Consider the following 115,343-nt stretch of genomic DNA (forward strand, 5'->3'; position numbering starts at 1 on the left):
TCGTATATTTTAAATATTATTATGCGATGCTCTTCTATCGGTTCTCTTCGAATCCTTACGATTCTATTACTCTTATTTTTTCTGTCCCGATCTCTCGGGACGGCTGTCAATTCAATATGTCTACGAACGTGTATTTCTTTTTGTATTTCGCTTGTTTCTCAAAGCGGGTGCAAAACTAAAACTTCTTTTTGTTTCTCGCAAGAAAAATTTAAAAAAATTTTGAAACTTTTTTTTCGTTTCCATTTTCTCATTTTTCTTTCAATCTCTCAAGGAACTTTCCGTGTTTTGCGGGGTGCAAATGTAAAAAGCATTTTCAAATCTCACAAGCTTTTCGCAATCTTTTTTTTCAGATTTTTTTCTCTGATCGATTCCGTATGCCTGTCAGTATTTCGATGAACGTTTTTCGTTTCTGCGGGTGCAAAAGTACACAACAATTCCAGTTACACAAGCCTTTTTCCCATCTTTTTTTATTCTTTTTTAATCCTTTTTCTTAACTCGCTGATAACAGCTCCTTTACAAATCAAAAATTTTTACACCCATGTAAGGGTTTTCTTTGTTTTGATAGGCTTTTGCTATTTTTAGGTCGTTTTTGATTTCCCTTTTTACAGACTTTTTAAGCTTTCATCCCCTTTTTTAAAGGATAAACAATCTTTTTAAATACACCTTCTGCCCGAAAAAACGGTTTTATCTGCCGGTTTTAGCCTTCTTTTTGCCAAATTCTTCTCTGCTCAGCCCGGTTTTATTTTGAAAATGGCATTATCTGCCACGATAACTTCCTAAATAATCCCATCTCTAACCTTAAAAATTAAAAAACGGACAATATCTTATATTACACACCTATATTAATAAGACGCATTACGGTGCGTCTCTACACAAAATGGAATTCAATTAAAATCTATACTTATATATATAAAACAAACACGGCAGGTTTTAAAAAAACTGTCGGATGGGAAATACTCATACATTAGCATATTTGTACATATATAATATGTATACAATATAGTTTTGCATATTTACCTATTATATAATAGTGTAATCTTATATTTATATATTGTATGTATTTTTGTAATCACTTATATTTGCATTCACAAAATTATAAACAATGATCAAGATTACTTTACCCGATGGGTCAATTAGAGAGTTCGCTTCGGGCGTAACTCCAATGGAGGTCGCTAAAAACATTAGCGAAGGTTTTGCAAGAAATGTTATTTCTGCATCTTTTAATGGTACAACTATTGAAACCGAGACTCCATTAACAACCGACGGTAATCTTATTTTATATACTTGGAATGATGCTGAAGGTAAAAAAGCTTTCTGGCATTCAACTTCTCACGTAATGGCTCAGGCTCTTGAAGAATTGTATCCTGGAATTAAATTAACTCTGGGACCTGCAATTGCTAATGGATTTTATTATGATGTAGATTTTGAAGATCAGAAAATTTCTGAAGCTGATTTTAAAAAGATCGAAGACCGTATTCTTGAAATTGCAAGAGGAAAGTTTGATTTTAAAATGCGTCCTGTTACTAAAGCTGAAGCTTTGGAAATGTATAAGGATAACGTTTATAAGACTGAATTAATCTCGAACCTTGAAGACGGAACAATCACTTTCTGCGATCATTCTACTTTTACTGATTTATGCCGTGGTGGACATATTCCGAATACTGGAATTATCAAAGCGGTAAAAATCATGAGTGTTGCTGGTGCTTACTGGAGAGGTGATGAAAAAAACAAACAGTTAACTCGTGTTTACGGAACTTCTTTCCCTAAACAAAAAGATTTAACTGAATATCTTGAACTTCTTGAAGAAGCAAAACGTCGTGACCACCGTAAACTTGGAAAAGAATTAGAGTTATTTGCTTTTTCACAAAAAGTGGGTCAAGGTTTACCATTATGGTTACCTAAAGGCGCTGCTCTTAGAGATCGTTTGGAGCAATTTTTAAAACGTGCTCAAAAGAAAGCAGGATACGAACAGGTTGTTAGTCCACATATTGGTCAAAAAGAACTTTATGTTACTTCTGGCCACTATGCCAAATATGGAGCAGATAGTTTCCAGCCAATAAACACTCCTGCTGAAGGCGAAGAGTTTTTATTAAAACCTATGAACTGTCCTCACCACTGCGAAATTTATAATGTAAGACCTTGGTCATATAAAGATCTACCTAAACGTTATGCCGAATTTGGTACTGTTTACAGATATGAACAATCAGGAGAATTACATGGTTTAACTCGTGTGAGAGGATTTACTCAGGATGATGCTCACATTTTCTGTACTCCGGAACAATTAGATGAAGAGTTTAAAAAAGTAATCGACCTTGTACTTTATGTATTTGGTTCTTTAGGTTTTGAAAACTTTACAGCTCAAATTTCGTTGAGAGATCAGGAAAACAGAGATAAATATATAGGTACAGATGAGAATTGGGAGAAAGCAGAAAATGCTATTATAAATGCAGCAAAAGACAAAGGTCTTAATACTGTTGTAGAATATGGCGAAGCAGCTTTCTATGGTCCAAAACTAGATTTCATGGTAAAAGATGCCTTAGGAAGACAATGGCAGTTAGGAACTATTCAGGTAGATTATAATTTACCTGAGCGTTTTGACTTGACTTATAAAGGTGCTGATAATGAATTACATCGACCAGTCATGATACACAGAGCTCCTTTTGGATCTATGGAACGTTTTATAGCAATTTTACTAGAACACACAGCAGGAAATTTCCCACTTTGGCTAATGCCTGAGCAAGCTATTATCTTGTCTTTGAGCGAGAAATACGAAAATTATGCTAAAAAAGTTTTAGATTTGCTAGAAAATCACGAAATTCGCGCCCTAATTGACAACCGAAATGAAACTATCGGTAAGAAAATTAGAGATGCAGAAATGCAGAAAATTCCATTTATGCTTATCGTTGGTGAGGAGGAAGAGAAAAACGGAACGATTTCTATTCGTCGTCACGGACAAGAAGGAAAAGGTAACATCACAGTTTCAATCGACGAATTTGCTTCGATTGTAGACGAAGAAATAAAAAAGACATTAAAAGTATTTACAGTTTAACTTAAATTAGAAAGTCATAGCAATAAAAAGTAACAGAGGTTCTCAACAACCTCGAGTAGAAAAAAAAGATGCACACAGAATAAATAATCTTATTCGTGTTCCTGAAGTACGTCTTGTAGGCGAGAACATTGAGCCTGGTGTTTTTAAAATAGCTGACGCGTTACGTTTAGCTGACCAATTTGAATTGGATCTAGTTGAAATTTCGCCAAATGCTGAACCACCGGTTTGTAAAATCATGGATTACAAGAAATTTGTTTACGAACAAAAGAAACGTGATAAAGCATTAAAGGCTAAATCATCACAGGTTGTAGTAAAAGAAATTCGTTTTGGTCCTCAAACTGATGAGCATGATTATGAATTTAAAAGAAAAAATGCTGAAAAGTTCTTAAAAGAAGGAGCTAAATTAAAAGCATTTGTTTTCTTTAAAGGACGTTCGATCATCTATAAAGATCAAGGACAGATTTTATTATTACGTCTTGCTACAGATTTAGAAGAACATGGTAAGGTTGAAGCTATGCCAGTTCTTGAAGGAAAGAGAATGATTATGTTCATTGCTCCTAAGAAAAAGAAATAATTATTTGCTATAAGCAGTAAGCTCTAAGCTTTAAGCAATTTGTTTATTTAAACTTTTGCCTAAAGCTTAAAACCTAAAGCCTAAAGCCTATAAAAGATATAAGTAAGTAAGAATAAATTAAAACACTAGGAAAAATGCCTAAAATGAAAACTAAATCTAGCGCTAAGAAACGTTTTAAAGTTACTGGCTCTGGAAAAATTAAAAGAAAGCATGCTTTTAAAAGTCACATCTTGACTAAAAAATCTAAGAAACGTAAATTAGCTTTGACACACTCAGCGCTAGTTCACTCTACAGATATGAAAAGCATTAAACAACAATTAAGAATTATCTAATAATTCTTTAGGTTAAAAAATTATTTATATAACCTTGGAGTATGGCTTTTAAGTTCCTTTGATTAAATTCAGGACGCCTGCTACAAAAACACATTAAAATTATGCCAAGATCGGTAAATTCAGTTGCTAAAAGAGCAAGAAGAAAAAAAATAATGAAGCAAGCCAAAGGTTTCTTTGGTAGACGTAAAAACGTTTGGACAGTTGCTAAGAACGCGGTAGAGAAAGCGATGAGCTACGCTTACCGTGACAGAAAACAGAATAAAAGAAATTTCCGTTCATTATGGATTCAACGTATTAACGCTGGAGCTAGATTAGAAGGAATGTCTTATTCTCAATTCATGGGGAAAGTTAAAGCTAACGGAATCGAATTGAACCGTAAAGTTCTTGCAGATTTAGCTATGAACCACCCAGAAGCTTTCAAAGCTATTCTTAACAAAGTAAAATAAAACGTTTATAAACTCAATTTAGATTTACTTACTTATCATAAAGAAACCATCCGTTAATTCGGATGGTTTTTTGTTTTTACAACAATCTGCTTTATCTTTAAATCTCTTTTAAAGAATTACAAAATGTTTACACCTCTTTTTAATCATATACAAAAATTCATAACTCTTGAACCTTCAGAAATTGATATTTTAGAATCGCACCTTAGTATTTCAAAAGTTAAAAAGAAAGAGCATTTATTACAAGAAGGCCAGGTCTGTGACACATTATATTTTATAATAAAGGGCTTTGCGAGACAATATATTATCAATTCAAAAGGAAGTGAGCAAACATTGCAATTTGCTATTGAAAATTGGTGGATAACTGATTATTTAAGCTATCATAACACTACTCCTTCTCACTTCTATATTCAAACAGTTGAAAACTGCGAATTAATAGCAATTCAAAAAAATACTTTAGAATCTTTACTAATCGAAATTCCAAAACTGGAAAGATATTTTAGAATAGTTTCTCAAAAATCTTTTGGAGCTGCACAAATGAGAATTAAATTCCTTTTTACAATGTCGGCAGAAGAACGATACAATCATTTCAAAAACCAGCAACCCGATTTTGTACAACGTGTTCCACAATATATGCTTGCCTCTTACTTAGATTTTTCTGCTGAATTCATGAGTAAAATTAGGGCCGGAAAAGTATGATTTGAATTTCTTGAAGTAGTTCAAGTTTTTAAGAGAATACATTACTGACCTTTGTAATGAACTTTTAAAACACATAAAAATGAAATCAAGAATTGTTATCCCGAACGTTGCTCCAGAAGCTTATCAGGCTTTATTAAATTTAGAAAAATACATTTCTTCTACTTCACTGACACCTACTCATAAAGAATTAATCAAAATTCGCGCTTCTCAAATTAATGGCTGCGCTTATTGTATTAATATGCATACTGCTGACGCGAGAAAATACGGAATTTCTGAACAGAGAATATATTTAATTAGTGCCTGGCGTGAAGCTGATGTTTACACTGAAGAAGAAAAAGCAATTTTGGCTTTGACTGAACAAGTTACTGTAATTGGAAATCATGTTTCTGACGAAGTGTATCAAAATGCTGCAAATTTATTTGATGAAAAATATTTAGCAGAAATTATTCTGGCTATTATAACAATTAACTCTTGGAATAGACTAGCAATTACAACCGGACTTAGAGCTGTTTAATTTATTTATAAGGATAAATTTCACAACATTTTTAAAATTTGAAACCCTCCTGCAAGAGGGTTTCTTTGCATTTACTTGTAAATGAGCCACAACAATATTGAAAATTAAGCATTTCACAAAAACAGGTATTTATACTCTTTTGTAGGAATTTAGATTTTTTAATTTTGACCTGGTATATGACAGAAGAAAGATTTTTTGTATTATCTCTCTTCTTATAATTGAATTGAAGTTTCAAAATGTATACAACAGAATTACTTTAATATCAAAAATTACGGAATATCGTAAAATTATATTGCTGGCTCGATTTATGTTTGTTTAAAATCAAAACTCATTGATATAACCTAAATATAAATTCGACTTAATAGCAAAAATTAATACAATCCAGAATAAAATATGAAAACTATTATCCTCTCTCTTTTTCTTTCTTTAAGCTTTGCCTTTGTATCTGAAAAAGCAGGATGGTTTGAGATAGACTGGAAATTTATACTAATTCCAGCCCTTCTTGTTTTACAAATTATATTTATTGGAAAAGCTTTAAAAAACAGATATAAAAAGCATTAAATATTTTTGCGCCAAAAAATATCGAATTCTTATATTTGAATTTTTAAAGGCCTTATGAAAATTCTAATTAGTTACGTTCTCTTACTACTTTTACCCTTTCAATCTTTTGCTCAGACAAAGGTTATTTCCTGGAATTTGAAAAATTTTGGAAAATCAAAATCTCAGCCAGCTTTAAACTTTATCGCTAATACGGTTAAAGATTATGATATTATTGCTGTTCAAGAAGTTGTTGCCGGATATGGCGGTGCACAAACAGTTGCAAAACTTGCCGATTTATTAAATGAAAAAGGATCAAAATGGAATTATTCCATAAGCGATCCTACCAGCGGGAGCAGCTATAAAAGAGAACGCTATGCTTTTATTTGGAAATCTAACAAAGTAAAATTAAAAGGAAATCCCTGGCTTGAAAAAAAGTATAATTTAGAGATTGATCGTGAGCCTTACTTTGGAACTTTTGAAATTGATAAAAAAACATTTACTCTTGTCAATTTTCACGCTATTACCAAAAGCAAACAGCCTGAAACTGAAATAAAGTATTTCAAATTTCTTCCTCAGGAATACCCAAATCTAAACTTGGTTTTTTTAGGTGATTTTAATTGTCCAGAATCACATACTGTTTTTAATCCGTTAAAGAAAATGGCTTTTGTTCCTATATTTCAAAAACAAAAAACAACTTTGAAAAAAGAATGTAGAGAAAACAATTGTCTTGCTTCTGAGTTTGACAATGTTTTTTATAATTCTAATAAAATAAAAACCGTCAATTCGGGTGTAATTTTATTTTACAAGAAATTTGACTCGCTCGAAGAAGCCAGTAAAATATCTGACCATATTCCTATCTGGGCAGAAATCTTTGTGAATTAATCTTATGTTTTAAGCTTTTTCTTTTTGGCTGCAGGAAACAAAACATTATTTAAAATCAATCGATATCCCGGAGAATTAGGATGCAAGTCTAAAACTGTAGGCGGGTCTCCTACCTGATGTTGGAAGTCTTCCGGGTCATGACCTCCAAAAAAAGTAAACATACCTTTTCCTTTTTCGCCATGAATATACCTTGCTTCGCCATTAAGCTCACAAGTTCCCATTACAAGAACATTTGATTTTACTAAAGTTTCATTAAAAGAGGTTGTTTGTCCCATAAATCCTTTTACTAATTGTGTGTGATTTTGGCACAACATACTTGGAATTGGATCCCATTTTGCTGAAAATTCCATTAAAGTAAAATAATCTTTTTCCATTGGAATTCTTCTTTTAGTTGTCATATCAATATCAGAAAACTCATAAACCTCCGGTCTTCTTTCTAAAATAAAATCTTTAAAGGCAAATGAATTAGAATAATCCAATTTTGACTGATAATTAGACTCACTTGGATCACCATCAAACATGGTTTCACAAATATCAACTCCATCTGCAGCGAGTGCAATATCAAAACTATCAGTTGCTGAGCACATGGCAAACATAAATCCGCCACCAATAACAAAGTCGCGAATCTTTTTTGCAACTGCACCCTTTTCCTGAGAAACTTTTGAATAGCCAAGTTTAACTGCTAAAGCTTCGGCATCCTTTTTTTGGTCGATGTACCAAGGTGTATTTTTATAAGCTGCATAAAATTTTCCGTATTGTCCGGTGAAATCTTCGTGATGAAGGTGAAGCCAGTCGTATAGTAATAACTGATCACTTAAAACTTCTTCATCATAAATAGGTGTAAAAGGAATTTCGGCATAAGTTAAAACTAAAGTAACTGCATCATCCCAAGGTTGTTTCCCTTTTGGTGTATATACTGCAATTTTTGGTGCTTTTTCAAGGATAACAGATTCCATATTTTGCGACGGACTCGAAATATCATTTAAAATCGAAGCTTCTTCACTATCTGATAATATTTCAAAACTTACACCTCGAATTTTACATTCTTTACGAATTTCATCTGCATCTGGTAATAAAAAAGAGCCTCCACGATAATTTAAAAGCCAGCTTGCTTTATAATCTCTGCTTAAACACCAATAGGTTATTCCGTATGCTTTTAAATGATTTTGCTGCGTTGTTTCATCCATTGGAAGTAAAATAAATGAAGCTTTAGCATTTAAAGACAATAACAAAATAATGATATACACCAAACTCTTTTTCATGAAAAAAATATTTTAGTAAAGATATAAAGGAAGTGCCCAAAAATACAACAGAAGTACTTGTTTTATGAAGAGAGAAAACTGTTAATTAACAAGAAGAATAAATTTTGAAAAGATTGAAATTATATAAAAAACAGGTAAAAACACGTAAAAATTGAAAACATTTTCTGTATAAATTTGGATTCCAAAATTGACCCAAATCATTTGATCAAAAAACAAAACCATGAATTATAATCAAAACAACCAAGAAAAAGGATTTAGTATAATACAAAAAATAGGTATTGGCGTACTCGTTTTTACAATAATTGTTTATTACGTTTTATCGATTCAATTTCTAACAAGTTAACTTACAAAGTTAAAACGGCGATTTCGTTTTGAATTGCATAAACAACTAAACCAGCTATATTTCTTGATTCTGTTTTAAGTAATAAATTGTTTCTGTGGCCCTCTACAGTTCTAGGACTTAAAAAAAGATGCTCAGCAATTTCTGTAGTTGTTTTTTGCTGACAGATAAGCTGTAAAATTTCGATCTCTCGGGGTGACAGAAAACTGGTTTCAAGGTTGCCTTTAGAATTTTTTGAAGAAACGATGGTATCCTGAATTGTTTTTAGAACATTTTCATTGTAAAAAAAACCTTTTCTGTTTACTTCGTTAATTGTTCTAATTAAATCTTTTGGAGTTGTATTCTTAATTAAATAAGCTACTGCTCCAACCTGAATCATATTGGCAATAAAAGATTTTGTGTCGTAACTGGTCAGGGCAATTATTTTTATGTCAGGAAAAGATTTCCGGATAATTTTTGTTGCTTCGACGCCGTTTAAAACCGGCATTTTCAAATCCATAATAATAATGTCGGGCTTAACGTCATTATTATGCAATTTGTTCACAAGCTCTTCACCGTTTGAAGCTTCAAAAAGAATCTCGATATTCTCTTCTCTCTGCAATAAAAAAGCTATTCCTTTACGAAATAAAACTTCGTCATCGACTAAAGCGATTTTAATAACGGCATTCATTTTATTTGTTTTTGGTTGTTTGGTTTTTCGAAATTACAAAATATGAATTAATAATAACTAAATCTCTTAGTTTTATTAATACTTTAGAATGATTATTTTTTGATTTTATCTTAAAAAGTAAAAATTACTGTAATTCCTTTATTGATTTCTGAATCAAATTTTATGGTTCCGTTTAAAAAAGAAATTCGGCTTTCAATGTTTTTCATTCCAAGTCCTTTTTGGTTTTCTAAGTTTTTACTGTTAAAACCAATTCCGTTGTCTTCATAATAACAGGTTCCAACTCCGTTATTGTTTTTAAAAGCAATCCAAATTTCTGTTGCTTTTCCGTGGCGGAGTGAATTATTCATTAATTCCTGTAAAATTCTAAAAATATGAAGATGTCGATCGATATTATCATCAAAATCAATTTCGTTTTTATAATGCGTTTTAACTGATTTACTGCTTTCAAATTCTTCACATAATTCTTCAACTCCGGCATTTAGTCCAAATTTTTCAAAAACAGGAGGCAATAAATTATGCGCAATTTTTCTTGAGTTTTCAAGAGCTTTTGCTGTTAAGTTAATTATGTTTCCGGTAATTTCAGTCGTTTCTGCTTCTGTTAAATTGGGTGCAGATAGTAAATGTGTGTTTAAAGAAACAATATTAAGTTTCGAACTAATATCATCATGTAAATCCTGAGCAATACGTTTTCGTTCTTCTTCTTGTGTAATAATTATGGCGTGAAGCTGTTCTTTTTGATACTGTAATATCAAATCTTTTTTTTCCAGTTCTTTTTGAATTATTTTTTTTCGTGAAAAATAGAAGAATATTATTAATGCAACCGCTACAATTATAAAGAAAAGCGATATGTATAATATTATCGCAACGAGTTCTTTTTCTGGTATTGAATGGGTATTCATGTTTTTATCTTGAGTTAGAAAATGCTTTTGAATGTTAAAATCAAATATATCTTATTTAATTTGAATGTAATTAGTTAGACAAAAAATAATTATAAAATAAAATCCCTATCAGTTTATATTCTGATAGGGATTTTTGATTTAAGCAGAAAGAATGCTGAAACTCTTTAGCATTCGTCATCCTATTTTTTTTTTGCAAATTACTTATTCATTTAATATTGTCATTTTAAAAAAACTTCTTTTCCATTCGTACATAATCAATAAGTGGTAAATTATAAATAAAAATGCGTTTAGCTTCCATGAGAGATATTTCAAATTTTCACTCAATGTTAATGTCAGATTTCCAACCAAATACAAAATTGTAGAACCTAGCATAAAAAGAATCACAGCTATTGTAACATAATAATATGTTTTACTTTCTGTAAGCATATTATAAAAATGTAATAACGCAAAAACCACAATCATTAGAGAAGTAACGGTAATCTCAAATAAATTAAATTTAAAAAACAGCTGTGGTTCAACACAAAACTGAATTCCTAAAATTAACAGCGTAATAATAAGCCCCCACTTTACAATTTGCTTTTGATTTTTCAATTTCAAAATAGAATGATAAAACAACCCTAAAAAAAGCATTTGTCCTATAACAAATATGTTTACCAGAAATAAATTACTCAGATGCAAAGAGTAAACCAGTTCCATTGAAAACTGCATTACAAAAGAAAAAGCCAGGTAGGAAACAAAAAAAACATTAGCTTTTTCCTTTCGGAAAAAGCTAAATGCATATAATATTAGATTGATTAATAATATTAAATAACCTAAATATATTAAAAAATCATCCATTGTTTTTTAAAATCAATATGGAGGACTTGGTCTTGTACCATCGTAAACAACGTCCTCAGCAGCTTCGGCTGATTTGTTTTGCTGCGATGATGTTCCGTAAACATCTACATATTTGCCAGTTGCTTTATCATATTTTGCCCCAACAAAAAGTAATGTTTTCTCATTTTGGTCATTGATACCAATGTAAGCACGAACGGCTTCGGTATCAAGCTGCAAAACTTTTTCTAAAGTTTCTCTAGGGATTAAATACGATTTTACCTTACTCTTGCTGTCCTCAATTGTAGAATCGTCCTCGTATCTTTTTTCCCATTCCTGGGCAGTAGATAAAGGCACTTGAATAGGTCCTGGGAATCCTCCTTCACTCATAGTTTTTTAAATTTTGATTAGTTAATAATTTTTAATATTTGTTTATGGTTTAGCTAAGCTACCGAATTAATTTTTATATAAGAAATATTATTTTGTGAAATTATGAGTAGAATTTGATCAAAAAAAAATCTTTACAAGCATTAAACTTATAAAGATTTCTTTTCTAGGTTTTTATTTAAAATTAGAACGGTACATCGCTATCATCATCGTCATCATTTAAATTGCTTCCGAAAGCTTCATTTGCCGATGGAAGATTTTTAGTGATAAACGGATTATCGTCGTGATTCATTTTTGAAGGCAAATCATCGTATCCTCCACTAAAATCTTCAAGGTTATCAAACTTACCTAAATGTCCTAAGAATTTTAAACGAATGTTGTCAAGTCCACCGTTACGGTGTTTAGCCACAATAAATTCTGCCTGACCTGCTGTCGATGATTGTTCATCATCATCCCATTCTTCAATTTTATAATATTCAGGACGGTAAATAAACGATACAATATCGGCATCCTGCTCAATAGCTCCAGATTCACGAAGATCCGATAGCAGAGGACGCTTGCTTGATCCACGGGTTTCAACGGCACGCGATAACTGAGAAAGTGCAATTACCGGAACGTTTAACTCTTTTGCCAATGCTTTTAAGTTTCGGGAAATTGTCGAAATCTCCTGCTCACGATTTCCTCCTCCTTTTGCATTACCTCCCGCTGTCATTAACTGCAAGTAATCGATAATGATTAATTTAATTCCGTGCTGCGAAGCTAAACGACGACATTTTGCACGTAAATCGAAAATAGAAAGCGAAGGTGTATCATCAATAAACAGAGGTGCTTTTTCTAAATCTTTTACTTTAGTACTCAGCTGTTCCCATTCATGTTTTTCCAGTTTTCCCGTTCTTAATTTTTCAGAAGACAATCCTGTTTCTGAAGAAATAAGCCTCGTAATTAGCTGAACAGAAGCCATCTCAAGTGAGAAAACTGCTACCGCATGTCCAAACTGAATACTAATATTTCTTGCCATCGAAAGTACGAAAGCCGTTTTTCCCATACCCGGACGTGCCGCGATAATAATTAAATCCGACGGCTGCCATCCAGAAGTTAACTGATCTAATTTTTCAAAACCAGTTGCAATACCACTCAAACCTTCTTTACCTGCAATTTCTTCAATACGTTTCTTTGCCTGTAATACTAAACTTTGAGCTGTTTCAGAACTACGTTTAATATTTCCCTGCGTTACTTCATACAATTTCGATTCGGCTTTGTCCAACAAATCAAATACATCTGTAGTTTCATCATACGATTCTTCGATAATCTCAGAAGATATTCTAATTAAACTTCTTTGAATAAATTTTTGAAGAATAATACGCGAGTGAAATTCGATGTGTGCCGAAGAAGCAATTTTTTGCGTAAGCTGAATTAAGTAAAAATCTCCTCCTGCTAATTCTAACTTTCCGTTTTTCTTTAACTGAGATGATACTGTCAATAAATCTATTGGCTGTGTCTCGGTAAAAAGCTGCAAAATTGCTTCAAAAATATGTTTGTGTGCGTCTTTGTAAAAAGCATCCGGCTGCAAAATATCAATTACATCATCTACCCCCTTTTTATCAATCATCATTGCACCAAGTACAGCCTCCTCAAGGTCAAGAACCTGTGGAGGAAGTTTTCCTTTTTCGAGATTAATAATAGTGGTTTTATCTACCTTTACAGGGTTTACATTTTTGAAATTTTCCATATAGCGAAAGTAACAAAATTTGAAAAATTTTTGTTAGCGAGTTATAACTATTCTGTTGTTTATAAATACTTTATTTTGTTGATAACCAAAAAAAAATCCGAAACCGCAGGGCTTCGGATTTTTAATCATTTTATATGAATTTACTCTTTATACTCGCCCATATTGCTGTATTTGTCCATTCTTTGGGCAATTAGCTCGGCTGTTGATAAGTCTTTTAATTCATTATATCCTTTGGTAATATATTCTGCCACTGTTTTAAAAGTAGTTTCGCGGTCATAGTGCGCTCCACCTAGTGGTTCAGGAATAACATCATCAACTAATTTTTGTTTTTTCATATCAGATGAAGTCAATTTTAAAGCTTCGGCAGCACGTTCTTTGTACTCCCAGCTTTTCCATAAAATTGAAGAACATGATTCTGGAGAAATTACAGAATACCAAGTATTCTCTAACATATATACTCGGTCTCCAACACCTATTCCTAAAGCTCCTCCCGAAGCACCTTCACCTACAATAATCGTGATAATTGGCACTTGTAAACGAACCATTTCAAAAATATTTCTTGCAATAGCTTCACCTTGTCCTCTTTCTTCAGCTTCAAGTCCTGGGTATGCACCCGGAGTGTCTACTAAAGTTAAAACCGGAATACCAAATTTCTCTGCCATTTTCATTAAACGCAAAGCTTTACGGTATCCTTCTGGGTTCGCCATACCAAAATTACGGTATTGACGTGTTTTTGTATTAAAACCTTTTTGCTGACCTACAATCATAAACGACTGACCGTTTATTTTTCCAAGTCCCCCAACCATTGCTTTATCATCTTTAAAACCTCTGTCTCCATGAAGTTCTAAGAAAGTATCACCGCAAATTGCTTTGATATAATCTAAAGTATAAGGTCTGTTTGGGTGTCTTGATAATTGTACACGCTGCCAGGCTGTAAGATTTTTATATATTTCTTTCTTAGTTTGTTCTAATTTCTTGTTGATTTCTTTACAAGTTGGCGTAACATCAACATCAGATTCTTTTCCAATTATAACACACTTTTCTAACTGTTCTTCAAGTTCTTTTATTGGAAGCTCAAAATCTAAATATTCCATGGATTTTTGAATTTTGTTTTTAAATCGAACCGCAAATATAAAAATATTATACTATTCGTATTATTATTTCGTCTTTAAAATGAAAAAAAGCAATTTAAAAATAAGGTAAATACTACACTTTGTTTTTATTTTGATAATGTTTAAAAACACCATTCAAAATAACAGTAATGACAATTATAACAGCTCCGATATAAAATTCTACACTCATTTTCTCTTTACCGCCAAGAATAAAATAAGCCAAAAGAATTCCGTAAACAGGCTCTAAATTAGTGGTTAACATTACGGTATACGGAGTTAATCTCCGCATAACTTTTACTGATGCCGTAAATGCATAAGCTGTACAAACAGAAGCTAAAATCAATAATAAAACCCAATTGTTTATTGACATAACAAAAAAATCAGCATTGAATTTCCCTACCACTAAAAAGTAAATAGATATAAAGAAAACTCCTGCCCCAAATTCGTAAAATGTAATAACTGAAGGCTCGTGATCTGAGATTAATTTTCCATTCATCAATGTGAATAAAACCCCCAGAATAATTGAGATCAAAGCGTAATATACGCCTGTAAGATATTTTATTTCAACCTGTAATATCAATCCTAATCCAGCAATGATAACTAATCCGAAGAAAACTTCGTACCACAAAATTTTTCTTCCGTAAAAAAGTGGTTCGAGCAGAGAAGCGAAAAATGCTCCAAGCGAAAAAATCGACAGTGTTATAGAAACATTAGACACATGAATTGCCTTAAAAAAGAAAATCCAGTGCATGGCTATTAATAATCCAACAAAAATTAATTTGGCAAATGATTGTGCCGAAATAGAAAAAGACTGTTTTTTAAACAATATAAATCCTCCAAGAAATAGACCGGCAATAAGCATTCTAAACCAAACCAAATTCTCGGCATCAATTGTAATTAAAGCACCAAGAATGGCAGTAAATCCCCAAATAAAAACAATTAAATGAAGGTTTAAGTAACTTTTTAAATTATCGTTTCGCATTACGTAGTAAATAAACTGCTAAAATACCAAAAACAATATTTGGAAACCAAACAGCTAATAAAGGTGAGAAAGTAGATTTTTCGGCAAGAGTACCAAATATTTTATCAAAAAACACAAATGAAAATGCAATTGCGATTCCGATGGCAAGGTTCATTCCCATACCACCTCGACGTTTCATTGAAGAAACCGATACTGCAATGATTGTTAAGATAAAAGCAGAAACCGGAATACTATATTTTTTATAAAGAACTACCAGATAAGTATTGATATTTCCTGATCCTCTTTTTCTTTCTTTTTCAATAAAATCATATAATTTACCTAATGTCAATGTTTCAGCGATATATACAACTGGTGTTAAATCGGCCAGCTCAAACTTAAACTTTACGCTTTTTTCCGGCGATTTTTCGATTACATCATTCAATTCACCAAGTGTTCTTTTTGTATAGTCATACAAAACATACGTTTTTAACTTTGGGTCCCACTTGATACGGCTTGCTGTAATTTTATACGTAAGTTTATCTTTTTCAAAATGTTCCAATGAAAAATTGAATGCTGTTTTTGATTCTTCATTAAAACTGTTTACAAAAATAAAATCGTGATCATTAATTTGTCTGTAAACATTGGTGTTCTCGCCCCGCATGAGCTGCTTTCCATTTCCTTTTAAATAGGTGTACCTAAAATTGTTATACCCTTCGCTGGCAGCCGGAACTATAAAAAATCCCATCAGCAAAACAAAGACTGAAACGATAGATGCTCCAATAATATAAGGACGTAAAAAACGTGTAAATGAAATTCCTGAACTCAAAATGGCAATAATCTCAGTATTATTAGCCAGCTTTGAAGTAAACCATATTACCGATAAAAACAGGAATATCGGAAATAAAGAATTGATAAAATAAATTGTAAAATTGTAATAATAGAATGCAATGTCTAAAAACGGAATTTTGTTTTCGAGCATTTTATTTACTTTTTCAGAAACGTCAATTACGATTCCGATTGGTGCAAACAAAAGCAGCATCACAGAAAAAGTTCCGAGATATCTTTTTAAGATGTATTTATCTATTATTGACAGCATATAGTTTTTTTGTTTTTATTGTTTCAGGTTTCAGGTTTCAAGTTCTCTACAGAACCTGAAACCTGAAACCTGAAACTTGAAACTTTTTTAAAGTCTTTGACTCATATTTTTAACCATCATTTCTTTCCATGGTCTAAAATCGCCTGCTAAGATATGTTTTCTAGCCTCACGAACCAACCACATATAGAAACCAAGATTATGAATAGTTGCAATTTGTTTTCCTAAGTATTCATTAGCTGCAAACAAATGACGTAAATATGCTTTTGTATATTCTGTATCAACAAATGTATGCCCCATTTCATCGATTGGAGAAAAATCAGCTTCCCATTTTTTGTTTTTGATATTGATTGTTCCATTTGCTGTAAACAGCATTCCGTTCCTTGCGTTACGGGTTGGCATAACGCAGTCGAACATATCAATTCCTAATGCAATATTTTCTAATATATTTATAGGAGTCCCTACTCCCATTAAGTAACGAGGTTTATCTTCCGGAAGAATTTCGCAGACAACTTCTGTCATGACATACATCTCTTCTGCTGGTTCACCAACTGAAAGTCCACCAATTGCATTTCCCTGCTGACCTGCATTTGCAATATATTCAGCAGACTGGCGGCGTAAATCTTTGTAAGTACTTCCCTGAACAATCGGGAAAAACGTTTGTTCGTAACCGTATTTATAAGGAACTTTTTCCAGGTGATTAATGCATCGGTCTAACCAGCGGTGTGTCATATGCATAGATCTCTGTGCATATCTGTAATCGCAAGGATAAGGCGTGCATTCGTCAAATGCCATAATGATATCAGCACCAATTGTACGCTGAATTTCCATTACATTTTCTGGAGTAAAAACATGGTAAGAACCATCAATGTGCGATTTGAACTTTACTCCTTCTTCTTTAATTTTTCTGTTTGAAGAAAGAGAATACACCTGATATCCTCCAGAATCAGTCAAAATATTACGATCCCAATTCATGAATTTATGCAATCCTCCGGCTTTTTCAAGAATTTCTGTCTGCGGACGTAAATATAAATGATAAGTATTTCCAAGAATAATATCCGGATTAATATCGTCTTTTAATTCACGCTGATGCACTCCTTTTACAGAAGCTACTGTTCCAACAGGCATAAAAATAGGCGTTTCAATTACGCCGTGATCTGTAGTTATACTTCCCGCTCTCGCTTTAGACTGCGGATCTTTTTGTAATAAATCGAACTTCATTTGTTTCTTTTTTCAGTCGGCAAAGATAAGCTAATTTCAGGGAAATTTAAGTAATTAGATAATTTGTAAATTATAAAATTGAGTTAATTCAAAAACAATATAAACCCAAACTCCGGAAATTTTTAAATTTGAATAAAATCAATTAAAATGAATCTAGCCCAAAAACTTGGATATCCTGAAAACACCAAACTTTTAATTATTCACGCCGATGATGCCGGATTATCACATTCTGAAAATCAGGCAACTATAAAAGCGCTTCAAAATGGCTCTGTGAATTCATATAGTATAATGGTGCCGTGTCCGTGGTTCTATGAAATGGCTGTTTTTGCTAAAAACAATACCAATTATGACTGCGGAATACATTTGACTTTAACCTGTGAATGGGAAAATTATAAATTCGGACCTGTTCTTCCAGTTTCTGAAGTTCCAAGTCTAGTCGATCAAAACGGTTATTTTTATAAAACAAGAAAAGATTTTAAAGACAATGCAAAGCTTTCTGAAATAAAAAAAGAACTTACAGCTCAAATTGAAAAAGCATTACAATTTGGCATTAAACCAACACATCTCGACTCGCACATGTGCAGTGTTGGCGTAACTCCTGAAATTTTGGAGATTTACAAAGACCTTGGAAAAACATATAATTTACCTGTTTTCATTAATAAGGCTTTTGTAGAATCTATAAGCTTATCTGAAGAAAAATATAATTTTGAAGATATTCTTTTGGCAGACAATCTTTTAATTGGATATTATGATGATTTCGAAAAAGGGAAACTTAGAGAATCTTACGAAAAAGCTTTAGACAATATTCATTCTGGTTTTAATGTTTTTCTGCTTCATCCGGCTTTTGATGATTTTGAAATGCAGGGCATTACAATAAACCATCCCAATTTTGGCTCAGCATGGCGTCAGATTGATTTTGATTTTTTTACAGGTGATGAATGCAAAGCAAAACTAAAAGAAAATGGAATCCAGTTAATTACCTGGAAAGAAATTGGCGCGATTAGATAATGTGAATACTGCAATATCCCGATTCCAAAAATGTAACAAACAAAAACCTTTGATTTCCTAATTTTATAAAACACTTAAAATATTGAAATCATGATAAACTCAGAAAATAAAAACACAGCAAAAGAAGATCAAATTGAAAGAAATCTGGAAGATTTAAATTATCCGCCAAATGAAGACATTTACAGTCAGGAAGATGAATTAGATATTGATGCTGAAGATATTTCTAATGACAGAACTATCAATCAAAACAATCACGAATGGAAGCAAAACAGTGACAAACTTGGCGCTGATCTGGATGTTCCGGGTTCAGAACTTGATGACGATCAGGAAGAACTAGGTTCAGAAGACGAAGAAAATAATTTCTACAGCGAGGGCGATACCAACTAAAAAGTCAAACCTAACAAATTTCTACTACCACTTTTTTTGCCACAGATTACACAGATTCAATTGATTTTTAAAATCATTACAATCTGTGTAATCTGTGGCAAATTTTTATATACAATTATTAATTTCTTGTATTTTCATGAAATCTGATAAAAAAAGAGCAAAAAAATTTAACAATTGAAACAAACTAAAGCAGAAAATGATTTGTCTCCCCGCAAAATAACCTTTACTTTTGCTCCAGTTTAAACTTTTACATATAAAATGAAGCCTAACACACAACAATTAAGCGATTTAACTATCCAAGTTAGAAGAGATATTCTTCGAATGGTACATGCTGTCAACTCAGGTCACCCAGGTGGTTCTTTAGGTTGTACTGAATTTTTGGTTACCTTATACCAAAACATTATGGACCGCAAAGAAGGTTTTGATATGAACGGAATTGGAGAAGATTTATTCTTTCTTTCAAACGGACACATCTCTCCTGTATTCTATAGCGTTTTAGCAAGAAGCGGTTATTTTCCGGTTTCAGAATTGGCTACTTTCAGATTATTAGATTCTCGTTTACAAGGACATCCAACAACTCATGAAGGTTTACCTGGGGTTCGTATTGCGTCTGGTTCGTTAGGGCAAGGTTTATCTGTAGCTCTTGGAGCAGCGCAAGCTAAAAAATTAAACAAAGACAATCATATCGTTTATAGTTTACACGGAGACGGAGAATTACAAGAAGGTCAAAACTGGGAAGCTATCATGTATGCTTCTGCTAAAAAAGTAGACAACATTATTGCAACTGTCGATCTTAACGGTAAACAAATTGACGGAACAACAGATGAAGTTCTGCCAATGGGAAGCATCCGCGCTAAGTTTGAAGCTTTTGGATGGGATGTTTTAGATATTGAAGAAGGAAACAGTATTGACGCTATTCTTGCTGGTTTAACTGATGCTAAATCTAGAACAGGAAAAGGAAAACCAGTTTGTATTTTATTACATACAGAAATGGGTAATGGAGTTGATTTCATGATGCACACACATGCTTGGCATGGTAAAGCACCAAACAACGACCAGCTGGCAGCTGCTTTAGCTCAAAACGTTTCAACTTTAGCCGATTATTAAAAAGCTTTAAGCAGTAAGCATTAAGCTTTAAGCCTATTGCCTACAGCCTATTGCGTATAGCAAAAAATAAAAATGAAAAAATACGAAAATACAGGAAGCAAAGATACTCGTTCTGGTTTTGGAGCGGGAATGACTGAACTAGGTCAAAAAAACGAAAATGTTGTGGCATTATGTGCCGACTTAATTGGATCATTAAAATTTGATGATTTCAAGAAAAATCACCCAGAGCGTTTTTTCCAAATTGGAATTGCAGAAGCTAACATGATTGGTATCGCTGCAGGTTTAACAATTGGAGGAAAAATTCCATTTACAGGAACTTTCGCTAACTTCTCAACAGGAAGAGTTTACGATCAAATTCGTCAATCTGTTGCTTACTCAGATAAAAATGTAAAAATCTGTGCTTCTCACGCTGGTTTAACTTTAGGAGAAGATGGTGCAACTCACCAGATCTTAGAAGATATCGGATTAATGAAAATGTTACCGGGAATGACTGTAATCAATACTTGTGATTACAACCAGACTAAAGCCGCTACTATTGCATTGGCAGATCACCACGGTCCAGCTTATTTACGTTTCGGACGTCCAGTTGTACCTAACTTTACTCCTGCTGAAGAACCATTCGTGATTGGAAAGGCGATTTTATTAAATGAAGGAACTGATGTAACAATCGTTGCAACAGGTCACTTAGTTTGGGAAGCTCTTATCGCTGCTGAAGCTTTAGAAGCAAAAGGAATTTCCGCTGAAGTTATCAATATTCATACAATCAAACCTCTTGACGAAGAAGCTATCTTAAAATCTGTTGCAAAAACTAAATGTGTTGTAACTGCTGAAGAGCACAACTACCTTGGAGGTCTTGGAGAAAGTGTTTCAGGAGTATTAGCATTAAACAATCCAGCTCCACAAGAATTTGTTGCTGTAAAAGATAGTTTTGGTGAATCTGGAACTCCTGAGCAATTGATGGAAAAATACAAATTAAACAATCAGGCGATTGTTGAAGCTGTAGAAAGAGTAATCAAAAGAAAGTAATTTAATTTTCTTAAGCATAAAAAAAACCTCGAAGAAATTCGAGGTTTTTTTGTATCTAAACTTATCATTATTGTTTTTGATAAGGATATGATTTATCTAAATGAATTCTTAATCTTCCAGCTGCTGTATAATCTGCAGGTAAAAAACTTCTAGGATTAACTATAGACTCTGGTTGTCCTTCGGTTTTAAGAGGTCCTGTTGGTCTTCTCGGAATTCCTCTTGGCTCAGTCTCGTCAGTATTTGGCGTATTCGGATTATCTGCAACCGGATCCCAAGGATAATAAGTACTTACTCCATTAAATACTCCATCTACCCATCCCACTTGATTCGTAGGTTTTGTAACCTCGTAATAAGTAGAGAATCCGTCTCCATCATCATCTGTATCTACATAATCAGGTATACCATCTTTATCTGTATCATCTGCCACCATAGTCGCAGGAGGAGTTGGATATCTTGCTGTATCTCTAAAATCGTAAATATAACCATCTCTGTTTAAATCTTCATCAATATCCAAAACACCATCACCATCGTGATCTAATCTTTGCAGATCAAATAATTTAAAACTAAATACCAAAGGAGAATAGGCAGGAATATTATCGATACCATTGCCATAATAACCAAGTCCGGAAGGTAAGAACATAACACCCGCTCCATAATCTTTGTAAGTTATTGTCCCATCAGGAGATGCAGCATTTGCAGTTCCTGTTTTAAATTGAGGGAAAATTTCACCCCATCCATCTATTACAGATTGAGAAGAATACATATATAATTCAAAACTTCTGGATACACTATAAGAAGAATCAAACACAGTTCCATTTAATAAGCTTCCTGTATAAGCAACATTAACTCTGTCTGTATTTAATGGAGATAATCCAACTCCTTTGTTTAGAGTTAAATAATATACTTTATAAGTAACATCGTGATTATAAACCTCTCTTGTTTGCAAAGGATATGTCGTTTGATCCATGATAGAAACCTGCGATCCTCCAGCTGGAATTTTTTCAATTACAATATCAAAATCAGCTGAAACTGATTTTATATAATTCGTTTTTAAATATTTAACAATAGAGTCATTATCTGCTGCATACTGCTCCTTATAATCTCTCAAAGGAACTGTTTCCGGATCGTCATTGTCTTTATTACAAGAAACTATAGCAATACTTGCAAGTAATAAAATAAAGTAATATTTAAATTTATTCATTATTGTTAATTTTTTAGGTGCGCAAGATACAATATTGATTTATTTTTGTAAAGAATTTAACTTCGATTTTAGAAAAATTATGAGAATAGATAAATACCTATGGTGCGTGCGATATTATAAGACCAGAAACATGGTAACTGAAGCCTGCAAAAAGAACCAGGTTACTGTAAATGGGCAGGTTGCAAAACCATCAAAAGAGGTTTTTCCTACTGATCGAATTACCTTTAGAAAAGATCAGATTACACAAATTATAACGGTGTTGGATATTCCGGAAAATCGTGTTGGCGCTAAACTTGTCGATATATACCGCAAAAACGAAACGCCGCCTGAAGCTTATGCACATTTAGAAATGCTAAAACTTTCAAAAGAACATTATCGTAAAAGCGGAGCCGGAAGACCTACTAAAAAAGACCGAAGAGACATTGATGATTACGGAAGCGATTTTATCGACGACGAAGAACACGAAGATGAAATTTAAAATCAAAAAATCTGAATTCTAAAATCTAAAATCTAAAATTCTAATCGTATTTTAGCAAAAAAATAAATCATGAGCAAAAATATCATTTTAACCAATCAGGAAATCGAACACAAAATAAAACGTATCGCATATCAAATTTACGAGACATTTGTAGACGAAGACGAAGTGGTAATTGCCGGAATTGCTTCCAGCGGTTCTATTTTTGCTCAAAAAATTGTTACGGCACTAAACAGTATCTCTACACTAAAAGTATCCTTTTGCGAAGTTAAAGTTGACAAACAAAATCCGCAATTACCAATACAAACCTCTTTGTCTCCACAAGAATATTCAAACAAAGGATTAGTTTTGGTTGATGATGTCTTAAATTCAGGCACAACATTAATCTATGCCGTACGTCATTTTCTGGATGTACCGCTTAAAAAATTCAAAACAGCGGTACTCGTAGACCGAAATCATAAAAAATACCCAGTGAAAGCCGATTTTAAAGGCATTTCCTTATCGACTTCTTTATTAGAGCATGTTCAGGTTGTTTTTGATGAAAAAGGAGACAGTTACGCCTTTTTAAGCTAATAACTGTAAAATATCCTCAACCGTTTCGTCGACAGTTTTATTATCTACTACAACTTTATGTTGTGCGTGGTTATAATAAAAGCTTCTGTCGAATAAATGCTTTGCAATAAACTCTTTCATTTCTTCTTCGTCCATATCTGCAATTAAAGGACGTTTACTTTTATTATGTACCAATCTATTATATAAAGTCTCAATAGAAGCCTTTAAATAAATAGAAACAATATCTTCTCGTTGAAGTAATAAATGATTATTGGCATAACATGGCGTTCCTCCGCCCAAACCAATAATATTATTTTCCGGAGATTGGAGTAATTCCAGAAACATTTCATGCTCTAATTTTCTAAAATAGATTTCTCCATGCTGCTCAAAAATCTCTTTGATTGATAAATTTACCTTTTTTTCGATGTAAACATCCAAATCAAGAAACGGAATATTTGTAATTTTTGATAGATTTTGGGCAATTGTTGACTTTCCGCAGCCCATATATCCTAATAAGACGATTTTTTTCATTCTAATAAAACCCTATAAACTAAGGGATTGTAAATTTTGGTTAAAAAAAGACAAATTTAAAACAAAATTGCTTGGAAATAATAAAATAAACTCCTTATATTTGCACCCGCAATCAAGAAATCAAAATGACTCGATAGCTCAGTCGGTAGAGCACATCACTTTTAATGATGGGGTCCTGGGTTCGAGCCCCAGTCGGGTCACAAAATTTGTGATTTACAAAATAAGTTTTCTTGAAAGCAATGACTCGATAGCTCAGTCGGTAGAGCACATCACTTTTAATGATGGGGTCCTGGGTTCGAGCCCCAGTCGGGTCACAAAAAGGTCGAGTATTAATTTACTTGACCTTTTTTCATTTTTGGCCATGTGGAGAAACGGTAGACTCGCCATCTTGAGGGGGTGGTGCTCGTAAGGGCGTGAGGGTTCAAATCCCTCCATGGTCACTATAAAATTGAAAAGCCTGAGAATCTAGATTCTCAGGCTTTTTTATGGTTCAAAAATTTTTCAGATTCTTTATTTAGCAAATTTGTATTTACATATCCAATATTGTAAAATCTCTCAAAAAAATATTTCTTACATTCGTTTAATAAAATTAAAATGATTCCCTGTTTACTATTTGTAATTAAATATAATTAACACCAAGAGACTAATGAAATACTACAAATACATTTAATATTATGCTTAGCATTTATCTTTAACTCATGTACAAGTGTAAAGCTCCCTTCAAAAGAAATACCTAATGATTTAGAAATGACTAATGATGAAGGAATTGTTATTGGTGCTATTTCTATAGACAAAAGAAATTATGCTAACGGAGTATATCTCTATTACAGTCAACAGAATGAAACTGACGAAAAAAAGTTCGATATAATAAAAATTGTGCCTCCGCAAACTTTCTATGTTCACTATGAACCAGACTTATTTGATGAATATAAAGCCGTACATTATTTTAAAATTAAAAAACCAAAAGGGAAATATTCTTTTTTTGGCAGGAAAGTCGTTCATCATGGAGTACAGCAATATACATATTTAACATATCCAATCGATTTTCCTTTTGAAATACAAAGCGGGAAAATAAAATATATTGGAGAAATAAATTTTAAAAAAGACGAAACTTTTGAAATAAATGATAAATCTGAAAGAGATCTAAATAAATTAAAAGAAATGTTCCCTACATTAATAATAGAAAAATAAATATTTTTTTTCTATTACTAATAACCTTAACAGCATTATAATTTACTTCATAAAAATCTTCTAAAGTGAATTATTATCTATTTCATAACAATATTGATTTTATAAAAAAGCCTCTCAAAGTCTTAAAACTTTGAAAGGCTTTTTAAAACCAGAATCAAATCCAGCACCTAAATTTATTTCTTAATTATCTTTTCTACAGATTTTCCTTTTTCTGAAGTTATTCTAACGAAATACAATCCGTTTGATTGGTCTGAAAGATTAATTTTTGAACTGTTCTTGTTTTCAATTACCGTTTGAAGTATTCTTCCCTGCACATCAAATAATTCAATTAATTTTAATGTATTATCACAGTTTATAAATACCTCCTCTTTTGTTGGATTTGGGTAAACACTAACACTTTTATCGGTATCAAAATCTTTATTTCCTAATGATTTAAAAATGGTTTCAGCAGTATTGGTTTCAACTGCTTCATTATAATCAAAATAAATATCCGCTTGTTTTTCAACCTCATCTCCTGAATTAAGCGAAGGCTGTGTTTTTATCTTAAATAAGATATTTCCGTGGCCACCAACCGGAGGTGTTTTGGAAACGCTCAAATTGATTTTCGCAAAAATAAATTCAGCAACATTTCCTTTAACCACAACATTTACAGAATGTGATGCATCTAAAAGCTGAAGTGAATTAATATCATATTTCGTTTTATCAATAACTACTTTTACCACTACATTTTCAGCTTCGGCAGTTCCTGTATTTTCAAAATTGATTCCGTAGTGCAGATAATCTCCAATTGTTGACGGCGAAACGCTCTCACCTTCTAAACACGTAATATCATTTGGATCAAATGAACCTATTATTTCCTGATTAAAGACAAATTGATTATCTGCCGGAATAATATCTCCTGCAATTGGATTTATCGTTGCTGTAAAGTTTAAAATATCTCCAATATTAGCCGGCGGACTCTGAACCGGAGAATTTACATTTAATCCCACATAAATTCTTCTGCTTTCAAAAGGCAGTAAATTTGAATAATTCCAGCCTAAAACACCTGGCGTTTGTACATTTGGCGCCAAAGTAGCAATTCCGTAATGCAGTATATTTTGATTGTATGTAAAATCTACAGTTCCGTTTAAGGTTTGATTTCCTTTATTTCGTATCAAAATCTCATACCAGGCCATAAATCCCGGTTTTGCAGGATAAATGGGCGCAATTACGATTTCTGCATCGCTGTTTGTTCCTAAAGCGCTTACGCAAAAGTTTTGCACTGCTGTGTTATTGTTATTGTCTGCAAAAGAAACTGAAGGCGTTGTTGGAGAAACAGTAAAGAAAGTTGGGTTTTCAATCGAAGTTAACACATTGAAATTTCCTGCATCGGTAAAAAAAGTATATTTCCCATTTGCATCTGTAAAAGTTGAGCTTATGGCAGATCCATCGATTAAATTCACTTTGACATTTGCTTGTTTAGAATCTGCTGCATCACAGCCATTGTTATCTACATCAAAAGCGATTGTTCCTGTTATTGTATTGTAATTTCCACCCGGATTAAAACTGCAATATGAGTTTACAACCACATTAGACAAACCTATACCAGTTAAATAGCTTTTTGTTTCTGCCACATTTGCATCATCCTGACACACAAAAATTAAACTTGTATTTCCTGAATTAATATACAAATCTTCATCACGTCCGTTTTTTGCAAACACCATTTTTAAATTTGGATTATCATTTGCTGTCAAAGATTGTAAAGCCGAAAAACCAGAAACATCAATATTTTGCAATCCCGTTTTTGAAACATTTAAAATTTTGACATTTGGCGAATCTGAGAAATCTACAGATGCTAAAGGAATATCAGAAAAAAACACATTTGCCAGCAAACTACAATTTGTTAAATCAATTGAATTTAAATTATTATAACTGCAATCTAAAATATTTAATTTACTTAATCCTGACAGGTTAAGCGAAGTTAAAGGTGCTTTTTGAACATTTGTTCCGGCAAGAGTTAGCGTTTCAAGCGCACTGCAGCCCTGAACATTAATTGAATTCAATACAGTACTGGTATTGGTGATAATTTTAAGTGAACTGCAATTTGAAAAATCACCATTTACAACAGGATTATTTTGAATAAGTAGTGTTTTCAAATTGGTACATCCTGAGAAATTAAGAGTCGCCGTTGGGTTACTATCTATTTCTATAATTTCTAAATTCGTATTTCCTGAAAGATTTAATGACGGAATCTGATTTGTATTCAGATAAACATTTTTCAAATTAACAGCTCCGGTTAGATTTAAATTTGAGATAGAATTTGATTGTGCTCTGAGATCTGTAAGGTTTGGAGAGGAACTTAAATCTAATGCAGTTAACTGGTTACTGTTACAGTTAAGATTTAAAAGTGCAGAACATCCTGTAAGATTTAAATTAGTCAACGCATTACTAGACAAATATAAAATCTGAAGCGCGCTACAGCCTGACAAATCCAAAGATGTCAGCAGATCATTATCCGTAATTTGAAGATTTACTAAACTTGAACAGTTTGAGAAATCAGCAGTTTTTAATAATCGATTTAAATCAAAAGTTGACTGCGGAAAATTTAACAAGGTGCAGCCTGAAGCATTTATACTTTCTAAAGTTAGATTATCTGTTATTAAAAAAGTAGTAAGCTTTGTTAATCCCGAAACATCTATTGTTGTCAGTTTATTATTTACCGCATTAAAATATCCCAGATTCGGACAGCCTGTTAAATCTAAATCTGTTAAAACATTATCTTCTAAATATAATTGTGTCAAACCGGAAAGATTACTTGCATTAAAAGCTGACAAAACAGGATTTTGCTGCGCTACGATATTAGAAAGACTAGAACTATTTGAAATATTCAAAGTGGTCAACAACGGATTTTCCATAAAAGTAACCGTCGTTAAACCGTTCATTCCAGAAACTGTTGCCGTTGTCAAAGTTGGACTTTTAACGTAAATCGTCTTCAAATTTGGCATCCCGGTTAAATTAATCGAAGTCGTGCTGATTCCGTTAAAACCTAATTCGGTCACATTGGTAAAACCTTCAATTCCCTGAATATTCGTTACCAAGTTTGCATTGGTCCCTTCAATCCAGAGTTTATCGATCAAAGCCGCTTCTGAAACCTGAATCTGATTATCAAAATTAGTATCAATTCTGGTAACAGCCAGGCCGCCAGAATAAGCCGTAAAGTTTGCCGCACCGCCATTTACCAACATGTTTTTTAATGTTGGGTCAGCAAAAGTCAGAACCTGAGCTTTCAGCATAACGGTGAAAAACAATAAAAATATAGGTAGTTTTTTTCTCATAACTAATGATTGTTTTTGGTTGTTTGGGATAAATAATTAAAGAGCATTAATTAATTCCTGTAATTTTTCTTTTTTGCTCTGAGCGATCGGAATATTCGAATTATCAGCCATAATCACATAACCGCCATCTGTTTTAATGTACGATTTCAGATAAGCTAAATTGATTAAATGCGATTGATGAATACGCTCAAAACCATGTTCAGACAATAATTCTTCGTATTCTTTAAGCGTTTTAGAAATCAATATGGGCTTGTGATTTTTAATAAAAAACTGCGTGTAATTAATTTTTGCTTCACAGCGAATGATATCCGAAACTTCAAATAAATGAATACCATCACTGGTAGAAAGTGCAATTCGTTTAAAATTGTCTACTTTTTTTCGGATGTTTTCGAGCAGTAAATCAATGTTTTCAAAAGAATTATTTTTCCCAACGGCTTCTTTAATTTTCGCCATCGTATCCTGCAATTCTTCCGGATCAACAGGTTTCAGGATAAAATCAAGTGCACTAAATTTAAATGCTTTGAGAGCGTATTGTTCATGCGCAGTGATAAATACGATGTGAGCATTTAGTTTTCCGTTTACTTTATTTAATCTTTCCAGAATATCAAAACCGGTTCCGTCGGTCAAATGAATATCCAGAAAAATAACCTGAGGCCTTAATTTTTCAATAACGGCAATTCCGGTTTTTACACTTTCGGCTTCGCCAATAATCAAAATATCATTTGTATAACGTTCTAAAAGCGCTTTTAGACCTGTTCGCAAATGTTTGTCGTCCTCAATTAATACTGCTGTTATCATTTATTAAAAATTAGGGTATGTATTGAACAGGAAGACGTAAAACGACTTTTGTTCCTGTTTTTTTATTTTCTGATTGTAATTCAATTATTTCTATTTGTGCCGATTTTGAAGTTATAGATTCCATAATTTCCAAACGCTTTTTGGTAATTCCCAAAGCCATTGATTTATGTGCTGTAACCGAGTTTTCTTTTAAATGTTTCGATTCAGATAAACCAATTCCGTCATCGGTAATCGTACAAATCAGCTTCTCTCCTTCTACATCAAAATCAACCTCAATTTTTCCGGTTCCTTCTTTGGGAACAATTCCGTGAAGAATGGCATTTTCAACAAAAGGCTGAATCAGCAGCGGCGGAAGTCCCATATTAAATTCAACCTTATCGCTTGATCGTATTTCAAACTCAAATTTGTCATGAAAACGCAGTTTTTCTAATTCAAGATAATTCTGCAGACTTTCAATTTCTTTATCAATCGGAATCAAAGAACCTTTAGAATATTCGAGCGTCAAACGCATCAACTTAGAAAATTTTGAAAGATATTTTAAGGCAGAATCCGTTCCGTTTTGAACTATAAAACTCGAAATCGAACTCAGACAATTAAATACAAAATGCGGATTCATTTGCAAATGCAGTGCTTTCTGTTCATATTCGGCAACTTCTTTTTTAAGTGTAAGCTGGCGTTTTACCTGCATTCTGTTATAAATTACGAGAATCAGCGCTATTAAAAGCAATGCACCTAAAATCGAGAAAATGACAAACTGAATCTGTCTTTTATTTTTTTCAGACAGCAAAGCTTCTTTTTTTCTGTACTCATAATTCACTTCAGCCAAAGCAAATTTCTGACTGGTTGCTTCATTAATAATGCTATCTCGTGCTGCAACATAATTTTTATAATGCAATAGAGCAGCTTTTGAATCATTTAGAGCTTCATATAATTCGCTCAGCAATTTTTCAGAATGATAAGTTTGATCCAGAACTCCAATTTCTTTTGCATAATCAAGTGACTTTTGAGCAAAAGGCATTGCTTCTTTGTATTTTTTTTGATTTTGAAGCAGACCGGCAATATTGTATAAAGAAAGAGAAGCACCAAATTTATTCTGCAATTCCTCATATAAATTCAGTGATTTTGTATAATATTCATTAGCAAGATTTACATTGTTTTCTTTGTTATAATAATCGCCCAAATAATTACACAAAAGCGCAAAGCCGCGTTTATTGTCATTGGCTTCAAAAAGTTTCTTAGCTTTTTCATAATACAAAAGAGCATTTTTATTTTGTCCCGTTTCAAAATAAATGGCACCAATATTCGTCAAAGTAACAGCTGCATTTTGTTCTCCTAATGCCGACTGTATTTTGGATGCTTTTTTTAAGTATTCTAATGCTTTGGAATAGTTTTGCTGCGATTTATAAATAATTCCGATATTATTCAGTGTTTTAGAAACACTCGCCTGTTCATCGATTTCCTGATACAGTTTTAAGGCTTCTTCATAATTTTTCAATGCCAAAATCTGATTGCTCTGCTCAGAATATACTACGCCGGAACTTGCATAAGAACGCGCCAAACCGCTTTTTGCTTTCTTACTTGAATCATCTTCCAGCACTTTTTTAAATTCGGACTGTGCTTTTTTGAAAAATTGCAATGCTGTTGGGTAATTTCCTAAAATGATCGACGCATTTCCTTTATTAACATATGCAGTAGCAAGTCCGAAAGTATAATTGAATTTCAAACTTAGATTTGCCGCTTTTTGAGCAAAAAACAAGGTCGAATCTGGATCGATTTCTTTATATAAATCGGCAATTTTATTATACTGATTGATTTTTGAAGTATCAATTTTAGTATACTGCAGCACTCTTTTCAGGCTGTCGATCTGCACGTTTTGAGCATTCGAAATCTGCCATGTAAAAAAGAAGAAAAAGAAAATTATTTGACGTAATTTTTGACTCACTATTTTTTAATTTGCTTGTTGTGAAACAAATGTATAATATGTTTTCTACTATTTTAACATCAATTATTATTTATCAGGTTTCAGTTATTATTTGATTTTTTTGAATTATTTCAAATATCAGACAGCTAAAAACTTAATTACTGCCTTTCCTAATTCTTTTTTAATTTTCCTTATCAATGTTTGGTTTAAAAATAATTTTAACATTATTTTTTTGTAAACTAAAGACTACTATTTAATATAAATTTATAAGACAATTACTATATTAGCTGCTAATCAAATTAATTAATACTTTTTTATGAAAACAAAATTTTTAAAATTAGCAGGAGCATTTTGCGCATTGTTATTGATTCATTCTTGTCAGAAAGATGAACTTCCGTTAAATGCAAAAAATGACAGCAATTTAATTGAAGAAGAAAGAGCAACGGGATATATTCCTTCTACTCCTGAACAGCTGGCGCAGCTTAGAACTTTAAAAACATCTTCACTTACAAGAAAAGAGGCAATTCCTGCACGCTACGAACTACCAGAACTACCAGTCGCCCTTAACCAACGTTCAAAAGGGTCTTGCGTTCCTTATTCAATTGCCCATGCTATTACTTTATTAAAAAGTGAATCGAAAACATTAGTCGATGGAAGTCCAGACTTTAGTATTTACCCTAGTGGAGATTATATATATGAAAAGTATAAAGAAGATAAAAATACTTGTAATGATGGTGTTTATTTTTGGGAAGCATTAGATGCATTAAAAACAGAAGGAACTCCTAGCTATACTGATATGGGATACGTAAACTGTGGCGTTCTACCTAATGCTTCTCAACAAAATAATGCAGCAAAAAACAGAATATTTGACTATGCTGTAATAAGAACACCAGATGGCTTTAGAGGAACAATCGAAGATATGAAAAGACAAATTGCAAAAGGAAACCCTGTAATTATAGGAATGGAGATTGATAGAGACTTTGTTTCCAGCTCCATCCGTTTATGGGATAAAAACAATTCTGCTTTTTATGGAAATCATGCCGTTGTTTTAACTGGTTACGACGATGAAAAACAAGCCTTTAGGCTTCTTAATTCTTGGGGATCAAATTGGGGAGAAAATGGATATATCTGGGCTACATACAGCAAAATAGATGAAGCCATGCATGGCGATGTTTATGTAATACAAAAAGATAATCCATTGACATATAGAACAACCGACAAACCTTTTATTTACATAGGTAAGGATGTGAGCTCTCCAGCCGACAATATTCATTTTCCTATGGGTCAGCCGGCACCATTTATAAAAAATGGTGAATTTTATTGGAATAACAGTTCTGTAATACCTTATTTTGAGCAATATATTAATCCAACCTTAGTTTTAGGTTATCATATACCTGCTAATAATGAAGGAATTGATATAGATGGAGATTTTACTTTTGAGGTAAGAATAAGAATAGAATCCAGTAAAAACACTACTTATCCGGCTAATACCGCAAAAGGACTTCAATTAAACTTATGGAATGGTAATTATGGAGGAATTAATAAATCTATGAGCTGTACTGTTCCTATGGAAGGACTAAACAAAGAAACTGTCTTTACAAATACTTTAGGTGAAACTTATCGCTATGTAGTAGATACTTATGTGCATGATTATAGAGTCACTAATAATTCTTTCGAAAGAGACAGGACTATACGATTCCATATTAAAGACGGTAAATTCTTCTTTGAAAATACTAGTATAAAAATGCCATCAGGGCTTAATAGGTTAAGAGATTTTGATATAAAAAACATCGGTACCATAGGTGCTATTACTGATATTAGAGTGTATAAAAATGGTAAGATAATGGCAATAGATAATTTTGACACAAAGACACCATGGATGCAGTTTTATGAATAATCACTAAAACTAATAATGTAAAGGGCGCAAAGAATTTCTTTGTGCCCTTCTATATTATTTACAATTATTTCTAACTTAAATTTAAATATATCATTCCAATTTTTTTGTAAATTCATCATGAATTACAACTAATTTTCTCCAAAATTATTCACTAAAAAATAAACGTATGGCACGAATACATTTATTTGAATTTGAAGATCAGCAGTGGTTTCCGGTTTTCTTAAGAAATTACATTACCGATTTTTTACAGTTTCTTTCTAACAAAACAGGAATGTATAAACCTGCCGTTCCTTTAATTATCGATTTATTAAAAAAAAATAATACCAATACAATTGTTGATTTAGCTTCAGGCGGAGGCGGCGGATTGATTTGGTTAAACTCTGAATTAAAAAAAGAAATCCCGGATTTGAAAATCGTCTTAACAGATTATTTCCCTAACATTCCCGCTTTTGAATACACTAAAAAACAAGCTGACAATTTCGAATATAGCAGCGATTCTATAGATGCCAGAAATGTTCCTTTAGAATTAAAAGGACTTAGAACACAATTTCTTTCTTTGCATCACTTTAAACAAAACGATGCTAGACAAATTCTGCAAAACGCGGTAGATTCTAAATCTCCAATTGCCATTTTTGAAGTTCAGGAAAGAAGTTTTCCAAGCATACTGGCGATGATTTTTTCTCCAATAAGCGTTTTGCTGACAACTCCCTTTATCAGACCTTTTAAAATTGGACGTATTATTTTTACTTATTTAATTCCCGTTGTTCCGCTCTTTGTTTTGTGGGACGGAATTGTTTCTTCGTTAAGAACCTATTCTGTAGAAGAAATGAAAGATCTTATAAATAGTTTAGAAAACACGCAAAATTACAATTGGAAGATCAATCGTGTAAAATCTGGTCCGGGCGTTGTTTTATATTTATTAGGAACAATTGATAATTGATAATTGTTAATTGTTAATTGTTAATTGTTAATTCATAAATATTATTTTACAAAAGAATTCTTTTTCAAAAACAAAACTTTCATAAATTCGTTGGAAATAATTAACCACTAATCCCAAATTAGTTTATGAAAAACCTACTATTATTATCATTTATTATGATAAGCTTTTCGTCGTGGTCACAAACCTCGGAAATTTATTTTAACAAAGCTTTTAATAAAGCTTCAGCCGGAAATTACAAAAGTGCAATTGCTGATTACACAAAAGCCATCAAAATGCGTCCTAAGTTTGTCGAAGCCTATCAAAATCGAGGTGTCGCAAAATATAAACTCAACGACTTAAAAGGCGCTATGGCTGATTTTGACAAAACCATCGAATTAGACAACATGAATGCCGATGCCTTTACCGGACGCGCCAATGTAAACTTCATGCTCTTAAAATACAAAGAAGCTATTGAAGACTGTACCTCATCACTTGGCTTAAACCCAAGAGATTATGTTGCTTACAATTTAAGAGGTTTAGCTTATAATAAAATTGGCAACAAAACAAATTCGTGCAGCGATTTTACAAAAGCAATTGAATTAGGAAGTCAAAGTGCCATAAAAAACAGAAGCACTTTTTGTAAATAATAGATCAAATTTGTGTTAACAAAAAGTAATCTGCAAAAGAAGGTCTTTGCAGATTACTTTTTCTATCATTTTAATAAAAAAATACGGCACATTTTTTAGTAATCGGGTTATTGTTACATTTGTTACAAACTAACCTGATTATGATAAACCACTACTTTTCAAAACATTACAAAACCAAAATTTGCTTTATTATATTGATTTTCTTTTTTTCGATCAATATAAAAGCACAAACTTTTACAGATAGTAATTTACCAATTGTTGTTATTAATACGGATATTGATCCTAATACAAACCAGCCAATTGAAATTCCGGATGATCCGAAAGTTTTGGCAACAATGAAAATCATTAAAAGACCAGACGGAAGCCGAAATTACTTAACAGATATTACCAATAGCACTTATCTAAATTATGACGGCCGCATTGGCATTGAACTTCGAGGATCGACTTCGCAGTCACTTCCAAAAAAACCTTATGGTTTTACAACTTTAAAAGCCAACAATACCAGCAATAATAATGTAAGTTTATTGGGAATGCCTGTTGAAAATGACTGGATTTTAAATTCATTAGCTTTTGATCCGTCATGTATTCGTGATTATATATCGTATAATTTATCCCGTCAAATTGGTGATTATGCTACCAGAACAGTGTATTGCGAAGTTGTAGTTAATAATGAATACAAAGGTTTGTACATTTTACAGGAAAAAATAAAATCGAATGTAAACAGAGTAAACGTTATCAAAATGGCTGATACCGATAATACACTTCCAAATGTAAGCGGAGGATATATTACAAAAGCCGACAAAACAACCGGAGGTGATCCTATTGCCTGGACAATGCCGTCTTACATTGGTTCTGTTGATTTTATTCATGAATTACCAAAACCGGAAAACGTTACCACACAGCAAAACGATTATATAAAAAGTCAGTTTTTAAATCTTGAAACTACTTCAAACTCACACAATACAGATTTGGCATCGGGTTATTCATCTATTATTGATGTTCCTTCCTTTATAGATTATATGCTTTTGGCAGAATTGGCTTCAAATGTAGACAGTTATCAATTCAGTACTTATTTTCATAAAGACAAAGAAGGAAAACTTCGTGCAGGTCCTATCTGGGATTTTAACTTAGCTTATGGAAACGATTTATTTATGTGGGGTTATGACCGAAGTAAATACGATGTCTGGCAGTTTTCTAACGGAGATAACGAAGGAGCTAAATTTTGGCAGGATTTGTTTAATGACACTACTTTTAAATGTTATTTTTCTAAAAGATGGAACGAACTTACGCAAACAGGTCAGCCTTTTAATTATAACAGTCTGGAGCAGTTTATAGACCAAACTGTAAATTATATCAGCGAAGCAAAAATTAGAGAAAATCAAAAATGGGGAACAATTCCAAATGATGCTGTGGAAATTAACAATCTGAAATTGTTTTTATCGAATAGAATTGCATGGATAAACAGTCAGTTAGGAAGTTTCAGCGCCTGCAGCAATGTAGAAACACCATCGCTGGTAATTACAAAAATAAATTATAATCCGGGCGTTTCAGCAAATTTTCCAACCAGCAACGATCTTGAATTCATAGAAATAAAAAATACCGGAAACACAACCGCAAATCTAACCGGAGTTTATTTAAAAGAATTGGGACTTTCGTATCAATTTCCTGCCAATTCAACACTTGCGGCCAATCAAACTATTTATATTACAAGCAATAAAACTACTTTTGAATCTAAATACGGCGTAACGGCTTTTGGGCAGTTTTCACGTAATTTATCCAATACATCACAAAAAATTGTTTTAGCCGATGGATTTGGAAACACAATTGATACTGTTGAATATTCAAACGCAAATCCGTGGCCAAATGCTGATGGAAACGGAAGTTATCTGCAGCTTACCAGTACAGAATTAGACAATGCATTAGCCTCAAGCTGGGCTGCCGTTTCTGACAATACTTTATCAGTAACAGAAAATCCTGAATTGCAAAGTGCGGTTTTATATCCAAATCCGGTAAAAAATATTTTGACCATTCAGGCAGAAAAACCAATTTTAGGTTACAAAATATATGACGTTTCCGGGCATTTATTATATCAGTCTAAACAAGATTCAAATACTTTAAAAACAGATTGGAGTTTATATCCAAAAGGCATATATTTCATCTCTATTTCTAATGAAAATGGATCGAGTACTAAAAAAATCATCAAACAATAATTTGGACAGAAATTAAATGTCACTTATAAGAAAAATAAGCAATACCCTTCAAACCGATAAAAATTCAGGATTTGGAACCAATGCCGGCAGTTACGGTGGAAGATTTGTAAACAAAAACGGAACTCCGAATATTGAAAAAAGAGGAATGAATATTCTTCGCAGAATCAGCTGGTATCATACCATGATTGATATGCCCAATTGGAAATTCATGCTCATTTTGTTTACTTTTTACATTGTAATCAATTTTATATTTGCCGTAATTTATTATGTAATAGGTATTGAACATCTTGACGGAATTGCTCCTTCGGGAAGTATTTTAACACAATTTGGACAGGCTTATTTTTTTAGTGCACAAACGTTTACAACGGTTGGTTACGGACATATAAGTCCAACCGGATTTTTAACAAGCGCCTTATCGGCCGCCGAAGCCTTAATTGGTTTATTGAGTTTTGCCATTGCAACAGGTTTATTTTTTGGAAGATTTAGCAAACCAACTGCCTTTTTAAAGTTTTCACATCATGCTTTAATTTCTCCTTACGGGGAAATTAAAGGTTTGATGTTACGCCTTGTTCCTTTTAAAAATACCAATTTTACCGATGCCACAGCAAAAGTAACTTTAGGAATGAGCCTTGAAGAAAACGGCGAAAGAGTAAATAAGTTTTACAATTTAGAACTCGAGTTAGACCGTATAAATGCTCTTTCGTTGAGCTGGACATTAGTTCATCCCATAAACGAAAACAGTCCGTTATATAATTTTACCGAAGAAGATTTCAAAAAAACACATGGCGAAATTCTGGTTTTCATTACCACTTTTGATGATATGTTCAGTAATACCGTGGCCGCCAGAACTTCATACACATTTGACGAAATAATTTATGGCGCAAAATTTAAAACCATGTACAACCGAAGCAAAGATGGTTCTAAAACTATTTTACATTTAGATAAATTAGATCAGTTTGATACTGTAAATTTCTCGTAAAGCATCATTTTTACGTAGTTTTACGGGTTTTTTGAGATTTTATTTTACTTTTGTTTACTTAATGGTATAGAAATGGTAAACAACATAAAAACTGTTTTCAGTATAAAAGATCTCGAGAATTTATCCGGAATAAAAGCACACACGATTCGTATTTGGGAAAAAAGATATAATATTCTAGAACCAATGCGTACGGATACCAACATAAGGCTTTATAATCTCCAGAATCTCCAGAAACTTTTAAACATCACATTATTACACGAATACGGTTATAAAATTTCTAAAATCGCAACCTATCCAGAAGAAAAAATTCCACAGTTAGTACGTGAAATTATATCAAAGAAAAATTCTCAAAACTATGCCATAACTTCATTTAAAATGGCCATGATGAATTTTGATCAGGAACTGTTTTTCAACACTTTTGACTGGCTTATTTCTGAAAAAACATTTAAAGAAGTTTTCAAAGAACATTTTCTTCCCCTTCTGAAAGAATTAGGATTATTATGGCAGTCAGAAACGATAACGCCGGCAAATGAACATTTTATGAGCCATTTGATTAAACAGAAAATCTTAATTTACACCGAAAGTCTTCAAATTCAGAAACCAACAAAAACAGACAGAATTTTTGTTCTTTCGCTTCCTTTAAATGAAATTCATCAAATAGGTTTGCTTTACCTTCAATATGAAATTTTATCTAAAGGCTACAAAACCATTTATTTAGGCGAAAGTATGCCAATCGAAAATCTGCAGGATTTAACCAAACATTTCGAAAATATCACTTTTGTATCTTTTATGACAATTCAGCCGGATCGTAATGTTATCAACCAGTACGTCAAGTCAATGGGACAAAAATTACTCCAAAAAAACAACGAAATTTGGCTTATGGGTAAAATGGTAGAGCATATCGATAAAAAATCTTTACCAGAAAGAATCCGCATTTTTGATTCGATGGAAGAAACAATGGAAACAATTTAAATATTTTGTTTAAAGTTTTTGTATATTTGTTAAACAAATGACAAAGACAATAGCAATAATAGGTTCAGGCTTTTCATCGTTAGCCGCTTCATGTTACTTGGCTCAGCAAGGAAACAAGGTCACTATTTTTGAAAAAAATCAAACCATTGGCGGTCGCGCCAGACAATTCAAAAAAGATGGTTTTACCTTCGATATGGGGCCAAGCTGGTACTGGATGCCCGATGTTTTTGAGCGTTTTTTTCAGGATTTCAACAAAAAAACTTCTGATTATTATGAGCTTGTAAAACTGAATCCCGCTTATCGGGTTTATTTCGGTATAAATGATTTCATCAGCATTTTTGATAATCTCGAAGAAATAAAAAATACATTTGAAGAAATTGAAAAAGGAAGCGGTCAAAAGCTGGAAACCTTTATCAACCAAGCCAAAAGCAATTATGATATTGCCATAAAAGAATTGGTTTACCGCCCCGGAGTTTCTCCATTTGAATTAATTACCAAAGAAACTGCCCTAAAACTCAATCAGTTTTTAGGAAATGTCAGCGCAGATATCCGCAGGAAATTCAAAAACAAAAAACTCATTCAGATTCTGGAATTTCCGGTTTTATTTCTTGGAGCAAAACCTGCTAAAACGCCATCATTTTATAATTTTATGAATTATGCCGATTTCGGCCTCGGAACCTGGCATCCAAAAACAGGAATGTTTGACGTTATACGCGGAATCGAAAAATTGGCTTTAGAACTTGGCGTTACCATCAAAACCAATTCGCCAATTGAAAAAATAATCGTTGAAGACAAAACTGCAAAAGGAATTATAATTAATGGCGAAATTATAAAAGCCGATATTATTTTAAGTGGAGCCGATTATCAACATACCGAAACTTTACTTGAAAAAGAGCATCGTACTTATTCTGATAAATATTGGGAAAGCCGAATTTTTGCTCCTTCTTCTCTCCTGTTTTTTATTGGTTTCAATAAAAAAATCGAAAACATTTCGCATCACGCTTTATTTTTTGATACCGATTTTAATCAGCACGCCGTTGATATTTATGATAATCCAAAATGGCCTGCAGAACCTTTATTCTATGCCAATTTTCCATCTAAAACAGATTTAACCGCTGCGCCGGAAGGAATGGAAACCGGTTTTTTCTTAATTCCGCTTGCACCCGGAATTGAAGATAATGAAGCACTTAGAGAAGCTTATTTCGAAAAGATAATCACTCGTTTTGAGCGACTTACACAACAAGAAATTAGAAATAACATTATATTTAAGGAATCGTTCTGTAAAAATGATTTTGTAGCAGATTACAATGCCTACAAAGGAAATGCTTACGGAATGGCCAACACATTATTGCAAACGGCTTTTTTGCGGCCAAAACTAAAGAGCAAAAAAGTTCGTAACTTATATTTTACAGGACAATTAACTGTTCCCGGCCCGGGTGTTCCGCCTGCGTTAATTTCAGGAAAACTAGCCGCTGAATTAATTCAAAAATCTTTAAGATCTTAAAAAATGAAATCACTATTCGACGCCGTTTCTTTCAAATGCAGTAAGCTGGTTACCAAAAACTACAGCTCTTCGTTTTCTATCGCTGTAAAAATGCTGTCACCAAGTATACGCGACGCTATTTACAGTATTTATGGTTTTGTTCGTTTTGCTGACGAAATCGTAGATTCATTTCACGATTATGAAAAAGAATATCTTATCGATGATTTCGAAAAAGAATATTACAAAGCAATGGAATTGGGAATCAGCCTAAATCCTATTTTAAACTCTTTTCAGCATACCGTTAAAGAATATAATATTAGCGACGATCTTATTCAGGCTTTTTTAAGAAGCATGAAACTTGATCTTATAAAATCTACTTACAGCACCCAAACAGAATATGCCGATTATATCTACGGTTCTGCCGATGTTGTGGGTTTAATGTGTCTAAAAGTTTTTGTTTCCGGAAAAGAACATAAATATGAACAGCTAAAAGACGAAGCCATGCGTTTAGGATCTGCTTTTCAGAAAGTTAATTTTCTGAGAGATTTAAAAGACGACAGTACGATTTTAAACCGGGCATATTTTCCGGGAATTAATCTGGATAATTTCAATGAAGATTCTAAATCGCAAATCATTGAAGAAATTGAAGAAGATTTCAGAATTGCGTATCAGGGAATTGTAAAATTACCAATCGAAGCTAAATTTGGAGTTTACACGGCTTATGTTTATTACAGAAAACTATTGAAAAAACTAAAAAATACACCGTCTCACAAAATTGGAAATTCAAGGATACGGGTTTCGAATTATACAAAAGCCGGACTTTTAGCGCAGTCTTTTGTGACTTATAAATTGAAGCTGGTTTGATTGTACGTACAGTTTGTCATCCTGACGAAGGAAGGATCTTCGCAAGCAGCTCTACAATCTAAAGCGACAATCTTTGTCGAGTTTCTTGCGCAGATTTCTCCCTGCGGTCGAAATGACAAGATTGGGGAAATTAAAAAACAAAAAAATCTTTAGAGTTAATCTTTTAGTATCTAAAGCAAAACTCAAAAGAAATAAAATCATAATTTTAATAACAACATTTATAAAATGATTTCTTTTTTAATCTTTTTAGGCGTTTTTCTGTTTATGGAATGTGTTACCTGGCTTACACACAAATATGTTATGCACGGTTTCATGTGGTATTTTCACGCCGATCATCATCAGCCAAAATACGAGCATACATTTGAGCGTAACGACATTTTCTTTGTCATTTTTGCCATTCCGAGTATTCTCTTGTTTTATTTTGGTGTTCAGGGCGGATTCAATTATTTGTTTTTCATTGCCTGCGGCGTTACGCTTTATGGAGCCTGTTATTTTTTAATTCATGATGTTTTGATTCATCAGCGTTTTAAATGGTTTAAAAACACTAAAAACAAATACTTAATCGGACTCAGAAAAGCCCATAAAATTCATCATAAACACCTCAACAAAGAAAAAGGAGAATGTTTTGGAATGTTGTTTGTGCCTTTAAAATATTATAAAATGTAACTTTATAAGAAACATTTGCAACAATTGATATCGTAAAGAAGATGAAATTATATAAAATAGCAACCGTTCAGTATGTAAATGCCAGCGTTGAAGACTGCTGGGATTTTTTCTCAAGTCCAAAAAATCTTCAGACGATTACACTCGACAATATGAATTTTGAGATTAAAGATTTTGATGAAAAACGAATGTATCACGGACAAATTATAACGTATACTTTAAGACCGCTTTTGGGAATCAAGATTTCGTGGGTTACGGAAATAACGGCCTGCAAAGAAAATCAGTATTTTATAGATGTTCAGCGTTTTGGCCCTTATAAACTTTGGCACCACAAACATTTTTTTGAGAGAACTCCAGACGGCGGAACTAAAATGACAGACATTGTACACTACGCTTTACCACTTGGAATCCTTGGACGTTTAATGAATAGATTGGTTGTAAAAAATAAACTGAAAACCATTTTTGATTTCCGTTACAACAAAATTGAAGAATTATTCAACTCCAAACCACAGCCTAAGATTATAAAAATCAACGCTGAGCAGAAAAGCATATAAATTGTAAAAAGCCACAGATTTCACAGATTAACACAGATTTAATCCTTTAAATCATTCAATCTGTGGAAAAAAAACAAAATCTATGTTTCTATGTGTTTAAAAAACAGATTAAAAAATCCTTTAAAATCCTTTAATCTGTGGCAAAACAATAAACCTAACAATGACAAAACAAAAAGTTTCCTTTTTCTGGTTTAGACGTGATTTGCGTTTAGAAGACAATACCGGATTATTTCACGCACTTCAATCTGATTTTCCGGTAATTCCTTTGTTTATTTTTGATGATGATATTCTGGATCATCTTCCTAAAAACGATGCCAGAGTAAGTTTTATTTATGATTCGCTTCAAAAAATAAATATCGAATTAAATACTTTCGACTCTTCGATTTTAATCAAAAAAGGAAGAACTACAGACGTTTGGAAATCGCTTTTAGAAGAATTCGATATTCAAAAAATATTCTACAATAAAGATTACGAACCTTTTGCAATCAAACGTGATACCGAAATCAGTTCTGTATTAAAAGAAAACAATGTAGAATCTTTCTCTTTTAAAGATCACGTAATTTTCGAAGAAAAAGAAATCACAAAAGCCGACGGAAGTCCATATACTGTTTATACTCCGTACAAAAATAAATGGCTTGAAAAATATCATCTTTCAGGATCGGCTCCAGAATATGATTCTGCAAAATTCAATTCTAATTTTGCAAAAAATCAATTTAAATTTCCTGATTTGGCAGAAATTGGTTTTGAAAGAAGCACTATAAAAGTACTTCCTCACAACTTGACTCAAATTGTCAATTATAAAGAAACCCGTGATTTTCCTGCTTTAGACAGCACTTCTTACCTTTCTCCGCATTTACGTTTTGGAACGGTAAGTATTCGCAAACTCGTAAATTGGGCAAACAGAAAAAATCAGACTTTTTTAAGTGAATTGATTTGGAGAGAATTCTTTATTCAGATTCTATTTAGTTTTCCAAATTGCGTCAATCACAATTTTAAATCGGCTTACGACGGAATTCAATGGCGAAATAACGAAGATGATTTCAAACGTTGGTGTTCCGGAAACACAGGTTACCCAATGGTCGATGCCGGAATGCGCCAGCTTAACGAAACAGGTTACATGCACAATCGTGTTCGAATGGTTGTTGCTAGTTTTTTATGCAAACATTTATTGATTAACTGGCAATGGGGAGAAGTCTATTTTGCTGAAAAATTACTGGATTTTGAATTGGCGTCAAACGTAGGAAACTGGCAATGGGCTGCAGGAACTGGCTGTGATGCTGCGCCTTATTTTAGAGTTTTTAATCCTGAAATTCAGCAAAAGAAATTTGACGAAAAAGGCGAATACATTCGTAAATGGATTCCCGAATTTGATTTTGGCTATGCAGAACCAATGGTCGATCACGCTTTTGCAAGAGATCGCGCGATTGCGACTTATAAAGCGGGGATAGTTAAATAAAATTCCAATTTTTTTAAATTCCAAATTCCAATATTTTAGCATTATCCACAATCTTGTCATTCCGAGGAACGAGGAATCTTCGCGAGAAATTCCGCAATCAAAATCGCCAATCTTTGTAGAGCTACTTGCGAAGATCCTTCGTTCCTCAGGATGACAAACTAAACAAAAAAACTTTGTCAAAGTTTGAAACTTTGACAAAGTTCTATACATAAAGTTGAGCCAACTTGAAACTTTAAACCTGAAACAAAAAACTTTAATACTTCAAATAATTCTCCACCACAATTTTCGCTTTCAAATCAAACATTAAATTATAAAGTCCGAAGAAAGTGCGATTCATGTAAATGAAGTGTTTTGAACCGCGATTTCCGTTCATTTTTCTCAAATTTGTATCTTCAGAGAAACGCTTTCCTAATTCCGCAATTGCATTGAAGAAAGTTTCATCGGCAAAATCGAAAGTTTCGTTTTGAAAAGGTTTGGTGAAAAGTGATAACAAATCATGAAACATTTCTGTGAAATATTCTACTTCTGCCGGAGAATCGTCAGGACGAAGAATTTCTAATTCAAATAATTTATCATTAAAGAGCTTTTCATCCGTAATCACATTTTTATTAATTAACTCAAAATACGGCGTGTAGAATTCTTCCGGAATTTGTTTCATACAGCCAAAATCCAGTGCAATTAATTGATTTTGTTCGTCAACTAAAAAATTTCCAGGATGCGGATCGGCGTGAACTTTTCGCAAAACGTGAATTTGGTACATATAAAAATCCCAAAGCGCCTGCCCTATTTTATCGCCCACTTCCTGATCTGTATTTACTGCTGTAAATTCAGAAAGATGAATTCCTGTCATCCAATCCATTGTAATGATTTTCTCTGAAGAAAACTCTGGATAATAATTCGGAAAAGTAATATTTTCAATTTTATTGCAAGCGTCTACAACTTCCTGACTTTGTTTTAATTCTAACAAATAGTTCGTTTCTTCGATCAGTTTATCTTCAACTTCTTTAAAATATTTATCAGAATCTTTTCCCTGCAGATTAAACATTCGAATGGCAATTGGTTTTACCAAAGCCAAATCTGAAGAAATGCTGTTGGCAACGCCGGGATATTGAATTTTAACAGCCAGTTTTTTGTCATTTTTCTTAGCCAGATGAACCTGACCAATACTTGCAGCGTTTACTGAATTGGGATTGAATTCGTCAAAAATTTCATAAGGAGTTTTTCCAAAATTACTTTTGAAAGTTTTTAAAACCAAAGGCGCAGAAAGTGGCGGAACAGAAAACTGCGAAAGCGAAAATTTTTCCACATAAGCCTGAGGCAGAAAATTCTTGTCCATGCTTAACATTTGAGCCACTTTAAGTGCGCTTCCTTTTAAGCTTTTTAGTCCGTCGTAAATATCTTCGGCGTTATTTTCGTTTAGTTTATCTCGTGTCAAATCAGGATTTACAACTTTTTCGGCGTAATGTTTAATATAGTTTACTCCAATTTTTGCCCCTGTCTGAACTAGTTTTCCGGCTCTCTCAATTTTTGAGGTCGGAATATAATCGATTGTTTTCATTGTCTGGTGTATACTTTTTCTTTAAATAGAAATTTTCCAAAATCTATTAAATGGTTCATTGGCGCAACGTTCATTAATTCAAATGAAGCATTAACCGATTTTTCGATAAAAATATCTGTTTTTTCAAATGCGGCCGATTCGTCTTCCATCCAAAATTTAATAGTCATCATTAATTGCAGCCAAGCCGATTCCTGAATGGCTTTTTCCTGAAATTTCTGCAGCTTTTCGACTTCTAATCTGTAATCATCCGTTAAAATTTCTGAAACATAATTTTTAAAGCTTTCACGAAGCGTTGTCAGCTGAACTAAATTTTTAAGCGGGTTTCTGTCGATTTTAAGCGTTTGTAAAACGTAGCTTCTGTTTGCAGTTAATATTTCGAAGAAAGTAAAATAGAAACTCAGCATTTTGTTTTTCATATCGTATTGCTGATATTCTTCATTTTTGTGAAGCAGGTTAACTGTGTTTTCAAAAAACAGTCGGAATATTTCTTTTTCTAAACCTTCTAATGTTCCAAAAAAAGAATAAAACTCCGCTTCGGTAAAATCATTTTCTTTGGCAAAATGATAAACTGATTTTGGTTTTTGACCTTTTTCCAGAACTTCTTCCATGTATATTGAAACGATATCATCTTTGGTAATTACCTTTTTTTTAGTCGCCATTTTATTAAAATTTAGAATTTGCCATAAAGGTAAACATTGTTTAAGTACCTTTACTAATCCTTAAACAAGTTAGACTGTTAAATATATTATAAACTATTATGGCTCAAAATGTTCTATTAACCGGTGGAAGCGGTTTCATTGGAAGTTATTTAACTAATATTTTAATTGGAGCCGGATATTCTGTGTCTGTTTTGAGCCGTTCTGATAAAGAAAACACTTCTGAAATCACCTATTATAAATGGGATTTAAAGAAAAATTATATTGACGAAAATGCAGTTTTAAATGCTGATTACATTATTCATCTTGCCGGCGAAGGAATTGTCGAAAAGCGATGGACAGAAAAGAGAAAAAAAGCTATTCTGGAAAGCCGCACAAAACCAATCGACTTAATTTATTCTGTTTTAGAAAAACACAACAAAAAACCTGAGGCTTTTATTTCTGCTTCAGGAGTTGGAATTTACGGTGCCGTTACCAGTCATAAAATTTGTTCGGAAGAAACACCTCCGGCAAATGACTTTTTAGGAACAACCTGCCAAATTTGGGAAAGCGCTGCCGATAAAATTGAAAATTTGGGAATTAGAACCGTAAAAATTCGAACAGCTATTGTTTTAGGTAAAGATGAAGGTTTTTTAAAGAAAATCAATCCCAATTTTAAATCCGGATTTGGTGCGGTTTTAGGAACCGGAAAACAATATTTACCCTGGATTCATATAGAAGATTTATGCCAGATTTATTGCAAAGCAGTTTCTGACAATCAAATGCATGGCCCGTATAATGCGGCCGTTACTGATAACACTACAAATTCGAGGTTTTCTAAAATACTGGCATCATTATACGGATATGCAATCTGGCTCCCGAAAATTCCACCTTTTTTACTGAGGATTGTTTTGGGCGAAATGAGTGAAGCCATCTTAACAGGGCAAAGGGTGTCATCAGAAAAAATACAAAAAACCGGATTTGAATTTCAGTTTACTGATCTTGAAAAAGCACTTATATCAAGTATTATTTAAGCTTTATTTCAAAGTCAGATAGTTATTCATTTCCTCATTTTTTACAATACCCAATAAATTTGTATTGGCCGTTTTTGAAATTTTACTGGCAACCATGCTTGGTATTGCGATATTAAAATCTGAAACTGATATTGGGTAATTACACGAAATCTGAATTCCTTCTGGAACTTTTTTTAGCAAAGCTTTCATTTCTATCACTTTAGATTTTCCGTGCAGATACAGCTTTCCTTTAACGTCGTATTCTTTTTCAATGTTGTCAATATCCTTTAAATCAAATTTTTGAATTTTACCTTTAAAAACGGCTTTAGGATAACGGCGGCTTTCGATATAATTTTCATTAAAATGTTCCTGCATTAAATCCATTTTAAAACGAAAATCTTTAATTACAACAGTACAGGTCAAAGTACTGGTTTCTGGCTCCAAAACAATAGTTCCGAGTTTATTTACCGCTTTAACTTCTTCAAAAAAAGGAACTGAAGCTTCAAAATCTACTACTGCCGTATTGGTTTTAAATTTATCCTGGGCGAGTATAGAAAATGCGGTAAAAAATAAAATAAGTAAAGTAGTTCTTTTCATAATCGTCATCAATTAAACAATTATGTCATTCTATTTCTAAGAAGAATTTTACAAGTTCAAAATAGAACGGCAGTACTCCGTGAAAAAATTTATAATCTAAATGTTTATACTTAAAGTTACGAAATTTCTAAACGCAAAGTTCCTGAACTAATGCTAAATATTTGTGAATGTTTTGGCTCTAAAAACACCTTTTATCGATGTAAAAGGCATTTAAACTACATTTTCTACTTCTGTACAAATTTCAATCAAAAAACCATTCAAATCTCTGGCGTAAGCAACAACTTGTCCCCATGGTTTTTCTACCGGTTCTGAAACAATTATGGCGCCAAATGAAGTGGCTTTTTGTAAAACTTCAGGAACATTGTCTACAATAAATCCTATTTCTATAGCAAAAGGTTTGTCTTCTAAACTACTTTCTATAAAACCATCTGTGAAGTTTTGCGATGCCAGACTTTTTGATGCGAATGCAAGTGTGGTTGTCCCTGTATTTAATTCTCCATAATCATGCTCCGGACTTATAAATTTCCTGTGAAACCCAAATGCATTTTCATAAAATGTTACTGATTCTTCTACATCTTCAACGTACAATATTGTATATCCAAATTTTACCATGATTTCTTTATTTAATGTGATTTTAATAAAGATAGGAAATTTAACTGATTTCTAAAAGCACATTGTATTTATCTAAACTCGCCAAATCTTCGATAGAGTTAATATTAGCAACCTTTTCGTGTTCTTCAACTTCTTTTCTAACTTCAATATGTTTAATCGCTTTTCTAAAACGTCGTACTTCTTCAAGATTAGATAAAATAAGTCCCGGAACCTGAACACTTTTTCCTTCTTTATCTTTGGCAACCATCGTAAAATAAGATGAATTACAATGTTTTATTACACCCGTCTGAATATTTTCGGCTTCAACGCGAATACCTACAACCATTGAGCTTCTTCCAACATAATTTACTGAGGCTTTCATAGTTACTAATTCGCCTACTTCAATTGGCTTTAAAAAATTTACCGTATCTACCGAAGCTGTTACACAATAATTACCGCTAAATTTTGATGCCGAAGCAAAAGCGATCTGATCGAGTAATTGCAAAATATATCCTCCGTGAATTTTTCCGCTGAAATTGGTATGCGATGGCAGCATTAATTCGGAAATACTCACTTTTGATGATGAAACGGGTTTAAAATCTGCAGTCATGTTTTTTTGTTTTTGGAATAATTTGGTATTATATTTTAATTCAGTAATTCGTTTTCATCAGAGTTTAAAGCTCTGTTGATTATATTTTCAGGAAGTGATTTCTTGGCTTTTGCTCCCATTTTTTTCAGTCTTTCTACACTCGAAATCAGGTTTCCTTTACCATCAACCAGTTTGTTCATGGCGCTTTCGTATTCTGTTTTGGTATCTTTTATTTTGTTTCCAATTTTAACCAAATCAACTACAAAACCTTCAAATTTATCATATAACGCTCCGGCTTGTCTGGCAATTTCAAAAGCATTTTCCTGTTGTTTCTGGTTGGCCCACATGCTGTCGATTGTACGAAGCGTTGCCAATAATGTACTTGGCGTAACAATTACAATATTTCTATCAAAAGCTTTCGTATACAAAGCAGAATCTTCGTTTAAAGCAATCGCAAAAGCAGGTTCTATTGGAATAAAAAGCAAAACAAAATCCGGACTTTCTATTTGGTACAAATCATGATAATTTTTATTTCCGAGCTGTTCAACATGTCGTTTAATAGATAAAACGTGTTCTCTAAGCCAGTCTGTTTTTAACAAATCAGATTCTTCATTTACCCATTTTTCATACGCAACGAGAGAAACTTTAGAATCGACAATCATTTTCTTTCCATCTGGCAGATTAATTACAACATCGGGAAAAACACGGTTTCCTTCATTATTTACAAAACTTTGCTGTACTTCGTATTCTCTTCCTTTTTCTAAACCTGATTTTTCGAGAACACGTTCCAGAACTAATTCGCCCCAGTTTCCCTGCATCTTACTGTCTCCTTTAAGTGCTTTGGTTAAGTTTAAGGTTTCTTTACTCATTTGAGCGTTCATTTCGCTTAAACCAATAATCTGCTGGCGCAGTGCGGCGTGATAATCGATACTTTCTTTATGTGTTTGATCTACTTTTTGTTCGAATATGTGAATTTTATCCTGAAGCGGTAAAAGGATGTTTTTCATATTTTCACTGTTCTGCTCAGTGAATTTAGCCGATTTTTCTTCGAGAATTTTATTCGCCAGATTTTCAAATTCTTTGGTGAATTTTTCCTGAAGCTCATTTATTTCACTTTTTTGTTCTTTATGACGTTCCCAAAGATTTTCAAAATCAACTTCTTTTTTAGAAAGCTGAATGGCCAGACTGTCTTTTTCGGTTCTAATATTTTCTTTTTCTGAATTACTTACCTGAAGTTGTTTCTGAAAAATAGTTCTCTCTGCTTCAAACTGTTCTTTCTGTAATTGAAGCTGATTTGCATTTGCATTTAATCTTTCTTCTAAACTTACTTTTTCTGACTGAAACCGGGCAGAAAACAACATTTTTCCTAAGTATATTCCAAGAAATAAAGCAATTATAAAAGCCAATAAAAGCGGAAGAAATTCTAACATATCTAAGTTTATTTTAAGTAAAAGTACGCAATAATACGTAGTGCCAAATTTTTAAAATTGAAATTTCACGAATTACTGATAATTCTATACTAAATAAACATATTTTTTGTCTTTCACGCAACCTTTTTAAAGCTGCAGCATCTTTATGATATAACCTATTAAAAAAATACCATGAAAAAATTGATGTTGAGCTTATTTATAGCTTTTGGATTTAGTGCGTGCTCACTTAGTAATGACGACCTGAATGTTGATTGTGGAACTAATGCTGATTTACCCTTTTCTGGCGTTCCAATTTTATGCAACTATAGTGTAAAAACTTTGCCAAATAATCCGAGTGCACTTATCATAAGTTCTCAGGAAAAAATGGATCTTTATTTTACTAAACATGAAAATACTTGTACAGTTGCGAGCGATCCTGTAATTGATTATAGTAAATACTATCTGGTTGCACTTTTTGCCGGGGCTAAACCTACAAATGGCTATGCAATAAAAATTACATCAATTACTGAAAACAACTGCGAAATCATTATTAATTTTTATGAAAAAGGACCGCAGACCGGCGAAACTTTAACGCAGACTCCAACTTATCCAACTGATTTTATTTTGATTCCAAAAACGGCAAAAGGAATTTTGTTTAACAGAACTAACGAGAGCCCTGATAATATCGTAATTGGAAATTTTGGAACAACAAACGACTTTTTTCAGATCAATGATTACAATATTTTAAAATTCTTAGGCGTAACTCTTAACAACTACGAATTTGATCAATATAAATACAATGCAAAAACAGTAAGAAGTGAATATACATTGTTTTCAAAAAACATCCCTGCAGAAATTTTAGCAATTAAAGGTCAGACTAAAACTTATGGTACGCCAAATTCTGCAGGTCAGGGTGGTGTTTATTTTGAACTTCGTCAAGGTATAACGGTAACTAAAATTTACATTGATAATAATGACACCGCTGATCAAAGCAGCGAAATAAAAGCTTTCAAAATGGCTATTAAATCAAAAATTAACAATTTAAAATAAACAGTTTACTAAGCCTTTTGTTTCTTGATACCAAGCTACAAAAGGATTGATAATCAAAAACTAACAAAAAATACCGCTAGTTCTAACTCTTTACAAAAGATAGTTTTGTAAGCATTTAAGAACTATTTTTGCAAAACCAAATTAATCCATTTTTTGAAAGACGATTTAGAAAAATATATCAAACTGTGCATGAAAAATGACAGAGAGGGACAACTGAAAATATATCAGTTGTTCTCTCCTGTTTTATATGGTATCTGTTTGAAATATATGAAAAATGAAGACGATGCTAAGGATGTCTTTCAGGAAGCATTTGTTATTGTTTTTCAAAAAATCAGTCAATACAAATTTGAAGGAAGTTTTGAAGGCTGGCTAAAACGGATTTTTATCAATAAACTGATTGAAACTTTAAATAAGAAGAAAAAAGAAAGTTTCTTCCTTGATGTTTTTGACCCCGATACCGATTTTGTTGAAGAAGAAGAACTGGAAGTTATCCCGATAGAACAGGAAAAACTACTGGAATATATAAGGGATTTACCTGATCAATACCGAACGGTTTTTAACCTTTACGTTTTTGAAAAAAAGAAACACAAAGAGATTGCCGAATTATTAAAAATCTCCGAAGGAACATCAAAATCAAATTTGAACAGAGCCAAGCACATTTTGCAAAAAAGAATACTACAGAGTAAAAAAAATTTTAAGATAGCATGAAGAAGCAAAAAATAGAAGATATTTTTTCATCAATGGAAGACTTTTCGAGTGTTCCGCCTCCTGAATTGTGGGGTCAAATTGAAGAAAAACTAGATAAACCTAAAAAGAAGAAGAGAGCAATTCTTTGGTGGTCGGCGGCTGCATGCTTATTGTTAGGTTTGCTGCTCCCTTCTGTTTTACATTTTACTTCTAATGGCTCAGGAGTAAATTCGATACAAAATGGTTCTGTTGAAAATAATGTTGTTCTGGATCAGAAAAATAATGACACTGATAAAACCAGAAGTATTGAAAATAATCAAAATATCCTTGAAAAAGAATCTAATAATAACCGGGTTTCATCATCAGAAAAAACAACTAATCAATCGCAGAATAATCAACTAAAACAAAACTCAGAAACAAGCAAAACACAATCTGATTCTCAAAACAAAAGAAACAACATCAATTTTGGATCCGAAATAAATGAACCAAAAAACAATGCTGTAGCAGAAAAAACTTTTGTTCCAGCTAATGAAAATGGTTTTAATGCTGTTTCTAAAAATCAAATTTCTACAAATAGAAAAGAAAATATAAATCAGGCTGGTGCAGAAAAGACGTTTGTTTCAGCTGGAGAAAATGGATTTAATGCTGCATCTCAAAATCAGCTTTTAGCCACTAAAAAAGAGAATTCTAATAAGGCCGTTGCCGAAAAATCATTTGCCCCAAACAAATCGAATTCTTTTAATTATGGTACGAAAAGCAATTTATCAGATATCGAAAGAAAAAATGCTGATAAGATTTTAGCAGAGAAGAAATTTACTCCGGCAAAAACAAATACGTTTATTGCTTCATCAGGAAATCAATTGCCAAATTCTGTTTTTGAGGATCTTTCTGGTTCTAAAAACAAAAGTGCGATTGCTTATACTAATTCGAACCCTAATGCAAAGAGAAATCCAAATGCTTTAAGTCCTTCGAATAAAGAAAAAGAAAACATTCAAAAAACAACTGCTGACAGAAGTATTGCAAGTCTTCAAAATAATAATTCGAAAAACAATGCGGCTTTTGTCAACGGAAATGTTTTGAGCAAAAAAGATTCTGTTCAGCTGGCAGAACTTCAAAATTTAGAAAAAGGAATTGCAGCGGCTCCTGAAGAGGAAAAAAAGAAAAAAGAAGACAAACTATTATCAAAAGCAGATAAATGGGCATTACAGCTTTTTGCCGGTGTTGCCAGTTCTGAAAATTATAAAAACAATAAAACGTTAGGAAACGTAAACGATTCGAAACAAAGTAACTCTTACGGTGTAAAAACTCAGTATAAAATCAACAAAAAATGGGCTGTTGCCTCTGGATTTAAAATCAATGAACTTGGGCAGAGTGTTGCCAATGTTTCGTATTTGAATGCCAAAAAACAGGCACTTTTTACTTCGAGTGATTATTTTGTAAAAAATGAAACTCTTCCGCAAATTGCAAGCAATGCAAATAATTATGTTTTGGTTTCGAACAGTACAAAAGATGTTTTGAAAAGTGATAATGTAGAAACCGGAAATTTAGATCAAAATTTACGTTATATCGAAATGCCTCTGGAAGTTTCGTATTCTATTTTTAATAAAAAGAGAACAAACATTAATTTAAATACAGGCGGTTTTGTTGGAAAATTAATTTCTAACACTGTTGCGATTGATGGTAATTCGATGGGAGAAAATGTAAATGCAAACAATTACGTTTACGGTACAACTTTGAGCAGCACAGTGCAATATCGTGTGTATAAAAAGACAAACGTTTTTGTTGAACCTGCTGTTAATTACTACGCCAATCCTTTAACCAATCAGTCTTTTAATCAATTTCAATGGGGATTGAATTTTGGACTTAACGTTAATTTCTAATATTAATTTTTAGTATATCTATAGTTTATTGTTTTTTACTTGAAAATAGATATAACGAAAAGGCAGTTCAATCGAACTGTCTTTTTTATTTTATGTTTGTTTTTGTTCCATAGGAATGTTTCGTCGGTAGAAAAAAAAATATTTTCCAAATCGGTTTACGTTCCGTAGGAACGTTTGGTTTATGGTATTAATTATCAATAAATATATCAAACGTTCCTACGGAACGTATTTACGGTGGTTATCATTTTTTTTTCTACCGACGAAACATTCCTACGGAATGAATAACAAAAATGGTTTATAGCAAAAGAGGCTGTCTCAAAAATCGAGACAGCCTCTTTGTTATGAATTAAATCCCTGAATTTATTTTTTCAGGATCTTATCTTTAAAAATAACTTTATTGTTTTCTGATAAAGTATAAATGTAAACTCCTGGATGTAAATTATTTACAGACATTATCGTATTGCTAACTTCCTGACTGCCTTTTACATCAATTGGATTTCCTAATAAACGTCCGTTCAAATCATAAAGTCTTACTTTAAAATTTCTGCTTTCATTTGTTTTTACTGAGAAATTCAAAACATCAGCTGCAGGATTTGGATATGCATTTACAAAAAATCCGGTTTTACCAAAATCCGGTGCCGATAAAACATCTTCTTTCAATTCAAAACGGGCAATAACGGGTCCGTGATCTGAAGTTGTAGTTGTATAATTTGAAATATCATTTCGAGGATCGTAAACCGCAATCGAATTATTTATATACTCATCGTTTAATTCATTAGAAATCATAATGTGATCTAAAAACCCTCCTGAACTTAAAAAACTATAAGCGCCCGCCTGACTGATTCCTAAAGTAAGGGCATTATAGTTTTGAGTATCTGTAACAAAACTTTCATAAGATGAAGGGTTTGGCGTAATAACCGATGCTTTTACATCATCATTATAATCGCCTAAAATAATTAAATTAGAATTGGCATAATGAGCATCTAAACTATCTTTTAAAACCTGAGCATCGTATTTACGCATATTGTATCGTGAAATATCCGATCCGCTGTTGGCACGGGCATGAAGATCTACTACGTTAAGTTCTTTTGTAACGTCACCAATATGGGTTTCAAGTGTTACTAAATAAGGTAAACGTCCGGAAGAGAAAAAACTTGAGCCATTACCGCCCGGATAATTTGCCAGCGTTTTTGTTCCGGCACGAACCTCATCATAAAATTCTTTAAACATAACGCGGGTCTTTTTTACAGAAGTTGTCTGCGTATTGTAAAGAACCACTAATTTTTGAGGGGGAAAATTCGGATCTGGCGTATCAAAAGAATACGACCATGAGGTAGAAATTGTTTTATCGAATGTTTTTCCGTTGATGTTTATTTTCTGGATTAAAACATCAATCGACGGATCATCTGAAACTTCCTGAACTACGTAAACGTCTGCATTAAGTTTATTCATTACTTTGGCCACATTTTCGATTTGCAATGCATCATCAGTTGGTCCAAATTCTACTCCGTCAGTTCCTTTTACATCAGTTCCAAAAAATTCTAAGTTATAGGTTACGATATCAAAAGTGTCTGCTTTTGGTATAGAAGAACCTGAGAATAAACCTATTTGTTTGTTTAAAGAAGTTCCGGTAACGGTTAATGATCCTGATATTAAAAGTGCTTTTGTTACAGGCACAAATCGGGCATAAATCGTTTTTCCGACAGCAGCATCGGCAGCTGAAACTACTAAACTGGATTGAAATGTAATATTGTCAAATGATAATTCAAAAGATGCCGGCGCCGTAATGGTGATATCTCCATAACCTTCTGCATTGAAAATAAAAGACTGACTTGCTGAAACTGCATTAACTGCAACGTCTCCAAAATCTAAAACAGGATTTGAATTTACATAACCTGCTTCATTCGAAATTAATACATCATCTAGCGACCACTCGGCAGCAAAATTATTTCCTCCGGCTGTAGTTTCGTAAACCCATGCTAAATAAGTATGACTTGTTTTGTAATCACTTAGTTTAATGTATTGTGATTTTGTGTATGTTCCAGTAACTGTTGGAAAATTCCCTTGCAATTCTGTCCATGTTGCCGTTTCCGGATTACTTTTTCCGTCGTAATCTGTAGAAACCATTAATTTTAATCCTGGTCCTGTATAAAATTTACGAGAGAAAAAAGATACTAACGGAAATTCTGTAAAAGTATCTAAATGTAATTTAGGCGAAATTAACCAGTCTTTGCTGACTCCAGAATCAGAATAACCATTCATTAAAACTGCTCCGGTTCCTGAATTTACGTTTCTGGTAACAGTTGTTGGCGACCATTTGTTTAAAGTTCCGGCAACGTTATATTGTGTCCATCCGCTGTTTGACAAAACATTCGGATCATTGAAACCTTGTACGTAAGGATTAATTCCTACTCCTGTCAGTGTAACTATTTTAGTTGCGGCACCATTAGATTCATGTGTTATTTCTCCAGTAAAACTGTTTACAGCATTTGGTAAAAACTTTACATAAACTGTTTGCACAGCGTTTGAAGCAAAATCTGCAGCAGAATAAGTTAAAGTTGATGCGAATGTCGTATTGTCTTTAGAAATCGTAAAATTGGCTGTAGAAGTTAAAACAACATCATCAGTAAGATTCGAACCCTGAATTTGATAGCTCAAAATATCTGATTCAAAATTAGCTTCTGAAAAACCTAAATTTAACGAAGCGACACTAGTTGTTAAAGTAGGAAGAGCAACACTTGAAGTCGCAGCATCAATTCTGTTTACGGCAGACTGAATATTTCCATAAGGATCTTCTGAAATTGAAAAAACAGAATACGAAGTACTTAAGCTTAATCCGGTAAAACTTTTAGTAAATTCCTGAGAGCCTGCTGTAATATCTAAAATTCCAGATTGTAATGCAGGAATCCCGCCAGCATCTTCTCCGGCTTTGATTTGTGCGACGGTTGGTTCTGCACTTCCTCCCGGTAATAACACATAATAGGTTTTTCCTATTTCATCCAGTTTATTGATAAAATCAAAACTCTGCGATAAGATATTATCTGCTTTTGGGTAACCAGAAGCATTTATTGGCGCTGCGACATCACTTTTAATTTCTATATTATCAATTGCAAATGAAGGACGTGAACCTGCTCCTGAAATTTGTCTTGAAATCCATCGAATTTGAACTATCGGCTGGTTATCGCATTCTGCAGGTAAAGTTACTTTTATAGTTCTTGAATTTTGAGGAGTGGTAACGGCTGTAGTTTGTTTTACATCATTATTCGCATAAGCAGTTGATAATAACGAGGTAAAAGCTGCTGTTGTGCCTACTCTATATTGTAAAACCATTTCGTTTATACGAGTATTGGTTGTTGCAGGCGGAATATCGTACGGATTACGAATGGTCATGGCATCATACTGAACCTGAATGGCGGTTTGTCCTGTGGCATCAAAAGCAAAACCAATGGTAAGGTCTAATGAACCTGTATTTAAAAATCCTATTTTTCCATCATAATTATGAAAATTACCACTATTGGTTGCCGCTGTACTGCTGGCAACTAAAGGCCTGTCGGCAACAAGAGTTGCATTTGTATTAAAATTAGACCCGGGAGCGGTTGCTGCTGTCCAGCCCTGAAATCCTGCCGGATATGCTGTAACTGTTGGTGCAAAAGAAAAATCCTGTGTATAAGGCAGACTTTGCGGGGGTGGAAAAGTTTGCGCCATTATACTTAATGAACACCAAAAAAAACTTAAAGCCATAACATGGCGAATGAAGTAATTGTTTCTCATAAGCTTTAAAAATATTGAGTTTTTAGAAATCAAATTTATAATGTTTAAAGTTAAGAGAATATTGTAAAACCATGAATTTATTGTAAGTTATTTCATAAAAAGTTTCGAAAATCCATTGCTGTATTGCATCTTAATTAAGATTATTACTAACAATCATGCGTTTTTAGCGGTTTTTTATAACATTTTAAAAAGCATTAAACAGCTTTAAAATTAATCAGAAATTACTTTTATTTAATTAACATTTTATTCTTTTAGGATATAAAAAAAGCTGTCCTTTGAGACAGCTTTCTTTATAAAATTCAAAAAATTATACTGCGGTATAACCACCATCAGCAATAAAATAACTTCCGGTTGTGAATGAAGATTTTTCAGAGCTTAAAAAAGTTACGAGTTCGGCAATTTCTTCTGCAGTTCCTAAACGGTTCATTGGTGCTTTTGCTGCCACGGCATTCATAGCATCATTATTCAAATTATCTTTTAGCAATGCGGTTTCGATATAACCCGGACCAACTGCATTACAACGAATATTTTTTTGGGCATATTCTGCCGCAATATTTTTAGTCAATCCTACAACTCCATGTTTAGAAGCTGTATAAGCCGGACTTAACGGGGCTGCCACCTGCCCGTGAATAGAGGCAATATTTACGATACTTCCTCCTCCATTTTTTTCCATTTGTTCAAGCTGATAACGGCAGGCATAAAAAACACCGCTTAAATTAAGTGCAATGACACGATCCCAGGCATCTGGTTCATATTCTCCGGTAGGTTTTGCGGGGCCTCCCATTCCGGCATTATTACAGGCAATATCCAATCGGCCGTATTTAGAAACTGTAACCTCAACCATACGTTTATTATCGCTTGCACTCGACGAATCGCCTTTTACGAAAAAGGCTTCTCCTCCATTATCCTTTATAACTTTTACGGTTTCTTCCCCGTGTTCTACATTAATATCCGAAACTACAACTTTTGCTCCTTCTCGAGCGTAGGCTTCTGCAACTGCGCGTCCAATTCCTGAACCTCCTCCAGATACAAAAGCTACTTTGTTTTCTAAAAGTGACATATTCTTAAGATTTAAATTTGTAGCTGTAATTTACGAAGATATAAGCCGACAGCCTCAGAAAACAGGGAGTTTACCATAAGATTAAGACTTTATCATAATCAAATGTTATTTGACATTAAAAGCTCGTAAATCCGGGAAAATTTCAGTATTATTTTTCTTCATCCAATTTCATATTTCCCCGATCTTCGTGATTATCAGGGTGTGAGTTTGGATAACGATTGGGTGTAATGTCTGAATTTCTATCTTTATTTTCTACTGTTTTATTCGCTTCTTCTTCGGTCGAAACGCCTCGGTTTGAATTTGGATTATTTGGGTTTACATCGCCTTTGACTTTGTCAATATCCTCGTTTTCATTTCGTGCTCTTTTTACAACTTCTTTATTTCCGTCAGCATCCGTTACAACTTCTTTTTTTAGATTGGCATCATCTTCTTTTCCATCGTGCGAAATATTCTTTCCTTTTGTTTCGTCTATATTTTTTTGTACTCCATTTATCTTTTTAGAGCCTAAATTATTAGCTTCCATATCATTATTATTTTTAGTTTCTATATTAATATTACGAATTCTTATTTTTATAATGAAAGAGTTTAACATTGCTTTGTGGTAATACGGGCAAATCTTTCATAATTCATTATCTTTATTTACAATATTTTACGTTTTAACTAATTTTGATGCTATGAACTTTTTCAAAATCAAAACCAGCTGGTCAAATGCCGAATTTATTCTGATAAAATTATGCATGGCTTCCATTTATATTCTTGTTGGAAGTTACTTTCATGATTTCTTCCAAAACTATTATGCACCGCTTTTAATTATTTTTGGAATTACGGTAATCTGGTTTGTATCTGCATGGCTAAAAAAGCTGAATTCAAAAAGTGAATAATCGATTCTCATATTTGCTATAATACTTGCAGAACAACGCTATCTTTGTAAAAAATTAAAACATGCACAGACATTTCATTCTTTTTAAACCTTACGGCTATTTAAGCCAATTTATTTATGAATTGAAAAGAAAGAAAAAGCTTTTGGGAGAACTGCATGATTTTCCAGAAGGCACAATGGCAATTGGAAGACTTGACGAAGATTCTGAAGGTTTACTTCTCCTGACGACTGACGGAAATATGAGCGAACTCGTTAGAAGTAAAAAAGTTGAAAAAGAATATTATGTTCAGGTTGATGGTGTAATTACTCCGGAAGCGATTGAACAATTACAAAAAGGTGTTGAAATTGGACTCGATGGTGGCAAATACAAAACAAAGCCTTCCAAAGCTTTTATAGTAAATGAAATTCCTGATTTTGGAGCAAGAGCCAAAAAAATCAGAGACGAACGTCATGGGCCAACTTCATGGGCATCGATCACAGTAAGAGAAGGAAAATTTCGTCAGGTTAGAAAAATGACTGCTGCAGTTGGTTTTCCTACTTTACGCTTGGTTCGTGTTCGAATAGGAAATGTATATTTGCAGAACCTAAAAGCCGGAGAAGTCCGCGAGGTTTCTGATTTTCAATTAGAAAATGAGTCAATTTGATAATTAGGTAATTTCAGAAATTCATAACTCATAACTCATAACTCAAAAAAAATGCTAAACGTTGTTCTTGTAGAACCAGAAATACCAAATAATACCGGAAATATCGGGAGATTATGCGTAGGTACAGAAAGCCGACTTCACTTAATTCATCCTTTTGGGTTTGTGATAAATGATAAAAACTTAAAACGTTCGGGGTTAGATTATTGGGTTCATCTTGATGTAACGGAATATGAAAATGTAGAGGAATGGATAAAACAGATTCCGGATCATTCGCGTGTTTTTTTAATGAGTTCTCATTCTGAAAAATCCTATTTAGAAAATGAATTCCAGGATGGTGACTGGCTGGTTTTTGGAAAAGAAAGCGTTGGTTTGAGCAAAGAATTTATGGCAAGATTCGAAAATCATTTAACGATTCCGATGTCACCGCTTATTCGTTCTTTTAATATTGCAAATTCGGTTGCGTTTGTGGTTGGTGAAGCTAAGAGACAGATTAAACTTAAAGGTTAATCTTTTAATTGGAAAAATTTATAAAAATTAAAATATAATTAATCTTTACACATTGTAATCAAAATAATATGAAAAAAGAGATCACAGTTGATAAAGCTATTAATAAAGGTCAGTTAAAACTTATTTTTCTACCACTTTTGATCTTTTTTATTTTTATTGGCTTGGGTTTATTTTTTGAAAAAAATCAATTCATCGGAGCATGGATAATGCTAATAAGCTTATTCCTTGGTTTTATATTTAGATGGTTAACATGGAGTTTTTTTGTTAACAGATGGAAAATATGGGCGTTTGAAAACGTTCAAAATGTACATGAATTAAAACAAAAGGCAATTGAGCAAAAGTTAATATGGAGAGATGGAAGCTGGTTTGAAAAAACAGAATTTAAAAGCCAAAAACAAAAAACAAAACTAAAAGAATTAGAGAAAAAGTTTCTTAAAAAAGATGTTTATAAAGATGACATAAATGTGCCGAAAGAAACAAAAATTTTTTATTCAAAATTTACATTAATAACAAATATATCTATTTATTTTTTTTCATTTTCATTCATAGCTTTTTACATTTTTGAGAATATTATAATAAGAATTGTTTTAGTAGTAATAGCTGTCTTTTTAAATTATAGTTTAATTAAAAAACTTATAAATAGAGAACCACAAATTATAATTAATGACTTAGGAATTAAATTTGAAAGCAAAAAGTTAATTCCATGGAATAAAATTCAAAATGAGCATGTTATAACTAATTTTCTTGTTTTTAATGACACATCTATTGAAACTGAATATTTGAATATCAAAACTAGTAAGCTAGAAAAATTGCTTCGAGTTTACAGAGTTCGTTTTGAAAACAATTCTACGTCACGATAAACTTTCCTTTTTCGGCATCAAAAATTATATGTTCGTCTTTAAACAATTCTGCAAAACTTCCGTTTGAAATTAAATTACAAGGTTCATCCTGAACTACATTTTCAGGAGTCATGAGAATCATTTCATCACTTAATTGTATTGCCAGATCAATATCATGAGTTGAAAACAAGATACATTTTTGAGTTTCCTGAGTCAGCTTTTTTAGAAGTTTAAATAACGAAACTTTATGAAGTAAATCTAAATGCGTGGTTGGTTCATCCAGAATAATTAGCGGAGTATCTTGTGTCAAAGCTCTGGCTATTAAAACTTTTTGCAATTGTCCATCGCTAATTTGATAATGTTTTTTATGCGAAAGATGTTCGATTTGTGTCAGTTTCATGGCTTCCTGAACTTTTTCGATATCTGTTTGGGTTAAAGTTCCAACCCAATTTGTATAAGGCTGACGACCAAGCGCCACTAATTCAAAAACAGAAAGATTACTCGGCGGCAGTTTTTCTGTTAAAACCAAACTTAAATTCTGCGCTAAATCTAAAGGCTGATAAGCCGAAATATCTTTGTCATTCAAATAAACATTTCCCACCAAAGGATGCTGAATTCCTGTAATGGTTCTCAGTAAAGTCGATTTCCCAATTCCGTTTGCTCCAATTAAAGAAATGAGTTTTCCTGAACTTAAATTTAAATTTAAATTCTCAGCAATAGTCACAACCGTTTTCTTGGATTTATATCCAATGTTTAAATTTGTTGTTTTTAAGATACTTATCATTTTTTTTAAGTTGCTAAGGTTCTGAGATACTAAGCTGCTGAGTTTTTTCTTTTGCCACAGATTTCACAGATTACATAGATTTTAATCATTTAAATCCGTGAAATCTGTGGCAAAAAATCATTTAAAATTTCTTTTTCTAACTAAAAGCCAAATCACAACCGGCGCACCAATTATAGACGTTATGGCATTTATGGGAAGCGTAACATCGAATCCCGGCATTTGCGAAACAATATCACAAAACAGCATTATAATCGATCCAAAGAACAAAGTACTCCAAAACAGAATCGTATGATTACTAGTTTGAAAAGTCAGCTTTGCAATATGCGGAACTGCCAGTCCAACAAAAGCAATTGGCCCTGCAAAAGCAGTAATTGCTCCAGACAAAATACTCGTTGCAAATATGATAATCAGTCTTGCTTTTTTAAAATTAAGCCCCATACTTTTTGCGTAGTTTTCACCTAACAATAAAGCATTTAAAGGCTTGATACTTTTAGCACTTAAAAGCAGTCCAATTCCAACACAAACTGTCAAGATTCCAATTATTGACCACGAAAGATTTCCAAGACTTCCCATTGACCAAAAAGTAAATTTCTGCAATTGTTCTGCCGTGCTGAAATACGTTAAAACACTCACAATTGCAGTTGTAAAACTTCCAAACATTAATCCGACAATTAAAATTGCCATTGTATCGCGCAATCTTTGCGAAACAACTAAAACCAATAATAAAACTAAAGTACTTCCAAATGTCGATGCTATTACAATTCCGTATGATGAAAGCGCAATAACGCTCAAAAATGAAGGCAGAAACCCTGCACCTAAAATTACAAAAGCAACGCCTAAACTCGCACCTGAACTTAATCCTAAAACATAAGGCCCCGCAAGCGGATTTCGAAACAAAGTCTGCATCAAAAGTCCGCTCATCGAAAGTCCGGCTCCAACCAAAACAGCCGTAATCGCTTTTGGCAAACGGTAATTAATTATAATATATTCCCAAGTCGATTTTGCTGCATGACCACCCGTTAAACTGGCAAAAACATCTTTTAACGGAATCATAACCGATCCTAAACTAATGCTTGCCAAAAACATCAGTAAAAGACCAAGGGCCAAAACGACAAATAAAATAGTATTTCGTTTTTTATCTGCCAATTTAGTTCAGTTTTGATGCAAAAGTAAATTCGTAGCTCGTCATTAAATCAGGATGAAAAATTTTGATATAATCTTTTAAAACCAAATCCGGACGACTTGGCGCTAATTCATAATAAACTGTTCCGCCGGTTGCTCCTAATTTCCCTTCAAAATTGTAAACATTTTTATTTTTAAAAGCATCAAATTCTCCATAATGCGGATTTGCTTTTTGCAGTTCATCCAAACTTTTAAACGATCCTGATGCAATCCAGATATCAGCTTCTTTAGCTTTATCCAGTACTTTTTCAAAAGACAATCCTTCACTTCCTGTTCCCTTTAAATCTGCCCAGATATAATTTGCTTTGGCATCTTTCATAAATTGTGCAACCCAGCTGTTTCCTTTTGCAACATACCAAACATCTTCATACATTGAACCATATAAAACTTTAGACGTAGAAGGTTTATCAGCTACTAATTTTTGCGCTTGTTTATAACTGTCAACAATTTTATCAAAAAGCTCTTTTGCTTTATCTTCTTTTCCAAATAAAGCACCATACAATTTTATCCATTCGGCTTTACCAAGTGGAGACTGCTCCATCCAATCGCCTTGAATTAAAACATTCAAACCGCTTTTTTTCAAATTATCCAGCATCGGGTTATTGTTGTCAACTCCAAAAGTTACAATCAAATCTGGCGACAATTCTATTAATTGTTCGATATTTAATTTTTCATTTTGTCCAACGTTTTTCACAGAACCTTGATCAATTAAAGCTCTTGTTTTTTCAGAAGAAATATAATCAGTATGTGGAAAACCAACCAACTTATTCTCTACCTCAAGCATTTCTAAAAACGGAATGTTAGTCGTTGAAGTCACCACAACAGACTCTAAAGGAACCTGAATTGTGGTATAAGACTGAAGGCTGTCCGGAACTTTTGCCTCTTTTTCCTTTAAGATATATTTGAAATCTTTATTTGCGTTAGGCCATGGATTTGAAACTGTTACAACAGAATAATCATCATATTTCTCAATTGAAAGTCCAGATGCGTATTCGATACTATTTTTTACGGTTTCAGTTTTTGCTACTTCGCTCGTTTCGTTCTTCTTACATCCAAAGAGAATAAAAAAAGAAGAAATAAAAATCAATTTAGGGAATAAATGTCTCATATTTTACGTTTTCGAAAGGAACAAAGGTAAAGCATTTTCTATTTTTTTTGTTTATCTTTATTCTTACAAAATTCAACAATTTGTATCTTTGCTTTTATGAATACCACAAAAACAAAAATCTGCTCCAGTTGTGAATCTCAATTTACATGTGGAGATATTTCGGTTGAAAACAAATGCTGGTGTAACGATTACCCGCCAATTTTCAACCTTTCTGAAGGAGGAGACTGCCTTTGTCCTTCTTGTTTTAAAGAAGCCTGCGAAGATAAAATCGATGCGTATGTTGAAACTATTACTCCTAAAAACGCCATCAAAAATAAAGCAAAATCTTTACCGAAAACCGAAAAATTAATTGAGGGAATCGACTATTATACCGAAAACGGCAACATGGTTTTTAAAGCCTGGTTTCATCTAAAAAGAGGAACTTGCTGTGGTAATAAATGCAGACATTGCCCCTACTAATTGTTAATTATAAATTGTTAGTTGTTAATTATGAAAAACAACGTTATAAAAAATAAAAGTTTTGATTTTGCAATCAGAATTGTCCGCTTATATCAATATTTAAATAATGATAAAAAAGAATTTATACTTTCCAAACAACTTTTAAGATCTGGAACAAGCATTGGTGCCATGATTAGAGAAGCTGAACACGCTGAAAGCAAAAGCGATTTCATCCATAAATTAGCTATTGCCCAAAAAGAAGCTAATGAAAGTATTTATTGGTTAGAATTATTAAAAGCAACGGATTATTTGAATGAAAAAGAATTCGAAAATATTAATAATGATGCTATTTCTATTTTGAAATTAATAACCAGTATTCTTAAAACTTCCAAAAATAATTTAGAAACAAAAAAAGTTTCTAAATTAAATTAATAATTAACAATCAACAATTAACCATTATAAATGATTTATCTAATTACCGGCGGCGAGCGATCAGGAAAAAGCAGTTATGCACAAAATCTGGCATTACAGCTTTCAGATTCACCAATGTATGTGGCAACTGCCAGAAAATGGGATTCTGATTTTCAAAACCGAATTGACCGCCATCAACAGGAAAGAGATGAACGCTGGACCAATATTGAAAAAGAAAAATATCTAAGCGAAATTGATTTTTCCGGAAAAACTGCTTTAATTGACTGTGTTACGCTTTGGCTGACTAACTTTTTTGTTGATCATAAAAATGATGTTTCACTAAGTTTAGAAGAAGCTAAAAAAGAATTTTTTTCGATTGCCAGTCAGGAAAATGCAACGCTGATTATTGTGACCAACGAAATTGGGATGGGTGTTCACGCTTCAACCGAAATTGGCAGAAAATTTACAGAACTGCAAGGCTGGATGAATCAGTTTCTGGCTTCAAATGCTGATGAGGTTGTTTTGATGGTTTCGGGAATTCCGGTAAAGATTAAGGGAGAAAATTCCAAATTTTAAATTCAAATTCCAAGGCTATACTTTATCTTTACTAGAATATTTCAATTATGAAAAATTGGAATTTGGAATTTAAAAAAATTGGAATTTAAAAATGAGCAATTTAGACGATATATTAAAATCACGCCGTGATACTCGACATTTTACAGCCGATGCCGTTCCTGATGAAGTTATTCAAAAAGCTTTACAGGCTGGTCATTGGGCGCCTTCTGTTGGGCTTACTGATGCGACGCGATATTATATCATAAAATCAGATGAGGTTAAATGTGCCATCAAAAATCTCTTTTTAGATTACAACAAAAAAGCCGAAGAACTTACTGATAATCCGGAACAAAAAGAGTTGTACCGATCATTAAAATTGGAAGCTATTGAAGAAGCCCCAATCGGACTTATAATTGCTTATGATCGTTCGGTTTTAAATCAGTTCACTATTGGAACTATTGGCAGTAATGAAGCGGTAAAATTCAGCTCGGTTTGTGCCGCGCAGAATATTTGGCTTTCACTTACCGAACAAGGTTATGGAATGGGCTGGGTTTCGATTCTAAATTATTATCAGTTTAAAAAAATTCTCGATTTACCCGAAAATATAGAACCGCTGGGTTATTTCTGCATTGGTAAACCTGCTACAAATTACGGCAATCAGCCTATGCTGCAGCAATTACACTGGAAACAAAAATCAGAAAAGGCAGACAGCAGAGAAATTACAGAAATTCATAAAATCAACATTTCTGATTTTACCCCTATATCTCCCGATAAAAGCAAAAACCCAACAGATTTCAATACGCTTTTACAAGAAAAAATAGATTCTAAAACCAAACCTGTTGGATCGTTAGGCAGATTAGAAACTCTGGCGTTTCAAATGGCTTCGGTTTTTGAGACTTTAAATCCGAAAATTACAAAACCTAATGTTGTTGTTTTTGCTGCTGATCACGGAATTGCCAATCATGGCGTAAGTGATTATCCGCAAGATGTAACCCGCCAAATGGTCAATAATTTCATGGAAGGCGGTGCCGCAATAAATGTTTTCTGCAGACAAAATAATATTGAATTATCGATTGTAGATTCGGGAGTAAATTATGACTTCCCTACAAATGCTAAATTGATAGATGCAAAAGTCGCAAAAGGAACTCAGTCATTTCTTCATGTTGCCGCCATGAGCGAAACTGAATTGAATTTATGTTTCGAAAAAGGAAAATCAATCGTTGAAAACATCGCTAAATCAGGTTCAAATTGTATTGGTTTTGGAGAAATGGGAATTGGAAATACTTCAACAGCTTCTGTTTTAATGAGTCTTTTAACAGGTTTTTCTATTGAAGAATGTGTTGGAAAAGGAACCGGAATAAACGACGAAAAACTGCTTAACAAACAAAACATCCTCAAAAAAGCTTTAGATAATTATTCCGGTCAAGCCGAATTAAAACAACAGCTTGCTTATTTTGGAGGTTTTGAAATTATGCAAATGGCAAGCGGAATGCTGACGGCTTTTGAAAATAAAATGCTGATTCTTGTTGACGGTTTTATTTGTTCTGTGGCCTATTTAATTGCTTTTAAAATCAATCCAAATATTAAAAAAAATGCTGTTTTCTGTCACTGTTCTGCAGAACAGGCTCATCAAAAATTATTAAATTATTTAGAGGCAAAACCTATTTTAAATTTAGATTTGCGCTTGGGCGAAGGAACCGGCTGTGCAGTTGCATTTCCTATTTTAAAATCGGCTGAAAGTTTTTTAAATGAAATGGCCAGTTTTGAAAGCGCTGGAGTGAGTCGTAAATAGTTTTCAATTTGTCATTGCGAGGAACGAAGTAATCGCATTATCTGAATCAATTTTTATTGGGATTGCTTCGTTCCTCGCAATGACAGTATCAAACCAAAAAAATATCTTTAAATGAAAAAAGAATTACACATTTTCTTTACCTGTTTAATGTTTTACACCAGAATTCCATGTCCAAAAAACATAAATCATGATCCCGATTATTTAAACAAAGCAACCAGATATTTTCCTTTTATTGGCTGGATTGTTGGATCAATTTCATTTCTGGCATTTTACTTTTTTTCTCTTTTTCTTTCTACAGAAACGGCAGTAATTTTTGCTATAATAAGCTCCGTTTTAACAACCGGAGCATTTCATGAAGATGGTTTTGCAGATGTCTGCGACGGATTTGGTGGCGGCTGGACCAAAGAAAAAATCCTCATGATTATGAAAGACAGTGCTATTGGTGCGTATGGTGCCATTGGTTTAGTTTTGCTTTTTTTGGCAAAATTCAAATTGTTATCAGAATCTATTTCAATTTTCACAAATAACATTTTACTGATTTATCTATTATTTATTTCTGCTCATTCATTGAGCCGTCTGGCTGCCATCAGTATTATTTTCACGCATGAATATTCCCGTGATGATGCTTCAAGCAAAAGCAAACCCATTGCAAAAAACCATAGCTCGAAAGAAGTTTTAGGTTCTTTTTTCTTCGGATTAATTCCGTTGCTGGCTCTCTCCTATTTCAATTATAAAATTCTTTTAGCTTTAATTCCCGTTTTTATCACAAGGTATTTTTTAGCCCGATATTTCCAAAAATGGATTGACGGCTACACTGGAGATTGCCTTGGTGCGACGCAGCAGGTTTGCGAAGTCATTTATTATGTAAGCATTCTTTTTATATGGAAATTTATTTAGTCCGCCACACCGAAACCGTGTGCGAAAAAGGAATCTGCTACGGTCAATCTGATGTAAATATTCTCGAACCTTTTAATGAAATTTTTGACAGGATTATTTCAGAATTACCTTCAGAAGCCGTTATTTTTTCAAGTCCCTTAAAACGCTGTTCTATTTTAGCAAAACACGTTCAGCAGAATATAAAAACTATTTCTTATCAGGAAGATGATCGGTTGAAAGAAATGAATTTTGGTGACTGGGAATTAAAAAACTGGAACGAAATTCCGCCTGAACAATTAAATCTGTGGATGGAGGATTTTGTCAATATTCAGGTTTCAAATGGAGAATCTTTTGTTGATTTACATAAAAGAGTTGAAAGTTTTTTATCTGATATAATTTCGCAGAAACCTCAAAACCCCATCATAATTGTAGCGCATGCCGGTGTTATTAGAAGTATTTTATGCCATCATACTTCACTGCCTCTGAAAGAAGCTTTTCAAAATAAAGTTGACTTCGGACAAGTCGTAAAAATCTGATTTTAATTGAGTTTTGTTTATAATTTTATCGAAAAAGTAAAACAAATTTGAATAATGAATATTTTTAACTTTATCTTTGCAGGCAAATTAAGGTTGTGTTTTTATTTCGAAAACACATTAAAAGGGAATCAAGTAAAATCTTGAGCTGTACCCGCAACTGTAAGCTTAGTTCTGAAAAGAATGCTGTTGTAACTGCAAACCACTGTCACGTCATACGCGATGGGAAGGTAAACAACAAGACGCAAGCCAGGAGACCTGCCTTTATAACAAATATCGAGCTCTCGGGAAAAAGAGTGGAGAAATTATGACTTTAAGAATACGTTTTGCTTTTTTACTTTTAATGTTGTGCCAATTCATTTCGGCGCAGAGCGATTCTATTAAGCTAAAAGAAGTGGTAGTTTCTGATGCCAATCTTAAGAAATTCTCCAATTCGCAGTCGGTTTTAAAGCTCAGTGATTCTATTATCAATAAAAATGAAGCTTTATTAACTGATCTTCTCAATTTTAATTCTACCATTTATTTTAAAGAATACGGACGCGGAATGCTTTCTACGGTTTCTTTTCGTGGAACTACTTCTTCGCAGACGGCAGTAATCTGGAACGGAATTAATATTAATTCGCAAATGAACGGAAGCACCGATTTTAATACGATTTCAGGTTCTGATTATAATTCGATTAGTGTAAAAGCCGGCGGAGGAAGTGTTATTTACGGAAGCGGTGCCATTGGCGGAACGGTGCATTTAAACAACGATCTGGCATTTTATAATCGTTTTGAGAATAATTTAAAACTGGATTACGGAAGTTTCAACACTATTGGAATCAATTATAAAACGAATATTTCTAACGAAAAATGGAGCGCGCAAATTGGTTTTTCTAAAAACAGCTCGACCAACGATTATAAGTATTTAAACCGTTATACATGGCGTGGCGAACAGCGCTGGAATCAAAATGGCCAGTATGATATTATCACAATGAGTGCTAATGCGGGTTATAAAATTGATTCAAAAAACACTTTAAAATTATACAGTCAGTTTTCAAATACAGACCGAAATACTTCTCTGGTAGTTGAAACAGAAACGAAAAGCAAATACATAAACGGTTTTAACAGAAACCTGTTAGAATATGATGGTGATTTTGGAAAATTTAAAACCAATTTCAAAACGGCTTACATTTTTGAAAACTATCAATATTTTGCCGATAACTCGACCAATCAATATACTTACGGAAAAACCGAAAGTTTAATTACAAAACTTGATTTAGGCTATACTTTATTCAAATCGACGCAGGTAAACGGAATTTTTGATTATAACCGAACAAAAGGTTACGGATCGAGTTTTGGTGACCATGTTCGCGAAATCAGTTCTGCAGGATTATTGATCAAACAAGATTTTTCTACCGAATGGAAAAACGAACTCGGAATTAGAAAAGAGTTTACCGATAATTATAAATCTCCGGTTTTATTCTCTTTAGGTTCAACGTATCAGTTTAGCAAATTGTACAATTTCAAACTGAATGTATCCCGAAATTACAGAATTCCAACTTACAATGACTTGTATTGGGAAACGGGTGGGAACCCTGATCTAAAACCTGAAAGTTCTTATCAGGCAGAAATTGGAAACGTATTTACTTTCAAAAATATTTCGCTTACGCAGAATTTCTATTACATCAAAATCAAGGATTTACTGCAATGGGTTCCGGGTAAAAATGGCATTTGGAGTCCTATAAACAAAGACAGAGTGAACAGTTATGGCGCTGAAACCTTGTTGAGCTGGAAAAAACAATACGGTAAAAACAATTGGAGCGCAAACGCATCTTATGCCTATACAGCTTCAAAAGATGAAGAAACTAAAAAGCAGTTGTTTTTTGTTCCTTATAATAAAGTAACGGCTTCGGCAGCTTATTCACGAAACAGAATATCGGCTTATTATCAATTTTTATATAATGGTTTTGTGTACACAAGGGCCGATAATAATCCGGACGAAATTATAAACGATTATATGATTTCTAACATCGGTATCGATTATGATTTTAAATTCTTAGACTCTTTTAAACTTGGTTTTCAGATTTTAAATCTCTTCAATAAAGATTACGAAAGTCTGGAAGACAGGCCAATGCCGGGTAGAAATTTCAACATGTATTTAACTCTAAAATTTTAATATTTATGAAACTTAGTAAATTACTTTTAATTGCGCTTAGCGTTTCGTTATTCGTTTCTTGTTCTAGTGACGATGATACAGATGACAATGAAGTTGTAATACCAAAAGGACAATATGAAAATGGATTCTTTATTTTAAATGAAGGAAGTGCAGGACAAGGAAGTGTTTCTTTTTCCAGCGATGATTTCAGTGTTTTTACAAAAGATGCTTATACTGCTGCAAACGGAAACGATTTACTTGGGAAATATGCTCAAAACATCTTTTTTAACGGAGACAACGCTTACATTATTGCCGGAGGTTCTAACGTTATAAATGTAGTAAACCGATATACTTTTAAGTTAGTTGCTAAAATCGAAACAGGACTTGTTAATCCAAGATATGGGGTTGTAAAAGATGGTAAAGCCTATGTAACAAATGCTAATACGTATTACGGAAAAGATTATCCTAACGGAAATACAGATGACTATGTAGCTGTAATTAATTTGGCTACAAATACTTATGAATCGAAAATTGATTTGAATGCAACTGCAAACAGAATTATTGAAGAAAACGGTAAATTATACATTACTGAGCCTTACAATAATGACAAATTATTAGTGGTAAATATTGCTAATAAAACATTAGAAACTCCTGTAACTATTGGTTCAAGCGCTGATACAATGGAAGAAGAAAATGGAACTTTATACATTTTAAGAGGTCCTTACGGAGACAGAAGCGAAATTGTAAAAGTAAAATTAGCTGATAAATCTGTTTCTAAAATTACTTTCCCTGAATCATTAGACGGAGCTGGATACTTAGATATCTACCAAAGTAAAATTTACTATACAGTTGGTAATTCAGTTTACTCTATTGCTACAAGTGCTGCTGAAGCTTCTACAACTGCAATATTAACAGCTAACTTGGGTTATTTATACGGATTTGCTGTAAACAACGATCATATTTTCTTAGCTGACAGTGGTGATTTTAAAGCTGATAGCAAAGCATACATTTATTCTTTAACCGGAAGTTTACAAAAAGAATTAACTGTTGGAGTGGGTCCAAACGGTTTTTACTTTAATGATTAATTCATTTCTTTAGAATTAGTTTATTTGTTTTTGGTAAAAAAAGGCTTTCATTTCTGAAAGCCTTTTTTTTTATCTCAATATCCCTGAAAATTCTTTTGGAGTACTTTCCAGATACATTTCGTTTCGTAGTCCGTTTAATTTTTTAGAATCGCTTATGTAAGGTAAAACCAAGCTTTGATCGTTTTGGATTTTTTTAGCCGCAGAACCTGTGATTTTAGAAATTGCTAAATTCAATAAAGGCTCAGAAGGGTCTCCTAAAACACCATAACTGCTCACGTATTCATATTGCACATAAGTTGGCGTTAAACCTTGTGTATAATCTCCAAAATCTGCTGCATTCGAAATTTTAAACACCAAAGGCTGCATCGCATATTTATGATTTGGGTTTACATTAGTTTTAGTAAAAGTTGGCGAATCATAAACCGTAAACGATCCCACATTTTTACCAATGGTAGTTTCTCCAATCTGAACTACATTAACATAAGGTTTTAATCCGTTAATCACTAATTCACTTGCTGATGCCGTGTTTGAAGTTGTAATAATATATACTGTAGCCATATTTAAGCTGTTTACAGTATTTCCATCAAAACTAGCTACAAATCTTTCATTCAGAGATTCTAAATCATCCGAAGTCATACCTGCCATTAGTTTGAAATTATATTGTCTTTTCGAAAATATCTTTCCTTCAAACTGCCCCGTAATCATACTTGCCAAACGTGTAGAAGAACGCACAGAACCTCCACCGTTGTATCTTAAATCCAAAATAAAATCAGTAACCCCTTCTGCTTTTAACTGGCCAAAAGCCTGATTTAAACGTGCGTCATAATCTCCATAAAAACCATTGTACATTAAATATCCTATTTTATGTCCGCCGGAATTGATCACTTTATTTATTAAAATTGGATTTTCTTCTAAAGTTGTTTTAGTCAATGAAACTGATTTTCCATTTAAAACAAATGCAGAACCGGTATAATCAGCAAAGTTTAAAGTATAAGTATCTCCGCCGCTTAACAATAAAGACTGGTAATTTGAAACTGTAAGTTTTGTTCCGTTTACTGCCGTAAATAAATCACCGCGTTTAATATCTTTACCCGAAGCATCAGAATCGGGAATAATATAACGCACATAACCTACCAAATCATTTGACCCTTCGGCTACTCTTGTCAATTTAAAATCTACCCCGTTATTTTTTGTAATACCGTTAAGTTCTTGTTCTAAAACCGTATAATCATCAACCATCCAGCTAAAACGATCAATTGCATTACTTGGATATTTGCTTACCGGTTTGTTTAATAAATCCTGAAATAATTCTTCCGGATCTGAATATCCGGATAAATAAGCATTTAATTCGTTCTGAGAGCTAAAACGGTCATCGGCTAAATTAGGAACATCAGCCTGCCATAAATAAACCTGATTTAGGCCTTTCCAAATAAAATCATTGACTTGTAATTTAGCAGGAGTTCTTACATCATCCTCATCTTCACAAGATTGCAGAGCAAATGTTAATATAAATAAAAGCAGTATCGATTTTAAAATTGGTTTCATAGAAATTTAGGTTTCGGTATAGTGGTATTCTATTAACGTAAAAATACTACCTTTAGTTTTAACTCTTGATCTTTTTTTATAAAAAATTTCAATAGTGGTGTAACAAAAATAATTGTGCCTCGTCTTGACTATATAAGCTAACGAATAACCTTTTAATTTATGAACCAGAATGTGTTTATAGAATTAGTTAATCCTTTTAAAGACAAAGTTTTTCGTCTGGCAAAACGATTGCTTACCAGTACTGAGGAAGCCGAAGATGCTACTCAGGAAGTAATGGTAAAATTATGGAACAAAAAAGAGAATCTTAACGATTATAATAATGTAGAAGCGCTGGCAATGACCATGACCAAAAATTATTGTCTGGATCAGTTAAAATCGAAAAGAGCCGGAAATCTGCAAATTGTTCACACCAATTTTACAGATCGTGAGCCGCAATTAGACCGAAAACTGGAAGATGCTGACAGTTTAGAATGGGTTGAAAAAATAATAAATCAGATGCCGGAACAGCTTCAGCTTTTAATTCAGCTTCGGGATGTAGAACAATATGAATTTGAAGAAATTGCCAAAATTGTAAATATGAACGAAACGGCAATTAGAGTAGCTCTTTCGAGAGCGAGAAAAAAAATAAGAGAATCAATGGTAAATGCACACAGTTATGGAATTAGATAAAATCGAAAATATATTAGAAAAATACTTTCAGGGAGAAACTACTATTGCTGAAGAAAATCAATTAAAAGAATATTTTTCTTCATCAAATGTTGCGCAGCATTTGGAGCAGTATAAACCTGTTTTTGGTTATTTCTCTCAGGTAAAACAACAAAAATCAACGCAGGAATTAGAAAACCTTACCTTAACAGGAGAAACAATCCCGTTAAAAACTAAAAAACGAAATCTGGTATGGTTGTCGATTGCCGCTTCGGTAGTTGTTTTACTAGGAATTGGAACCTTCTTTTTTGCTGGCGAAGAAAATAATACTACTGCAGTGGCTTCGCAATCAGAATTAGGAACCTACGATGATCCGGAAGAAGCTCTCGCCGCAACGCAAAAAGCTTTGGCCTTATTATCAAACAAAGTTAATGTAGGTATTGAAAGTGTACAATACATTAACGAATATGAACAATCAAAAAACAAAATTTTTAAACAGTAAATTAAATTTAAAAAACATGAAAAATTTCATCATAACTTTAGTATTCGCATTCGTTACACAAGCTTTTTACGCACAAAGCGCTTTTGACAAGTATGACGGTCAGGACGATGTAACCTCAGTAATTGTAAACAAAAAAATGTTCGATTTAATGAGCAAAGTAAAAGTTGATGCTTCTGATAAAGAAACACAGCAATATATTAATCTGATCAAAAAATTGGATTACTTAAAAGTGTTTACAACCAAAAATCCTAAAATCGAAGCCGATATGAAAGCTTCTGCTGATAAATACATCAAAACTGCCGGTCTGGAAGAATTGATGCGTATAAATGACAGCGGTAAAAATGTCAAGATAATGGTAAAATCCGGAGCAAGCGATACACAAATAAAAGAATTATTAATGTTTGTTGACGGTGCAAAAAACAACGAAAGTGTCTTATTGTCTCTTACAGGTAATTTTGATTTAAATGAGATTTCTGTACTTACAGACAAAATGCAGCTTCCTGGCGGAACAGACTTAAAAAAAGCATCTAAAGGCAAAAAATAATTATGAAACTCAGCGTTTTTACCACAGCCCTTTTAGCATTACTAACTCTTGTAAGTTGTAATTCTGAGCCTTCACTACAAAAATATTTTGTAGAAAACACAGATAAAAAAGATTTTATTGCGGTTGATGTTTCACCAAGTATTTTGAATTTAGAAAAAGTCAAATTATCTGCAGAACAAAAAGAAGCTGTAAATTCATTCGACAAAATGAACATTTTAGCCTTTAAAGCGACAGATAAAAATCAGGCTGAATTTGAAACTGAACGCAAAAAAGTAACCGCGATTTTAAAAAATCCAAAATATCAGGAATTAATGAAAGTTGGTTCTGGTAAAGACGGTGCTTCAATAAGTTATGTCGGCTCTGATGAAAACATTACAGAATTCATCGTATTTGCCAACAGAAAAGAAAATGGTTTTGCTGTTGTTCGTGTTTTAGGAAACAATATGAATCCTAATAATATCATGACTTTAATGTCGGTTTTAAAAGAATCAAAAATCGATATGGAGCAATTGAAACCTTTGCAGCAGCTGGTTAAATAATTATCTTACTTTAAAACGAAGAAAGCTCCTTAACCGGAGCTTTTTTTATTTTAAATTATATCTTTAACACATTATTTATCAAAGCCAAAACTTATTAAAAAACAAATTTAATCCATGAAACCAAACTCAGTTATATTAACCTTTTTACTTCTGTTTTGTTTTTCTGCAAATAGCCAAACCGAAAAAAAATTAAGCAAACCCGAAAAAGATTTCGAAACTTTCTGGACAGCTTTCAAAGACAATTATGCTTTTTTTGAACTTAAAAAAGTGAATTGGGATGAAACCTACAAAAAATTTCGTCCTTTGATAACTAAGAAAACAAAAGAAAAAGAACTTCTGGAAACTTTTGAAGCAATGGTCGCCCCATTAAAAGATGGACATATTACGATTTCAAAAGGCGATAAAGTAATTTATAAAGTCAAAAAACAATCTTCTTTTTTAGATGAATTTAAAGGAATTGAAAATCAGTTGTGGGAAACGAGTTTTTCAACATTAGAAAATAACGGTTTTTCAAAAATAAAAGGAAGCGGACCTTTATTTAAAGATATTCCGTTATACAATTCTGCAAGAAACACAGATATTGGCTACATTAGAATTTCGAGATGTTTTGGTAATATGGAAAGTCTTTTTGATGACAAAAAAGAAAAAGAAGACATCGACTTAATGCTTACTCTTTTTGATAGTATTTTAGGATCTTTTTCAGATACCAAAGCCATAATCATTGATATGAGATCAAATGGCGGCGGTCATGGCGGCGATCTTTTAGCTGGCAGATTTGCATCTGCAAAAAGAATAACGCATTATAAGTCTATCCGACAAAAAGCAGATTATGAAAATTTTACAATTCCTGAACCTATTTACATCACACCAAATAATGGCGTTCAATATTTAAAGCCAATTGTAATTTTGACAAATGACAGAACGGCAAGTTCTGCAGAAGATTTTACGATTTCTCTTTATCAACAATCAAATATAACTACTATTGGAACTAATACTTCGGGAATGATGTCGGATATGTTTGGAACCGATTTATCTAACAAAATTTCATTTACACTTTCGAACCAAAGATATTATTCGACAGATAACAAATTACTTGAAGACATTGGAGTTCCTGTAAAAATTGAAGTTAAAAACACCAAACAAGATATCGAAAAGAAAATAGATCCGGTCATTTTAAAAGCTATTGAGGTTTTAAAATAAGATCAGGAAATTTACTTATTTAGTGTATACTATGCGTACACGCACTGCTGTGCGTCTCTACGAAAAAATGGAATTAAACAATACCAACAATTAAGAAGATTTTACTTTGTAATTTTTATTTTGGTGTTGACCTAATTTAATTACATTTACAAAATGAGATTTTTGATTCACCAAAACATAAATTTCAAAATCTAATTAAACAAGAATTAATATGATACAAAAAACATCAAATGCCTTTATCGCAGCATCTTGGGTTGCTCTTGGAGCCGGAACAATTGGTTTTATTGTTGGACTTGCCAGAGCCGAAATGCTTTTAAACGAAAAAGGATATTATTTCACCGTTTTAATGTTCGGACTTTTTGCCGTTGTTTCATTACAAAAAAGTGTGAGAGACCGTCTTGAAAAACTTCCGGTAACTGATATTTATTACGGAATATGCTGGTTCGGAACTTTACTTTCAATCGTACTTTTAGTCGTTGGATTATGGAACGCTACTATTTTACCAAGCGAAAAAGGTTTTTATGCTTTTGCTTTTCTATTAGCATTATTTGGTGCTATTTCAGTACAAAAGAATACCAGAGATAATATGAATTTTAGTCAAAACGAAAACAATTAAAATCCACATTTTGATTCAGGATTAGCATTCCGCAGGAATGTTTCATCGGTAGAAAAAATCATAAAAAAAGCTCCAATTTAAATTGGAGCTTTTCTATTATAATAAAACCTGAGATTATTTACTCAAATACATTTTTCTTCTAGAGTACAATTCGTAGAATTGATCGTCTTTTAAGTCATCAATAAACAAGATGCTTTCTCCTGTCGATTTCATTTCTGGTCCTAACGCTTTGTTTACGTTCGGGAATTTGCTGAAAGAGAAAACTGGCTGTTTGATTGCATAACCATTTAATTGCGGGTTGAAATCAAAATCAGTTACTTTATTGTGCCCTAACATTACTTTTGTAGCGTAGTTTACATAAGGTTCTCCGTAAGCTTTTGCAATAAACGGAACCGTTCTTGAAGCTCTTGGATTTGCCTCGATAATGTAAACCGTATCATCTTTAATCGCAAACTGAATGTTGATTAGACCAACCGTTTTTAAAGCTCTCGCAATTTTGTGCGTATGATCTTTAATTTGCTGCATAACAAATTCTCCTAAGTTGAAAGGAGGCAATGTAGCGTTACTATCTCCAGAGTGGACTCCGCAAGGCTCAATGTGCTCCATAATTCCGATGATATAAACATTTCCATCAGCATCACAGATTGCATCAGCTTCAGCTTCAATTGCTCCGGCTAAGTAGTGATCTAAAAGCAATTTGTTTCCTGGAATTGCTTTCAACAAATCGATAACGTGCTCTTCCAATTCTTTTTTGTTGATTACAATTTTCATTCCCTGACCTCCTAATACATACGAAGGACGAATTAAAAGCGGGAAATCTAAAGTATCTGCTAATTTTGAAGCTTCATCAGCCGTTTCAGCGATTCCGAATCTTGGGAAAGGAATGTGCAGCTCAGTTAATAAATCTGAGAATCTTCCTCTGTCTTCAGCTAAATCAAGTGCATCAAAACTAGTTCCGATGATTTTCACACCGTATTTAGATAATTTATCCGCCAATTTAAGAGCAGTCTGACCTCCAAGCTGAACAATTACACCTTCTGGTTTTTCGTGCTGAATGATGTCATAAATATGTTCCCAGAAAACTGGCTCGAAGTATAATTTATCAGCCGTATCAAAGTCTGTAGAAACCGTTTCAGGATTACAGTTAATCATGATTGTTTCATATCCGCATTCTTTAGCCGCCAAAACTCCGTGTACACAAGAATAATCAAATTCAATTCCTTGTCCAATTCTGTTTGGTCCAGAACCTAGAACGATCACTTTCTTTCTATCAGTAAGGATACTTTCGTTATCTACATAACGCTCTCCATTTGCTTTTTCGATTTCAGCTTCGAATGTTGAGTAGTAATAAGGTGTTTTTGCTTTAAACTCTGCCGCACAAGTATCAACCAATTTAAACACACGGTTGATGTTTTTCTCCATACGCAAAGTATGAACTTCACTTTCAAGACAACTCATCATGTGAGCCAATTGTCTGTCTGCAAAACCTTTTTGTTTCGCCTCAAGCAACAATTCTTTTGGAAGATTTGAAACTTTGTAGTTTGAGATTTCTTTTTCTAAAACATACAATTCTTCGTATTGTTTTAAGAACCACATATCGATTCTTGTAATTTCGTGAATTGTACTCAACGGAATTCCCATTGCGATAGCATCATAAATTACAAAAACACGATCCCAGCTTGCATAAGTTAGTTTCTCGATAATTTGTTCGTAATTTTTATATCCTTTTCCGTCAGCTCCTAAACCATTTCTTTTAATTTCTAAAGATTGTGTTGCTTTGTGTAAAGCTTCTTGAAAAGAACGTCCGATTCCCATAACTTCACCTACAGATTTCATCTGAAGGCCTAAAGTTCTGTCTGAACCTTCAAATTTATCGAAGTTCCAACGTGGTATTTTTACGATTACATAATCTAAAGTTGGTTCAAAAAGAGCCGAAGTCGATTTTGTAATTTGGTTTTGTAACTCATCTAAGTTGTATCCTAAAGCTAGTTTAGAAGCGATTTTTGCAATTGGGTATCCAGTTGCTTTTGAAGCCAAAGCAGAAGAACGAGATACACGAGGGTTGATCTCAATTGCTACGATATCTTCTTTTTCGTCTGGCGAAACTGCAAATTGTACGTTACATCCTCCAGCAAAATTTCCGATACTTCTCATCATTAAGATAGCGTAGTCACGTAATTTTTGGAAAGTTGTATCAGATAATGTCATCGCTGGTGCAACCGTGATAGAATCTCCAGTGTGGATTCCCATCGGGTCCATGTTTTCGATAGAACAGATAATTACAACATTATCATTTTTATCTCTTAAAAGCTCTAACTCGTACTCTTTCCATCCCATTAAAGCTTTGTCGATCAAAACTTCGTGAATTGGAGAAGCTTCAAGTCCGCGGGTTAAAAGCTCATCAAAATCTTCTTTTTTGTAAACCACAGCAGCTCCGGTTCCTCCAAGTGTAAACGATGGACGAATTACAAGCGGGAAACCAAATTCCTGAGCGATTTCTTTTCCTTCTAAGTAAGAAGTAGCCGTTTTTGCCGGTGCAGTTGGTACCTTAATTTTTTCTAAAAGCTGTTTAAACTGCTCTCTGTCTTCAGTAATATTAATTGCGTTTACATCAACACCGATTAATCTTACTCCGAAATCCTGCCAGATTCCTTTTTCCTCAGCTTCCAAACACAAGTTCAAAGCTGTTTGTCCTCCCATTGTAGGCAAAACAGCGTCAATTTGTGGATGTTCCTTAAGAATTTCAATAATCGATTTTGTAGTTAAAGGTTTCAAATAAATATGATCGGCCATAGATGGGTCGGTCATAATCGTCGCTGGATTTGAGTTTATAAGGATAACCTCAATTCCTTCTTCACGAATCGAACGTGCAGATTGAGATCCTGCATAATCGAATTCGCAAGCTTGACCAATAACAATAGGTCCCGAACCTATTATTAAAACGGATTTAATTGATGTGTCTTTAGGCATTTTTTATGTATTGTGTAGTTATATAAGTACTTTAAAAAACTTTTCTAGTGCGTTAAAAACTAGAAAGTTGAGAAAATTTTTACCGACAAGGTATAAAAAAAGGCGATACTAAGAAAGTAATCGCCTTATGTATGTTTATAAAAACATTATTTTTTGTGTCTAGGTTCGCTAGAAACAGTTAATTTATGTCTTCCTTTTGCTCTTCTACGCGCTAGAACTTTTCTTCCATTCGCAGAAGCCATTCTGTCCATAAATCCGTGCTTATTTCTTCTTTTTCTTTTCGATGGTTGAAATGTTCTTTTGCTCATTGCTTTGTATCTTTAAAAATGGTATCTAATTAACTCTTAATTGGTTTTGGATATCGTTGTTCAAAAACCGAGTGCAAATATACAAAGACTTTTTTTTCTGGCAAGTAGTTTTATAAAAATATTTTTAATTCCTTTTACTATATTTGCAATTACAAATATACAACTATTATGTTTAACAAAATTATCAAACTTATTCTAGCCGGACTTCTTATTGTTGCTGGCGTTTGGCAGATTATCGATAAAGAAATCGGAAATGGTATTTTCCTTATATTATTATCTGCTATTCCTATTTTTCTTTATTTTAAAAACGAATTTATCCTTTTAGCCTTCCTTAAATTAAGAAAACAAGACTTTGAAGGTGCTAAAAAATGGCTGGCATACATCAAAAATCCAGAAACTGCATTAGTAAGAAAACAACAGGGTTATCTTAACTATCTTCAGGGAATCATGCTTTCGCAGACGAATTTGATTCAAGCTGAAAAACATTTCAAAAAAGCTATCGAACTTGGACTATCAATGGATATGGATTTGGCTGTAGCTAAATTAAACCTTGCCGGAGTTGCCATGTCGCGCAGAAGAAAACTTGAAGCAACTAATTTATTAGCGGAAGTTAAAAAACTAGACAAACAAGGTATGCTGAAAGAGCAGGTTGCTATGATGAAAGAACAAATGAAGAAAATCTAAATTTTCTAAATTTTCAATATTTAAAATCCCAAATTCCAAAAAAGAGTTTGGGATTTTTTTTATTTTAAGGTATCAACAACAAATGTTGGCGATACTTCCATTAAAACCATTTTATTAATTTCTCTTAAATCTATCTTTTTATTTATTTTAGCAAACTGTAGATTTAGTTTAATTTTTTCTAGAGCTTCTCCAATATACCAAAATTGTTTAGGACCAGTATTACCATGAATTTTAAGTCTTTTTGACTGCTTTTTATCTTTTAGCATAAAAGCGTAAGTTGTCCCATCATCAAGACTATTATTTTCAAAAGTTTCATTTTTTGGGAAGGTAATAGTGTCTAATATATTCTGAATTTTTTCTTTTTGATCTTTATTTAAAATCGTAAAAGATGTTTCTTCCTTAACACCATACGCATCGACACAGTAAAGTGTATCAGAAGAATTAAATCTCAAATAATAGGACTCATTGAGGCTCCATTTAAAAAAAGTCAAATCAAAATCTTTTTTAGGAGATTTATTACATCCTGTTAAGATTAGAATCAGAGCTATAGCTAAGTTTCTCATATTACTTCAATCTTCTAATATAATCGAAGGAAGGTTCTCATTCAGCCATTTGTATTTATTGAGAATCATAATATGCGTACCGCCTTTTACCACAATACAGCTGTTAATGTATTTTATAGGAAAAACTTCGTCTTTGTCTCCATGTATATGAATTACGTTTTCATCAACAGCATTTCGATCCCATAAAATAACTGATTCTACAGCCCATTGCAGATAATTAAGATCGCGAACGGCTAGAAACTTCTCGTATAACTTAATACGTTTATTGACTTTTTCTCCAAATGAATATTTAGCCAGACTTTCGATATTCAAAATGAGTTTCATCGGAATGAGTTTGTAAGCCTTAGTCTTCTTTCCTATTTTCATTCTTCTCGGAAATTCAACACTGCTTCTAACACTGGATATAATAATAACTTTTCGGGTTTGAATATGTTTTGCTATTTCCTGAACTAAAATCCCGCCAAACGAAACGCCAATTAAAACCGGATTTTCATGTGTTATTTTTTTTGAGATTCGAAGCGCGTAATCTGACAAAGGTTCTTTAGGATGCGGAATTTCCCATTCTAACAAACAGGTTTCAAAAACAGATTCGTCTAGTTTGATTCTTTCAAAAATGGCCGGACTAGCAGCGAGACCCGGCATAAAATATACAGGAATTTTACTCATTTGTTTGAAATGGAATTACAGTTACAGCTTTTAATTTCAAGCTAAATTTACTTTTTTTAGCAATATGAACCGCAATTTGCACACCATAATTATATATTAAAACGAATAATGTAGTAAAAAGAGTAAAGTTTTCAATGATGCGGGAACTTGAAAAAATAATTTCATATTGAAAATCAAATGATTAACTTTGCATACCAAATCAACCTAACTTAAAGATCTTTTTTAAAGATTTTTATTAACCACATATTACGTTCTTTTTCTAATATTTTTTATTTCACCCAAAAACATGACAAATATGGAACCTACTGCAACTATGGAAATCAAAGACAACACTTTTGCAAGACAATTTGAAACCGTAATTCCCGAGGGGATGTTAAGCGTTGAATATTCTTTTCAGGAAAAAAAGATTTTTTTGACGAAAATAAACACGCCTGAAAATTTTGAAAACCAGCCTGTAATTGATACTCTGCTTAAAAACATTATGGAATTAAGCACTGAAAAAAAATTCAGAGTTGTACCGATTCACCCAAAAATCGCAACGTTTTTTAAAAAAAATCCAAAGTACAAAGAGTTATTGCCTCCGGGAATCAGAATCTAAAAATCTCCGATTATCCAAAGCCATAATCCTCCAATTACCATATAGATAAAAAGCATTACGAGTCCGGTTATTAAACCTTTCACCCACCAGCTTTTTAAATCGACATATCCGCTCCCAAAGAAAACGGGAGCCGGACCATGTCCGTAGTGTGTTAATGTTCCGTAAATTGAACCCATAAAACCAAGCATAAAAGCTAGAAGCAATCCCGGAATTCCGAGTGAAACTCCAACTCCTAATAAAGCGGCATACATTGCTGCTACGTGAGCCGTGGCACTTGCAAAAAGATAATGGCTAAAAAAGTATACTAATATTATTATCGGAAAAGCCATCTGCCAGCTTAATCCGCCTATTTGTGCTTTTACAACATTACTAAACCAGCCTATAAAACCTAATTCGTTTAGCGAACTGGCCATCATTACCAAAACCGAAAACCATACAATAGTATCCCAAGCACCTTTTTCGGCTTTTACATCATCCCAGGTTAAAACTGAAGTTAACAGCAGAATTACTAATCCGATAAAAGCGGTAGTAGTAGCATCAATTGAAAATAAATCTCCAGTCATCCACAGAAATAATAATATAAAGAAAGTCAGGAGCATCATCCACTCGTTGCGGGTAATGGGTCCCATTTCTTTTAATTTTTGAGAAGCAATCTGCGGAGCATCACCTGTTTTTTTTAATTCAGGCGGATAAATTTTATACAACACAAACGGAATTACAAAAAAAGCGCATAAACCCGGAACTATTGCTGCGGCGGCCCACGACATCCAGGTTATTTTAATTCCGAGATTGAGTGCAAACTTCTGGCACATTGGATTACTGGCTGTTCCGGTAAGAAACATTGATGAGGCTATTAAATTCATATTATAACAGTTCAATGTTAAATATGAACCTAATTTTCTGTGTGTTTCAGGCTGTTCGGGCAGTGAACCAAAACTCATTGACATTGATTTCATTATGGGATAAATAATTCCGCCGCCGCGTGCAGTATTACTTGGTACGGCTGGTGCCAAAACTAAATCAGCAAGACCTAAACCGTAGGCCAGACCAAGAGAGCTTTTTCCAAATATTCTAATAAACAAAAAAGCAATTCGGTTTCCTAAACCCGTTTTTATAAATCCGCGCGCTATAAAAAATGAAATTCCGATAAGCCAGATTACCTTATCTCCAAAACCTTTTAATGCCAGTGTAATTGATTTTCCGGGATCGCCCGGTGCCAGCACCTGCGTGAATGCTGTTAGCGCAATGGCAATCATACACATGGTTCCCATTGGAGCAGCTTTTAGAATAATTCCTAAAATTGTGGCAACAAATATGGCAAACAAATGCCAGGCTTCTGCAACTACACCGTCTGGAGCAGGTATAAACCAAATACCCAGTCCAACTGCAAGTGTAATCAGGGTTTGCGGAATTTGTACTTCTTTCATAATTATAGCTTTTGAATTAAACTACAGTCTGCACTGAAACTGAATTATAAATAAATTATCACTATACGTTGATGTATCTGGGATGTTTCGATCAAAATGATCTAGCTCAAATCCCATTTCTATACGACCTGTATATGCTTTTCCAAATTCTAAACTTATCATTGGCGTATAGGTTTGTCTTACGTTTGAATCTATTTTATAACTGGGATCAAATCTTTCATAACGACAGGATAATTCCAGAGAAGTCAATTTTTTATAATCGATTTGGTATCTTACATTAGGAAGAAAATAAATACCGCGCATTTGGTAATCGGCAACATCATCTGTTCTCGAGTCGACGGGTAAAGAAAAATACAAATTATGGTTTGTTCCTTGTTTGTATTCTATCTGCAAATCGAATGTAAAGCGATCTGTAATTCTAAAATCGCTGGTAATATCGGCGCCAACGGCATATACTTTTTCTTTGGCATATTTTCCGATACCGCCATTTAATCCTAGATTAATTTTATGCTGTTTTGATAATCCAAAAACAAATCTCGAAGAATATTGTTTTCCGTTGTCATTGTCTTTTTCCTGATTTTTTCCATTTCCATTTAAAACAGAAACTGAATAGTTTACAGGCATTTTTCCGATGTCAAAATTTCCGGTTGCCGAAGCTCCTATTTGAAAACTGGTCCACCCATTTTTTCCAAATTCGTAATATTGATTAGAGAAATCAAAAGATTTAATGATATCTACAGGAACTAATTCTTCTATACCAAAAGCAGGACGAAACTGTCCTCCTAAAACAGCTATGTATTTATTGAAAGTATATTTTGCGTAAGCGTTTTCGAGAACTTTACCTTTTGTATCCGATTTAAAATCGGCAAGGTTTACCAGAATAACAACTTCTGTGGCTTCGCTAAGTTTTGTGTTTAGCCCAACACGCATTCTTTTTATATCAAATGAGCTTTGGGTAACGTCACCTGTGGAGTGATGAACTCCTAAAACATCTACATTGTCTCCAAAACTTTCGAGATATCTGGCCTGAAAAAGGCCTTTAAACTGAAATTGAGGATATTTAATACTACTTTCAGAATCTACTGCTTTTTGAGTTTCGGCAGTCTGGGCATTCATAAAAAGTGGTATTAGAAAAACAAAAGCAATTCTTATTAGTAAAGGTGTATTCATACGCTCCAGAAATAAAAAATTAAACTTCGCTTTCTGTTTTTAAAAACAGCTAATGATGTTTTTGGAAAACACTATACCAAATTACTAAAAAAATCAATACTTGTAAAAATTATTGCATTAAAAATGCAAAAGGCATAAGAAGTAACTTATGCCTTTTAAAATATTTTAATTATTTATCAATTTGTATATCCCAATAAATTTAGCCATAATCCTCCAACGATCAGATAAATCAGTAACATTGCCAGTCCTGTAATAAGCCCTTTTATCCACCAGTTCTTTAGATCGACATAACCGCTTCCAAAATAAACCGGTGCGGGTCCGTGTCCGTAATGCGTCAATGTTCCATAAACAGACCCTACAAATCCTAACATAAAAGCCAGAAACAACCCAGGCACTCCAAGTGAAACTCCAACGGCTAACAATGCTGCATACATTGCCGCAACATGTGCTGTTGCACTTGCGAATATATAATGACTAAAGAAGTAGACAGAAATAATAATTACAAAAGCTATTTGCCAGCTTAGACCTGTCATTTGTGCTTTTACAATTTCACTAAACCAGCCAATAAATCCTAATTTGTCTAATGAACTGGCCATCATTACCAAAACTGCAAACCATACAATGGTATCCCACGCTCCTTTTTCACCTTTGACATCTTCCCATGTCAGTACTGATGTAAGAAGTAAAACCACTAAACCAATGAATGCTGTGGTAGTTGCATCTATTGAAAACAAATCTCCTGTCATCCACAGAAACAATAAGATAACAAAGGTTAAAAGCATTAGCCATTCATTTTTTGATACTGCCCCCATTTCTTTTAATTTCTGAGCAGCTACTTTTGGAGCATCGCCTGTTTTCTTTAATTCTGGCGGGTAGATTTTATATAATAAAAATGGAATTACAAAAAATGCGGTTAAGCCGGGAATTAAGGCTGCAATTGCCCACGATGTCCATGAAATATGTATGCCCAGATTTTCTGCAAATTTTTGACACATCGGATTACTTGCTGTTCCTGTTAAAAACATTGACGATGCTATAAGATTTACGTTATAACTGCTCAAAGTAAGAAAGGCTCCCAATTTTCTTTTGGTTTCCGGTTTATCAGGATCTGAATCAAAATTCATGGACATTGATTTCATAATAGGATAAATTATCCCGCCGCCTCTGGCCGTATTACTCGGTACGACAGGTGCTAAAACTAAATCTGCCAAACCCAATCCGTATGCTAATCCTAAGGAACTTTTACCAAATATTTTTATGAATAAAAAAGCTATTCGGTTTCCTAATCCTGTCTTTATAAAACCTCGGGCAATAAAAAATGAGATCCCAATAAGCCATATTACTTTATTACCAAAACCGCTTAAAGCAAAGGTTATAGAATCTCCTGCACTTTCTGGTGCTAAAACCTGAGTAAAAGCTGTAACCCCAACTGCGATCATACACATAGTCCCCATTGATGCAGCTTTTAAAATAATGCCGAGAATTGTTGAAATAAAAATTGCGAATAAATGCCATGCTTCTGGTGTAAGACCAGATGGAGTTGGAACAAACCAGATTATCAAACCTATTACTAATGTAATAATTGATTTTTTTATGTCTATTTCTTTCATTATTAGTATTGTTAAAAATTAATTTTAGAAAAATCTCCCTTGAAATTGTATGATAAATAAGTTGTTATCATATATAGAAGTGTTTGGAATATTACGCTTGTAGTTGTCAAACTGCATTCCCATTTCGATACGGCCGGTATAACCTTTTCCAAACTCCAAACTTGCCATAGGTGTATAGGTTTGTTTCGCATTTGAATCTATTTTGAAATTCCTGTCAAAATATTCATATCTGCATGAAAATTCTATTGCTGTTAATTTTCGATATTGTATCTCATATCTTAGATTAGGCAGGAAATACGCTCCTCGCATTTGATATTCGTTAAGATTTGAAGTTCTCGCATCTGGAGCTAATGAATAATATAAGTAATGATTAATTCCCTGTTTTGCTTCAAGTTGTATTTGCAGTGTAAATTTGTCTGCCAACTTAAAATCGGCAGTAAGATCAAGACCAAGTGCAAAAACTTTGTTTTTATAAACTTCACCAATACCGCCATTAAGACCAAAATTGATGTTATGCTTTTTATCCAATTCAAAACCCAGACGTGTTGAATACTGCTTTCCATTATCTTTATCAGAAACCTGATCTTTTCCATTTCCGTTTACTGCTGAAACAGCATAAGTAACGGGCATTTTTCCTAAATTAAGACTTCCGAACATAGAAGCTCCAATTTGAAAACTTGTCCATCCATTATTTCCAAATTCTGAGTATTGATTTGAGTAATCAAATGATTTAAGAATATCCGCCGGGTTTAATTCCTCGATTCCAAAAGCTGGTCTGAACTGCCCCACTAAAAAGCCAATATTTTTATTAAAAGTATATCTTGCAAAAGCATTTTCGAGGACTTTGCCTTTAGGATCTGATTTGAAATCTGCAAAATTTGCCAGTACTACAACATCAAAACTTTCTCCTAATTTAGTTGTAACTCCCAACCGCATTCTTTTAATATCAAAGGTATCTTCTACGGCTTTATCATCCGAATGATGAAGTCCGCTTACTGCGTCAACTCCATTAGTAAATCCACTTAAATACCTCGCCTGAAAAAGACCCTGAAATTTGAATTGTGGATATTTTACTTCTGTCTTAGAATTAGAATCTATTGTTTGTCCATTCGATAAAAATGGAAATAATAAGCCCAATAGAAAAGCCTTAAAAACTGAAAAATTATGTATTCGATTCATAACTATAAAAATTAAATTCAATCCGAAAACAAACTTTAAATAAGTTTATTCTTACAGTAAATTTAATTTTATGTCAGTTCTAAAAACCTGATTTAAATCATCATTTTAATTATTATTAACTTTTAGCTTTTTTAATATTAGGCACAAAAAAAAAGCATAAGAATTAACTTATGCTTTCTGTAATTATTTGCATTTTAACTTATTTTTCAATCTCTCTCATCGAATCCATTTTTTTATGTGCAAGGAAACCTGCCACATCTTCAAAGTGTTCTTTAACTCGTTTGTTACCAAATTCAAAAACTTTAGTTGCTAATCCGTCAAGGAAATCACGGTCGTGAGAAACCAAGATCAGAGTTCCGTCAAAATCACGTAAAGCATCTTTAATGATATCTTTAGTCTTCATATCTAAGTGATTTGAAGGCTCATCCAGAATTAACAAGTTCACTGGCTCCAGCAACAATTTAATCATTGCCAAACGTGTTTTTTCTCCTCCTGAAAGCACTTTTACTTTTTTGGTGATATCATCTCCCTGAAACATGAAAGCTCCTAAGATATTTTTGATTTGTGTTCTGATATCTCCAACTGCAATACTATCGATTGTTTCAAAAATGGTTGCGTTTTCATCTAATAGAGCGGCTTGATTTTGAGCAAAATAGCCAATTTGCGCATTATGTCCAATATCAACACTTCCAGAATCTACCCCAATTTCTTTCATGATTGCTTTAATCATAGTAGATTTTCCTTCTCCATTTTTCCCAACAAATGCTACTTTCTGACCACGTTCAATTACGATGTTTGCATCTTTAAAAACAACATGATCTCCGTACGATTTAGACATTTCTTTTACAATAACCGGATATTGTCCTGAACGTGCAGCCGGCGGGAATTTTAAACGTAATGCTGATGTATCTACTTCGTCAACCTGAACAATTTCAAGTTTTTCAAGCATTTTTACACGTGACTGAACAGCATCTGTTTTTGAGAATGTTCCTTTAAAACGTTCAATAAACGCACGGTTTTCTGCAATCATTTTTTGCTGTTCGTCATAGGCTTTCTGCTGATGTATACGACGGTCTTTTCTTAACTCTAAATAATGAGAATATTTTGCTTTGTAATCGTAAATTCTTCCCATTGTAACTTCAATAGTACGGTTGGTAATATTATCTACAAACGCTCTATCGTGCGAAATTACAACTACTGCTTTTGCCTGATTCAATAAGAATTCTTCCAGCCATTGAATACTTTCTATATCCATGTGGTTGGTAGGCTCATCCAGCAAAATCAAATCTGGTTTCTGTAAAAGGATTTTAGCTAATTCGATACGCATTCTCCATCCTCCTGAAAACTCCGATGTCTGACGTGAAAAATCTTCTCTTTCAAACCCTAAACCAACTAATATTTTCTCAACTTCAGCTTCATAATTCACTTCTTCGATAGCATAAAATTTCTCGCTTAAGTCAGAAACTCTTTCGATTAATTTCATGTATTCGTCACTTTCATAATCTGTACGAACGGTTAACTGCTCATTGATTTCGTCGATTTCGGCTTTCATTTTAAAAATATCGCTGAAAGCTTTTGATGCTTCTTCCATTACAGTTGCTCCATCTTCTGTAAGCAAATGCTGTGGCAGGTAAGCAATTACAGCTTCTTTTGGAGCCGAAATATTTCCTGTTGAAGGCTTATTTACACCTGCAATTATTTTTAAAAGTGTCGATTTTCCCGCACCATTTTTACCCATAAGGGCAATTTTATCATTTTCGTTGATAGCAAAAGAAACATCGCTAAAAAGTGTAGTTCCGCCAAACTGAACCGAAATATCGTTAACTGTAATCATTTGTCTTTTGTGAATTTTGTTTAATCGGTTAATCGTTTATCCGACTACCCATTTTTTTCGTGCTGCAAAGATAGATTAATTAGATAATTAGGCAATTACAAAATGTGGCAATTTATCAATTAGATAATTTTGAGAATGTTTTCATTCTGTTCATTAAACTGGACTGAAGTCCAGCTCTACAATATAAAATGTTCCTTCGGAACAACAAAAGATCCATCGGCTCGATATATTTTGTAGGGCTGGACTTCAGTCCAGTTAATATATAGATATGCAAAAACAAAACCCGGCAGGTTTTAAAACCTGTCGGGTTTGCAAAAATTATCTAATTTTCTAATTGCCTAATTATCTAATTAATCTTTTCTCCATTTTTTTGTTTCTTCAAAAATATGTTCTAAGATCGCAGCTTCTGTTTCGTCAAATTCAATATTTCTTCGACTCTTAACCGGACTAAAGTCCAGCCCTACAATATAGATCAAGCCAAAGGCTCTTTTAAGTTCCGAAGGAACGAATTATATTGTAGAGCTGGACTTCAGTCCAGTTCAAATACATGCAAAAAAATAAAACCCGACAGGTTTTAAAAACCTGTCGGGTTTGCAAAAATTATCTAATTTTCTAATTGCCTAATTATCTAATTAGTCTTTTCTCCATTTTTTTGTTTCTTCGAAAATATGTTCTAAGATCGAAGCTTCTGTTTCGTCAAATTCGATATTTCTTCGGCTCATAACTAATCTGGCTGTTTCAAAGGCTTTTTTAGTTACATAAGTTGTAAATCCTGCTGCACCGCCCCAAGAAAAACTCGGAACAAAATTGCGAGGAAATCCAGAACCAAAAATATTGGCACTTACTCCAACAACAGTCCCGGTGTTAAACATTGTATTTATTCCGCATTTACTGTGATCTCCCATCATTAAGCCACAAAACTGAAGTCCTGTTTTTGCAAAACCTTCTGTTTCATAACTCCATAATTTAACTTCTTCGTAGTTGTTTTTTAGGTTTGAATTATTTGAATCTGCTCCAATATTACACCATTCACCTAAAACAGAATCACCTAAAAATCCTTCGTGTCCTTTATTTGAATTTGCAAAAAGAACTGAATTTTTAACCTCACCGCCTATTCTTGATCCCGGACCAACAGTTGTTGCGCCATAAACCTTAGCCGACATTTTTACCATTGCATTTTCACATAAAGCAAAAGGTCCGCGAATTACGGTTCCTTCCATAATCTCGGTATTCTTTCCTATATATATAGGTCCTGTCGATGCGTTTAAAGTTACAAACTCTAATTTTGCACCTTCTTCTATAAATATATTTTCCGGAGCAATTACGTTTACACTTTTAGGAATTGGTTGTGATTTTCTGTCTTCGGTTAAAAAAGCAAAATCGGCACGAATAGCAGCATCATTTTTTGAAAAAATATCCCAGGTATGTTCAATTGTTAAACAATCGTCGTTATAGTGAATGATTTCGTATGAATCAAAATCAACTTCTTCCTGATTTTCTGTAGTAAAAAAAGCAATTACATCTTCTCCTTTAAAAATTGCCTGATTTGGTTTTAATTCCGTAACAAGTTCAACAAGCGTATCATTTGGCAAATACGCCGCATTTATCATTACATTTTCTTCCATTTCTACCATTGGGAATTTAGTTGAAAGGTAATCTTCTGTAATTGTTGTTATTGTAGAGCCCAAACGTGTTTCCCATTTTTGGCGAATGGTCATAATTCCGATTAAAATATCAGCAACTGGTCTTGTAAAGGTAAAAGGTAATAAAGCATTCCGGACGGGACCGTCAAAAAGAATGTAATTCATAAATTTGATTTAATGTGTTAAAATTAGTTTGGTTACCGAGGTCAAAGTTACAAATATTTATGTGTTTCATTAATATATGTTTTTTCTGATAACCACGAATTCACGAATTAAATTTATTATCCCACTATGATAATCAAAAATAATTCGTGAATTCGCGGCTTATTAAAAAATACAGCATAAAAAAAGCCTTCCAGTTTTGGAAGGCTTTCTGTATAGTTTTAAACAGCTATTATTTTTTAGCGTGTTTTGCATATTTAGTTTTGAATTTATCAATACGTCCTGCAGTATCGATAAGTTTAGATTTACCAGTATAAAAAGGGTGAGATGTTCTAGAAATCTCCATTTTTACAACTGGATACTCAACTCCGTCAACTTCAATTGTTTCTTTTGTATCTGCAGTAGATTTAGTGATAAAAACGTCATCATTTGACATGTCTTTAAATGCAACTAATCTGTAATTTTCTGGGTGAACTCCTTTTTTCATCTTTTCTTTTTATTTATTGTTTGGAACATTTTTATTTCGAAGCTTTTTCATGGTTAGAAAAAGGTATAAACAAAGAATGCTCTTTTTTGTTTAAAATTTTAATTAATTTTGAGTGTGCAAATTTACAATTCTTTTTTAATAAACAAATACTTAGCTTACTTTTTTTTAGTTTATTTCGAAAAGCTTTTTTTATCTCCGATTATAGTGGGAATTACTATATTTGTGGATTAAAAAAATTGTTATTTTATGGATAAAAGTATATCACCTGCCAAGTCAGGAACAATGTATGGTGTTTTATTTGGTGTTATAATGGTTTTAGAGTTTGTGATTATGTATGTAATAGGCATGAAATCATTAGTAAATACAAGTGTTGGAACGATAGTAAATATAGCAAACTATTTAGTTTTACCTCTTATATTTATATTCTTAGGCTGTAATCATTATAAGAAAAACATCAACAATGGTTTTATATCTTTTTCTGAATGTTTAAAAACCGGAGTCTCTATTACTGTTCTTGCAGGTTTAATATATGCTATCTTTAGTGTGATTTTTAACTTCATTTTTCCTGATTTTATAAATGAAATGTTAGATATTACCAGAAGCCAAATGATTGCTCAAAATCCTAATATAACCGCAAAAGAACTAGAAATGGGACTTGGTATGGTTAAAAAATTCATGAATCCGTTAATTGTTTTTCCGGTAACATTAGTTATGTATTCATTAATCGGATTAATATACTCCTTAATTGTCGGAGCAATTGTAAAGAATGAAAAACCATCAAGTCTATAATAAAAAATAAATGAATCTATCTATACTTATACCGCTTCTAAACGAGGAGGAATCGCTTAAAGAACTCTACGCATGGATTATTAAAGTGATGCAGTCTAACAATTACTCTTATGAAATCATTTTTGTAGATGATGGAAGTACAGATGATTCCTGGAATATTATTGAAAGTTTTTCTAACGAAAATCCTAATGTAAAAGGAATTCGTTTTATGAAAAACTTCGGAAAATCTCAGGCTTTGCACGCTGGTTTTGCAAAAGCAAAAGGTGATGTTATCATTACGATGGATGCTGATCTTCAGGACAGTCCTGATGAAATTCCGGAATTGTATGAAATGATCACCAAAGAAAAATTTGATTTGGTTTCTGGCTGGAAAAAGAAACGCTACGATTCTGTTGTAGCAAAAAATCTTCCGTCAAAATTATTTAACTGGGCAGCCAGAAAAACTTCTGGTGTTGAGTTAAACGATTTTAACTGCGGATTAAAAGCTTACAAAAACGTTGTTGTAAAAAACATTGAGGTTTCGGGCGAAATGCACCGTTACATTCCCGTTTTGGCTAAAAATGCGGGTTTTGCAAAAATTGGCGAAAAAGTAGTTATTCACCAGGCAAGAAAATACGGAGAAACTAAATTTGGAATGGAACGTTTCATAAATGGTTTTCTGGATTTAATTACAATTTGGTTTTTATCGAGATTCGGAAAAAGACCAATGCACTTATTTGGTGCCATGGGTTCGATTATGTTTATAATCGGTTTTTTATCTGCCGGATATATTGGCGTTTCTAAACTATACCATATGTATAGTGGAGTTAAATATACTTTGGTAACTAATAATCCGTGGTTTTATATTGCATTAACTACGATGATTTTGGGGACACAGCTTTTCCTTGCCGGGTTTTTAGGTGAAATCATTTTGAGAACTAAAAACAACGAAGCTAGATATAAAGTAGCACGTGAAGTAAATTTTTGACACAAATCAGGAAAAAAAAATCTTTTTGAGTCAAACTAACCTTCGAAGAAAAACTATCTTTATCAAAACATAAAAGAAAACTTACATGAATATAGCACCTAATATTTTAAACGCTGTAAATGAATGGCTGACTCCTACGTTTGATCAGGAAACGCAGGCAGCAGTAAAAGAATTAATGACAACGTCTCCTAAAGACCTTGAAGAAAGTTTCTACAAAAATCTTGAATTTGGAACTGGTGGTATGCGTGGCGTTATGGGTGTTGGAAACAACAGAATTAACAAATATACGCTTGGAAAAAACACTCAGGGCTTATCTGATTATCTACACAAAGTATTCCCAAATGAACCATTAAAAGTAGTTATTGCTTATGATTGCCGTCATAACAGTAATACTTTGGCAAAAGTGGTTGCAGATGTTTTTTCTGCAAATGGAATTCAGGTTTATTTATTTTCAGATTTAAGACCAACTCCAGAATTATCTTTTGCCCTTAAATATTTAGGCTGTCAATGCGGAATTGTCCTTACAGCATCTCACAATCCGCCAGAATACAACGGATATAAAGTGTACTGGCAGGATGGCGGACAAATTGTTCCTCCGCAAGATGGAGAAATCATTGAAGTAATTGAAAGTTTAGACTACGATAAAATTAAATTCAATGCAAACGAAAGCTTAATTCAATATATTGATACTGAAATTGACAAAGCGTTTGTAAAATCATCTATCGAAAACGCAAGTTTTAATACTCCGGCTGAAGCCAAAGACAATCTTCATATTGTTTTTACTTCACTGCACGGAACTTCTATAAAATCTATTCCGGACGTTTTATCACAGGCTGGATATAAAAATGTTCACATTGTACCGGAGCAGGCCGTTCCGGATGGAGATTTCCCAACTGTAAAATCTCCAAATCCAGAAGAACCAGAAGCTTTAACAATGGCTTTGGCTTTAGCAGATAAAACAAATTCTGATATTGTTGTGGGTACAGATCCAGACTGCGACCGTTTAGGTGTTGCCGTTAGAAACAACGATGGAAAAATGATTTTACTGAACGGAAACCAAACCATGGTTTTGATGACTTCTTTCCTTTTAAAACAATGGAAAAAAGCCGGAAAAATTAACGGAAAACAATTTGTAGGTTCAACAATTGTTTCTACTCCAATGATGATGGAACTGGCAACAAGTTATGGCGTTGAATGCAAAGTTGGTTTAACAGGATTCAAATGGATCGCTAAAATGATTAAAGATTTCCCTGAACTTCAATTTATTGGCGGTGGAGAGGAAAGCTTTGGTTTTATGGTTGGCGATGCCGTTAGAGATAAGGATGCTGTTGCTGCTACATTATTAATATGCGAAGTTGCTGCTCAGGCAAAAGCTGCAGGAAGCTCTGTTTACAAAGAACTTTTACAGCTTTATGTAGAGAACGGTTTCTACAAAGAATACTTAGTTTCTTTAACTAAAAAAGGAATGGAAGGTTTAGAAGAAATCAATCAGATGATGATTAATTTACGCCAAAATCCTCTAAAAGAAATCAACGGTCAGCGAGTAATTATGGTTGAAGACTATCAATCATCTACGGCTTTGAATTTATTGACAAATGAAGAATCTTCAATGGATATTCCAAAATCAAACGTATTGATTTATTATACAGAAGACGGCTCTAAAATTTGCGCAAGACCAAGTGGAACTGAACCAAAAATCAAATTCTACATAAGCGTAAATGCTGAATTAGAATCGGTTGCGGATTTTGATGAAGCTGAAAGTTTCTTAGACGGAAAAATACAAAACATCATTGCAGACATGCAGTTGAAGTAATAAAAACGGGTGACAAGCTCCTGTATAAATATCATAATTGCGAACATACTTTGTTACAATTAACCGATTAAGTTCGACATTTAGAACTCTGATTTACATTTATAACAAATGAAAATCAGAGTTTTTTACTAAAAAAAAGCAAAAAAAAATTGAAAACAAACCAATTGGATTAATTTTGTCCAATAAAAATTCCCAAAAAAATATTCCTAAACTCGAAAGAGTTATACCAAAACAAAAAAAATAATATTCAAAAAATTAAATGAGTAATTACAAAAAAATAATTCCTTTTATATACCCTTATAAAAGATACGCATTCTTAAACATCTTTTTTAATGTTTTGTATGCACTTTTCAGCACACTTTCATTCATGGCATTAATTCCAATGCTGCAGGTTTTATTCGGCAAAAGCAAGAAATTGACAACCATGCCTGCTTATGAAGGAATCACCCACATAAAAGAATACGGAGAAAACTATCTCAACTATTACATCACAAAAAATAATGATCCGAACAATCCCGGGTTTATACTTTCGGTAATGGTTGGCATAATTATTTCTATCTTCTTATTGAAAAATTTAGCCGATTATCTGGCTATGTTTTTCATCAACTTTTTAAGAAATGGAGTTTTAAGAGATATGCGAAATGCATTATACAAAAAAACCTTAGAACTGCCTTTAGCGTTTTATTCTGAAAAAAGAAAAGGCGATGTTATTTCCAGAATTGCCGGAGATGTAAACGAGGTCCAAACTTCCTTTTTAGCTATTTTAGAGCTTATTGTTAAAGAGCCTTTGACCATTGTATTTACGATAATCGCCATGTTAATTATCAGTGCTAAATTAACATTGTTTGTTTTTGTTTTTATTCCGGTTTCAGGATACATTATTTCTTTAATTGGGAAACAGCTTAAAAAGCAATCTACAAAAGCACAGGAAGAACAAGGTACGTTCTTATCTACTATTGAAGAAACTATAGGCGGATTAAAAGTTGTAAAAGGATATAACGCTGAAAATTATTTCAATACTGTTTTCAGAAACTCTACAGATCGTTTTTTCAATTTATCAAACAGTATTGGAAACCGTCAAAACTTAGCCTCTCCAGCCAGTGAGTTTATGGGAATCACGGTTATTGCGATCCTACTTTGGTACGGAGGACAAATGGTTTTAATCGACAAAACTTTAGAAGGAGCGTCGTTTATTGCCTATATGGGATTAGCTTATAATATCCTGACTCCGGCAAAAGCAATTTCTAAAGCTTCTTATGGAGTAAAAAGAGGAAATGCTGCCGCTGAACGTGTCTTAGAAATTTTAGATCAGGAAAACACAATTGTTTCAAAAGAAAATGCAATCGAAAAAACAACTTTTGATAACAACATTAGTGTTCAGAATATCAACTTTAAATATGAAGATGAAAATGTTTTAAAAGATTTTTCTCTTCAAATCAAAAAAGGACAGACCGTTGCTCTTGTTGGACAATCTGGAAGTGGAAAAAGTACTATTGCGAATTTATTGACTCGTTTTTATGATGTAAACGAAGGTACAATTTCTATTGACGGAATCAATATCAAAGACATGAGTCTACATTCTCTTCGAGGTTTGATGGCATTAGTAACACAGGATATTATTTTATTTAATGATACTATTAAAGCAAACATTGCACTAGGAAAACTTGACGCAACCGATGACGAAATTATCGAAGCGTTAAAAATTGCCAATGCTTATGAGTTTGTGAAAGATCTACCACAAGGAATCTATTCTAATATTGGAGACAGTGGAAGCAAACTTTCAGGTGGTCAGAGACAACGTTTGTCTATTGCCAGAGCAGTATTGAAAAATCCTCCAATTATGATTTTGGATGAAGCAACTTCTGCATTAGATACCGAAAGTGAAAAATTTGTTCAGATTGCTCTTGAAAATATGATGCAAAACAGAACTTCGATAGTTATTGCTCACCGTCTTTCTACCATCCAAAAAGCTGATGTGATTGTGGTGATGCAAAAAGGAAGAATTGTTGAGCAAGGAAGACATGACGAATTAATTGCCCTTAACGGCACTTACAACAAACTTGTAACCATGCAGTCTTTCGAATCATAAGACACAACATATACCCAAATAATCAACACAGATTAAGGAAATATTAAAACTCCGTTTAATTTCTTTAATCTGTGTTTTATTTTATAACTTTAGGTTAGTTAAAGATTAAAATCATTAATTCTTTCCGAAAATGTATCTTAACAACCCCAACATCAAACTGCCAGACGACCCTGATACTATTGTTTGGAAATATCTCGACTTATCTAAATTTCTGGATTTACTGCTTTCAAAAAAACTTTTCATGTCCAGGTCTGATAAATTTGAAGATCAATACGAAGGCACTTTTAGCGAACCTACTTATGAAGAGATTAAAAAACTAGCCGTAGATAATCCGGAGTTTTTAAATTACTACAAAACGCATCGCGAAAAAGTAGCCATTAGCAGCTGGCATATTAACGAATATGAATCTTTTGCTATGTGGCAGATTTTCACAAAAAACAACGAAGGATTAGCCATTCAGTCTACAATTGGAAGACTTCAAAAAGCCGTAAAACCAGAAAGCAACTTTGACCAGTATATTGGCGAAGTCAACTATATTGATTACAAAAAAGAATATATTCCGTTTGATGATTTGTTTTTTCCCTTTTTATTTAAACGAAAAAGCTTTCAGTATGAACGTGAAGTCCGAATTCTTACTGACACTTCAAAAAACGATATTAAATTAAATGACGGAATAAAAATAAATGTCGACATCAATCAGCTGATTGAAAAGATTTATATTCATCCCAAATCTGAAAACTGGTACAAAAAACTGGTTATCGAATTGGTTGAAAGATTAGATTTTGGCTTCGAAATCGAAAAATCAGATCTTGAAAGTGATATATTGATTTGAGAGGTGCTAAGATTCTAAGTTTTCATTTTTCGCATAAAGAAAGCCTGTTAAAAATTGTATTTTTAACAGGCTTTCTTCTATTTATCTTAAAGTTAAAAAAATCTTTTTAATCCTTTTAATCTGTGGCAAGAGAAAAAACTTAGAGTCTTAGCACCTTAGCATCAGAACCTCTAAATAGGCTTATAATTCTTCACTTCCCATTTTTTAGACGCTAAGTCAATATAATTGTAGTGTAAAACATCATTTTTATCAAACTGACCGTTTTGGTTCGTATCTTCAATAGTTCTAAAATACAAACGGTTTTTAGATTCGATTAAATTCCAGTCTACCAATTCCTGTAAATCGGCAGAAATTTTCGTAAAGTTTTCTCCGCTGATATCACTTAAATACAAAGTTTTAATATCACTGGTATCAATTTTACCATCTTTGTTTGTATCAGAATCTGTTAAAGTATAAACCATGATTTTATTTTTGGTTTTATCGGCAACAGTTTTTAAATACGTCGCTGTTAAAATCAAAACAGGTTTATCTGATAAGGCATGAATTGAATCAGAATCTGTTTTTTGAAATTTCAGGTTTTGAAGATATCCCGTAATTTCATATTCGCCTAAATTCGAAATTGTAAAACTCACATCGTTTACACTCGAAGAGCCATAACGCGCTTTTGAACCTCTTTCAAAAACCCTTAAATCGCCAACAGGATGAATTAAATAATCTGTTCCTTCCATTTGAATAGGCAGATCAGCAATTTCAATTTGAGTAGAATCTGCTTTTGTAACACTTACTTTGTTTGACACATCGTAACTTACTTTTGGTTTTTGAACTTCTTCTCGGCAGCTAATTAAGGTTCCGATAACGGCTAAGGCTATATAGGCAGTGTACTTTTTCATCGACAAATTATATTCAATTATCAAATATACTATTTTTGATTGTAATTTTGGTTTTTATTGAATTTTACTAGTGCGAAGATATTTAAAACCACTATTCCGAAGTAAGCAAAAAATAAAATCCAATTCTTTTTATATAAAGCCAAATCATGTTGTAACTTTCTTTTTCGTGCTTGCTCTAAGAAATATTCCCTATTAACTTCTTCATAAGAACACTTAAAGGCAACTATTCTTTTTAAATCTTTTTTAGGTTTAGGCTTTGGCATCATGAAAACCAAAAAATCATTGTCATTTTGAATGAATATAGGCATTTTTTCTATTGCAAAAAAGTCTAAAACCTTAATGTATACTTCATAACTCATTTCATTTCCCAAATGAATTTTAATACCATTTATAGTATCATGTTCTCGTTTCATTTTTCTTAATGCAAGCTGAAGATCATTCAATTTTGTTTTTTCTAAATCTTCAGTATTATTTAAAACAAATACATGATAATTTCTTTTGATTACTAAAAGCGCTTTTTTCTGATTAGAATCTGGCAAACTTATATCTATACTATGATAAACCTTAAAAGCCTCAACTCTATAAAAATGGTACAAACAAAACAATGGAATCAAAACCAAAGAAATCATCCCCGGAACGTAAAAAAGTTTTTTTCTCTTTTTACGCTTTTCGATCATAATCTCGCATTCAGTTTTATATTAAAAACTCTGGAAGTCATATAATTTGGAATCGCATATTGATTTTTAGAATACACATCGCGAACCCAGGTATTAGTAATCGCATTTTGATTATTGAAAAGATTGAAAATTTCTAAACCTACAGCTAATTCTTTAAAATTTTTCAGCCAGCTTGTTTTAGAGCTTTGCGTGCTGCTGTCAACAAAAACTTTAGCAAAACCAATATCTGCTCTTCTGTAATCATTTAAGCGATTTTGGTATAAATACGGATCAGAATAAGCAGGTGAACCACCCGGAAGTCCTGTATTATAAACTAAATTCAAATATACTTTTACACTCGGAATATTTGGCATATAATCCTGAAAAAGCATTGCAAATTTCAAACGCTGATCTGTTGGGCGGGCAATATACCCTTTGTTTTCGTAATTTTCTTCTGTTTTCAAATATCCAAAACTTACCCACGATTCAGTTCCCGGCACAAATTCACCATTCAATCTAAAATCAAGTCCCTGCGCATATGCTTTGGCATTATTATTAGCCACATATCTAATTCTGACATTGTCTATTGAATAAACATTTACATCCGAAAGTGATTTATAATAAATTTCCGTAACCCATTTAAAAGGACGGTTCCACATTTTAAAATTATAATCATTCCCCAAAACGACATGAACAGCTTCCTGTGCCTTTACATTCGGATTTACAACTCCATCCAGATCACGAAGCTCTCTGTAAAATGGAGGCTGATGGTACAATCCGCCGGAAATCCTGAAAACCATATCACGATCCCAATCCGGTTTTATAGCAAACTGTGCTCGCGGACTCACTACAGTCTGATTTTTTCCCTCTTCTGCAGCTCCGGAAACCTGCCAGCTTTGAAAACGAGCTCCGATGTGGTACCAAATCTGACTTGACCCAAGCATTGACTGTTTATTCCATTGAGCATAACCCGAATATCTGTTAATTGTATTGAAATTTGTCGCGCGAATATCCTGATATGGCAAAAGCGGTCCGGTATACGGTGAATACGGCTGATTATTTTCCGGAAGAATAACCAAAGGCGGATTTATTGAAAATCCTGCAGAATCGATTACTTCCCACTCTACTACTCTGTCCCTGATAGATTCTCTGGTATATTTTAATCCAAACTCAAGCTGACTTTCTTTCCAGTCTTTCGTTCCTTTAATTTCCATATTGGCAATTAAAGCATCAAGATCGTTTCGGGCGTGATTCAATTGAGAACCAATTCCTCTTGTAAAATCAATGTTAGATGCATCGTTTGGATTTTCGGTATCGACATTTCCTAAACGATATTGAGCCAAAATATCAAAATGTTCTTTTTCAGTAGTATGAAATAAAGAACCTATCAATTTTAAAGTTAAGGTTGGCAAAACTTTATATGTGGTTTTTAAAGCTCCAAAATAAGTATCATATTGATCTTTTTCCTGTCCTTCATAATAAACGGCAAGCGCCATTGGCTGATCGATTGTCCCAAATTTAGTTTCGCGGGTTAAAGGCTGATACAAATATTTGTTCTGCGAAATATTTCCCAAAAAGCTAATCTGCCATTTTTTAGAAATATCATAATTAATATTCGTTTGAATATCTGCAAAAGTTGGCGTGTAATTCGTCTGCGTATCCTGACTGTTTACCAATAAACTGTTATTTCGATAACGAACTCCGGTTACGGCAGACCATTTTTTATTTTTTGAAACTAAATCTGCAGAAGCACTTCCACCTAAAAAACTGGCTTCCAAAGAAGCACCAAACTGCGTTGGTTTTCTATACGTAATATCTAAAACCGAAGATAATTTATCTCCAAACTTTGCCTGAAAACCTCCAGCCGAAAAATCGACATTCTGAACCAAATCTGTATTCGTGAAACTTAATCCTTCTTGTTGACCTGAACGAATTAAAAACGGACGATATACTTCGACTTCGTTTACATACACTAAGTTTTCATCATAATTTCCGCCTCGAACGGCATATTGAGTGCTAAGTTCATTGTTTGAGTTTACTCCGGGAAGGGTTTTTAGAATATTTTCGATCCCGGCATTTGCTCCCGGAATCTTTTTTATGGTGGCAACGTCAACATTTGTAATTCCCTGAACTCTTTTTCGGTTTCGGGATGAAACAAAAACCTCTCCCATTTGTTCCTGAGAATTGTTCATTACAGGATTAAAAACAAAAACTTCATCTGGTTTTAAAGTTACCGTGAGGCTGATCATTTTTAAAGAAATATGGGTAAAAATAATCGAAGCTTTTTTATTGGAAACCACATCGATTTCAAAAAAACCATTTGCATCAGACTGCACAGCATTTTTGCCCGAAGTAATATTGACATTTGAAACAGGATGCTTTTCATTATCTAAAATAATACCTTTAACATGAGCATTTTGAGCCAATGAAATACAACTAAAGCACAGAAAAAGTAAAGCGAGTATTAACCTGTTTTTATTCAAAGATTTGGATTTTATTTTTGTTGACTTCTAAAAAAATGAGTTTCAAAGATAGTAGAATTTCCTACATTATCAACAACTTCAATTTTTAAAAAGTTTTCACCCTCAGTCAAATACTGATCGTCAAAAGTATGGGTGATTTTTCTGTTTTTGTTTTCATATTCAAATAAAACCCAGCTTCCGTTTAAGTAGCCGTTATAAGATTTAATTCCTGATAAAGAATCTCCAATAGTAAATTCAATTTTTTTCTGATCGCTGATCCATTTCCCTTCAACCGGTTTTGTAATTTTTATAACCGGAGCAATTGTATCGAGAACTAAGCCGTATTGCCCTAAGACTTTAGCTTTTGCAGTAAAAACATCCCCTTTTCTAATGGTTCCGTTATAACTTGTTCCTTTTCCGATATAAAGTTTATCGCGTAAGGATTCAGGATAAAGGGTATCTTTTATCGTAATTGTAAAATTCGAATGTACCGGAACTGTATCATCGTGAATATAAACTTTGTTATTTTTTACATCAAAATTCATATTGAAATCTTCGTAAAAAGTACCAGCCGGAAAGAAAACAGACATATTATCTTTCTCAAAATTTGAATCGCGGTTATAACGAACAAAATATTTAGATGTAACCGGTTCTGATGGCACAATCGGAGTTTCTGTATCATATTCAATTGGAACTGTAATCGAATTTTGATTGCCAAAATAATCCGAAACTTCAATTCTGTAAGTCGATGCCAGATTAGGTTCAGGCGTAATTATACCACGAAGCGAATCCGTTTTAATAATACTTAAAGCAAAAGGCGTTTTCATAAAAAGTTTCTGAACTCGCTGACTTGTTTTTTTATATCTCGGATAATCAATAAAGGCGTTAATGAAACGCATTTCATCAAATGAATACGTATTAAACTGATAATTATAATTCTGATTTCCGTTTAAAAAAGTCGACACATTAAAAACACCATTTTTATTAAAAGAAACATCATCAGTATCAACGGCATTGATTCCAAAACCAATTTTTCCGTTTGCTTTTACTTTTGCAGCGAGATATGTTCCGTCTTTTTGAAGTGTCATGTTAACCAGCAAAGGCTGTTTAGACTGGTTGACCGTCGCATTATCTAATGGATATACATATAAACTTGACAAAGTTGGCTTTTTGGTATCTTTAATATTTTGGTCAAAGCCAAAGAAAATTGGATTGATGACAAATTCTGTTTTAGTATCGCGAATTTCAAAATGCAAATGAGGTCCTTCTGAAGATCCTGTATTTCCGGAAAGCGCTATAAGCTGTCCTTTTGTAACGGGAAGTTCATCTGGTTTTGGAAACATTTCTATTTCGTAAGCTTTTTGCTCATAATGTGTTTTTTTTACATAATCCTGAATTGGCCCAACTGTGGTCTGCAAATGACCGTAAACAGAAGTATAACCATTTGGATGCGTGATGTAAATACATTTTCCGTTTCCGAAAGTAGAAATTTTAATTCTTGACACATATCCGTCTGCAATCGCATAAACATTCAATCCTTCTTTTTGATTTGTTTTTAAGTCAAAACCTGCATGAAAATGGTTTGGTCTTAATTCACCAAAATTCCCCGATAACTGCATTGGAATATCAAGCGGCGGGCGGAAATAATCTTTAGGATATTGTGTCTGGGCGAATAAAAAAGGAGATAATAATAGGGCAAGTACAGTAAATTTCATAAAAAACATTTTTGCTAAGATAAAAAATTAACAGGTAAAAACCGAAGAAAAACCTACAAAAACACAATTAATTGAATTTCATTTGTTTGTCTATTTTTAATGCAAAAAAATCGAGAAAAAATTGCATTAATAAAAAGGAATACTAACTTTGTATGATTAAGTAATGAATAGGATTTATAATGAGTGTAATTGCCGAAATAATTGATACTCTTGAATATAAAGTCGAAAAGCTTTTTGAAAAGTCAAAAGGCCTGGAGAAAAACAATCAGGATTTACGATTAGAATTAGCCAAAGCCGTGCAAATTATCCAGAAACAATCTGAAGAAATGGAAGCTTTGAAAAAGCAATATGAAACACTTAAGATAGCCAATTCGTTGCTTGGCAGCGACAATAACAAGAGAGAGACAAAGCTTAAAATAAATTCATTAATCCGCGAAATTGATTACTGTATAGCGCAACTTTCAGATTAGAAAAATATGGACGGAAAGCTTAGAATTAAAATATCAATTGCCGACCGAGTTTATCCTTTAACGGTTGAACCAAGTCAGGAAGAAGGGCTTAGAAGCGCTTCAAAAAAAATTGATGCTATGATTAAGCAGTTCGAAGAAAGCTACGCAGTTCGTGATAAACAAGATGTATTGGCCATGTGCGCCCTGCAATTTGCATCGCAAGTGGAACAAAAACAAATTGACAACGCAATCGATGGCGAAGAAACTATCGAAAGAATTAAAAGATTAAATACGCTTTTAGATCAATATCTCGAAAATTAAACGTTCTTTACATAAACTAAGATACTGCCTACATTAGTTCACAATTGGTAAACTCAACACTAACAATTTAGAATGAGCAAATCGTCGCTACTATAGTATGCCCTCCATTTGGCTGGGAAACTTGAACAGTGAGTTAGCTCAAAACTTGTCTTTACGAGTTTATACAAGCAATTAATGTAGGCTTTTTTTATATATAAACCCTAACAAACATGGACATCATAACGATCATTATTGGTATTGTAGGTATTGCGGCAGGTTTTGCAATAGCTAAAATTATCGAGAAAAGTAATATTTCTAACTTAATCAAAAATGCTAAAAAAGAAGCAGCTTCAATTTTAAAAGATGCTAATTTAGAAGCCGAAAATATTAAAAAAGATAAAATTCTTCAGGCAAAAGAACGTTTTATCGAATTAAAATCTGAACACGAACAAGTTATTTTGGCACGCGATAAAAAAGTAGCCGAAGTAGAAAAGCGTGTGCGCGATAAAGAATCTCAGGTTTCTAACGAACTTTCTAAAGCTAAAAAAGTAAACGACGAGTTTGAAGCTAAAACTGCTGAATACAACAACAAAATCGAAGTTTTAGACAAAAAACAAGCGGAAGTTGATAAATTACACAAAAGCCAGTTACAACAGCTTGAAGTAATTTCAGGTCTTTCTGCAGAAGAAGCGAAAGAACAATTAGTAGAAGGCTTAAAAGCCGAAGCTAAAAGCAAAGCTATGTCTCACATTCAGGAAACTATTGAAGAGGCCAAACTTACTGCACAGCAGGAAGCTAAAAAAATCATTATCAATACCATTCAGCGTGTTGGAACTGAAGAAGCAGTTGAGAACTGCGTTTCTGTTTTCAACATTGAATCTGACGATGTAAAAGGACGTATTATTGGTCGTGAAGGTCGTAATATTAGAGCTCTTGAAGCTGCAACCGGAGTTGAAATCATTGTTGATGATACGCCGGAAGCTATTATTCTTTCTTGTTTTGATCCTGTTCGTAGAGAAATTGCCCGTTTGTCTTTACATAAATTAGTTACTGACGGACGTATTCACCCAGCTCGTATCGAAGAAGTTGTGGCTAAAACAGCTAAACAAATCGATGATGAAATTATCGAAGTTGGAAAACGTACTGTAATTGACTTAGGTATTCACGGTTTACACCCAGAATTAATTAAAGTGGTAGGTAGAATGAAATACCGTTCTTCTTACGGACAAAACTTATTACAACACTCGAGAGAGGTTTCTAAACTTTGCGGTATCATGGCGGCTGAATTAGGCTTAAATGTAAAACTAGCAAAAAGAGCTGGTTTACTTCATGATATTGGAAAAGTGCCGGATACAGAAAGTGATCTACCACACGCATTATTAGGTATGCAGTGGGCTGAAAAATATGGCGAGAAAGATGAAGTATGTAACGCTATTGGAGCGCACCACGACGAGATTGAAATGAAATCATTATTATCTCCAATCGTTCAGGTTTGTGATGCTATTTCCGGAGCAAGACCAGGTGCAAGACGTCAGGTTCTGGATTCATATATCCAGCGTTTGAAAGATCTTGAAGATGTTGCTTACGGGTTCAGCGGAGTTAAAAATGCTTATGCAATTCAGGCTGGTAGAGAACTTCGTGTAATTGTAGAAAGTGAAAAAGTTTCTGATGATAACGCTGCAAACCTTTCATTTGAAATTTCACAAAAAATTCAAACTGAAATGACTTATCCGGGACAGGTAAAAGTAACGGTAATTAGAGAGACAAGAGCGGTAAATATTGCGAAATAATTCTCAAAATATTAAACAATAAAAAAGGCTGTCGTTTGACGGCCTTTTTTATTGTTTAAAGATCATTAAAAACGATTTTAAAGCTCGTACCTACTCCAACTTCACTTTCTACCGAAACCGTTCCTTTCATGGCTTCAATTTGATTTTTGGTAATATACAAGCCAATTCCGCGTGCATCTTCGTGTTTATGAAACGTTTTATACATTCCGAATAATAAATCGCCATATACCTTCAAATCGATCCCCAAGCCATTATCTGTAATTTTTAACGATTTGTAACCCTCAGGTTCAATTCCAAAATCAAAAACAATAACCGGTTCACGATCCGGATGTGCATATTTTATAGCATTGGTTGTAAAATTCAACAGCACACTTTCCAGATAAGCCGGATTAAAATTAATCGTTAAATACTGCGGAACATTATTTATGATCGTTATTTTTTTATGGTTATCATACCCTTTAATTGTCGAAATAGTTTTTTCGATATATTCACAAAGCTTAAGCGGAACAACGGCTATATTAATATTACTCTGCGTTTTTACTATTTGAGTTAAATTTGAAATTGTTTCATTCAAATCATTTGAAACAGTTCGCAAATGTTCCAGCATTTCTGTTACCGTTTCTTTATCACCATCAGCATCTATAAAATCCAGAATTGACTTTATGTTTCCTGCCTGCGTATTTAGATTATGCGAAACAATATGCGAAAAATTCAGCAGTCGGCTATTTTGATCGCTATACAATTTCATTGTTTTCAAAAGTTCCAGTTCTTTTTCCTTTTGAGCCGAAATGTCGGTATGAGTTCCTATTACACGCAGCGGCTTACCATTTTCATCGCGTTTAATCACTTTTCCTCTGTCCAAAATCCACTTATAATTTCCACTGGATGTCATTACACGATGGTAATTTTCGTAATATGGAATTTTATTGTCAAAATGTTCTCTAATATCTGAATAATATTTTGGGAGATCATCCGGATGCACGATTTTATCCCATCGTTCCGGATCATCAAAAATATCCGCTGATTCTAATTCTAAGATTTTTAACGAAAGTGAAGAATAAAAAACATTATTGGTCACCATATCCCAATCCCAAATTCCAACGGTAGAAGCATCGAGTGCAAACTGAAAACGTTCTTCGGATATACGAAGCTTTTCTTCTTTGTCTTTTAATTCGGTGATATCCGAAATATGACCAAAAAAACTCACTCTTCCATCTGCCGATAATTCTGTTCTGGCCGAAACTTTAAACCAGCGAAGTCCTTTTTTGGGAAGAACAGCTCTAAATTCTAATTGCCAGGGTTTAATTTCCTTACGCGCATTTACTAAGGACTGAAAAAAAAGTTCCCTGTCCTGTTCAAAAATCCTGTCGTAAATTGTAAACTTTATGTTGTCGGTAAAATCTCTGTTTGAAAGTTCAAAAATTTCATCAGCTGATTTACTTACTAAAGGAAAGGTATATTGATTATCATTGTCGATAATAAATTGAAAAAGCAAATCTGGCATTTCGGCAAATAATTTTTTATAAAAATTGTTCACCTCTAAGCAATCCTCATTACTGTATAAGTCAAAAACCATATGCCCGCTATTTGAGTAAATAATATTTTATTGGATATGAGAAAACCCTCTAAATTCTTTTAATTTACTTCCATTCTATACAAATGTAATACCAAGTTAAAACTTTTTGCTTTAAAAATGCAGGCTCTGCCTAAAAAAATTACTTTCGTGGATGATAAGAATGCATTACTTCTTTAAGGAAACTTCTGTCTAAATGCACATAAATTTCTGTAGTTGTAATCGATTCATGCCCCAGCATTAACTGAATAGATCTTAAATCGGCACCATTTTCCAGTAAATGTGTTGCAAAAGAATGGCGTAATGTATGCGGACTGATATTTTTATGCAAACCAATTTTTACAGCGAGATCTTTAATAATGGTAAAAATCATAGCACGTGTTAACTGATTTCCTCTGCGGTTTAAGAACAAAGTATCTTCGCAGCCCTTTTTTATAGTAAGATGAACCCGAATTTCATCTCTATAAATCTGCATATATTTTTGAGTCAGTTTACCAATTGGCACAAAACGTTCTTTATTTCCCTTTCCGGTAATTTTAATAAAACCTTCGTCAAAGAATAAATCTGATATTTTGAGCGTAACCAATTCCGAAACCCTAAGACCGCAGCCATAAAGTGTTTCTAAAATCGCGCGATTTCTCTCTCCTTCATTACTGCTTAAATCTATCGCCGCTATAAGCGCATCAATATCTTTTACAGATAATGTATCCGGTAATTTTCTTCCTGTTTTAGGGCTTTCTATAAGTTCTAAAGGGCTGTCATTTCGATAATCTTCAAAAATTAAATAATTAAAAAAACTCTTCAAGCCAGAAATTATACGAGCCTGCGAACGCGGATTTACTTCTTTTGAAACTGAATATATAAACTGCTGAACGGTTTCATCTGTAATTTTTATAGGAGAAACATCAATTTGATTGGTTTCCAAAAAAAGACGCAAACGCTCAATATCAAAGCTATAGTTCTCAATTGTATTTTTAGACAAGCCTCTTTCAATTCGCAGATACGATTGATAGTCTTTTATATAATTATTCCATTTCATATTTACAAAGTAAAACATTTTTGAGCATAAAAAAACCTTCCGTTTCTGGAAGGCTTTCGAATATATTTTAAAATTCAGATTAAAATTTATATGCAGCAGTTAAAGCTAAAACACTATTTTTTGGACTATCTAAATAAGCATCGATATCATCTGTATCATAATCTCCAACATTAGACAAACCAACTGTATAACGCAGACCTACAGAAAAATTATCTGTAAAATAATATCCTGCTCCAAAATTAAAACCTAAATCAGTAGATTTGTACGAATCTTTTATATCATTGCCATCTCTTTTAGCAGAAACTAAAAATCCTAATTGAGGTCCACCTTCTACATAAAATTGTTTTACAATATAAAATTTTGCTAACACAGGGATGTTGATGTAATTTAATTTATAATCAATATCGCGATTACTTCCGTTAACATCAAACGATGCTCCTTGTGTTGAAAATAAAAGTTCTGGCTGAATAGATAGTCTTTCAATAATCTTTATTTCTGCAAAACCACCAATCTGAAAACCTATTAATGCATTTGAGTCATTATCTCCACTAAAATTTGTGATATTAAGACCTCCTTTTACTCCAAATCTTGTTTGCTGTGCATTTGCAAAGCCAAATGCCAAAATAGCAATTGCTGTTAAAATAACTTTCTTCATTGTAAATTCGTTTTGGGTTAAATTTTAATAATCAAATATAAAAATATTCTTCATAAAAACTAATTTGGAATTTAACAAATAAAATAGTAATAAGCGTATAAATTGTTAAATCAACGTCAAAAAGACTTTAAGTACAAACTAAAAAAACAAAAAAAGAGTCCTCAAATTGAGAAGTCTTTAAATAACTAACTAAATATTTTACTTAAAATTTGTAAACTACTCCAAAGCTCACGTCTCTTAAATCAGTACCAAAACCAAAAGAGTTTGTTTTATCAGCCCCATGACCGCCATTGTTGTTTACGTTGTATCCTAAACCTAACCAAGTTGCTTCGATAGCGAAATGATTAGATAAGAAATAACTTAAACCTAAACCAATGTTTGCTCCAATTTCGTTTGCTTTAGCATTTCCTGGTTTATATTTTTCATTAGTAAAATCAAGACCTGCCTGACCGTATACTGAAAATTGAGATGCCGGAGTAAAGTAATATCTACCAAAAGCACCTGCTGTGAATGAATTCGTTTTGTTTTCACCTTCTTTTGTTGATCCAAAACCTAATTTTGCTCCAATCGCAATGTTTTCAGTAACAAAATAACCAACTTTTGGCTGAATTATAAATCCATTTGATTTAGCATCACCTGTTTTTTCAGACACCACATTTAAAGCTCCTGAAATAAACGCATCTCCTTTTGAAAATCCACTTGTTTGTGCCTTAGCAGATGCAAGACCTAATACTGCAATAGCAGCTAAAAATAATTTTTTCATGTTGTTTTTTTTAATTACAATCCCAAAACTAAGATTATACTTACTAAAAAACATCCTTCAAAAGCTACAAAACTATTAAAATAAGACAGAATTAAATTACAAATAACAACATGATTTATAGATCTTTACACAATAATCATTAACTTTAACATTATAAATTCCATAAAAAAGTGTGAATTTTAATAATTATCAAATGCCAGATATAAAACAATAAAATCTAAATAATGTAGTTTTGAACTATAGAATAACATTTAAATACCAAACACTAAAGCCATTTTTTATGAAAAAAATACTTTTAGCAGCTGTATTGTTCATAGCAACAACAGCTACAATCCAGGCACAATTATTAAAAATCGGGGTAAAAGCAGGGGTTAACTTTGCCAATCAAACAGGAGATGCAAGTTTCAGCGGAATCGATTACAGCAAAGATGGAATAACCAGTTACCATGCAGGTTTAGTCGCAGAAGTTAAACTTTTAGAAAAATTCTCTATTCAGCCGGAACTTTTATACTCAACACAAGGAGCAACTTATAAAAATGCAGTAGAGGAATTTAAAAATGAATTAGGTTATTTATCTATTCCTGTAATGGCTAAAATATATATGACCAAATCATTAAGTTTAGAAGTAGGACCACAAGCTTCATTTTTATTAAGCAATAAAGAAGAATTTGATGCTCAGGATCCTAAAACTTTTGACTTTGCTATTAATGCGGGACTTGGGTTAAAAATTACTGAAGGACTTTTTATACAGGGTCGTTATGGATTTGGTTTAACAGAAGTTTCTTCAAAAGCAGATCTAAAAAACTCTGTATTCCAAATTTCTGCAGGATATATGTTCTAAAAATATAACATACTTTTACAAAAACCGGTCTATTAATTAGAGCGGTTTTTTTATTTTTACACTTTAGTGAAATGTTTTCAGTAAATGTAAAATGAATTCAAATCGCTTATAATTCTAATCAAAGTTATTTATGAAAATCTGCATTATCAACGGACCCAATTTAAATCTTTTAGGAAAACGTGAACCGGAAGTTTACGGAAGCCAGACTTTTGAAGATTATTTTGAAACGTTGAAACAAAAATTTCCGAACGTTGAGCTTTCTTATTACCAAAGTAATATCGAAGGAGAATTGATTGGAAAAATTCAGGAAGTTGGTTTTTCATTTGATGGAATTATTTTAAATGCCGGAGCTTACACACATACTTCTATAGGTCTAGGCGACGCTATGAAAGCGGTTACAACTCCCGTAATCGAAGTGCATATTTCTAATACGTATGCCCGAGAGAGTTTCAGACATCAATCTTATTTATCCGGAAATGCAAAAGGTGTTATTTTAGGTTTTGGATTGAAAAGCTACGAATTGGCGATTCAGTCATTTTTATAAATCTTATTTAACAAATTATTAATAGGATCGTTTTTTGAGTTGTTTTATTTTTATAAGACAAATTACTCGCATGAAAAACGCTATACTGTTCGCCATTTTATTTTTTTCAATTTCTAATTTTGCCCAAATCAAAGGAACAATAACCGATGAAAAGGGAAATCCACTGCCGTTTGTGTCTATTTTTGAAGAAGGAACTTATCGCGGAACGACTTCAAATGAGCAGGGACAATATCAATTGCAGGTAAAAGAAATTGGCAAAAACAAAATCGTTTTTCAATATCTTGGTTTCAAAACGCAAAAAATAACAGTTTCAGCCAATTCAAAATCCATTACTTTAGATGTAAAAATGCAGGAAGAAAGTTTTGCATTAAACGAAGTCGTTATTGATCCAAAAAATAATCCTGCTAACGCAATTATTAAAAGTGCAATTGCAAACCGAAAGGAAAACTCTGAAAAAACGGCTCGATTTACAGCCGATTTTTATTCGAAAGGAATTTTAAAAGTAAAAGATTTACCTAAAAAAATATTGGGCCAAAAAGTGGATCTTGGTCCGGATTTATCTTCAAATTTAGACTCGACTGGAACAGGAATTTTATATTTGTCTGAAACCATTTCGAAAGTTTCTTATCAAAAACCGGACAAATTGAAGGAAACTATCATAGCTTCAAAAATATCCGGAAACAATAAAGGTTTTAGCTATAATACGGCCGCTTTATCAACTTATGATTTCTACGATAACACATTAGAGTTCGATATAAATCTCATCTCTCCTATTGCCAGTAACGCTTTTAGCTATTATAAATATAAACTCGAAGGAAGTTTTTATGATGATAATAAACAGCAGATTTTTAAAATTAAAGTAATTCCAAAGCGAGATAAAGAACCTGTTGTTGAAGGATATATTTATATAGTCGATGAAAGTTTTGCTATTTATGCCGTAGATGTAGACATTAAAGGCTATAGAGTAAAAAATGAATTTACTGAAAGCATGACTTTAAAACAAAGCTTTAGTTATAATTTGCAAAACAAAATCTGGTCAAAAAATTCGCAGACACTTTCGTTTACAGCGGGCGGTTTCGGAATCAAATTTTCTGGTCAGTTTAATTATGTTTATTCGAATTATGAATTCCCTGAATCATTTTCTAAAAAAACTTTTGGAAATGAAATTGTAGCTTTTGATCTGGGCGCTAACAAAAAAGACGATTTATATTGGAATGAAATTCGTCCGATTCCGTTAACAATTGAAGAAAGCAACGATTATGCAAAAAAAGACAGTCTGCAGACCATTAGAAAATCAAAAAAATACACCGATTCTATAGATGCCAAAAACAATAAATTTAAGATTATTGATATTTTAAGAGGCTACGATTATAAAAATACTTACGAAAAACATTCTTTTAAATACGAAGGTTTATTAAATCTTACGTCATTGAGTTTTAATACGGTTCAGGGTTTTAATCTGGATTCTGGTTTTTCATTTAAAAAATGGAATGAAGAAAAAGGAAAAAGCACTTCAATAAGTACTACATTTAATTATGGTTTTTCAGATGAACGTTTTCGTATTATTGGCGAATTCAGTCATCGATTCAACACCATAAATTACGCTACGATTTCAGCTTCGGGTGGAACAAAAACGGCTCAGTTTAACAGCGCTGAACCTATCAGTAAATTTGTCAATTCTATAAGTTCTTTATTTTTTAAAGACAATTATATGAAATTATACAACTTGGAATTTTTTCAGGTTAATTATGCTCAGGATATTGCAAACGGAATTAATCTGAACGCAAAACTGGCTTACGAACAACGCAAACCGCTTTTCAATACAACTGATTATTCTTTTTTTAAAAGAGATGATATTTATTCATCCAATAATCCGCTGGCTCCGGATGATTTTAGCACTCTGGCTTTTAGTCAGCATCATTTAATGAAAGCCAATCTGAATCTCAGAATTAATTTTGGAAACAAATATATTTCAAGACCAGACGGCAGATATAATTT

108 protein-coding genes, 3 tRNA genes and 1 riboswitch (1 of these 112 running past the window's edge) are annotated in these 115,343 nt (G+C 33.1%); of the genes, 64 read left to right on the forward strand and 47 right to left on the reverse strand.

Annotation, left to right across the window (positions count from 1 at the left end):
- Positions 1-1,102: 1,102 nt before the first annotated feature.
- From thrS to ABDW27_RS07245, 8 genes are all read left to right on the forward strand, one after another.
- Positions 1,103-3,049 carry a threonine--tRNA ligase gene (thrS, locus tag ABDW27_RS07210; protein WP_343695279.1) on the forward strand — a complete coding sequence of 649 codons (1,947 nt, stop codon included), beginning with the start codon at positions 1,103-1,105 and terminating at the stop codon, positions 3,047-3,049.
- A 22-nt stretch (positions 3,050-3,071) separates the two neighbouring features.
- Positions 3,072-3,623: a translation initiation factor IF-3 gene (infC, locus tag ABDW27_RS07215; protein ID WP_343695714.1), complete on the forward strand. Its 552-nt coding sequence runs from the start codon at positions 3,072-3,074 to the stop codon at positions 3,621-3,623.
- A gap of 134 nt (positions 3,624-3,757) precedes the next feature.
- The gene (gene rpmI / locus ABDW27_RS07220) at positions 3,758-3,955 is read left to right on the forward strand and encodes a 50S ribosomal protein L35 (RefSeq protein ID WP_007810722.1); all 198 of its coding nucleotides are present in this window, start codon (positions 3,758-3,760) and stop codon (positions 3,953-3,955) included.
- Between the two features lie 101 nt (positions 3,956-4,056).
- Positions 4,057-4,401, forward strand: a complete 345-nt coding sequence (gene rplT, locus ABDW27_RS07225) for a 50S ribosomal protein L20 (RefSeq protein WP_008464948.1) — start codon at positions 4,057-4,059, stop codon at positions 4,399-4,401.
- A gap of 123 nt (positions 4,402-4,524) precedes the next feature.
- Complete coding sequence (locus ABDW27_RS07230) at positions 4,525-5,097, forward strand: Crp/Fnr family transcriptional regulator (protein ID WP_343695280.1); 573 nt, start codon at positions 4,525-4,527, stop codon at positions 5,095-5,097.
- A 79-nt stretch (positions 5,098-5,176) separates the two neighbouring features.
- Complete coding sequence (locus tag ABDW27_RS07235) at positions 5,177-5,611, forward strand: carboxymuconolactone decarboxylase family protein (RefSeq protein ID WP_343695281.1); 435 nt, start codon at positions 5,177-5,179, stop codon at positions 5,609-5,611.
- Between the two features lie 393 nt (positions 5,612-6,004).
- On the forward strand, positions 6,005-6,172 hold the full coding sequence (locus ABDW27_RS07240; RefSeq protein ID WP_343695282.1) for a hypothetical protein: 168 nt from the start codon (positions 6,005-6,007) through the stop codon (positions 6,170-6,172).
- A gap of 54 nt (positions 6,173-6,226) precedes the next feature.
- Complete coding sequence (locus tag ABDW27_RS07245; RefSeq protein WP_343695283.1) at positions 6,227-7,033, forward strand: endonuclease/exonuclease/phosphatase family protein; 807 nt, start codon at positions 6,227-6,229, stop codon at positions 7,031-7,033.
- Positions 7,034-7,035: 2 nt separating this feature from the next.
- Here ABDW27_RS07245 and ABDW27_RS07250 read toward each other — a convergent pair whose 3' ends face one another.
- The 10 genes from ABDW27_RS07250 to tgt form a co-directional block, all read right to left on the reverse strand.
- Positions 7,036-8,295 (reverse strand): asparagine synthetase B, encoded by a 1,260-nt coding sequence (locus ABDW27_RS07250; RefSeq protein WP_343695284.1) that lies wholly within the window; start codon positions 8,293-8,295, stop codon positions 7,036-7,038.
- 344 nt (positions 8,296-8,639) lie between these two features.
- The gene (locus ABDW27_RS07255; RefSeq protein ID WP_343695285.1) at positions 8,640-9,305 is read right to left on the reverse strand and encodes a response regulator transcription factor; all 666 of its coding nucleotides are present in this window, start codon (positions 9,303-9,305) and stop codon (positions 8,640-8,642) included.
- Between the two features lie 110 nt (positions 9,306-9,415).
- On the reverse strand, positions 9,416-10,204 hold the full coding sequence (locus tag ABDW27_RS07260; protein ID WP_343695286.1) for an ATP-binding protein: 789 nt from the start codon (positions 10,202-10,204) through the stop codon (positions 9,416-9,418).
- Between the two features lie 201 nt (positions 10,205-10,405).
- Positions 10,406-11,041 (reverse strand): hypothetical protein, encoded by a 636-nt coding sequence (locus ABDW27_RS07265; RefSeq protein ID WP_343695287.1) that lies wholly within the window; start codon positions 11,039-11,041, stop codon positions 10,406-10,408.
- A gap of 12 nt (positions 11,042-11,053) precedes the next feature.
- Positions 11,054-11,407: a hypothetical protein gene (locus ABDW27_RS07270; RefSeq protein ID WP_343695288.1), complete on the reverse strand. Its 354-nt coding sequence runs from the start codon at positions 11,405-11,407 to the stop codon at positions 11,054-11,056.
- Between the two features lie 181 nt (positions 11,408-11,588).
- Positions 11,589-13,133: a replicative DNA helicase gene (gene dnaB / locus ABDW27_RS07275; RefSeq protein WP_343695289.1), complete on the reverse strand. Its 1,545-nt coding sequence runs from the start codon at positions 13,131-13,133 to the stop codon at positions 11,589-11,591.
- A 140-nt stretch (positions 13,134-13,273) separates the two neighbouring features.
- Entirely contained in the window at positions 13,274-14,227 is a 954-nt protein-coding gene (locus tag ABDW27_RS07280; RefSeq protein ID WP_343695290.1) for an acetyl-CoA carboxylase carboxyltransferase subunit alpha, read from the reverse strand.
- 112 nt (positions 14,228-14,339) lie between these two features.
- Positions 14,340-15,227: a DMT family transporter gene (locus ABDW27_RS07285; protein WP_343695291.1), complete on the reverse strand. Its 888-nt coding sequence runs from the start codon at positions 15,225-15,227 to the stop codon at positions 14,340-14,342.
- Positions 15,214-16,302, reverse strand: coding sequence for an LptF/LptG family permease (locus ABDW27_RS07290; protein WP_343695292.1), 1,089 nt, complete (start codon positions 16,300-16,302; stop codon positions 15,214-15,216). The genes ABDW27_RS07285 and ABDW27_RS07290 overlap by 14 nt, the downstream gene beginning before the upstream one ends.
- A gap of 87 nt (positions 16,303-16,389) precedes the next feature.
- Positions 16,390-17,520, reverse strand: a complete 1,131-nt coding sequence (gene tgt, locus ABDW27_RS07295; protein ID WP_343695293.1) for a tRNA guanosine(34) transglycosylase Tgt — start codon at positions 17,518-17,520, stop codon at positions 16,390-16,392.
- A 147-nt stretch (positions 17,521-17,667) separates the two neighbouring features.
- On the opposite strand from tgt, the gene ABDW27_RS07300 reads away from it, so the two are divergent.
- From ABDW27_RS07300 to ABDW27_RS07315, 4 genes are all read left to right on the forward strand, one after another.
- Complete coding sequence (locus ABDW27_RS07300; protein WP_343695294.1) at positions 17,668-18,528, forward strand: polysaccharide deacetylase family protein; 861 nt, start codon at positions 17,668-17,670, stop codon at positions 18,526-18,528.
- Positions 18,529-18,618: 90 nt separating this feature from the next.
- A complete protein-coding gene (locus tag ABDW27_RS07305) occupies positions 18,619-18,915 on the forward strand; it encodes a hypothetical protein (protein ID WP_343695295.1) in 297 nt (98 codons plus the stop codon).
- Between the two features lie 258 nt (positions 18,916-19,173).
- Entirely contained in the window at positions 19,174-20,022 is an 849-nt protein-coding gene (locus tag ABDW27_RS07310; protein ID WP_343695296.1) for a transketolase, read from the forward strand.
- Positions 20,023-20,094: 72 nt separating this feature from the next.
- Positions 20,095-21,048: a transketolase C-terminal domain-containing protein gene (locus ABDW27_RS07315; protein WP_343695297.1), complete on the forward strand. Its 954-nt coding sequence runs from the start codon at positions 20,095-20,097 to the stop codon at positions 21,046-21,048.
- 67 nt (positions 21,049-21,115) lie between these two features.
- On the opposite strand, the gene ABDW27_RS07320 is transcribed toward ABDW27_RS07315, so the two are convergent.
- Positions 21,116-22,249: an FKBP-type peptidyl-prolyl cis-trans isomerase gene (locus ABDW27_RS07320; protein ID WP_343695298.1), complete on the reverse strand. Its 1,134-nt coding sequence runs from the start codon at positions 22,247-22,249 to the stop codon at positions 21,116-21,118.
- A gap of 79 nt (positions 22,250-22,328) precedes the next feature.
- Between ABDW27_RS07320 and ABDW27_RS07325 the strand changes: the two genes are divergently transcribed.
- Both ABDW27_RS07325 and ABDW27_RS07330 read left to right on the forward strand, forming a co-directional pair.
- On the forward strand, positions 22,329-22,727 hold the full coding sequence (locus tag ABDW27_RS07325) for an RNA-binding S4 domain-containing protein (protein WP_343695299.1): 399 nt from the start codon (positions 22,329-22,331) through the stop codon (positions 22,725-22,727).
- A 69-nt stretch (positions 22,728-22,796) separates the two neighbouring features.
- Positions 22,797-23,297, forward strand: a complete 501-nt coding sequence (locus ABDW27_RS07330) for a phosphoribosyltransferase family protein (protein WP_343695300.1) — start codon at positions 22,797-22,799, stop codon at positions 23,295-23,297.
- Here the strand turns inward: ABDW27_RS07330 and ABDW27_RS07335 are convergent.
- Complete coding sequence (locus tag ABDW27_RS07335; protein WP_343695301.1) at positions 23,289-23,807, reverse strand: shikimate kinase; 519 nt, start codon at positions 23,805-23,807, stop codon at positions 23,289-23,291. The genes ABDW27_RS07330 and ABDW27_RS07335 overlap by 9 nt on opposite strands.
- 127 nt (positions 23,808-23,934) lie before the next feature.
- On the opposite strand from ABDW27_RS07335, the gene ABDW27_RS07340 reads away from it, so the two are divergent.
- The 4 genes from ABDW27_RS07340 to ABDW27_RS07355 all read left to right on the forward strand — a co-directional run bounded on the left by ABDW27_RS07340 (position 23,935) and on the right by ABDW27_RS07355 (position 24,998).
- A tRNA-Lys gene (locus ABDW27_RS07340) sits at positions 23,935-24,007 on the forward strand.
- A 41-nt stretch (positions 24,008-24,048) separates the two neighbouring features.
- Positions 24,049-24,121: transfer RNA gene (locus tag ABDW27_RS07345), tRNA-Lys, on the forward strand.
- A gap of 43 nt (positions 24,122-24,164) precedes the next feature.
- Positions 24,165-24,247 (forward strand) — tRNA-Leu (locus ABDW27_RS07350).
- A gap of 307 nt (positions 24,248-24,554) precedes the next feature.
- A complete protein-coding gene (locus ABDW27_RS07355; RefSeq protein WP_343695302.1) occupies positions 24,555-24,998 on the forward strand; it encodes a hypothetical protein in 444 nt (147 codons plus the stop codon).
- Positions 24,999-25,171: 173 nt separating this feature from the next.
- On the opposite strand, the gene ABDW27_RS07360 is transcribed toward ABDW27_RS07355, so the two are convergent.
- The 3 genes from ABDW27_RS07360 to ABDW27_RS07370 are packed head-to-tail and all read right to left on the reverse strand — an operon-like array spanning position 25,172 to position 31,052.
- The gene (locus ABDW27_RS07360; RefSeq protein ID WP_343695303.1) at positions 25,172-28,312 is read right to left on the reverse strand and encodes a T9SS type A sorting domain-containing protein; all 3,141 of its coding nucleotides are present in this window, start codon (positions 28,310-28,312) and stop codon (positions 25,172-25,174) included.
- 36 nt (positions 28,313-28,348) lie between these two features.
- Positions 28,349-29,110: a LytTR family DNA-binding domain-containing protein gene (locus ABDW27_RS07365; protein ID WP_343695304.1), complete on the reverse strand. Its 762-nt coding sequence runs from the start codon at positions 29,108-29,110 to the stop codon at positions 28,349-28,351.
- Between the two features lie 10 nt (positions 29,111-29,120).
- The gene (locus ABDW27_RS07370) at positions 29,121-31,052 is read right to left on the reverse strand and encodes a tetratricopeptide repeat protein (RefSeq protein WP_343695305.1); all 1,932 of its coding nucleotides are present in this window, start codon (positions 31,050-31,052) and stop codon (positions 29,121-29,123) included.
- 295 nt (positions 31,053-31,347) lie between these two features.
- Between ABDW27_RS07370 and ABDW27_RS07375 the strand changes: the two genes are divergently transcribed.
- The 11 genes from ABDW27_RS07375 (at position 31,348) to ABDW27_RS07425 (ending at position 43,675) form a co-directional block, all read left to right on the forward strand.
- The gene (locus ABDW27_RS07375; protein ID WP_343695306.1) at positions 31,348-32,928 is read left to right on the forward strand and encodes a C1 family peptidase; all 1,581 of its coding nucleotides are present in this window, start codon (positions 31,348-31,350) and stop codon (positions 32,926-32,928) included.
- Between the two features lie 166 nt (positions 32,929-33,094).
- Positions 33,095-33,868: a hypothetical protein gene (locus tag ABDW27_RS07380; protein WP_343695307.1), complete on the forward strand. Its 774-nt coding sequence runs from the start codon at positions 33,095-33,097 to the stop codon at positions 33,866-33,868.
- Between the two features lie 125 nt (positions 33,869-33,993).
- Positions 33,994-34,494, forward strand: a complete 501-nt coding sequence (locus ABDW27_RS07385; protein WP_343695308.1) for a tetratricopeptide repeat protein — start codon at positions 33,994-33,996, stop codon at positions 34,492-34,494.
- Between the two features lie 140 nt (positions 34,495-34,634).
- A complete protein-coding gene (locus ABDW27_RS07390; RefSeq protein ID WP_343695309.1) occupies positions 34,635-36,704 on the forward strand; it encodes a CotH kinase family protein in 2,070 nt (689 codons plus the stop codon).
- A 16-nt stretch (positions 36,705-36,720) separates the two neighbouring features.
- On the forward strand, positions 36,721-37,683 hold the full coding sequence (locus ABDW27_RS07395) for an ion channel (RefSeq protein ID WP_343695310.1): 963 nt from the start codon (positions 36,721-36,723) through the stop codon (positions 37,681-37,683).
- A 72-nt stretch (positions 37,684-37,755) separates the two neighbouring features.
- A complete protein-coding gene (locus tag ABDW27_RS07400; protein ID WP_343695311.1) occupies positions 37,756-38,655 on the forward strand; it encodes a MerR family transcriptional regulator in 900 nt (299 codons plus the stop codon).
- Positions 38,656-38,692: 37 nt separating this feature from the next.
- Positions 38,693-40,159 carry a phytoene desaturase family protein gene (gene crtI, locus ABDW27_RS07405; protein WP_343695312.1) on the forward strand — a complete coding sequence of 489 codons (1,467 nt, stop codon included), beginning with the start codon at positions 38,693-38,695 and terminating at the stop codon, positions 40,157-40,159.
- Positions 40,160-40,162: 3 nt separating this feature from the next.
- Positions 40,163-41,002, forward strand: a complete 840-nt coding sequence (locus tag ABDW27_RS07410; RefSeq protein WP_343695313.1) for a phytoene/squalene synthase family protein — start codon at positions 40,163-40,165, stop codon at positions 41,000-41,002.
- 225 nt (positions 41,003-41,227) lie between these two features.
- On the forward strand, positions 41,228-41,668 hold the full coding sequence (locus ABDW27_RS07415) for a sterol desaturase family protein (RefSeq protein ID WP_180859856.1): 441 nt from the start codon (positions 41,228-41,230) through the stop codon (positions 41,666-41,668).
- A gap of 41 nt (positions 41,669-41,709) precedes the next feature.
- Positions 41,710-42,219, forward strand: coding sequence for an SRPBCC family protein (locus ABDW27_RS07420; RefSeq protein WP_343695314.1), 510 nt, complete (start codon positions 41,710-41,712; stop codon positions 42,217-42,219).
- Positions 42,220-42,379: 160 nt separating this feature from the next.
- Complete coding sequence (locus ABDW27_RS07425) at positions 42,380-43,675, forward strand: deoxyribodipyrimidine photo-lyase (RefSeq protein WP_343695315.1); 1,296 nt, start codon at positions 42,380-42,382, stop codon at positions 43,673-43,675.
- A gap of 253 nt (positions 43,676-43,928) precedes the next feature.
- On the opposite strand, the gene ABDW27_RS07430 is transcribed toward ABDW27_RS07425, so the two are convergent.
- Both ABDW27_RS07430 and ABDW27_RS07435 read right to left on the reverse strand, forming a co-directional pair.
- The gene (locus ABDW27_RS07430; protein WP_343695316.1) at positions 43,929-45,233 is read right to left on the reverse strand and encodes an AarF/ABC1/UbiB kinase family protein; all 1,305 of its coding nucleotides are present in this window, start codon (positions 45,231-45,233) and stop codon (positions 43,929-43,931) included.
- The gene (locus tag ABDW27_RS07435; protein WP_343695317.1) at positions 45,230-45,892 is read right to left on the reverse strand and encodes a TetR family transcriptional regulator C-terminal domain-containing protein; all 663 of its coding nucleotides are present in this window, start codon (positions 45,890-45,892) and stop codon (positions 45,230-45,232) included. Before ABDW27_RS07435 ends, ABDW27_RS07430 begins: the two co-directional genes overlap by 4 nt.
- Before the next feature lie 98 nt (positions 45,893-45,990).
- On the opposite strand from ABDW27_RS07435, the gene ABDW27_RS07440 reads away from it, so the two are divergent.
- Positions 45,991-46,902: a TIGR01777 family oxidoreductase gene (locus ABDW27_RS07440; protein WP_343695318.1), complete on the forward strand. Its 912-nt coding sequence runs from the start codon at positions 45,991-45,993 to the stop codon at positions 46,900-46,902.
- A gap of 3 nt (positions 46,903-46,905) precedes the next feature.
- Here the strand turns inward: ABDW27_RS07440 and ABDW27_RS07445 are convergent, their stop codons facing one another.
- The 4 genes from ABDW27_RS07445 to rmuC form a co-directional block, all read right to left on the reverse strand.
- Entirely contained in the window at positions 46,906-47,478 is a 573-nt protein-coding gene (locus tag ABDW27_RS07445) for a YceI family protein (protein ID WP_343695319.1), read from the reverse strand.
- A 210-nt stretch (positions 47,479-47,688) separates the two neighbouring features.
- Positions 47,689-48,090, reverse strand: a complete 402-nt coding sequence (locus ABDW27_RS07450) for a VOC family protein (RefSeq protein ID WP_343695320.1) — start codon at positions 48,088-48,090, stop codon at positions 47,689-47,691.
- Positions 48,091-48,130: 40 nt separating this feature from the next.
- Positions 48,131-48,679 carry an acyl-CoA thioesterase gene (locus ABDW27_RS07455; RefSeq protein ID WP_343695321.1) on the reverse strand — a complete coding sequence of 183 codons (549 nt, stop codon included), beginning with the start codon at positions 48,677-48,679 and terminating at the stop codon, positions 48,131-48,133.
- Positions 48,680-48,714: 35 nt separating this feature from the next.
- The gene (gene rmuC, locus ABDW27_RS07460; RefSeq protein WP_343695322.1) at positions 48,715-50,088 is read right to left on the reverse strand and encodes a DNA recombination protein RmuC; all 1,374 of its coding nucleotides are present in this window, start codon (positions 50,086-50,088) and stop codon (positions 48,715-48,717) included.
- 171 nt (positions 50,089-50,259) lie between these two features.
- On the opposite strand from rmuC, the gene ABDW27_RS07465 reads away from it, so the two are divergent.
- The 3 genes from ABDW27_RS07465 (at position 50,260) to ABDW27_RS07475 (ending at position 53,684) form a co-directional block, all read left to right on the forward strand.
- Positions 50,260-51,117, forward strand: a complete 858-nt coding sequence (locus tag ABDW27_RS07465; protein WP_343695323.1) for a protease complex subunit PrcB family protein — start codon at positions 50,260-50,262, stop codon at positions 51,115-51,117.
- A gap of 153 nt (positions 51,118-51,270) precedes the next feature.
- Positions 51,271-51,825: a sigma-70 family RNA polymerase sigma factor gene (locus tag ABDW27_RS07470; RefSeq protein WP_343695324.1), complete on the forward strand. Its 555-nt coding sequence runs from the start codon at positions 51,271-51,273 to the stop codon at positions 51,823-51,825.
- A complete protein-coding gene (locus ABDW27_RS07475; RefSeq protein ID WP_343695325.1) occupies positions 51,822-53,684 on the forward strand; it encodes a hypothetical protein in 1,863 nt (620 codons plus the stop codon). The genes ABDW27_RS07470 and ABDW27_RS07475 overlap by 4 nt, the downstream gene beginning before the upstream one ends.
- A gap of 360 nt (positions 53,685-54,044) precedes the next feature.
- On the opposite strand, the gene ABDW27_RS07480 is transcribed toward ABDW27_RS07475, so the two are convergent.
- The 3 genes from ABDW27_RS07480 to ABDW27_RS07490 form a co-directional block, all read right to left on the reverse strand.
- Complete coding sequence (locus ABDW27_RS07480; protein ID WP_343695326.1) at positions 54,045-57,455, reverse strand: choice-of-anchor J domain-containing protein; 3,411 nt, start codon at positions 57,453-57,455, stop codon at positions 54,045-54,047.
- Positions 57,456-57,762: 307 nt separating this feature from the next.
- Positions 57,763-58,515, reverse strand: coding sequence for a glucose 1-dehydrogenase (locus tag ABDW27_RS07485; RefSeq protein WP_343695327.1), 753 nt, complete (start codon positions 58,513-58,515; stop codon positions 57,763-57,765).
- Positions 58,516-58,663: 148 nt separating this feature from the next.
- Positions 58,664-59,038 carry a hypothetical protein gene (locus ABDW27_RS07490; RefSeq protein ID WP_343695328.1) on the reverse strand — a complete coding sequence of 125 codons (375 nt, stop codon included), beginning with the start codon at positions 59,036-59,038 and terminating at the stop codon, positions 58,664-58,666.
- A 151-nt stretch (positions 59,039-59,189) separates the two neighbouring features.
- Here ABDW27_RS07490 and ABDW27_RS07495 point away from each other — a divergent pair, with 151 nt between their 5' ends.
- The 4 genes from ABDW27_RS07495 (at position 59,190) to ABDW27_RS07510 (ending at position 61,406) form a co-directional block, all read left to right on the forward strand.
- The gene (locus ABDW27_RS07495) at positions 59,190-59,396 is read left to right on the forward strand and encodes a hypothetical protein (protein ID WP_343695329.1); all 207 of its coding nucleotides are present in this window, start codon (positions 59,190-59,192) and stop codon (positions 59,394-59,396) included.
- Between the two features lie 61 nt (positions 59,397-59,457).
- Complete coding sequence (locus tag ABDW27_RS07500) at positions 59,458-60,039, forward strand: pseudouridine synthase (RefSeq protein WP_343695330.1); 582 nt, start codon at positions 59,458-59,460, stop codon at positions 60,037-60,039.
- 51 nt (positions 60,040-60,090) lie between these two features.
- Positions 60,091-60,546 (forward strand): tRNA (cytidine(34)-2'-O)-methyltransferase, encoded by a 456-nt coding sequence (locus ABDW27_RS07505; RefSeq protein ID WP_343695331.1) that lies wholly within the window; start codon positions 60,091-60,093, stop codon positions 60,544-60,546.
- Between the two features lie 68 nt (positions 60,547-60,614).
- Complete coding sequence (locus ABDW27_RS07510; RefSeq protein ID WP_343695332.1) at positions 60,615-61,406, forward strand: hypothetical protein; 792 nt, start codon at positions 60,615-60,617, stop codon at positions 61,404-61,406.
- Here ABDW27_RS07510 and ABDW27_RS07515 read toward each other — a convergent pair.
- From ABDW27_RS07515 to ABDW27_RS07525, 3 genes are all read right to left on the reverse strand, one after another.
- Positions 61,393-62,169 carry an ABC transporter ATP-binding protein gene (locus ABDW27_RS07515; RefSeq protein WP_343695333.1) on the reverse strand — a complete coding sequence of 259 codons (777 nt, stop codon included), beginning with the start codon at positions 62,167-62,169 and terminating at the stop codon, positions 61,393-61,395. The two genes, ABDW27_RS07510 and ABDW27_RS07515, sit on opposite strands and share 14 nt — an antisense overlap.
- A 117-nt stretch (positions 62,170-62,286) precedes the next feature.
- Complete coding sequence (locus ABDW27_RS07520; RefSeq protein WP_343695715.1) at positions 62,287-63,255, reverse strand: iron ABC transporter permease; 969 nt, start codon at positions 63,253-63,255, stop codon at positions 62,287-62,289.
- Between the two features lie 61 nt (positions 63,256-63,316).
- Positions 63,317-64,459: an ABC transporter substrate-binding protein gene (locus tag ABDW27_RS07525; RefSeq protein ID WP_343695334.1), complete on the reverse strand. Its 1,143-nt coding sequence runs from the start codon at positions 64,457-64,459 to the stop codon at positions 63,317-63,319.
- A gap of 96 nt (positions 64,460-64,555) precedes the next feature.
- Here ABDW27_RS07525 and ABDW27_RS07530 point away from each other — a divergent pair, with 96 nt between their 5' ends.
- The 8 genes from ABDW27_RS07530 to ABDW27_RS07565 all read left to right on the forward strand — a co-directional run bounded on the left by ABDW27_RS07530 (position 64,556) and on the right by ABDW27_RS07565 (position 72,286).
- Entirely contained in the window at positions 64,556-64,918 is a 363-nt protein-coding gene (locus ABDW27_RS07530) for a DUF5522 domain-containing protein (protein WP_343695335.1), read from the forward strand.
- A 30-nt stretch (positions 64,919-64,948) separates the two neighbouring features.
- The gene (locus ABDW27_RS07535; protein ID WP_343695336.1) at positions 64,949-65,329 is read left to right on the forward strand and encodes a four helix bundle protein; all 381 of its coding nucleotides are present in this window, start codon (positions 64,949-64,951) and stop codon (positions 65,327-65,329) included.
- A gap of 30 nt (positions 65,330-65,359) precedes the next feature.
- Positions 65,360-65,884, forward strand: coding sequence for a bifunctional adenosylcobinamide kinase/adenosylcobinamide-phosphate guanylyltransferase (gene cobU, locus ABDW27_RS07540; protein ID WP_343695337.1), 525 nt, complete (start codon positions 65,360-65,362; stop codon positions 65,882-65,884).
- Between the two features lie 91 nt (positions 65,885-65,975).
- Positions 65,976-67,655: a nicotinate-nucleotide--dimethylbenzimidazole phosphoribosyltransferase gene (gene cobT / locus ABDW27_RS07545; RefSeq protein WP_343695338.1), complete on the forward strand. Its 1,680-nt coding sequence runs from the start codon at positions 65,976-65,978 to the stop codon at positions 67,653-67,655.
- A 111-nt stretch (positions 67,656-67,766) separates the two neighbouring features.
- Positions 67,767-68,552: an adenosylcobinamide-GDP ribazoletransferase gene (locus ABDW27_RS07550; protein WP_343695339.1), complete on the forward strand. Its 786-nt coding sequence runs from the start codon at positions 67,767-67,769 to the stop codon at positions 68,550-68,552.
- Positions 68,537-69,067 carry an alpha-ribazole phosphatase gene (gene cobC, locus ABDW27_RS07555; protein ID WP_343695340.1) on the forward strand — a complete coding sequence of 177 codons (531 nt, stop codon included), beginning with the start codon at positions 68,537-68,539 and terminating at the stop codon, positions 69,065-69,067. Before ABDW27_RS07550 ends, cobC begins: the two co-directional genes overlap by 16 nt.
- 73 nt (positions 69,068-69,140) lie before the next feature.
- Positions 69,141-69,345, forward strand: a riboswitch (cobalamin riboswitch).
- A 26-nt stretch (positions 69,346-69,371) separates the two neighbouring features.
- Positions 69,372-71,222: a TonB-dependent receptor gene (locus tag ABDW27_RS07560; protein WP_343695341.1), complete on the forward strand. Its 1,851-nt coding sequence runs from the start codon at positions 69,372-69,374 to the stop codon at positions 71,220-71,222.
- Positions 71,223-71,227: 5 nt separating this feature from the next.
- Positions 71,228-72,286, forward strand: a complete 1,059-nt coding sequence (locus ABDW27_RS07565; protein ID WP_343695342.1) for a hypothetical protein — start codon at positions 71,228-71,230, stop codon at positions 72,284-72,286.
- A 69-nt stretch (positions 72,287-72,355) separates the two neighbouring features.
- On the opposite strand, the gene ABDW27_RS07570 is transcribed toward ABDW27_RS07565, so the two are convergent.
- On the reverse strand, positions 72,356-73,831 hold the full coding sequence (locus tag ABDW27_RS07570) for a S41 family peptidase (protein ID WP_343695343.1): 1,476 nt from the start codon (positions 73,829-73,831) through the stop codon (positions 72,356-72,358).
- 159 nt (positions 73,832-73,990) lie between these two features.
- On the opposite strand from ABDW27_RS07570, the gene ABDW27_RS07575 reads away from it, so the two are divergent.
- The 6 genes from ABDW27_RS07575 to yiaA all read left to right on the forward strand — a co-directional run bounded on the left by ABDW27_RS07575 (position 73,991) and on the right by yiaA (position 77,877).
- Positions 73,991-74,500, forward strand: a complete 510-nt coding sequence (locus ABDW27_RS07575; RefSeq protein ID WP_343695344.1) for a sigma-70 family RNA polymerase sigma factor — start codon at positions 73,991-73,993, stop codon at positions 74,498-74,500.
- Positions 74,487-74,978 (forward strand): hypothetical protein, encoded by a 492-nt coding sequence (locus ABDW27_RS07580; RefSeq protein ID WP_343695345.1) that lies wholly within the window; start codon positions 74,487-74,489, stop codon positions 74,976-74,978. The genes ABDW27_RS07575 and ABDW27_RS07580 overlap by 14 nt, the downstream gene beginning before the upstream one ends.
- 16 nt (positions 74,979-74,994) lie before the next feature.
- A complete protein-coding gene (locus ABDW27_RS07585) occupies positions 74,995-75,522 on the forward strand; it encodes a DUF4252 domain-containing protein (protein ID WP_343695346.1) in 528 nt (175 codons plus the stop codon).
- Positions 75,523-75,524: 2 nt separating this feature from the next.
- Positions 75,525-76,061, forward strand: coding sequence for a DUF4252 domain-containing protein (locus ABDW27_RS07590; protein WP_343695347.1), 537 nt, complete (start codon positions 75,525-75,527; stop codon positions 76,059-76,061).
- Between the two features lie 114 nt (positions 76,062-76,175).
- Positions 76,176-77,261: a S41 family peptidase gene (locus tag ABDW27_RS07595; RefSeq protein ID WP_343695348.1), complete on the forward strand. Its 1,086-nt coding sequence runs from the start codon at positions 76,176-76,178 to the stop codon at positions 77,259-77,261.
- A gap of 211 nt (positions 77,262-77,472) precedes the next feature.
- On the forward strand, positions 77,473-77,877 hold the full coding sequence (gene yiaA / locus ABDW27_RS07600) for an inner membrane protein YiaA (RefSeq protein ID WP_343695349.1): 405 nt from the start codon (positions 77,473-77,475) through the stop codon (positions 77,875-77,877).
- A 114-nt stretch (positions 77,878-77,991) separates the two neighbouring features.
- Here yiaA and carB read toward each other — a convergent pair whose 3' ends face one another.
- Positions 77,992-80,847, reverse strand: a complete 2,856-nt coding sequence (gene carB / locus ABDW27_RS07605) for a carbamoyl-phosphate synthase large subunit (RefSeq protein WP_343695350.1) — start codon at positions 80,845-80,847, stop codon at positions 77,992-77,994.
- 146 nt (positions 80,848-80,993) lie between these two features.
- Positions 80,994-81,155, reverse strand: a complete 162-nt coding sequence (gene rpmH, locus ABDW27_RS07610; protein ID WP_008464848.1) for a 50S ribosomal protein L34 — start codon at positions 81,153-81,155, stop codon at positions 80,994-80,996.
- 168 nt (positions 81,156-81,323) lie between these two features.
- Between rpmH and ABDW27_RS07615 the strand changes: the two genes are divergently transcribed.
- Positions 81,324-81,839: a DUF2892 domain-containing protein gene (locus ABDW27_RS07615; RefSeq protein ID WP_343695351.1), complete on the forward strand. Its 516-nt coding sequence runs from the start codon at positions 81,324-81,326 to the stop codon at positions 81,837-81,839.
- A 59-nt stretch (positions 81,840-81,898) separates the two neighbouring features.
- Here ABDW27_RS07615 and ABDW27_RS07620 read toward each other — a convergent pair whose 3' ends face one another.
- Entirely contained in the window at positions 81,899-82,402 is a 504-nt protein-coding gene (locus ABDW27_RS07620) for a hypothetical protein (RefSeq protein ID WP_343695352.1), read from the reverse strand.
- A gap of 6 nt (positions 82,403-82,408) precedes the next feature.
- Positions 82,409-83,068 (reverse strand): alpha/beta hydrolase, encoded by a 660-nt coding sequence (locus ABDW27_RS07625; RefSeq protein ID WP_343695353.1) that lies wholly within the window; start codon positions 83,066-83,068, stop codon positions 82,409-82,411.
- Between the two features lie 286 nt (positions 83,069-83,354).
- Here ABDW27_RS07625 and ABDW27_RS07630 point away from each other — a divergent pair, with 286 nt between their 5' ends.
- Positions 83,355-83,666: an N-acetyltransferase gene (locus ABDW27_RS07630; RefSeq protein ID WP_244160818.1), complete on the forward strand. Its 312-nt coding sequence runs from the start codon at positions 83,355-83,357 to the stop codon at positions 83,664-83,666.
- Here the strand turns inward: ABDW27_RS07630 and ABDW27_RS07635 are convergent.
- From ABDW27_RS07635 to ABDW27_RS07665, 7 genes are all read right to left on the reverse strand, one after another.
- Complete coding sequence (locus tag ABDW27_RS07635; RefSeq protein WP_343695354.1) at positions 83,663-85,093, reverse strand: anion permease; 1,431 nt, start codon at positions 85,091-85,093, stop codon at positions 83,663-83,665. The two genes, ABDW27_RS07630 and ABDW27_RS07635, sit on opposite strands and share 4 nt — an antisense overlap.
- A 21-nt stretch (positions 85,094-85,114) precedes the next feature.
- Positions 85,115-86,209, reverse strand: a complete 1,095-nt coding sequence (locus tag ABDW27_RS07640; RefSeq protein WP_343695355.1) for a porin — start codon at positions 86,207-86,209, stop codon at positions 85,115-85,117.
- Between the two features lie 230 nt (positions 86,210-86,439).
- Positions 86,440-87,873, reverse strand: a complete 1,434-nt coding sequence (locus ABDW27_RS07645; protein WP_343695356.1) for an anion permease — start codon at positions 87,871-87,873, stop codon at positions 86,440-86,442.
- Positions 87,874-87,897: 24 nt separating this feature from the next.
- A complete protein-coding gene (locus ABDW27_RS07650; protein WP_343695357.1) occupies positions 87,898-89,052 on the reverse strand; it encodes a porin in 1,155 nt (384 codons plus the stop codon).
- Between the two features lie 199 nt (positions 89,053-89,251).
- Positions 89,252-90,886, reverse strand: a complete 1,635-nt coding sequence (locus tag ABDW27_RS07655; RefSeq protein WP_343695358.1) for an ABC-F family ATP-binding cassette domain-containing protein — start codon at positions 90,884-90,886, stop codon at positions 89,252-89,254.
- Between the two features lie 632 nt (positions 90,887-91,518).
- Entirely contained in the window at positions 91,519-92,694 is a 1,176-nt protein-coding gene (locus tag ABDW27_RS07660; RefSeq protein WP_343695359.1) for a GlmU family protein, read from the reverse strand.
- Positions 92,695-92,923: 229 nt separating this feature from the next.
- Positions 92,924-93,178 (reverse strand): type B 50S ribosomal protein L31, encoded by a 255-nt coding sequence (locus ABDW27_RS07665; RefSeq protein ID WP_007804523.1) that lies wholly within the window; start codon positions 93,176-93,178, stop codon positions 92,924-92,926.
- A 246-nt stretch (positions 93,179-93,424) separates the two neighbouring features.
- Between ABDW27_RS07665 and ABDW27_RS07670 the strand changes: the two genes are divergently transcribed.
- From ABDW27_RS07670 to ABDW27_RS07690, 5 genes are all read left to right on the forward strand, one after another.
- Entirely contained in the window at positions 93,425-93,967 is a 543-nt protein-coding gene (locus ABDW27_RS07670; RefSeq protein ID WP_343695360.1) for a DUF4199 domain-containing protein, read from the forward strand.
- 10 nt (positions 93,968-93,977) lie between these two features.
- Positions 93,978-94,934, forward strand: coding sequence for a glycosyltransferase family 2 protein (locus ABDW27_RS07675; RefSeq protein WP_343695361.1), 957 nt, complete (start codon positions 93,978-93,980; stop codon positions 94,932-94,934).
- An 85-nt stretch (positions 94,935-95,019) separates the two neighbouring features.
- Positions 95,020-96,747 carry a phospho-sugar mutase gene (locus ABDW27_RS07680; RefSeq protein ID WP_343695362.1) on the forward strand — a complete coding sequence of 576 codons (1,728 nt, stop codon included), beginning with the start codon at positions 95,020-95,022 and terminating at the stop codon, positions 96,745-96,747.
- Positions 96,748-97,006: 259 nt separating this feature from the next.
- Entirely contained in the window at positions 97,007-98,836 is a 1,830-nt protein-coding gene (locus ABDW27_RS07685) for an ABC transporter ATP-binding protein (protein ID WP_343695363.1), read from the forward strand.
- 130 nt (positions 98,837-98,966) lie between these two features.
- Entirely contained in the window at positions 98,967-99,668 is a 702-nt protein-coding gene (locus ABDW27_RS07690) for a hypothetical protein (protein ID WP_343695364.1), read from the forward strand.
- 170 nt (positions 99,669-99,838) lie between these two features.
- Here the strand turns inward: ABDW27_RS07690 and ABDW27_RS07695 are convergent, their stop codons facing one another.
- From ABDW27_RS07695 to ABDW27_RS07710, 4 genes are read right to left on the reverse strand one after another with little or no spacing between them, the layout of a single operon-like run.
- Positions 99,839-100,558 carry a hypothetical protein gene (locus ABDW27_RS07695; protein ID WP_343695365.1) on the reverse strand — a complete coding sequence of 240 codons (720 nt, stop codon included), beginning with the start codon at positions 100,556-100,558 and terminating at the stop codon, positions 99,839-99,841.
- A 29-nt stretch (positions 100,559-100,587) separates the two neighbouring features.
- On the reverse strand, positions 100,588-101,235 hold the full coding sequence (locus ABDW27_RS07700; protein ID WP_343695366.1) for a hypothetical protein: 648 nt from the start codon (positions 101,233-101,235) through the stop codon (positions 100,588-100,590).
- Positions 101,232-103,697, reverse strand: coding sequence for a carboxypeptidase-like regulatory domain-containing protein (locus ABDW27_RS07705; protein WP_343695367.1), 2,466 nt, complete (start codon positions 103,695-103,697; stop codon positions 101,232-101,234). The genes ABDW27_RS07700 and ABDW27_RS07705 overlap by 4 nt, the downstream gene beginning before the upstream one ends.
- An 11-nt stretch (positions 103,698-103,708) precedes the next feature.
- Entirely contained in the window at positions 103,709-105,391 is a 1,683-nt protein-coding gene (locus ABDW27_RS07710; protein ID WP_343695368.1) for a M23 family metallopeptidase, read from the reverse strand.
- Between the two features lie 179 nt (positions 105,392-105,570).
- Here ABDW27_RS07710 and ABDW27_RS07715 point away from each other — a divergent pair, with 179 nt between their 5' ends.
- The 3 genes from ABDW27_RS07715 to rny all read left to right on the forward strand — a co-directional run bounded on the left by ABDW27_RS07715 (position 105,571) and on the right by rny (position 107,930).
- Entirely contained in the window at positions 105,571-105,861 is a 291-nt protein-coding gene (locus tag ABDW27_RS07715) for a hypothetical protein (protein ID WP_057124074.1), read from the forward strand.
- A gap of 6 nt (positions 105,862-105,867) precedes the next feature.
- Positions 105,868-106,161 carry a cell division protein ZapA gene (locus tag ABDW27_RS07720; RefSeq protein ID WP_343695369.1) on the forward strand — a complete coding sequence of 98 codons (294 nt, stop codon included), beginning with the start codon at positions 105,868-105,870 and terminating at the stop codon, positions 106,159-106,161.
- A gap of 209 nt (positions 106,162-106,370) precedes the next feature.
- Entirely contained in the window at positions 106,371-107,930 is a 1,560-nt protein-coding gene (gene rny, locus ABDW27_RS07725) for a ribonuclease Y (RefSeq protein WP_343695370.1), read from the forward strand.
- 55 nt (positions 107,931-107,985) lie between these two features.
- On the opposite strand, the gene ABDW27_RS07730 is transcribed toward rny, so the two are convergent.
- The 4 genes from ABDW27_RS07730 to ABDW27_RS07745 form a co-directional block, all read right to left on the reverse strand.
- Positions 107,986-109,506 carry a PAS domain-containing protein gene (locus ABDW27_RS07730; protein ID WP_343695371.1) on the reverse strand — a complete coding sequence of 507 codons (1,521 nt, stop codon included), beginning with the start codon at positions 109,504-109,506 and terminating at the stop codon, positions 107,986-107,988.
- Positions 109,507-109,645: 139 nt separating this feature from the next.
- Entirely contained in the window at positions 109,646-110,542 is an 897-nt protein-coding gene (gene xerD / locus ABDW27_RS07735) for a site-specific tyrosine recombinase XerD (protein WP_343695716.1), read from the reverse strand.
- Positions 110,543-110,621: 79 nt separating this feature from the next.
- Entirely contained in the window at positions 110,622-111,197 is a 576-nt protein-coding gene (locus ABDW27_RS07740; RefSeq protein WP_343695372.1) for a porin family protein, read from the reverse strand.
- Between the two features lie 202 nt (positions 111,198-111,399).
- The gene (locus ABDW27_RS07745) at positions 111,400-111,960 is read right to left on the reverse strand and encodes an outer membrane beta-barrel protein (RefSeq protein WP_343695373.1); all 561 of its coding nucleotides are present in this window, start codon (positions 111,958-111,960) and stop codon (positions 111,400-111,402) included.
- Positions 111,961-112,240: 280 nt separating this feature from the next.
- Here ABDW27_RS07745 and ABDW27_RS07750 point away from each other — a divergent pair, with 280 nt between their 5' ends.
- The 3 genes from ABDW27_RS07750 to ABDW27_RS07760 form a co-directional block, all read left to right on the forward strand.
- A complete protein-coding gene (locus ABDW27_RS07750; protein ID WP_343695374.1) occupies positions 112,241-112,801 on the forward strand; it encodes a porin family protein in 561 nt (186 codons plus the stop codon).
- A gap of 130 nt (positions 112,802-112,931) precedes the next feature.
- On the forward strand, positions 112,932-113,345 hold the full coding sequence (aroQ, locus tag ABDW27_RS07755) for a type II 3-dehydroquinate dehydratase (protein ID WP_012022238.1): 414 nt from the start codon (positions 112,932-112,934) through the stop codon (positions 113,343-113,345).
- 70 nt (positions 113,346-113,415) lie between these two features.
- A protein-coding gene (locus ABDW27_RS07760; RefSeq protein ID WP_343695375.1) for a DUF5686 and carboxypeptidase regulatory-like domain-containing protein crosses the window boundary here: on the forward strand, positions 113,416-115,343 show its 5' portion. It continues 562 nt past the right edge of the window; 1,928 of the gene's 2,490 nt are visible here — the first part of the coding sequence; the start codon lies at positions 113,416-113,418; its stop codon lies off the right edge, out of view.

The sequence above is a fragment of the Flavobacterium sp. genome (assembly GCF_039595935.1).
Classification (GTDB): Bacteria; Bacteroidota; Bacteroidia; order Flavobacteriales; family Flavobacteriaceae; genus Flavobacterium.

Coding starts and splice junctions, on each gene's coding strand:
- ABDW27_RS07500 (WP_343695330.1), top strand. CDS start 59,458: ATGCACAGACATTTCATTCTTTTTAAACCTTACGGCTATTTAAGCCAA.
- ABDW27_RS07675 (WP_343695361.1), top strand. CDS start 93,978: ATGAATCTATCTATACTTATACCGCTTCTAAACGAGGAGGAATCGCTT.
- ABDW27_RS07245 (WP_343695283.1), top strand. CDS start 6,227: ATGAAAATTCTAATTAGTTACGTTCTCTTACTACTTTTACCCTTTCAA.
- ABDW27_RS07685 (WP_343695363.1), top strand. CDS start 97,007: ATGAGTAATTACAAAAAAATAATTCCTTTTATATACCCTTATAAAAGA.
- ABDW27_RS07485 (WP_343695327.1), bottom strand. CDS start 58,515: ATGTCACTTTTAGAAAACAAAGTAGCTTTTGTATCTGGAGGAGGTTCA.
- ABDW27_RS07740 (WP_343695372.1), bottom strand. CDS start 111,197: ATGAAGAAAGTTATTTTAACAGCAATTGCTATTTTGGCATTTGGCTTT.
- cobC (WP_343695340.1), top strand. CDS start 68,537: ATGGAAATTTATTTAGTCCGCCACACCGAAACCGTGTGCGAAAAAGGA.
- ABDW27_RS07535 (WP_343695336.1), top strand. CDS start 64,949: ATGAAAAACAACGTTATAAAAAATAAAAGTTTTGATTTTGCAATCAGA.
- ABDW27_RS07305 (WP_343695295.1), top strand. CDS start 18,619: ATGATAAACTCAGAAAATAAAAACACAGCAAAAGAAGATCAAATTGAA.
- ABDW27_RS07625 (WP_343695353.1), bottom strand. CDS start 83,068: ATGAGTAAAATTCCTGTATATTTTATGCCGGGTCTCGCTGCTAGTCCG.
- ABDW27_RS07520 (WP_343695715.1), bottom strand. CDS start 63,255: ATGTTTTTGGCAAGCATTAGTTTAGGATCGGTTATGATTCCGTTAAAA.
- ABDW27_RS07270 (WP_343695288.1), bottom strand. CDS start 11,407: ATGAGTGAAGGAGGATTCCCAGGACCTATTCAAGTGCCTTTATCTACT.
- ABDW27_RS07690 (WP_343695364.1), top strand. CDS start 98,967: ATGTATCTTAACAACCCCAACATCAAACTGCCAGACGACCCTGATACT.
- ABDW27_RS07300 (WP_343695294.1), top strand. CDS start 17,668: ATGAATCTAGCCCAAAAACTTGGATATCCTGAAAACACCAAACTTTTA.
- ABDW27_RS07235 (WP_343695281.1), top strand. CDS start 5,177: ATGAAATCAAGAATTGTTATCCCGAACGTTGCTCCAGAAGCTTATCAG.
- ABDW27_RS07660 (WP_343695359.1), bottom strand. CDS start 92,694: ATGAATTACATTCTTTTTGACGGTCCCGTCCGGAATGCTTTATTACCT.
- ABDW27_RS07695 (WP_343695365.1), bottom strand. CDS start 100,558: ATGAAAAAGTACACTGCCTATATAGCCTTAGCCGTTATCGGAACCTTA.
- ABDW27_RS07480 (WP_343695326.1), bottom strand. CDS start 57,455: ATGAGAAACAATTACTTCATTCGCCATGTTATGGCTTTAAGTTTTTTT.
- yiaA (WP_343695349.1), top strand. CDS start 77,473: ATGATACAAAAAACATCAAATGCCTTTATCGCAGCATCTTGGGTTGCT.
- ABDW27_RS07250 (WP_343695284.1), bottom strand. CDS start 8,295: ATGAAAAAGAGTTTGGTGTATATCATTATTTTGTTATTGTCTTTAAAT.
- ABDW27_RS07515 (WP_343695333.1), bottom strand. CDS start 62,169: ATGATAAGTATCTTAAAAACAACAAATTTAAACATTGGATATAAATCC.
- tgt (WP_343695293.1), bottom strand. CDS start 17,520: ATGAAGTTCGATTTATTACAAAAAGATCCGCAGTCTAAAGCGAGAGCG.
- ABDW27_RS07750 (WP_343695374.1), top strand. CDS start 112,241: ATGAAAAAAATACTTTTAGCAGCTGTATTGTTCATAGCAACAACAGCT.
- ABDW27_RS07365 (WP_343695304.1), bottom strand. CDS start 29,110: ATGATAACAGCAGTATTAATTGAGGACGACAAACATTTGCGAACAGGT.
- ABDW27_RS07360 (WP_343695303.1), bottom strand. CDS start 28,312: ATGAGAAAAAAACTACCTATATTTTTATTGTTTTTCACCGTTATGCTG.
- ABDW27_RS07655 (WP_343695358.1), bottom strand. CDS start 90,886: ATGATTACAGTTAACGATATTTCGGTTCAGTTTGGCGGAACTACACTT.
- ABDW27_RS07280 (WP_343695290.1), bottom strand. CDS start 14,227: ATGGAATATTTAGATTTTGAGCTTCCAATAAAAGAACTTGAAGAACAG.
- ABDW27_RS07665 (WP_007804523.1), bottom strand. CDS start 93,178: ATGAAAAAAGGAGTTCACCCAGAAAATTACAGATTAGTTGCATTTAAA.
- ABDW27_RS07445 (WP_343695319.1), bottom strand. CDS start 47,478: ATGAAAAGAACTACTTTACTTATTTTATTTTTTACCGCATTTTCTATA.
- ABDW27_RS07570 (WP_343695343.1), bottom strand. CDS start 73,831: ATGAAACCAATTTTAAAATCGATACTGCTTTTATTTATATTAACATTT.
- ABDW27_RS07700 (WP_343695366.1), bottom strand. CDS start 101,235: ATGATCGAAAAGCGTAAAAAGAGAAAAAAACTTTTTTACGTTCCGGGG.
- ABDW27_RS07620 (WP_343695352.1), bottom strand. CDS start 82,402: ATGAGAAACTTAGCTATAGCTCTGATTCTAATCTTAACAGGATGTAAT.
- aroQ (WP_012022238.1), top strand. CDS start 112,932: ATGAAAATCTGCATTATCAACGGACCCAATTTAAATCTTTTAGGAAAA.
- ABDW27_RS07475 (WP_343695325.1), top strand. CDS start 51,822: ATGAAGAAGCAAAAAATAGAAGATATTTTTTCATCAATGGAAGACTTT.
- ABDW27_RS07435 (WP_343695317.1), bottom strand. CDS start 45,892: ATGGCGACTAAAAAAAAGGTAATTACCAAAGATGATATCGTTTCAATA.
- ABDW27_RS07440 (WP_343695318.1), top strand. CDS start 45,991: ATGGCTCAAAATGTTCTATTAACCGGTGGAAGCGGTTTCATTGGAAGT.
- ABDW27_RS07550 (WP_343695339.1), top strand. CDS start 67,767: ATGAAAAAAGAATTACACATTTTCTTTACCTGTTTAATGTTTTACACC.
- ABDW27_RS07425 (WP_343695315.1), top strand. CDS start 42,380: ATGACAAAACAAAAAGTTTCCTTTTTCTGGTTTAGACGTGATTTGCGT.
- ABDW27_RS07635 (WP_343695354.1), bottom strand. CDS start 85,093: ATGAAAGAAGTACAAATTCCGCAAACCCTGATTACACTTGCAGTTGGA.
- rpmI (WP_007810722.1), top strand. CDS start 3,758: ATGCCTAAAATGAAAACTAAATCTAGCGCTAAGAAACGTTTTAAAGTT.
- ABDW27_RS07525 (WP_343695334.1), bottom strand. CDS start 64,459: ATGAGACATTTATTCCCTAAATTGATTTTTATTTCTTCTTTTTTTATT.
- ABDW27_RS07495 (WP_343695329.1), top strand. CDS start 59,190: ATGAACTTTTTCAAAATCAAAACCAGCTGGTCAAATGCCGAATTTATT.
- ABDW27_RS07265 (WP_343695287.1), bottom strand. CDS start 11,041: ATGGATGATTTTTTAATATATTTAGGTTATTTAATATTATTAATCAAT.
- ABDW27_RS07455 (WP_343695321.1), bottom strand. CDS start 48,679: ATGACTGCAGATTTTAAACCCGTTTCATCATCAAAAGTGAGTATTTCC.
- ABDW27_RS07355 (WP_343695302.1), top strand. CDS start 24,555: ATGACTAATGATGAAGGAATTGTTATTGGTGCTATTTCTATAGACAAA.
- dnaB (WP_343695289.1), bottom strand. CDS start 13,133: ATGGAAAATTTCAAAAATGTAAACCCTGTAAAGGTAGATAAAACCACT.
- ABDW27_RS07730 (WP_343695371.1), bottom strand. CDS start 109,506: ATGGTTTTTGACTTATACAGTAATGAGGATTGCTTAGAGGTGAACAAT.
- ABDW27_RS07290 (WP_343695292.1), bottom strand. CDS start 16,302: ATGCTGTCAATAATAGATAAATACATCTTAAAAAGATATCTCGGAACT.
- ABDW27_RS07490 (WP_343695328.1), bottom strand. CDS start 59,038: ATGGAAGCTAATAATTTAGGCTCTAAAAAGATAAATGGAGTACAAAAA.
- ABDW27_RS07260 (WP_343695286.1), bottom strand. CDS start 10,204: ATGAATACCCATTCAATACCAGAAAAAGAACTCGTTGCGATAATATTA.
- ABDW27_RS07285 (WP_343695291.1), bottom strand. CDS start 15,227: ATGCGAAACGATAATTTAAAAAGTTACTTAAACCTTCATTTAATTGTT.
- ABDW27_RS07375 (WP_343695306.1), top strand. CDS start 31,348: ATGAAAACAAAATTTTTAAAATTAGCAGGAGCATTTTGCGCATTGTTA.
- ABDW27_RS07585 (WP_343695346.1), top strand. CDS start 74,995: ATGAAAAATTTCATCATAACTTTAGTATTCGCATTCGTTACACAAGCT.
- ABDW27_RS07710 (WP_343695368.1), bottom strand. CDS start 105,391: ATGAAATTTACTGTACTTGCCCTATTATTATCTCCTTTTTTATTCGCC.
- ABDW27_RS07310 (WP_343695296.1), top strand. CDS start 19,174: ATGAAGCCTAACACACAACAATTAAGCGATTTAACTATCCAAGTTAGA.
- ABDW27_RS07330 (WP_343695300.1), top strand. CDS start 22,797: ATGAGCAAAAATATCATTTTAACCAATCAGGAAATCGAACACAAAATA.
- ABDW27_RS07650 (WP_343695357.1), bottom strand. CDS start 89,052: ATGAATCGAATACATAATTTTTCAGTTTTTAAGGCTTTTCTATTGGGC.
- carB (WP_343695350.1), bottom strand. CDS start 80,847: ATGCCTAAAGACACATCAATTAAATCCGTTTTAATAATAGGTTCGGGA.
- rmuC (WP_343695322.1), bottom strand. CDS start 50,088: ATGTTAGAATTTCTTCCGCTTTTATTGGCTTTTATAATTGCTTTATTT.
- ABDW27_RS07640 (WP_343695355.1), bottom strand. CDS start 86,209: ATGAATGCCCAGACTGCCGAAACTCAAAAAGCAGTAGATTCTGAAAGT.
- ABDW27_RS07505 (WP_343695331.1), top strand. CDS start 60,091: ATGCTAAACGTTGTTCTTGTAGAACCAGAAATACCAAATAATACCGGA.
- crtI (WP_343695312.1), top strand. CDS start 38,693: ATGACAAAGACAATAGCAATAATAGGTTCAGGCTTTTCATCGTTAGCC.
- ABDW27_RS07560 (WP_343695341.1), top strand. CDS start 69,372: ATGACTTTAAGAATACGTTTTGCTTTTTTACTTTTAATGTTGTGCCAA.
- ABDW27_RS07670 (WP_343695360.1), top strand. CDS start 93,425: ATGGATAAAAGTATATCACCTGCCAAGTCAGGAACAATGTATGGTGTT.
- ABDW27_RS07320 (WP_343695298.1), bottom strand. CDS start 22,249: ATGAATAAATTTAAATATTACTTTATTTTATTACTTGCAAGTATTGCT.
- ABDW27_RS07415 (WP_180859856.1), top strand. CDS start 41,228: ATGATTTCTTTTTTAATCTTTTTAGGCGTTTTTCTGTTTATGGAATGT.
- rplT (WP_008464948.1), top strand. CDS start 4,057: ATGCCAAGATCGGTAAATTCAGTTGCTAAAAGAGCAAGAAGAAAAAAA.
- ABDW27_RS07380 (WP_343695307.1), top strand. CDS start 33,095: ATGGCACGAATACATTTATTTGAATTTGAAGATCAGCAGTGGTTTCCG.
- ABDW27_RS07630 (WP_244160818.1), top strand. CDS start 83,355: ATGACAAATATGGAACCTACTGCAACTATGGAAATCAAAGACAACACT.
- ABDW27_RS07230 (WP_343695280.1), top strand. CDS start 4,525: ATGTTTACACCTCTTTTTAATCATATACAAAAATTCATAACTCTTGAA.
- ABDW27_RS07410 (WP_343695313.1), top strand. CDS start 40,163: ATGAAATCACTATTCGACGCCGTTTCTTTCAAATGCAGTAAGCTGGTT.
- ABDW27_RS07450 (WP_343695320.1), bottom strand. CDS start 48,090: ATGGTAAAATTTGGATATACAATATTGTACGTTGAAGATGTAGAAGAA.
- ABDW27_RS07580 (WP_343695345.1), top strand. CDS start 74,487: ATGGAATTAGATAAAATCGAAAATATATTAGAAAAATACTTTCAGGGA.
- ABDW27_RS07420 (WP_343695314.1), top strand. CDS start 41,710: ATGAAATTATATAAAATAGCAACCGTTCAGTATGTAAATGCCAGCGTT.
- ABDW27_RS07385 (WP_343695308.1), top strand. CDS start 33,994: ATGAAAAACCTACTATTATTATCATTTATTATGATAAGCTTTTCGTCG.
- ABDW27_RS07595 (WP_343695348.1), top strand. CDS start 76,176: ATGAAACCAAACTCAGTTATATTAACCTTTTTACTTCTGTTTTGTTTT.
- ABDW27_RS07400 (WP_343695311.1), top strand. CDS start 37,756: ATGGTAAACAACATAAAAACTGTTTTCAGTATAAAAGATCTCGAGAAT.
- ABDW27_RS07615 (WP_343695351.1), top strand. CDS start 81,324: ATGTTTAACAAAATTATCAAACTTATTCTAGCCGGACTTCTTATTGTT.
- ABDW27_RS07395 (WP_343695310.1), top strand. CDS start 36,721: ATGTCACTTATAAGAAAAATAAGCAATACCCTTCAAACCGATAAAAAT.
- ABDW27_RS07575 (WP_343695344.1), top strand. CDS start 73,991: ATGAACCAGAATGTGTTTATAGAATTAGTTAATCCTTTTAAAGACAAA.
- rpmH (WP_008464848.1), bottom strand. CDS start 81,155: ATGAGCAAAAGAACATTTCAACCATCGAAAAGAAAAAGAAGAAATAAG.
- ABDW27_RS07465 (WP_343695323.1), top strand. CDS start 50,260: ATGAAAAAATTGATGTTGAGCTTATTTATAGCTTTTGGATTTAGTGCG.
- xerD (WP_343695716.1), bottom strand. CDS start 110,542: ATGAAATGGAATAATTATATAAAAGACTATCAATCGTATCTGCGAATT.
- cobU (WP_343695337.1), top strand. CDS start 65,360: ATGATTTATCTAATTACCGGCGGCGAGCGATCAGGAAAAAGCAGTTAT.
- ABDW27_RS07745 (WP_343695373.1), bottom strand. CDS start 111,960: ATGAAAAAATTATTTTTAGCTGCTATTGCAGTATTAGGTCTTGCATCT.
- ABDW27_RS07715 (WP_057124074.1), top strand. CDS start 105,571: ATGAGTGTAATTGCCGAAATAATTGATACTCTTGAATATAAAGTCGAA.
- ABDW27_RS07645 (WP_343695356.1), bottom strand. CDS start 87,873: ATGAAAGAAATAGACATAAAAAAATCAATTATTACATTAGTAATAGGT.
- ABDW27_RS07315 (WP_343695297.1), top strand. CDS start 20,095: ATGAAAAAATACGAAAATACAGGAAGCAAAGATACTCGTTCTGGTTTT.
- ABDW27_RS07530 (WP_343695335.1), top strand. CDS start 64,556: ATGAATACCACAAAAACAAAAATCTGCTCCAGTTGTGAATCTCAATTT.
- thrS (WP_343695279.1), top strand. CDS start 1,103: ATGATCAAGATTACTTTACCCGATGGGTCAATTAGAGAGTTCGCTTCG.
- ABDW27_RS07335 (WP_343695301.1), bottom strand. CDS start 23,807: ATGAAAAAAATCGTCTTATTAGGATATATGGGCTGCGGAAAGTCAACA.
- ABDW27_RS07325 (WP_343695299.1), top strand. CDS start 22,329: ATGAGAATAGATAAATACCTATGGTGCGTGCGATATTATAAGACCAGA.
- rny (WP_343695370.1), top strand. CDS start 106,371: ATGGACATCATAACGATCATTATTGGTATTGTAGGTATTGCGGCAGGT.
- ABDW27_RS07240 (WP_343695282.1), top strand. CDS start 6,005: ATGAAAACTATTATCCTCTCTCTTTTTCTTTCTTTAAGCTTTGCCTTT.
- ABDW27_RS07590 (WP_343695347.1), top strand. CDS start 75,525: ATGAAACTCAGCGTTTTTACCACAGCCCTTTTAGCATTACTAACTCTT.
- ABDW27_RS07720 (WP_343695369.1), top strand. CDS start 105,868: ATGGACGGAAAGCTTAGAATTAAAATATCAATTGCCGACCGAGTTTAT.
- ABDW27_RS07255 (WP_343695285.1), bottom strand. CDS start 9,305: ATGAATGCCGTTATTAAAATCGCTTTAGTCGATGACGAAGTTTTATTT.
- ABDW27_RS07680 (WP_343695362.1), top strand. CDS start 95,020: ATGAATATAGCACCTAATATTTTAAACGCTGTAAATGAATGGCTGACT.
- ABDW27_RS07510 (WP_343695332.1), top strand. CDS start 60,615: ATGAAAAAAGAGATCACAGTTGATAAAGCTATTAATAAAGGTCAGTTA.
- ABDW27_RS07390 (WP_343695309.1), top strand. CDS start 34,635: ATGATAAACCACTACTTTTCAAAACATTACAAAACCAAAATTTGCTTT.
- ABDW27_RS07565 (WP_343695342.1), top strand. CDS start 71,228: ATGAAACTTAGTAAATTACTTTTAATTGCGCTTAGCGTTTCGTTATTC.
- cobT (WP_343695338.1), top strand. CDS start 65,976: ATGAGCAATTTAGACGATATATTAAAATCACGCCGTGATACTCGACAT.
- ABDW27_RS07430 (WP_343695316.1), bottom strand. CDS start 45,233: ATGAAAACAATCGATTATATTCCGACCTCAAAAATTGAGAGAGCCGGA.